The 115343-nt window shown below is 65.4% G+C and carries 83 protein-coding genes and 17 pseudogenes (1 of these 100 cut by a window edge); 43 read left to right on the top strand and 57 right to left on the bottom strand.

Features of this window, described 5'->3' with window-relative positions:
• Positions 1-819, bottom strand: a protein-coding gene (locus GA0070609_RS16160) for an IS5 family transposase (protein WP_408630666.1) whose coding sequence is annotated in 2 segments (ribosomal slippage) — positions 1-427 and positions 430-819 — 876 coding nt in all (it extends 59 nt beyond the left edge of the window). Because the reading frame shifts where the segments join, the coding sequence is not laid out codon by codon here.
• A gap of 529 nt (positions 820-1348) precedes the next feature.
• On the opposite strand from GA0070609_RS16160, the pseudogene GA0070609_RS16165 reads away from it, so the two are divergent.
• Positions 1349-2122, top strand: a pseudogene (locus GA0070609_RS16165) (IS5 family transposase).
• Positions 2123-2226: 104 nt separating this feature from the next.
• Here the strand turns inward: GA0070609_RS16165 and GA0070609_RS16170 are convergent.
• Positions 2227-3333 (bottom strand): S8 family serine peptidase, encoded by a 1107-nt coding sequence (locus tag GA0070609_RS16170; protein ID WP_157748194.1) that lies wholly within the window; start codon positions 3331-3333, stop codon positions 2227-2229.
• A gap of 575 nt (positions 3334-3908) precedes the next feature.
• Here GA0070609_RS16170 and GA0070609_RS16175 point away from each other — a divergent pair.
• The 5 genes from GA0070609_RS16175 to GA0070609_RS35205 all read left to right on the top strand — a co-directional run bounded on the left by GA0070609_RS16175 (position 3909) and on the right by GA0070609_RS35205 (position 8587).
• Positions 3909-4802: an IS5 family transposase gene (locus tag GA0070609_RS16175; protein ID WP_088994569.1), complete on the top strand. Its 894-nt coding sequence runs from the start codon at positions 3909-3911 to the stop codon at positions 4800-4802.
• Between the two features lie 301 nt (positions 4803-5103).
• The gene (locus GA0070609_RS16180) at positions 5104-5460 is read left to right on the top strand and encodes a YciI family protein (RefSeq protein WP_172899346.1); all 357 of its coding nucleotides are present in this window, start codon (positions 5104-5106) and stop codon (positions 5458-5460) included.
• Positions 5457-6722 carry an RNA polymerase sigma factor gene (locus GA0070609_RS16185; RefSeq protein WP_088994571.1) on the top strand — a complete coding sequence of 422 codons (1266 nt, stop codon included), beginning with the start codon at positions 5457-5459 and terminating at the stop codon, positions 6720-6722. Before GA0070609_RS16180 ends, GA0070609_RS16185 begins: the two co-directional genes overlap by 4 nt.
• 8 nt (positions 6723-6730) lie before the next feature.
• On the top strand, positions 6731-7255 hold the full coding sequence (locus GA0070609_RS16190; protein WP_231928818.1) for a DinB family protein: 525 nt from the start codon (positions 6731-6733) through the stop codon (positions 7253-7255).
• Between the two features lie 888 nt (positions 7256-8143).
• Positions 8144-8587, top strand: coding sequence for a VOC family protein (locus GA0070609_RS35205; RefSeq protein WP_408630667.1), 444 nt, complete (start codon positions 8144-8146; stop codon positions 8585-8587).
• 339 nt (positions 8588-8926) lie between these two features.
• On the opposite strand, the pseudogene GA0070609_RS34420 reads toward GA0070609_RS35205, so the two are convergent.
• From GA0070609_RS34420 to GA0070609_RS16215, 3 genes and pseudogenes are all read right to left on the bottom strand, one after another.
• A pseudogene (locus tag GA0070609_RS34420) lies at positions 8927-10041 on the bottom strand (IS630 family transposase).
• 52 nt (positions 10042-10093) lie between these two features.
• Positions 10094-10369 carry a transposase gene (locus GA0070609_RS16210; RefSeq protein WP_088994574.1) on the bottom strand — a complete coding sequence of 92 codons (276 nt, stop codon included), beginning with the start codon at positions 10367-10369 and terminating at the stop codon, positions 10094-10096.
• A gap of 311 nt (positions 10370-10680) precedes the next feature.
• Entirely contained in the window at positions 10681-11274 is a 594-nt protein-coding gene (locus GA0070609_RS16215; RefSeq protein WP_088994575.1) for a dihydrofolate reductase family protein, read from the bottom strand.
• A gap of 408 nt (positions 11275-11682) precedes the next feature.
• Between GA0070609_RS16215 and GA0070609_RS16220 the strand changes: the two are divergent.
• Together GA0070609_RS16220 and GA0070609_RS16225 are read left to right on the top strand one after the other, a co-directional pair.
• Positions 11683-12645: pseudogene (locus GA0070609_RS16220) on the top strand (IS110 family transposase); the annotation flags it as partial.
• An 826-nt stretch (positions 12646-13471) separates the two neighbouring features.
• A complete protein-coding gene (locus GA0070609_RS16225) occupies positions 13472-15454 on the top strand; it encodes an AfsR/SARP family transcriptional regulator (protein ID WP_088994576.1) in 1983 nt (660 codons plus the stop codon).
• Positions 15455-15896: 442 nt separating this feature from the next.
• Here the strand turns inward: GA0070609_RS16225 and GA0070609_RS16230 are convergent, their stop codons facing one another.
• Positions 15897-16427 (bottom strand): GNAT family N-acetyltransferase, encoded by a 531-nt coding sequence (locus tag GA0070609_RS16230; protein WP_088994577.1) that lies wholly within the window; start codon positions 16425-16427, stop codon positions 15897-15899.
• 202 nt (positions 16428-16629) lie between these two features.
• The gene (locus GA0070609_RS16235; protein WP_088994578.1) at positions 16630-17001 is read right to left on the bottom strand and encodes a VOC family protein; all 372 of its coding nucleotides are present in this window, start codon (positions 16999-17001) and stop codon (positions 16630-16632) included.
• A 678-nt stretch (positions 17002-17679) separates the two neighbouring features.
• Here GA0070609_RS16235 and GA0070609_RS16240 point away from each other — a divergent pair.
• A complete protein-coding gene (locus GA0070609_RS16240) occupies positions 17680-18225 on the top strand; it encodes a CGNR zinc finger domain-containing protein (RefSeq protein WP_157748195.1) in 546 nt (181 codons plus the stop codon).
• 42 nt (positions 18226-18267) lie between these two features.
• Here the strand turns inward: GA0070609_RS16240 and GA0070609_RS35210 are convergent.
• The 3 genes and pseudogenes from GA0070609_RS35210 to GA0070609_RS16250 all read right to left on the bottom strand — a co-directional run.
• Positions 18268-18522 (bottom strand): annotated as a pseudogene (locus GA0070609_RS35210) (Tn3 family transposase); the annotation flags it as partial.
• 696 nt (positions 18523-19218) lie between these two features.
• Positions 19219-20685, bottom strand: coding sequence for a VCBS repeat domain-containing M23 family metallopeptidase (locus GA0070609_RS16245; protein ID WP_157748197.1), 1467 nt, complete (start codon positions 20683-20685; stop codon positions 19219-19221).
• A 157-nt stretch (positions 20686-20842) separates the two neighbouring features.
• Entirely contained in the window at positions 20843-21205 is a 363-nt protein-coding gene (locus tag GA0070609_RS16250; RefSeq protein WP_088994581.1) for a hypothetical protein, read from the bottom strand.
• A 194-nt stretch (positions 21206-21399) separates the two neighbouring features.
• Here GA0070609_RS16250 and GA0070609_RS35215 point away from each other — a divergent pair.
• Positions 21400-21560 (top strand): annotated as a pseudogene (locus GA0070609_RS35215) (helix-turn-helix domain-containing protein); the annotation flags it as partial.
• Positions 21561-22080: 520 nt separating this feature from the next.
• On the opposite strand, the pseudogene GA0070609_RS16260 reads toward GA0070609_RS35215, so the two are convergent.
• Together GA0070609_RS16260 and GA0070609_RS33260 are read right to left on the bottom strand one after the other, a co-directional pair.
• Positions 22081-22881, bottom strand: a pseudogene (locus GA0070609_RS16260) (IS5 family transposase).
• A gap of 82 nt (positions 22882-22963) precedes the next feature.
• Positions 22964-23200, bottom strand: a complete 237-nt coding sequence (locus GA0070609_RS33260) for a hypothetical protein (RefSeq protein WP_157748198.1) — start codon at positions 23198-23200, stop codon at positions 22964-22966.
• A 709-nt stretch (positions 23201-23909) separates the two neighbouring features.
• Between GA0070609_RS33260 and GA0070609_RS16265 the strand changes: the two genes are divergently transcribed.
• Positions 23910-25745 carry a glycoside hydrolase family 15 protein gene (locus GA0070609_RS16265; protein WP_088997774.1) on the top strand — a complete coding sequence of 612 codons (1836 nt, stop codon included), beginning with the start codon at positions 23910-23912 and terminating at the stop codon, positions 25743-25745.
• 695 nt (positions 25746-26440) lie between these two features.
• On the opposite strand, the pseudogene GA0070609_RS34435 reads toward GA0070609_RS16265, so the two are convergent.
• From GA0070609_RS34435 to GA0070609_RS16285, 4 genes and pseudogenes are all read right to left on the bottom strand, one after another.
• A pseudogene (locus GA0070609_RS34435) lies at positions 26441-26690 on the bottom strand (IS110 family transposase); the annotation flags it as partial.
• A gap of 156 nt (positions 26691-26846) precedes the next feature.
• Positions 26847-27515, bottom strand: coding sequence for a LysE family translocator (locus GA0070609_RS16275; RefSeq protein WP_157748199.1), 669 nt, complete (start codon positions 27513-27515; stop codon positions 26847-26849).
• A complete protein-coding gene (locus tag GA0070609_RS16280) occupies positions 27503-27811 on the bottom strand; it encodes an AzlD domain-containing protein (RefSeq protein ID WP_088994583.1) in 309 nt (102 codons plus the stop codon). The genes GA0070609_RS16275 and GA0070609_RS16280 overlap by 13 nt, the downstream gene beginning before the upstream one ends.
• Positions 27808-28509 (bottom strand): AzlC family ABC transporter permease, encoded by a 702-nt coding sequence (locus GA0070609_RS16285; RefSeq protein ID WP_088994584.1) that lies wholly within the window; start codon positions 28507-28509, stop codon positions 27808-27810. The genes GA0070609_RS16280 and GA0070609_RS16285 overlap by 4 nt, the downstream gene beginning before the upstream one ends.
• 335 nt (positions 28510-28844) lie before the next feature.
• Here GA0070609_RS16285 and GA0070609_RS34440 point away from each other — a divergent pair, with 335 nt between their 5' ends.
• The gene (locus GA0070609_RS34440; RefSeq protein WP_231928882.1) at positions 28845-29009 is read left to right on the top strand and encodes a transposase; all 165 of its coding nucleotides are present in this window, start codon (positions 28845-28847) and stop codon (positions 29007-29009) included.
• Between the two features lie 1083 nt (positions 29010-30092).
• Here the strand turns inward: GA0070609_RS34440 and GA0070609_RS16295 are convergent.
• Positions 30093-30548, bottom strand: coding sequence for a winged helix-turn-helix transcriptional regulator (locus GA0070609_RS16295; RefSeq protein ID WP_088994585.1), 456 nt, complete (start codon positions 30546-30548; stop codon positions 30093-30095).
• 81 nt (positions 30549-30629) lie between these two features.
• On the opposite strand from GA0070609_RS16295, the gene GA0070609_RS16300 reads away from it, so the two are divergent.
• Positions 30630-32183, top strand: coding sequence for an MFS transporter (locus GA0070609_RS16300; protein WP_231928291.1), 1554 nt, complete (start codon positions 30630-30632; stop codon positions 32181-32183).
• A gap of 34 nt (positions 32184-32217) precedes the next feature.
• Here the strand turns inward: GA0070609_RS16300 and GA0070609_RS16305 are convergent, their stop codons facing one another.
• Complete coding sequence (locus tag GA0070609_RS16305) at positions 32218-33624, bottom strand: aminotransferase-like domain-containing protein (RefSeq protein WP_088994586.1); 1407 nt, start codon at positions 33622-33624, stop codon at positions 32218-32220.
• Here GA0070609_RS16305 and GA0070609_RS16310 point away from each other — a divergent pair.
• Positions 33623-34558, top strand: a complete 936-nt coding sequence (locus tag GA0070609_RS16310; RefSeq protein WP_088994587.1) for a DMT family transporter — start codon at positions 33623-33625, stop codon at positions 34556-34558. The two genes, GA0070609_RS16305 and GA0070609_RS16310, sit on opposite strands and share 2 nt — an antisense overlap.
• A 689-nt stretch (positions 34559-35247) precedes the next feature.
• Here GA0070609_RS16310 and GA0070609_RS16315 read toward each other — a convergent pair.
• Both GA0070609_RS16315 and GA0070609_RS16320 read right to left on the bottom strand, forming a co-directional pair.
• Positions 35248-36369, bottom strand: a complete 1122-nt coding sequence (locus tag GA0070609_RS16315; protein WP_088994588.1) for a winged helix DNA-binding domain-containing protein — start codon at positions 36367-36369, stop codon at positions 35248-35250.
• 877 nt (positions 36370-37246) lie between these two features.
• Positions 37247-38914, bottom strand: coding sequence for a cutinase family protein (locus GA0070609_RS16320; RefSeq protein WP_172899347.1), 1668 nt, complete (start codon positions 38912-38914; stop codon positions 37247-37249).
• Positions 38915-40388: 1474 nt separating this feature from the next.
• Between GA0070609_RS16320 and GA0070609_RS16325 the strand changes: the two genes are divergently transcribed.
• Positions 40389-40937 carry an RNA polymerase sigma factor gene (locus GA0070609_RS16325; RefSeq protein WP_088994590.1) on the top strand — a complete coding sequence of 183 codons (549 nt, stop codon included), beginning with the start codon at positions 40389-40391 and terminating at the stop codon, positions 40935-40937.
• A gap of 71 nt (positions 40938-41008) precedes the next feature.
• Complete coding sequence (locus GA0070609_RS16330; protein WP_157748200.1) at positions 41009-41983, top strand: CU044_5270 family protein; 975 nt, start codon at positions 41009-41011, stop codon at positions 41981-41983.
• A 40-nt stretch (positions 41984-42023) separates the two neighbouring features.
• Here GA0070609_RS16330 and GA0070609_RS16335 read toward each other — a convergent pair.
• Positions 42024-42976 (bottom strand): IS5 family transposase gene (locus GA0070609_RS16335; protein ID WP_408630598.1). Its coding sequence is split into 2 segments (ribosomal slippage): positions 42024-42509 and positions 42512-42976, totalling 951 coding nucleotides; the frame shifts between segments, so codons are not numbered across the junction.
• 521 nt (positions 42977-43497) lie between these two features.
• Between GA0070609_RS16335 and GA0070609_RS33265 the strand changes: the two genes are divergently transcribed.
• On the top strand, positions 43498-43797 hold the full coding sequence (locus GA0070609_RS33265; protein WP_157748201.1) for a hypothetical protein: 300 nt from the start codon (positions 43498-43500) through the stop codon (positions 43795-43797).
• 631 nt (positions 43798-44428) lie between these two features.
• Here the strand turns inward: GA0070609_RS33265 and GA0070609_RS16340 are convergent.
• From GA0070609_RS16340 to GA0070609_RS16355, 4 genes and pseudogenes are all read right to left on the bottom strand, one after another.
• Positions 44429-45618 (bottom strand): annotated as a pseudogene (locus GA0070609_RS16340) (IS110 family RNA-guided transposase).
• A gap of 404 nt (positions 45619-46022) precedes the next feature.
• Positions 46023-46418 (bottom strand): hypothetical protein, encoded by a 396-nt coding sequence (locus GA0070609_RS16345; RefSeq protein ID WP_088994592.1) that lies wholly within the window; start codon positions 46416-46418, stop codon positions 46023-46025.
• A 1173-nt stretch (positions 46419-47591) separates the two neighbouring features.
• Positions 47592-48632 carry a hypothetical protein gene (locus GA0070609_RS16350; protein WP_088994593.1) on the bottom strand — a complete coding sequence of 347 codons (1041 nt, stop codon included), beginning with the start codon at positions 48630-48632 and terminating at the stop codon, positions 47592-47594.
• Entirely contained in the window at positions 48632-49180 is a 549-nt protein-coding gene (locus GA0070609_RS16355; protein WP_088994594.1) for an RNA polymerase sigma factor, read from the bottom strand. Before GA0070609_RS16355 ends, GA0070609_RS16350 begins: the two co-directional genes overlap by 1 nt.
• Positions 49181-49624: 444 nt before the next feature.
• Between GA0070609_RS16355 and GA0070609_RS35220 the strand changes: the two are divergent.
• A pseudogene (locus tag GA0070609_RS35220) lies at positions 49625-49743 on the top strand (IS5 family transposase); the annotation flags it as partial.
• A gap of 496 nt (positions 49744-50239) precedes the next feature.
• Here GA0070609_RS35220 and GA0070609_RS16360 read toward each other — a convergent pair.
• From GA0070609_RS16360 to GA0070609_RS16375, 5 genes and pseudogenes are all read right to left on the bottom strand, one after another.
• Complete coding sequence (locus tag GA0070609_RS16360) at positions 50240-50416, bottom strand: transposase (RefSeq protein ID WP_157748202.1); 177 nt, start codon at positions 50414-50416, stop codon at positions 50240-50242.
• Between the two features lie 337 nt (positions 50417-50753).
• Positions 50754-50909: a hypothetical protein gene (locus tag GA0070609_RS33275; protein WP_157748203.1), complete on the bottom strand. Its 156-nt coding sequence runs from the start codon at positions 50907-50909 to the stop codon at positions 50754-50756.
• Between the two features lie 597 nt (positions 50910-51506).
• A pseudogene (locus GA0070609_RS35225) lies at positions 51507-52162 on the bottom strand (transposase family protein); the annotation flags it as partial.
• A 112-nt stretch (positions 52163-52274) separates the two neighbouring features.
• Entirely contained in the window at positions 52275-52625 is a 351-nt protein-coding gene (locus GA0070609_RS16370; protein WP_088997776.1) for a histone-like nucleoid-structuring protein Lsr2, read from the bottom strand.
• 1987 nt (positions 52626-54612) lie between these two features.
• Positions 54613-56193: an MFS transporter gene (locus GA0070609_RS16375; RefSeq protein WP_331716939.1), complete on the bottom strand. Its 1581-nt coding sequence runs from the start codon at positions 56191-56193 to the stop codon at positions 54613-54615.
• 1418 nt (positions 56194-57611) lie between these two features.
• Here GA0070609_RS16375 and GA0070609_RS34450 point away from each other — a divergent pair.
• The 5 genes and pseudogenes from GA0070609_RS34450 to GA0070609_RS33290 form a co-directional block, all read left to right on the top strand.
• Positions 57612-57835: pseudogene (locus GA0070609_RS34450) on the top strand (transposase); the annotation flags it as partial.
• Positions 57836-58187: 352 nt separating this feature from the next.
• Complete coding sequence (locus tag GA0070609_RS16380; protein ID WP_088994597.1) at positions 58188-58460, top strand: hypothetical protein; 273 nt, start codon at positions 58188-58190, stop codon at positions 58458-58460.
• 73 nt (positions 58461-58533) lie between these two features.
• The gene (locus GA0070609_RS16385) at positions 58534-59748 is read left to right on the top strand and encodes an FxsB family cyclophane-forming radical SAM/SPASM peptide maturase (RefSeq protein WP_088994598.1); all 1215 of its coding nucleotides are present in this window, start codon (positions 58534-58536) and stop codon (positions 59746-59748) included.
• Positions 59739-61535, top strand: a complete 1797-nt coding sequence (locus tag GA0070609_RS16390) for an HEXXH motif domain-containing protein (protein WP_088994599.1) — start codon at positions 59739-59741, stop codon at positions 61533-61535. Before GA0070609_RS16385 ends, GA0070609_RS16390 begins: the two co-directional genes overlap by 10 nt.
• A 73-nt stretch (positions 61536-61608) precedes the next feature.
• Positions 61609-61809: a hypothetical protein gene (locus GA0070609_RS33290; protein ID WP_157748205.1), complete on the top strand. Its 201-nt coding sequence runs from the start codon at positions 61609-61611 to the stop codon at positions 61807-61809.
• A gap of 323 nt (positions 61810-62132) precedes the next feature.
• On the opposite strand, the gene GA0070609_RS16395 is transcribed toward GA0070609_RS33290, so the two are convergent.
• Complete coding sequence (locus GA0070609_RS16395; RefSeq protein ID WP_172899348.1) at positions 62133-64988, bottom strand: AfsR/SARP family transcriptional regulator; 2856 nt, start codon at positions 64986-64988, stop codon at positions 62133-62135.
• Positions 64989-65956: 968 nt separating this feature from the next.
• The gene (locus tag GA0070609_RS16400; RefSeq protein ID WP_088994601.1) at positions 65957-67471 is read right to left on the bottom strand and encodes an FG-GAP repeat domain-containing protein; all 1515 of its coding nucleotides are present in this window, start codon (positions 67469-67471) and stop codon (positions 65957-65959) included.
• A 750-nt stretch (positions 67472-68221) separates the two neighbouring features.
• Between GA0070609_RS16400 and GA0070609_RS16405 the strand changes: the two genes are divergently transcribed.
• The 4 genes from GA0070609_RS16405 to GA0070609_RS34460 all read left to right on the top strand — a co-directional run bounded on the left by GA0070609_RS16405 (position 68222) and on the right by GA0070609_RS34460 (position 72648).
• Positions 68222-69214 (top strand): IS481 family transposase, encoded by a 993-nt coding sequence (locus tag GA0070609_RS16405; protein ID WP_088994602.1) that lies wholly within the window; start codon positions 68222-68224, stop codon positions 69212-69214.
• Between the two features lie 112 nt (positions 69215-69326).
• A complete protein-coding gene (locus GA0070609_RS16410) occupies positions 69327-70775 on the top strand; it encodes an NF041680 family putative transposase (RefSeq protein ID WP_088997777.1) in 1449 nt (482 codons plus the stop codon).
• A 786-nt stretch (positions 70776-71561) separates the two neighbouring features.
• On the top strand, positions 71562-72125 hold the full coding sequence (locus GA0070609_RS34455; protein ID WP_231928884.1) for an IS110 family transposase: 564 nt from the start codon (positions 71562-71564) through the stop codon (positions 72123-72125).
• A 28-nt stretch (positions 72126-72153) separates the two neighbouring features.
• On the top strand, positions 72154-72648 hold the full coding sequence (locus GA0070609_RS34460; RefSeq protein ID WP_231928304.1) for a transposase: 495 nt from the start codon (positions 72154-72156) through the stop codon (positions 72646-72648).
• A 96-nt stretch (positions 72649-72744) separates the two neighbouring features.
• On the opposite strand, the gene GA0070609_RS16425 is transcribed toward GA0070609_RS34460, so the two are convergent.
• Complete coding sequence (locus tag GA0070609_RS16425) at positions 72745-73587, bottom strand: hypothetical protein (RefSeq protein ID WP_157748206.1); 843 nt, start codon at positions 73585-73587, stop codon at positions 72745-72747.
• A 168-nt stretch (positions 73588-73755) separates the two neighbouring features.
• On the opposite strand from GA0070609_RS16425, the gene GA0070609_RS35230 reads away from it, so the two are divergent.
• Together GA0070609_RS35230 and GA0070609_RS35235 are read left to right on the top strand one after the other, a co-directional pair.
• Positions 73756-74463 (top strand): transposase, encoded by a 708-nt coding sequence (locus tag GA0070609_RS35230; protein WP_157748207.1) that lies wholly within the window; start codon positions 73756-73758, stop codon positions 74461-74463.
• Positions 74453-74923, top strand: a complete 471-nt coding sequence (locus GA0070609_RS35235) for a transposase (RefSeq protein WP_408630599.1) — start codon at positions 74453-74455, stop codon at positions 74921-74923. The genes GA0070609_RS35230 and GA0070609_RS35235 overlap by 11 nt, the downstream gene beginning before the upstream one ends.
• Before the next feature lie 517 nt (positions 74924-75440).
• Here GA0070609_RS35235 and GA0070609_RS16440 read toward each other — a convergent pair.
• The gene (locus tag GA0070609_RS16440) at positions 75441-76139 is read right to left on the bottom strand and encodes a response regulator transcription factor (protein WP_088994607.1); all 699 of its coding nucleotides are present in this window, start codon (positions 76137-76139) and stop codon (positions 75441-75443) included.
• 76 nt (positions 76140-76215) lie between these two features.
• On the opposite strand from GA0070609_RS16440, the gene GA0070609_RS16445 reads away from it, so the two are divergent.
• The gene (locus GA0070609_RS16445; protein ID WP_088997778.1) at positions 76216-76995 is read left to right on the top strand and encodes a transposase family protein; all 780 of its coding nucleotides are present in this window, start codon (positions 76216-76218) and stop codon (positions 76993-76995) included.
• Positions 76996-77101: 106 nt separating this feature from the next.
• Here the strand turns inward: GA0070609_RS16445 and GA0070609_RS16450 are convergent, their stop codons facing one another.
• From GA0070609_RS16450 to GA0070609_RS16460, 4 genes are all read right to left on the bottom strand, one after another.
• Positions 77102-77527 carry a hypothetical protein gene (locus tag GA0070609_RS16450; protein WP_157748208.1) on the bottom strand — a complete coding sequence of 142 codons (426 nt, stop codon included), beginning with the start codon at positions 77525-77527 and terminating at the stop codon, positions 77102-77104.
• A gap of 292 nt (positions 77528-77819) precedes the next feature.
• Positions 77820-78368: an RNA polymerase sigma factor gene (locus GA0070609_RS16455; protein WP_231928305.1), complete on the bottom strand. Its 549-nt coding sequence runs from the start codon at positions 78366-78368 to the stop codon at positions 77820-77822.
• A gap of 640 nt (positions 78369-79008) precedes the next feature.
• The gene (locus tag GA0070609_RS33295) at positions 79009-79806 is read right to left on the bottom strand and encodes a hypothetical protein (RefSeq protein WP_157748209.1); all 798 of its coding nucleotides are present in this window, start codon (positions 79804-79806) and stop codon (positions 79009-79011) included.
• 1 nt (position 79807) lies between these two features.
• Positions 79808-80308: a SigE family RNA polymerase sigma factor gene (locus GA0070609_RS16460; protein WP_088997779.1), complete on the bottom strand. Its 501-nt coding sequence runs from the start codon at positions 80306-80308 to the stop codon at positions 79808-79810.
• A 79-nt stretch (positions 80309-80387) separates the two neighbouring features.
• Between GA0070609_RS16460 and GA0070609_RS16465 the strand changes: the two genes are divergently transcribed.
• Both GA0070609_RS16465 and GA0070609_RS16470 read left to right on the top strand, forming a co-directional pair.
• Positions 80388-80621: a transposase gene (locus GA0070609_RS16465; protein WP_269459297.1), complete on the top strand. Its 234-nt coding sequence runs from the start codon at positions 80388-80390 to the stop codon at positions 80619-80621.
• The gene (locus tag GA0070609_RS16470; protein ID WP_088994611.1) at positions 80618-81502 is read left to right on the top strand and encodes an IS3 family transposase; all 885 of its coding nucleotides are present in this window, start codon (positions 80618-80620) and stop codon (positions 81500-81502) included. The genes GA0070609_RS16465 and GA0070609_RS16470 overlap by 4 nt, the downstream gene beginning before the upstream one ends.
• Before the next feature lie 3 nt (positions 81503-81505).
• Here GA0070609_RS16470 and GA0070609_RS33900 read toward each other — a convergent pair whose 3' ends face one another.
• The 8 genes from GA0070609_RS33900 to GA0070609_RS16505 form a co-directional block, all read right to left on the bottom strand.
• On the bottom strand, positions 81506-81820 hold the full coding sequence (locus GA0070609_RS33900; protein WP_197700161.1) for a hypothetical protein: 315 nt from the start codon (positions 81818-81820) through the stop codon (positions 81506-81508).
• A 296-nt stretch (positions 81821-82116) separates the two neighbouring features.
• On the bottom strand, positions 82117-83325 hold the full coding sequence (locus GA0070609_RS16480; protein WP_088997780.1) for an ABC transporter permease: 1209 nt from the start codon (positions 83323-83325) through the stop codon (positions 82117-82119).
• A 20-nt stretch (positions 83326-83345) separates the two neighbouring features.
• Positions 83346-84038, bottom strand: coding sequence for an ABC transporter ATP-binding protein (locus GA0070609_RS16485; protein ID WP_088994612.1), 693 nt, complete (start codon positions 84036-84038; stop codon positions 83346-83348).
• On the bottom strand, positions 84035-85177 hold the full coding sequence (locus GA0070609_RS16490) for a peptidoglycan-binding domain-containing protein (RefSeq protein WP_231928306.1): 1143 nt from the start codon (positions 85175-85177) through the stop codon (positions 84035-84037). Before GA0070609_RS16490 ends, GA0070609_RS16485 begins: the two co-directional genes overlap by 4 nt.
• 14 nt (positions 85178-85191) lie before the next feature.
• Positions 85192-85746, bottom strand: coding sequence for a hypothetical protein (locus GA0070609_RS16495; RefSeq protein ID WP_088994613.1), 555 nt, complete (start codon positions 85744-85746; stop codon positions 85192-85194).
• 154 nt (positions 85747-85900) lie between these two features.
• Complete coding sequence (locus GA0070609_RS33300; RefSeq protein ID WP_157748210.1) at positions 85901-87172, bottom strand: beta propeller repeat protein; 1272 nt, start codon at positions 87170-87172, stop codon at positions 85901-85903.
• Positions 87169-87714, bottom strand: a complete 546-nt coding sequence (locus GA0070609_RS16500; protein ID WP_088994614.1) for a SigE family RNA polymerase sigma factor — start codon at positions 87712-87714, stop codon at positions 87169-87171. The genes GA0070609_RS33300 and GA0070609_RS16500 overlap by 4 nt, the downstream gene beginning before the upstream one ends.
• Positions 87715-87815: 101 nt before the next feature.
• A complete protein-coding gene (locus GA0070609_RS16505) occupies positions 87816-88466 on the bottom strand; it encodes a DUF3152 domain-containing protein (protein ID WP_088994615.1) in 651 nt (216 codons plus the stop codon).
• Positions 88467-88831: 365 nt separating this feature from the next.
• Here GA0070609_RS16505 and GA0070609_RS35350 point away from each other — a divergent pair.
• The 3 pseudogenes from GA0070609_RS35350 to istB all read left to right on the top strand — a co-directional run.
• Positions 88832-89688 (top strand): annotated as a pseudogene (locus GA0070609_RS35350) (Tn3 family transposase); the annotation flags it as partial.
• Between the two features lie 121 nt (positions 89689-89809).
• Positions 89810-91040: pseudogene (gene istA, locus GA0070609_RS16515) on the top strand (IS21 family transposase).
• Positions 91040-91827 (top strand): annotated as a pseudogene (istB, locus tag GA0070609_RS16520) (IS21-like element helper ATPase IstB). The pseudogenes istA and istB overlap by 1 nt, the downstream one beginning before the upstream one ends.
• A gap of 218 nt (positions 91828-92045) precedes the next feature.
• Here the strand turns inward: istB and GA0070609_RS16525 are convergent.
• The 10 genes and pseudogenes from GA0070609_RS16525 to GA0070609_RS16580 form a co-directional block, all read right to left on the bottom strand.
• Positions 92046-92875, bottom strand: a protein-coding gene (locus GA0070609_RS16525) for an IS5 family transposase (protein WP_157748212.1) whose coding sequence is annotated in 2 segments (ribosomal slippage) — positions 92046-92509 and positions 92509-92875 — 831 coding nt in all. Because the reading frame shifts where the segments join, the coding sequence is not laid out codon by codon here.
• Between the two features lie 1568 nt (positions 92876-94443).
• On the bottom strand, positions 94444-94749 hold the full coding sequence (locus tag GA0070609_RS35240) for a hypothetical protein (RefSeq protein WP_408630668.1): 306 nt from the start codon (positions 94747-94749) through the stop codon (positions 94444-94446).
• A 57-nt stretch (positions 94750-94806) separates the two neighbouring features.
• Positions 94807-95340 carry an RICIN domain-containing protein gene (locus GA0070609_RS35245; RefSeq protein WP_088994617.1) on the bottom strand — a complete coding sequence of 178 codons (534 nt, stop codon included), beginning with the start codon at positions 95338-95340 and terminating at the stop codon, positions 94807-94809.
• 807 nt (positions 95341-96147) lie between these two features.
• On the bottom strand, positions 96148-97347 hold the full coding sequence (locus GA0070609_RS16550) for an IS110 family RNA-guided transposase (RefSeq protein WP_172899343.1): 1200 nt from the start codon (positions 97345-97347) through the stop codon (positions 96148-96150).
• Between the two features lie 450 nt (positions 97348-97797).
• Positions 97798-98049, bottom strand: a complete 252-nt coding sequence (locus GA0070609_RS34480; RefSeq protein WP_172899349.1) for a hypothetical protein — start codon at positions 98047-98049, stop codon at positions 97798-97800.
• A 24-nt stretch (positions 98050-98073) separates the two neighbouring features.
• Positions 98074-98235 carry a helix-turn-helix domain-containing protein gene (locus tag GA0070609_RS34485; protein ID WP_172899350.1) on the bottom strand — a complete coding sequence of 54 codons (162 nt, stop codon included), beginning with the start codon at positions 98233-98235 and terminating at the stop codon, positions 98074-98076.
• Positions 98236-98824: 589 nt separating this feature from the next.
• Positions 98825-99172 carry a glyoxalase superfamily protein gene (locus tag GA0070609_RS16560; protein ID WP_088994618.1) on the bottom strand — a complete coding sequence of 116 codons (348 nt, stop codon included), beginning with the start codon at positions 99170-99172 and terminating at the stop codon, positions 98825-98827.
• 74 nt (positions 99173-99246) lie between these two features.
• Positions 99247-99870 (bottom strand): annotated as a pseudogene (locus GA0070609_RS16565) (transposase).
• Positions 99871-101374: 1504 nt separating this feature from the next.
• Positions 101375-102295 carry a helix-turn-helix transcriptional regulator gene (locus tag GA0070609_RS33910; protein ID WP_231928308.1) on the bottom strand — a complete coding sequence of 307 codons (921 nt, stop codon included), beginning with the start codon at positions 102293-102295 and terminating at the stop codon, positions 101375-101377.
• A 294-nt stretch (positions 102296-102589) separates the two neighbouring features.
• Positions 102590-103768 carry an ABC transporter substrate-binding protein gene (locus GA0070609_RS16580; RefSeq protein WP_331716940.1) on the bottom strand — a complete coding sequence of 393 codons (1179 nt, stop codon included), beginning with the start codon at positions 103766-103768 and terminating at the stop codon, positions 102590-102592.
• A 681-nt stretch (positions 103769-104449) separates the two neighbouring features.
• Between GA0070609_RS16580 and GA0070609_RS16585 the strand changes: the two are divergent.
• The 4 genes and pseudogenes from GA0070609_RS16585 to GA0070609_RS16600 form a co-directional block, all read left to right on the top strand.
• A pseudogene (locus GA0070609_RS16585) lies at positions 104450-104809 on the top strand (transposase); the annotation flags it as partial.
• A gap of 1386 nt (positions 104810-106195) precedes the next feature.
• A complete protein-coding gene (locus GA0070609_RS16590) occupies positions 106196-106831 on the top strand; it encodes a toll/interleukin-1 receptor domain-containing protein (RefSeq protein ID WP_088994622.1) in 636 nt (211 codons plus the stop codon).
• A gap of 30 nt (positions 106832-106861) precedes the next feature.
• On the top strand, positions 106862-108415 hold the full coding sequence (locus GA0070609_RS16595; protein WP_088994623.1) for a condensation domain-containing protein: 1554 nt from the start codon (positions 106862-106864) through the stop codon (positions 108413-108415).
• Between the two features lie 49 nt (positions 108416-108464).
• Entirely contained in the window at positions 108465-109703 is a 1239-nt protein-coding gene (locus GA0070609_RS16600; RefSeq protein WP_157748214.1) for an MFS transporter, read from the top strand.
• Positions 109704-109809: 106 nt separating this feature from the next.
• Here the strand turns inward: GA0070609_RS16600 and GA0070609_RS16605 are convergent.
• Positions 109810-110940 (bottom strand): annotated as a pseudogene (locus GA0070609_RS16605) (IS110 family RNA-guided transposase).
• A gap of 229 nt (positions 110941-111169) precedes the next feature.
• Between GA0070609_RS16605 and GA0070609_RS16610 the strand changes: the two are divergent.
• From GA0070609_RS16610 to GA0070609_RS16625, 4 genes are all read left to right on the top strand, one after another.
• A complete protein-coding gene (locus GA0070609_RS16610) occupies positions 111170-111412 on the top strand; it encodes a phosphopantetheine-binding protein (RefSeq protein WP_088994625.1) in 243 nt (80 codons plus the stop codon).
• Positions 111413-111432: 20 nt separating this feature from the next.
• Positions 111433-112920 carry an AMP-binding protein gene (locus GA0070609_RS16615; protein ID WP_088994626.1) on the top strand — a complete coding sequence of 496 codons (1488 nt, stop codon included), beginning with the start codon at positions 111433-111435 and terminating at the stop codon, positions 112918-112920.
• A gap of 8 nt (positions 112921-112928) precedes the next feature.
• Positions 112929-113933, top strand: coding sequence for a hypothetical protein (locus tag GA0070609_RS33310; RefSeq protein ID WP_157748215.1), 1005 nt, complete (start codon positions 112929-112931; stop codon positions 113931-113933).
• A gap of 358 nt (positions 113934-114291) precedes the next feature.
• Positions 114292-115092, top strand: a complete 801-nt coding sequence (locus GA0070609_RS16625; protein ID WP_088994628.1) for a hypothetical protein — start codon at positions 114292-114294, stop codon at positions 115090-115092.
• The last annotated feature ends 251 nt before the right edge of the window (positions 115093-115343 follow it).

Genomic DNA, 115343 nt, shown 5'->3' on the forward strand with positions numbered 1-115343 from the left:
TGTCGAAGCGGGTGGCCACGGCGCGGTTGCGCTTGAGCCGGTTGATGCCGCACTCCACGGCATGACGCTGCTGATAAATGTGCGGGTCGAAGGCCGGTGGCCGGCCTCCCTTGGATCCCTTCGCTCGTCGGTGGGCGTCCTGGTCGGCCTTGCTCGGGATGGTCGCGGCGATGCCACGTCGCCGCAGGTAGGACCGGTTGGCTTTCGACGTGTACGCCTTGTCGGCCAAGACCCGATCCGGGCGGGTCCTCGGGCGGCCGGTGGTCAAGCGGGGGACGCGGATGGCGGCCAGGACCGGGATGAACTGCGGACTGTCGCCGCGCTGTCCGGCGGTCAGCACGATGGCGAGGGGTTTCTGGCCCTGCTCGCAGCCCAGGTGCAGCTTCGTGGTCAACCCACCGCGGGACCGGCCCAGCGCATGGTCGGCCGGCTCGACGCTGACACCGCCGGGTGGTTCGGCCTGCAGATCCCTCTTTTCCTCGCCCCGGCGGCGTGCTGGTGAGCGCGGGCCGTGGTCGAGTCCACCGACACGTCCCAGGTAATCCGCCCGGCCGCGTCGGCCAAGGTCTGCAACGTCGTCAGCACCCGCTGCCAGGTCCCGTCGCGCTGCCACCGCCGGAACAGCCCATACACCGCTGACCAGGACCCGTATTGCGGCGGCACGTCCCGCCACGGCGCGCCCACCCGGATTCGCCACCGGATCCCATCGATCAACTGCCGCCTACTCCACAACGACGGTCGACCTGGCCGCTTCGGCGCCGGCAGCAACGGCTGCAGCACCGCCCACTGCACGTCGGTCAGGTCAAACCGCCTCGTCACCGCTAGGGTGTCCACGAGGTCTCCGGTTTTAGGTTCTGCTTGGTCGCTGAACCATCTACCGGAGACCTCGCCCATTTTCGATCTCCGACACGCGAAGATCCTCAGGCCAACTCAAGCACTGGCACCGACTTCGACACACGGCCTAGGCGCGTTGCTCAACGCCCAGGACAGGACCTGTTAGGCGAAGGGGTGCTCCTGATCAAGGAGCATCACCCGGATGTTAGAAAAGTCGACGACCGCTGCGGAACCTGCCGCCGTGGCGAAGAACTGGCTGGGGCAGCCGGCGAACGGTGTCGATGCCGGCTTGGTCGCCCACCTGGTGGAGCAGCCCGGGCGGGCCTGTGGCTGATCGCTGATGGCGGTCGGTTGCGGCAGCTCACGAAGCGGACGGGCTCCCCGGCAATCCAAAGTCCTGCCTCGTCGTGCACCCGGACAGATTAAGAGCTCCTAACTAAATGATGTTGGGGCGTGTCCTCGGGACGTGAGGATCGTTCTGTCTGAACGTGAGGAGGGTGAGTAGCCGCCGTGGATCGTCTCGGACGAGTTGTGGGCCGAGATCGCACCGCTGCTGCCCCCGTCCGCCCGGCGGCATCGGTTCCCGGGCCGCAAGCCCCTCGATGACCGCAAGGGGTTGTGCGGGATCCTGTTCGTGCTCTACACCGCGATCCCGTGTGGGTTACCTGCCCAAGAGCTTGGGTTCGGGTCGGGAATGACCTGCTGGCGGCGGCTGCGGGACTGGCACAACGCCGGCGTCTGGCAACGCCTCCACGAGGTCCTGCTCGGCAGACTGCGGACCGCAGGGCAGTTGGACATGTCCCGGGCGGTGATCGACGGCTCCCACGTCCGGGCGCTCAATGGCCGCCCAAAATCGGTCCGAGCCCGGTCGACCGCCGCAAGCCAGGCTCGAAACACCACGTCATCACCGACGCAGGCGGCATCCCCCTCGCCGCAGCGTTGACCGGCGGCAACCGCCACGACGTCACCCAACTGCTACCCCTGGTCGACAAGGTCCCCCGGATCAAGGGCATCCGCGGCAGCGACCCGACCGGATCTACGCCGACCGTGGCTACGACTTCGACAAGTACCGCCGCGAGCTACGAACGCGGGGCATCACATCCGTCATCGCCCGACGCGGAGTCGGCCACGGCTCCGGCCTCGCACCCGACGCTGGGTCGTTGGGCAGACCATCGCCCTGCTGCACTGGTTCCGCCGCCTCTGGATCCGCGACGACATCCACGAAGCCTTCCTCACCCTCGCCTGCGCCATCATCTGCTGGCGCAAGCTCCAACACTCAAAGAGTTAGTAGTTCTAAGCCGCAGGCCTCGACGCTAGTTTCCGTGGGCCGCAGTCGAGGCCGCCGACGGTACCCCGCACCGCCGGCGCTTATTGCGGAATAGCCCTATTTGATCAGATCCGGCGCCTACTTACAACACACGTTGCAACCACAATCATTGCAACGACCAGCACGCCCGCGCCGAGGAGAACCCAACTGTCCATGCCGCCCCGCCTCTCGTCGCTGCCCCGAGCATCTGTCTGGTGCGAGGCGAGGCCCGGAGGCATCTTCCGACTAATGTCGTTGGGCGATGGCGAAGTGACCGCAGTGACCGGGGTCAACAACCCATTCACCGGATTGACCACGCCGAAGCCATATTCGTTGTCTCGGCCCGGCGTCCCTTTGTCTATCGCGGTGGCTGTGAGATGGTCGGTGATCCGTTTCGCGGTCAAGCTGGGGTATTTCGACCAGATCAGCGCGGCAACGCCAGACACGATCGCGGCGGCTGGGCTGGTGCCCGAGCCGGATCGGTAACCGTTGCCAGGCACCGTGCTCATGACATTGACGCCCGGTGCCGCGATTACAACGGCTTGGCCGCGCGTGGAGATGTCGGCGATGTTCCCGTCACGTCCGACCGCGCCGACTGCGATGACTCCAGGGTAGGAGGCAGGCGCTATGACGCGATCGTTGCGGGGGCGGTTGCCTGCTGCGGCGATAATGATGACTCCCGCATCGACCGCCTCCTGCACTGCGTCGAACGCGGTGACGTCGGACTCCACCGAGATAGAGATGATCTTCGCGCCGCGCCGGACAGCCTCTCTGATCCCATTAGACATCGCATCGCCAGAACCAATGTCATCGATGACGCCGATGTCAATTGGCAAGATCTTCGCACGAGGCGCGATGCCCATCGCGCCGTCGGCGTTGCTACCACCATGACCGTGCGCTGCGATGAGGCCTGCCATGGCGGTACCATGACCGTCGGTGTCGCCCCAGCCGTTGCCGCTGCCACCCCTCACCACGTCGATTCCTTGAAGAACGTTACCCTTTAGATCAGGGTGGTTGCCGTCAACCCCGGTGTCGATGACCGCGACCGTGATGCCGTCGCCCCGGCTCTGCTGGTGAGCCTGAGCGATCCTTAACATTGACAGGTGCCACTGACGGTCGCGGTTTTTGTCAGCAGGCGCTGGCGCGCCGATCGCTACAGAGGTGCTGGCGGCAAGAACGCTCGCTGCCAGCACGGAGACGAACCTCCTCATCGGGCAGGACCGATCCACCGACCGGAGTTGTTGTGGATCCTCCGCTCGGGCGAAAAGGGCGTCTCCGCGAAGACAGCAGGTTTATCTGCAGCGGTTGACGTACCACCGATCCGGATACTCATGATTGCCCGCCTTCTGTTCGCTGTCCCGTTCCCGGCACATTTGAGCTGCAACAGCATAGCTTCGGAGCGTGGGGCCAACAACTGTTGCCGGCCGCGCACTAGCCTGGGTATATTTGCGTGCCTGCCACGCCGTTGCAGCAGCGGCATCAACCAGAAACTGGGCTGATCGAGCAGTCATGGCTGATGACGACCTCGCTGGCGAGGCCACCCGGGTCGCGAATCGGATCCGGGGGACTACTCAATGAGCTGTTTGCAACCTGACTTGCGCTGCTCCTCGCCGAGTTGAAGGACGAGATCGCGGTTAGGCCGTGTTTCATAGCTGGGGTTGGCCAGTCAGGCCCCGGTCAGGGATCTCGGCGTGTCGGTGATCGATACGCAGTGAGGTCTCCGGTAGATGGTTCATCGACCAAGACAGACCATCAGCACGGAGACCTCGTGGCCACCATACCGGTGACGAGGCGGTTCGGCCTGACTGACGTGCAGTGGGCGGCGCTGGCGCCGCTGCTGCCGAGGGGTAAGAAGCCAGGACGGCCGCTGAAGTGGAGTAAAAGGCAGCTCATCGACGGGATCCGGTGGCGGGTGCGGGTGGGTTCGCCCTGGCGGGACGTGCCGGAATGCTACGGACCCTGGCAGACGGTCTACGGGCTGTTCCGCCGTTGGCAACGCGCTGGGGTGTGGCAGCGGATCGTTACCGGGCTGCAGGCCCGCGCCGACGCCGCGGGTCTGATCACCTGGGACGTCAGCGTCGACTCGACCATCGCTCGGGCGCATCAGCACGCCGCCGGCGCCCGCACCCAGCCTGAGCTGCAGAAGGAACCACCGGGCGGGGTCGAGGACGAGCCGGCTGATCACGCTCTGGGTCGGTCGCGGGGTGGCTGGACCACCAAGCTGCACCTGGCCTGCGAGCAGGGCCGCAAGCCGCTGTCGATGCTGGTGACCGGCGGGCAGCGCGGCGACAGCCCGCATTTCACCCGGGTCCTGGCCCGCATCCGGGTCCCCCGGCTCGACGGCGGCCGGCCCCGCACCCGTCCCGACCGGGTCCTCGCGGACAAGGCATACAGCTCCCGCGCCAACCGTGAGCACCTACGCCGACGTGGCATCCCGGCCACGATCCCGATCAAGACCGATCAGGCCGCCAGCCGGCGCAAGAAGGGATCCAAGGGCGGCCGACCGCCGACCTTCGACGCCCACATCTACCAGCAGCGTCACGCCGTCGAGTGCGGCACCAACCAACTCAAACGCCATCGAGCCATGGCCACCAGGTTCGACAAGCTCGCCGTGCGCTACCAGGCCACACTCCACGTCGCCGCGATCAACGAGTGGCTCTGACCGCGAGCTATGAAACACGGCCTAGTCCCGCTTGACCAGCGACAGAGAGTCGGATGCCACCCCCCGTCGGCACTCCAGTCTCGGCTACCCCCCCCGGCCCTACGAGGTAAACGGCCGCGGCTCGTTTTCGCCATCACGGTAGCGTTAGATCACCCCAACACTGTCCGTCGGTACGGGTCACGCTCCAGGGCGCGATCTTTACACCCAGGAATTATCTTCTCGATCTGTCGATTGGCGGTCAGTCTGACTCGTCGGTGATGTAGGCGGGCCCAGGAGGGCTCCACGTGAAGGGATGATTGACATGGCACGCTATCTGCTTCTCATCCACGGCGATGAGCGGGAATGGGCCGCGATGTCCGATCAGCAGAGGCAAGAACTCGCTGAGGGTCATCGCGCCTTCGTCGCGGCGGGCGGAGCGGCGGTCCTCGACTCCGGGGAACTGGAGCCGGCGAGCTTGGCGACGTCGCTACGCGCGGACCCGACTGGTCGGCTGACGATCACTGATGGGCCGTTCCTGGAGACCAAGGAGGCAGTGGGAGGCTACTATCTGATCGAAGCCGCCGACCTCGACGAGGTGATCGGTCTGGCGTCGAGGCTGTACGAGGCCTCCGCCGGCCATAGCGGGGTGGAGATCCGTCCGGTGGTCGAGCACGGATGAGCGCCGAGGTCGTTGCGGCGGTCGCGCAGGCGCACCGCCGCGACTGGGCCCAAGTACTGGCCGCGACGGCTCGCCTGACCGGGAGCCTCGACCTCGCCGAGGAGTGCACCCAGGACGCCTACGCCCAGGCGCTGCAGACCTGGTCTCAGGTCGGCATCCCGAATCGCCCCGGGGCGTGGCTTACGACCACCGCGCGCAACCGGGCGCTGGATGTGCTGCGTCGCGAGTCGGTGCTGCGCCGGGCCCTACCGCTGCTCGTAACTGAGCAATCGGTGCCCGTGCCGGAGGACGGCCTTGATGATGACCGCCTGCGACTCATCTTCACCTGCTGTCATCCGGCCTTGTCTCGCGACGCTCAGATCGCGCTGACACTGCGACTGGTATGCGGCCTGTCAACGGCGGAGGTGGCCCGCGGCTTTCTGGTGCCGGAACCTACCATGGCCGCGCGGATCACACGGGCTAAGAAGAAGATCACCGCCGCCCGCGTCCCGTACCGGGTGCCCTCACCCGACCATCTCACCGAACGCCTCAGCGCCGTCCTTGATGTCGTACATCTGATCTTTACTACCGGCCACACGGCGCGGATCGGTGCGCGTCTTGTGCGCCGGGACTTGATTGACAGCGCGATCAGCCTCGCCCGGATGCTGCACCTGCTCATGCCGAACGACGCGGAGATTGGCGCCCTGCTCGCGCTGCTCCTCCTCACCGACGCACGCGCAGCAAGCCGCCTGTCCGCCACTGGGCGGCTGCTACTGCTCTCGGAGCAGGACCGCACGCGTTGGGACACTAGGCTGATCGGTGAGGGTATATCCCTGTTGACCGATGCGCTACGCCGCCAGCCACCAACCCGGTATGCCGTCGAGGCCGCGATAGCCGCGGTCCATGCCCAGGCGCCGACCTGGCAGGACACGGACTGGGCAGAGATAGTCGGGCTATACGACGTTCTACTCCGGCTCTGGCCCTCGCCGGTGGTCGAGCTGAACCGCGCCGTCGCGGTGGGATTCCGCGATGGCCCGCAGGCAGGCCTTGACGCGCTATCCCCGTTGGCCGCTGAGCCGGCACTTGCGACCTACAGCTACCTCAGCGCCACCCGCGCTGAGTTCCTGCGGCAATTGTGCCAGTGGGCCGAGGCGGCGGACGCGTACGAGGAGGCCCTTACCCTCACCGATAACGACGTCGAACGCGCCTTCCTCACCGAGCGGCTCAGCGACGTCCAGCGTATACCAGCCGGGAAAGAACGGACACAGAAGGCCTCAGAGTGAGCGATATCGTGATCGAGAAAATCGTCAGGCCCGGGCGAAAGTTGTCGGGATCATGGCCGGAAGTGATCGCCTCGATCCTCGACTACCACCGAGCGACTTTCTTGTGGAAGTGCGCCGGGCTCTCCGAGGCGGAGCTACGGCAACGCTCTGTGATGTCGTCAGAGTTGACCCTGCTGGGGCTCATGCATCATCTGCAAGGTGTCGAACGTTACTGGTTTCAGCGGAGGCTTGCAGACAAAACACCGATTTTCAAACCCTATCGGATCTACGTCACGGCTGACGGAGGCGAATGGCTCGACGTGGCGGATCCCACGCCGGCCAAGGATGTCTACGTGGATTACCTCGCGGCGTGTGAAGAGTCGCGAAAGGTGTTCGCGAAGGTCACCGAAGACGTCTCACGCCTGGTGCAGAGCCCGGAGTTTGGCGAGAGCGACGTGCGGTTCATCCTCGAGCATCTAATCGAGGAGTACGCGCGGCATGTGGGCCATGCGGATCTCCTCCGCGAAGCCATCGACGGCGCCATCGGCGAATAGGTCGATCCTTTAGGGCCCAGGTGATCGATAAGGTGGGCGGTGCGGGTCGTCGCCTCTTCGGGTATCGTACTCACCGTTTCCCGCATCGGGATTGAAGACGCGGCACTCCGGCCGTGCCCACTGGTGCTGCATTTCGGCGCAACTCCCGCGAGATCGTCGACGCGTCGCGCCAGGTGAAGTCGGGCGGTTGCGTCTGCCGGGAAGACCGCTCGGTGGACGGGGTCGACGATTCGTGCGGCGTCCGATTGCCCGAGCGCCGGGTGGCCGCCGAGGTTTGCCGAGCTGGTCCGGGGGGGGATCATGGAGTGGTTGGCGATGGTCGCGGCGGGTGCGCGAACCTCGACCAGTTGCCGATACCGGCCCGTTCGGGTCGGGACTGAACACCGCGATGGCGGACATCGGGCCGGACGCCTAGATGCTCGCGTCGTAGGCAACCAGGGGTCCTTGCCGGCGTGCCGCAGATGCCAGACGGCGACCGGTGGCTTCCGGATGCAACGGCATCGCTTACGGGGATACAGATTCCTGGATGACCATACACGTGAGTCGTCGCGGTGGGGTCCGGCCGTACGTCGTGGACGCGGCACTTGGACCTTGGATACCTCGACAATCCCTCTACCAGACCACCAACGGCGACGCCAGCAGGGAACGCGAGATGGCCGGCAGCTTACCACCTAACCGAAGATCGGGAGGTTTTCCGTCGTACTGACAAAGAAGATCATTGGGCAAACGCTGTCCCCGTGCCGCCTAAGGGTTACTCACAGGGCCCAAACGGGGTTAAAAACCGAGTTGAGTGATGCTTCGTCGGACGTTTGCTCTCATCAAGGCAGGGGACGGGTCTAAGCTGGCGTCGACGGAGGAGGGATCTGCGTTATGGCTTACGGGGTAACAATGTTTGAATTGCCGGTGGATGACCTGGCCCGGGCCCATGCGTTCTATAGCGAGGCGCTTGGATGGCATATCGCGCCCTTGCCGGGTTTGCCAACAATATCACTTGAGCTTGCTGCTAAGGGTAAAACCTTGCAACGAGCGATCATGGAAGCGGTGCCCACGGCGGTTGGCCAGGACGGCTTTCCGGTCGAATCGGGGATGATCACTGGCATCCTGACTCAACGCGTCCCCGAGATCCATAATCCCGCCATTATCCTTGAGGTCCAAGATATCGAGGAAGCCCTTAGACGGGTTGAGAGACACGGCGGGAAAATAGTAGCTGGCCAACAGGCTGCGGGTGAGTTTGGCTTCTTCGCATACGTTTCCGATACAGAGGGCAACGTCCTTTGCTTGTGGAGAGATGTCGTTCCCGGAGTCAGGATCGGCGTCGCTGCTGTCGTATAGCGGGCTCATCGCCTCTCGAGCCTTCCCGACGTGAGCGTCTCTGCCGCGTCGCTCCCGCAGCGCGGACGTGATCGATCAGGCTGACAGCGGTCGTGGGACTGCGAGGCTCGGTGCGGATCGGTGGGCGGCCCGCTCGGCCCACACCCGCTGGACTAGCCGCACATTGGGCTCGTGTGCAAGGGCGTATCCTTTGAGTGCTGTCCCCGTAGCCAGCGCCCGCGGCCAGTTCGGTGAGCATCTCCACGACCAGCGCCCAACCTCGTCGATGACGCTCCCGACTTACTGATCCGGCACCGGCCCCGGCTAGTGCTCTGACCACGAACGTTCACGGTGTTGGGGTCAGGTTGCGCGGGTGGCGGGTTGGCCCCAGCGTCGTTGTCGTTCGCTGCGGATGCGGGCGCGTTCGCGGCGTTGGGCGGTCAGGACGTCGGGGTGGCGGGCGTTGGCGTTGCGCCAGCGCAGGTAGGCCTGCAGTTTCCGGGTCAGCGCGGGGTGGTTCGGGTGGTTCGAGCCGGCGATGACGAAGGTGCGTAGTGGCCCGAACTGGGCCTCGATCGGGTTGGCCCAGGAGGCGTAGGTCGGGGTGAAGCAGAGTTCGACCTTGTTCCGGGCCGCCCATCTGCGGATCTTCGGACCTTTGTGCGCGGACAGGTTGTCCAAGATCAAGTCGATCCGCGCCGTCCGGACGGGCGGCGCGGATCGACTTGAGCGCCGCGAGGGTGTTCGCGGCGCTCTTGCGGCGCCGGTCGACGCCCCAGAGCTGGTCGTCGCCGACGGAGTAGCAGCCGTGGAACTGCCGGACTCCGTGGAGCTTGTGGTAGTTCGCAGGCAGCCGGTGCGGGTGCCCGGCCGGCGTCCACCCGGCGCCGGCTTGGGGACGGATCACAGGGGACCGAACTCGTCGAAGGCGAACACCCGCTGCGGGAACTGGGTGCTCACGTACTCGATCCGGGCGAGTTTGGCCTCGCGCTGCGGGTCGGTGGACCCCTTCCACCTCTTGGTCCGCTGGAAGGTGATCCGATGCCGGTGCAGGATCTGCCGCAGCCGTTCCCGACCCACCCGGACCCGGCGGGTGGCATCAACACGCAGGTGATCGGCGAGCTTGCGGATGCTCCATCGGGTGAACGGCCGCCCCAACGCTTCGGGGCGGGTATTGGCCGTCTGACGACGAACTGCTCCTCGTCAGGACTGATCAGGCGGGGACGGCCATCCGCCCACCGAGGGTCCAGGCTGACCATCCCCATCTCGTTGAACCGGTGGATGACCTGCCGGATCGTGTCCTCGTCGGCCTGGACCAGGCGAGCGATCGCCGGCACCGTGTTCCCACCAGCAGGCGCGAGCACGACCATGGCCCGCCGTAGCCGGATCGGTGAACCGGTTCCCCGGCGGGCGATTCGCAGCAGCTGCTGACCTTCCTGATCACTCAGCCGCCGCACGCGTACAGGATCTGCCACCACCACAGCCTGACCGCCACGCCGCCGCCCGGCCAGCAAGCCAGACAGCGTGTCAACCAACACCGTGAACGTTCGTGGTCACGGCACTAGCGACAACATCAGGGCGGCCTGCCGCGTCAACGGCGTGGTCGTCCCGCGCCGTCGGCACAAACAGCGACCAATACAGAGGCGGCGCTGTATCAGTCATGGCGTGGACACTCACCACGATCTGGCAGCTCGCCACCCACCTCCCCATGTCGGAGTACTTCCTGGCCACGCCCGGCGGGAACTTGCCGTCCCTCGGAAAGCCGTACGTCGACCACGCGCGGAACAGGTTCGACCATCTCATCCGCGCAGTGAGCCAGCCGCATCCGCGCCGCCGCGATGCCCGTCGAGGCCGTCACGAACTGCTGCAACCCCTGATGATCCGCCTCGACTCGCTGCGCCATCGACCTCCGCCGCCTATCCGACAGCATCCGCCCCCGCAGATACGACTCACCCTTGGCCGCTGATCCGACAGCACCAAGGGGTGAAACACGTCCGTGGCGAACGCCGCGTGCCGCTGCAGCACAACGGAAAGCTTCTCATGGCACCGCAATAACAACCAACCCGCAAACAGCTCCAACGACGCAGCGACACACCAGCCTTAAACGAACGCTATTAAACGCTGCCGCGGTCAACAGCGTAACGAATTAAGATATTGCGCGAGCTTTCTAGGATGCGGACATCCTTCGGAGTGAGAGACACTGGAGATTGGAGTTCAAAGGTGGGCGTGCCATCCGAGAGGATAAGAGCTCCGACGATGAGATGTAGCTCATCCACTAAATCAGACGTTAATAGATCGTTCCAGAGAACATGGCTACCGAACACCAAAATGTCCTTGCCCTCAGAACGCTTCAGGTTCACAACTTCGTCGTACGCGTCGGCGCGGCGGACAATCTTCGTGAGATGCTGCCATGGTTGTGTCATCTCTGCGGTTAGCCGGTCCGAAATGACGACATGCTCGATGGTATTGAGGAGTCGTGATATCTCCCGCCAAACCGGCCGTTGGCTCTCATCCTCTGCGATGCTCGGCCAGTAGCCCCTAAATGCCTCATACGTGCGTCGCCCGAGCAGGAGTGTGCTCGCAGTGCCCAGCCGCTCGAGATTGTAGGCGTGAAACGGGTGGTCCACTGGCAGAGCCATAATGTCTTTGCCGGGGCCTTCGTAATAGCCATTCAGGGACATAATGTTGCAAACGATCAACTTGCGCATGAAGAGCAGCCTTTCTGGTATGCACCCGCGAAACGTTTTAGAAAATAACACTCACTGGCATGCGGGCAAGTCGTCGTTTGGCCTCGCCAGATGGTCAGCAGGCAGGCTTGCCGATCCCGCATGTCCATGAACAATATGCCATGCGTGCGACAGGTTGAACTGGTCTTACGCCGGTGCAGCCGTCGCCAGCATAGCGCCCGTTACGTTCGGGAGATGGGCGCTTGTCCCCGAGTAGATCACGTCGATACTTGCCGTCATCACTAAAACCCGAGTGTCGTGCATAGGGCTATATTCCTGCCATAGCAGGCGTACACCGAGCGCAGGGGCGGGGGCGCAGGCGAGCAGTACCCACTGCCCCGATCGCTGAAGCCCTCGACCAGCGGCCGGGGCGGGCGATGCGGGTGAGGCGTGTTCCTCGGGTTGGATGTCGGCAAACGTGATCATCACGCGGTCGGGCTGACCCCGGACGGCGAGCGGCTGCACGACGGTCCACTGCCCAACACCGAGGCCAGGCTGCGGCAGCTGTTCGACAGACTAAGCCGCCACGGCCTGGTTCTCGTGGTGGTCGACCAGCCCGCCTCGATCGGCGCCCTGCCGATCGTGGTCGCACGGGCGTGCGGACATCAGGTGGCCTACCTGCCCGGCCCGGCCATGCGCCGCATCGCTGACCTGCATCCAGGGTGCGGCGAAGACCGACGCCCGCGACGCCTACGTCATCGCCGACGCGGCCCACGCCCTGCGCACACGCTGCGGCGGACCGACGTCGGTGATGAGCCCTGGCCGAGCTGAGGGTCCTGGTCGGCTTCGACGACGACCTCGCCGGCGAAGCCACACGCAAAGCGAGCCGGATCCGGGGACTGCTCACGCAGATCCATCCCCGTTCTGGAACGGGGTCCTCGGCTTGAAAGTGCAGCACAAGGCCGTCCTAGAGCTGCTGTCCCGCTGCGGCGGGCCAGCAGGCCTGCGCCAGGCCGGCCGACGCCAAACTGCTGTCCATCGCCGCACCCCACACCCCTCGCCTGGGTGAACGACTCGTCGAACAGATCATGACCGCCCTCGACGAGCAGACCGTCTGTCCCCGGCACCCAGGCCGCGGAGACGATCCTGCCCCGCCTCGCCGACACCCTCCGCGACATCCAGCCACAATACGATTACGTCACCGGCGAGGTCGAAAGGATGCGCGAAGCACACCCTCTCGCCCCGGCCCTGCCCTCGATGCCCGGCGTCAGGACCGCCGCCCGGACCCTCCTCGACCTCGGCGACGACACCGCCGTCGCCACCCCCAGACACCTCACCGCCTACGCCGGCCCGCCCCCGTCACCCGCCCCCGGCAGCAGCATCCGCGGTAAACACCCACCCCGAGGCGGCAACCCTCAACACGCGTTCTTCCCCGCCGACCTCCCGACCAGCACCCTCTCGACAGGGAGAGGCTGAACCGATGGATGAGCCACCGTCAGCCCGGCAATCGGCGTGACATCGACGGTGTCCCCCGCCTACCCGCTTACCTGGGCAGCTACGGGTCGGCCGGTCGTCGGATCAGGAAACGCGACCCAGTTCAGTTGAGTTGTGATCGACCGCAGTGCCGCCACCTACTCCCCCGTCGGCCACAGAGCCACCGGCTCACAGGCAGGTCCAATCGACGCCGACACAAGCACGTCATGGCGGTCAGATCGTATGACCGGCAAGCCCTCGGCCACGAGAGCTCGTACCAGCGACTTGCCTTGCGCACCCAGAGGGAAGCCAATAACCTACACAGTGACTAAGGTGGTTACGTGCCGTTCCGGAGGCGCAGGCTTGTAATGGATGCAAATCGCCACTGCGACGAGAAAGGCCGATCCCCGCTGACAGCATTTCGATCGACTCACCTGCCGTCCACAGACCAGTGCTCATGGGCCTCCCCGGGAGACCCATGCATTCCGGATGCGCCGGTACGCTCCTCGAATCCTCGCCAGAGCGAGCATCAAGTTCGGCGCCCTCTGACGCGCTTCGGAAGAATAGGGAGCGAACTCTCGCCGAACGAAATAAAGGGTTGGAGCATCGAACATTCGCATATCGCGGTTGCTTCGGCCTCATGCGGTAAACGCGGCCTACCCCAGGCCAGCACCTCCGAAAGAGGCCCGATAGTACAGCCAGGTATATGCGGTGAGGAGCTTAACGGCTTGCGGATGAACGCCGCATCTCCTGAACGGCCACCGCGATGCGGTTCTTAGTGCTCGGCCATTTTGTGGCCAATATGGACGGCGAGAGCCAGAAAATCGGTGGCAAAAAAGTTCGAGCCCTGCTCGCGTCGCTGCTCCTTCGGCCAAATCAGGTCGCATCCACCGCCGATCTGATCAGGCGAGTCTGGGGGGATGCCTCGCCAGCAGCGCCGCGACGAGTATTGCAAACGTATATCGTTCGTTTGCGACAGGCGCTTACAAGCAGCGAGGCAATTATCACAAGACCGGACGGGTACGAAATCCGTGTGGAAGACGATGAGTTGGATCTGCTGCAGTTCCAGCAGTTGATCGGGAAAGCTCGTGACGCCGGCCGACTCGAACAGGAGCGGGAACTGCTTCATGACGCCCTTCGGCTATGGCGCGGGCCAGTCTGCGCAGATATACAATCCGACATACTTCATGGATACGATGTTCCGCCAATTACGGAGCAACGATTGCTGGCACTAGAGCGTCGCATTGAAATCGACATCCGACTTGGCTGCATCGCTGACCTTGCTCCAGAATTGTTTCGAATCACGAAGGATTTTCCGTTCAGGGAAAGACTGTGGGTCGAACTCATGGCGGTACTGTACCGCCAGGGCAGACAGGCCGATGCCCTAGATGCTTACCAATCAGTATCCAGGCAGTTGAACAACGAGATGGGTATTGAGCCAGGGCGCGAGTTGCAGGAGACTTATCTCCAGATCCTACGTGGCTGCGGGAGTAGCGAATTGCTATTTCCGCCAGAGATCGCCGAGATAAGGCGGTTCTCCGTCTCATCTGCCGCAACGCAAACAACTTCGGCGCCCAACACTCAGGCCATCGTGCGCCAAGGCCCGACGCGGAGTTTTCGAAACAAGCCTCACGAATTGCCAACACGCAGTGCGAAACTCTACGGTAGGGCGGCGAACCTGAAGGCCATGGACGACACTCTCCGCCATTTTAGACGGGAAAACAGGGTCGTTCCTGGAACCATCGTAGTCGACGGCGCAGCTGGCGTCGGCAAAACTGCGCTTGCAGTTAACTGGTGTACTGCTGCCACCGATGATTTTCCCGGAGGTCAGCTCTATCTCGATCTCCAGGGATTCGGGACACATCCACCAGTTGGCACGGTTGACGCACTCGCCATTCTGCTATGCGGCCTTGGAATAGCACCGTCAGACCTTCCCGTTGATATCGCTAGCCGCTCCAATCTATTTCGCTCTCTCACCGCAGGGCAGCGGATCCTGGTGTTACTCGACAACGCCCGTGACTCCGACCAAGTGCGACCATTGCTCCCAGGGCGGAGCTGTACGGCGGTAGTTACTAGCCGAAGTCAGATGCGTGGATTGGTGGCGCATGATGGTGCTGAGCGCATAAGTCTCTCCGGCCTAGGGGCGGACGCCTCATTCAACCTGCTTAGCGCAATGGTAGGCGATGTGAGGGCTGAGGCTGAGCGTAATGATGTACTCCGGATCGGTTCTCTATGTGACTACCTGCCATTGGCATTACGCATTGTCGGCGAACGGGCGGCACGACTGCCCGGACTACGCATGGCCCAGCTAGTCAACGATCTTTCGCGCGGTGCGGGTTGGTCTGACATCTTCGACGCAGGCGGCGGTATGCTGGTCGATTTACAGACGGCATTTTCGTGGTCCTATGAGTCGCTTGACCCTGCTACAGCCCGCGTCTTCCGCGTGCTCGGCGGGATCTGCCAGACGCGAGAGTTCGGACTGACAGTCGCGGCAGCCGTTTGCGGACTCCCCATAGCGGACATCCGTTTGCACCTCGACCGGCTCGTAGCGTTGCATCTCGTTGATCAATCCGACCATGACCGCTACCGATTTCAGCACCTTCTGCATAGATATGCCAGCGAGCAAGCCCGGAGGCTTGAACACGAGCCGAGCACGGTCTTAGCTACGCCTCGACTGCCGCTACGTGAGCGGGCACGTGGCGCCGCAATAACCAGGATGGGATCTGCCGCTACTCGCCGGATACAATAGTAAATTCCTGCGCTACACATCGGGGGTTTCTGCTCGGACGAACGCGCGCGTTCCAACGCCAGCGACTGTTAAGGCAGCAGGTTCATTGCCGGTGGCACAACGCAAACCGTCGCCGAGTCGACTCGAGTCGAGTCTCTCAGATGGCTTCTCACCGCCCTCACCAGGGCAGGATCAATCTTACCGGCGCTCGGGACCACGGCTATCGACGGTCTAAGCGTGACCATTCGCCGATCGTTGCCACATGGTCGAGCAGCCGGTCAAATCTAGCCAAGCTATTCGAACAGATAGCAATCGTGCCGCAATCACTTGAGGGCGGGCCGCCGCGCCAGTCCTGCTGAAGTTTGGTCGGTCGGGAAGCCGCCGAGAGACCATCATAGCTTTCCCACCCTCACCTGCTTGCTCCCTTGCCGGCCGACTCCAATGCCCAGCGAGTTAGAGGCTCTTAGGAGTAGTCGTTGTCGCGTGGCGCGACCGTGTACGGTTCCTCTAGCGGCTGACAACAGCGCGGTGAGCCGGCCGAAACCCCTGCGGGGATCGGGAGCTGATAGCGCAATTTCGACGACGACCTCGCTCCCAAGCGATCGTAGAAGCGGATCGCGTCTGCGTTCCACTCCGGCGTCTGCCATTGAAGCTCGTCCATTCCCAATTCTGTGGCCTGCCACACGGCGGCCGCTAGGAGCGACCGACCGACGCCGTTGTTTCGGTAAGCCTCAGTGACGTATAAGCAATCCAGGTGCAGGTGATCGCGGCCGCGCCAGGTCGAGAACTCGCGGGTCAACGTAGCGTAACCGACGACATAGCCCTGATCGGCGGCGACTAGACACCACAGCCGCGGGGTTCGTGAGAAGAGCGCCGCTGCGAGCCGGTTGGCGAGATCGCCCGACACTGGATCGGCCCTCTCATATAACGCGTGCTCGGCGCAAAGTTGGGCCAACCGTGAGAGATCGGCAGGCTGCACAAATCGCACGATCATCTTATCAACCTCTGAACGCCTCTCCACTTGGGTTCACGGACACATCCCCGTCAGCTTCCCACCAAGTTCGCGGGTGCCCAGCCGGAGATTGGCCGGGTATCCGTTACCGGCAGGACCGCAATCCCGCATCCGCCGAATGGATCACAAAGTGCGTGGTGAGCCGGTTGATCGTCGCATGCGCGGCAAGCGAGGACGTCTTACGCTAAATCGGCGCCGTCCGCGTGATCACGTCGATCAGCACGCCGCCAGGCGCCTCGACGATGAAGTGGCGCTGGCCGAACTCCTCGGTGCGCAAACCGAGGAGTTCCGTATGTCCTCCTTCGACGATCATTTTCTGGTACAAGGCATCGACGTCGGCAACCTCCAGGTTCAGCCTGAACCCCGTCGAAGTCACCTCTGCCTTGGCAGAAATGGTCAGGTGCCCCGCCTTGACGAGGCCAAGTTCGTAATTGCCGGCTCTCAACGAGACGTACCAACCGGAGTCGAACGTCACGACGAACCCGAACTCTTGGACGAGAAAGTCTCGCAGCGCTGTGGGATCGCCCAGTTGAAGCACTGGATAGAAGCTCGCCACGGGCGGGGCTGCACCTCGATCCAGCCGATCGGGCTTGGGCTCAGTTCGGCGACGCCGGCTCCTTCGCTCAGGCGTAGGTGCCCCTCCCCTGCCGAGCAGCCGCGCTACATCAATCGGTATCACGCACAGCAGCATATCCTTGCGTGACAGTGCGTGTCACGCGCTTGCGCCGGTTTTTCCGTGACGTCCTCACCGCCGACCAAGCGGAGGAACACCATCGCCACCGAACCGCGCTCGCGGTCGTCGCAGAGCCTCTGCTACTTGTGGGCTGCGGGTCCGGCCGGTCCCTGCTGATCACCCTGACGGCCAGGGACACGCCCCCACTGTTACCTACCTCGAGTGACGCCGCCTGCGGCCCCTACATGCGGTTGCGCTCTCCACCAACACGGTCGACATCCGACTCACCGGAGCGAAACGGCACCCATCTGCAAGCTCCTGACACCGGAGAAACGTCACGGGCGCATGACGCAGGCCAAACTCACGATCTCCCAACCGCCGCAGTGTGGGCGACCGCCGCCAGCTGCGCCGTTACCACGATCGGTGCATTTCGGCCGAATCATCCCTGGGCTCGGTATGGCGGCCGCGACGCTGCACGTCGCGATCGCCCGACTACCAACCATTCGCAACCTGCCAACCGCGTCCCCTCCTGCACGCCGGTGCAAGTGAGACGATGTGACCGTGAACCGCAGGATCTCCACCTCGCCGACTATCTCACCACCCCCCCTGGACATCGTCATCAAGATCGTCAACGAGTATGGCGATGCCCCACGCCGCGCCGCTCACGAGGAAGCGCACGACTACCCTGACCCAGCGAGCCTCGGCGGCGCGGTGTATGGCGCATTTCAAACCGCCTCTACAGCGGATCTCGTCGCCGTCGCCAATCAGGCACATGCGATCTTCGCCGCACCAACTGCAGATCGCGTAGCGAGCGAACTCGATGCCCTCATCGCCGCCACCGGTCTGAGCCCGCGAGTCGTCGCCGACGGCGTCATGATCCGGGAGGCCTGGACTGCCCCGCACGCATCGCTGCTCGCATCGGTAACGCTGGCGCTGCTACTGCATTTTCGCGAGATCCCCGACGCACGGCGCATCGGCGTCTGCGCTGGCGACGACTGCGTCGACGTCTACGCGGACGCCTCTCCGACACGCCGGCGGCGCTATTGCTCGATCACATGCCAGAACCGCGCCCGCGCCCGGTCCTATCGAGCCGCGCGAAGGGCCTGAAAACCGTCCGCTAGCGAGTTCCTTGAGGCGTGCATGCTGGCAGACCGACAAGCGGGCCGCGTTGAGGTCGCGCACCCGTTCGCCCCTGTTCCTGCAAATGCTCGGCGTGTGATCCAGATAGATCGAGATGTGGGACAGTGTCACGCACCTGAGGACAAGTCCGAATGCGCCGAACTGGTTTTCCATGCCATCGCGGTAGGCCCGGTACGCCTCGCCTTCGCGGCCGTGGAGTACCTTGCTGCCCGGGCCATGGCGCTGCTCCTGCAGGTTGCGCATCCGCCACATTTCCCGCCGGTACGCGGGATCCCGCCCAGGGTCATCACGTTCAGAGGCTTAGAATCCTGCCGTTGTACGCGATCGCCTTACCCAGGCCGTCGATGGGCCCGTTGCGGTTGCAGCACCTCGATGGCGTCGTGGGCCGAGATCTCCCGAGTGTGGATAAATGCGATCACCCGCATGATATCCAGCAGCGTCAGGCAATCTTGTACCACATCGTGCGCGGCCATCGAGATAGCCGCAGTCGACGGTGGCATCGCTGCGCCACAGCTTGGTGTCGGGCAGATCGGCCAGCACCGGCCGATAGTCAACGCCGAGCAGCGTCACGAGCAGAAAGACTTTCGGAGTAGACGCCCGGGCCGCCAATGACCCGGTGCACGGCGGAGTGCGGCACCTCGAACAGCGGACCGATCTGCCGGAAGGTCACGTTGGTGCGTCATAACACGGCCATCCGCAACACTCGATCCGACAGGTTCGAGGGTCACTGCCGGCCCGGCCGCGCGCTCGGCGGCCGGAGGTTGAGTTCGGCGGCGACCGGGGTGCCTTACCTTATCGAAGCTTGGGCTCGTCGCACTTCTGTTGGGCCTCGGTGTGACTAGGCTGCCAGGGAGGTGTGGGCCGATAGTGGCCGAGGCCGCTTGGTGAGGAAGCGACCTCGGCCAGCGTCACGGATTCCTTTTAGAGTGGGCGTTTCACCAACTGCGGTCTAGATGCAGGTTAAGCTGGGAACCCTGACGTGATCGATCTCCGATCCGATCCCACAATGAGCGCCGTGGAGGACCATCCCTGGTTGCGGTAGGCAGTATGGTCATTGTTCACGCCGCTGACGGCGACGACATCCGAACGTAGATCCCCATCCATGTCGGCAAGCTTGAGGGGCCACAGTGCTCCGAACCCGCTGACGAGTGCTTTGCGGTCCCAACCGACGATGACACCGCTGGAAGCGTTCCACCCCTGATTCCGATAGACCGTGAGGTCGTTGTTCGCACCACTTGCGGCTACGAGGTCAGCGCGCCGGTCGCCATCGATGTCCGCGAAGTCAAACTCGAGCGGCCCTCCGAACCCACTGACGAGTGGCTTACGGTCCCAACCGACGATGACACCGCTGGAAGCATTCCATCCCTGGTTGCGGTACACAGTAACGTCGTTGTTCGTGCCCGTGGTTGTGATCAAGTCGGCTCGCCGGTCGCCGTCGATGTCGGCGAATTTGAGGCCATTGAGCGAGCCAAACCCACTGACAAGCAGCTTACGGTCCCAGCCAACAATGACACCGTTGGCAGAATTCCATCCTTGATTACGATACGCCGTAATGTCATTGTTGGGTCCACTCACCGAAATCAAATCCGCCCGACCATCCCCGTCGATATCGGCGAACGTGGTCCGAGATGCATCCCCGAACCCGCTGACAAGCGACTTACGATCCCAACCGACGATCACGCCACTGGAAGCGCTCCACCCCTGATTACGATACGCCGTGAGGTCGTTATTAGGGCCACTCACCCCGATAAGATCCGCCCGGCCATCTCCATCAATATCGGCATACTCCGCCTGCTCTACAACGTTTGCATACCCACAATTGTTGCTGGTTCGATACTGCGTCGGAGACGGTGATCCGTCAACGTAGATTGGTCCAGTTCTCGCGCTACCATCGGTAGTAATGCCCGACGGGGAGCCGTCGAAGTATGATTCGACCTTGTCTCCGACGCCGCGGGTTTTGTTCGGGTCGCGGGTGTCATCGAGCTGTTCGTAGTGCAGGTGCTCGACTTGCGTCGCGCCCGTCTTCCCGACATTGCCCAGGTGCTGACCTTGCGTCACTGACTGTCCGGTGGAGACGTTTGGCCAGGCAACAAAGTGCCCGTAGACCGTGACCCACCCGCCGCCATGGCTAATGATCACCCCATAGCCTAAGCCGCTCGCGGTACCTACCGATCCCGGAGGGGCTTGAGTGCCATCGCCCCACTTGCCATTCCAACCAGCCCAGATGACGGTACCGTCAGCTGAAGCCAGGATCGCTCGACCAGCGGTACCTCGGCCATCGTTGGCGAAGAAATCAATGTCATAGTCGTCATGCCCCTGATAGGTAGTTAGGCGCCAAGACTCGCCGCACGTAAAGGGAAGCTGGAAGTTGGGGCGCGGAGTCGTCGCGGCAAGGCTGGCCGAGGGCGCGGCGACAATGCCTGCCACGCCACTGATTATCACGAGGCCAATCGTGGCCAAGCTCCGGATACGTCTCAATCGCATGATGAGGTTCCCTTCAAGGATTCGCAACATCCACGGAAAAGGCTTGACGGCGAACGTTTGATGATCGTTTACTAATTTGATGAATTTAAATTATGCGCATTCAACCTTCCTCGGCAATGGATCGGTATGATTTTGAAAAGGTCTGGTATTGCAGAGGTATAAGCAGTCCACAGTTGCACCGTTTGTAGAGCTCCTTGTCGAACACTGGTGGTCGACCGTCACGGCGCCGACCAGCAAGCCGGCCGCCGCAGACGCGGCAGCGTGCAGGGATCGTGTGTCCGAACGCGCGACGGCGCAGCTCGGCACAGATGGCCTTGGAGTCGTAGCCCTTGTCGGCGATGACGGGGCGGCCGACGCCGGCGCAGGCGAGATTGATTTTCGTGGTCAGTGCACCACGACTTCGACCGAGCGTGATCTTCCGGCTCGTCCGTTTCCCACCGCCACCCTCTCGCTCCGGCAGCATGATGGTGCCACTCGGCGTCCGACAGCTCGTTAGGACGACCCACGCGCTGCAGCATCCAACGCCAAAGATTCCTGAAAGCACTGCCTATGTGTTCTGTCCATCACAGTTGGTGACAGGGCTGGGATCTTGGAGAGGTGAGGACCTCCGGGTGCGCTGGAGCTCGTCGAAGATGCCGCATCACCCGGGAGGTCCTCGTGCCCCACGCTGACGTACCCCTGACCGAACGAGGCAGGCTACGCCTTGCGCGCTGGCCTGGTCGATGACGACTGGCCGTTGCGACGGGCCGCGGAACGGTTCCAGATCAGTGTGAACACCGCGAAACGGTGGGCCGACCGGTACCGGGCCGAAGGGCCGCGAGTATCGCTGATCGTTCAGCCGCCCGCACGGGTTCCGAAGCGGACCCAGCCGCCGGTGAAGCGCAAGGCGCTGCACCTGTGGGTGAAGAAGCGGTGGAGCCTAGCCCGTATCACCGGCCGTCGACATTCCGGCCTCGAGATGGCGTACGTGATCCTGCGCCGTGCCGGGGGTCGGTCCCCCGCCTGGCGCAGCTCGACTGCGGCACCGGCCGCCCGGTGCACCGCTACGAACACGCTGGCCCCGGCGACCTGAACCATTGACGTCGAAAAACTCGGCCGCATTCTCTACGGCGGCGGCTGGCGCACCCAGGGCCCGCCGCCGGGGCGATCTGAACCGGACCGCCGCACCCGGACGTGCCACCGATGGGGCGGCACTAGGGTTGGCCACACGTTCCTGCACACCGCCCTGGAGGCATGGGTCTAGGCCTCCCCTACCTCTCCACGCCGCACGCCGTAAAGCCCTGCCCGGCTGGCTACACGCCTATAATCACCATCGCCTTCGAACCGCACTAAGAGGTCCTAACTATTTGAGCGTTGGAGTCGGCGCCAGCAGATGATGGCGCAGGCGAGGGTGAGGAAGGCTTCATGGATGCCGTCGCGGATCTCCCAGCGGATGCGCAGACGGCGGAACCAGTGCAGCAGGGCGATGGCCTGCTCGACGACCCACCGTCGGGTGCCGAGGCCGGAGCCGTGTGCGACGCCGCGTCGGGCAATGATTGGGGTGACGCCCTTGGCCCGCAGCTGACGGCGGTAGCAGTCGTAGTCGTAGCCGCGGTCGGCGTAGATCCGCTGCAGTCGCTGTCGTGGTCGATCGCGGACGCCCCTGATGGGCGGGACCTTGTCGACCAGGGGCATGAGCTGGGTGAGGTCTTGGCGGTTGCCGCCGGTCACGCTGGCGGCGAAGGGGGATGCCGCCCGCGTCGGTTATGACGTGGTGTTTCGAGCCTGGCTTGCGGCGGTCGACCGGGCTCGGACCGTATTGTGCCGCCCTTGAGCGCCCGCACTTGGGACCCGTCGATCACCGCCGGGACATGTCCAACTGCCCGACGGCCCGGAGTCTGCCGACCAGCACCTCGTGCAGCCGCTGCCACACGCCGGCGTCATTCCAGTCCCCGCAGCCTGCGCCAGCAGGTCATCCCCGATCCGAACCCCCGTTCCTGGGGTAGGTACTCCCACGGGATTGCGGCGTGGAGCACGAACAGGATCCCGCACAACACTTTGCGGTCGCCCGGTGGTTTGCGGCCTGGGTAGCGGCGCCCGACGTGGAGGTCGGGGTGGCAGCAGCGGCGCGATCTCGGCCCAGAGTTCGTCCGAGACGATCCACGGCGGCTACTAACCCACCAGACCGGTCCGCGAGGTTAGAAGGCACGACATCCATCGGGCGTCTTCGGACAGCATGAGATTAAATCGGTCCCGCAATCGATGACATGCGCACAGTTGGTTTGTTGGCAATCGCCCGCTCGTCATCAGCTTTGGTAGCCTGCCGCTGCTGGCTCATGCCAACTGTATCACAGCGGCCCCGGCAAATCCTGAAACTGAACACGCGCAATGAAACTGGCGATCCGCGCAGTTCATTTCGACCGGTCAGGCAATAGTGGTGATTGAACTGGGCGACGATTTGCGCGGCCAAGTGGGTCACGCCAGTGACTCTCCTGCACACTTGTGGCCAAGTGCAGAGTAGGCCTCGCCCCCCCCTCTCCGCGAGCCCGACAATGCCAGGCCTCGGTGTGCTGCTCGCCTCACATCCTTCAAAAAGGTATACGGAAGCCCGCTTGCTTGAGCGCGGTGGGGCGAGTCCGGGGGGTGACGTCGGCCCCACCGCGCAAACACTGATCTGAACCCTGAGCATCCCAGATCAGCCGGCCAGGACTTGAACCTGTCCTGTTCGGACTCTACGAGGAAACGCCTTCAACCTGGCTTCAACTGGCCTACAATTTGAGGATCGGCAGCTCGGGACGCCGAGGCCATACGGGCCCTGCCCTCCTTCGCCCCCGGCCAGGTAGCAGAGAAGGTAGATCGTTCACGCCTGGCGAGCGCTCACGCGCCGGCTCCTTTAGTGCGTTACATCGGTGGCCGACCCTGCAGCGAGCAGTCGTTGTACCGCTTGCGCACGGAGCGGGCGAGCACTTGATGAGACGCTTGCCTGCCGGTCCGCGACGGCTTCGCCGGGGATCCGGCTGGCGCCGGTCATCCTGAGCGCGTCACGATCCTCATCGAGGCTAAGCCAGGAATGCCAACCCGCCATCTGAAACTCGTACCTCTGACGGGTGGATCGGGCGGGTCCTCATCCCCGAGCCGGATGCGTTCGACTAGCTTCGTAAGTGGATTCGGCGAGCGGGGAGTCGAGCATGCAAGAATACCCGCCAATTGAGGACCATGGCCTCATCGGCGATCTGCAGACTGCCGCTCTGGTTACGCGTGACGGCACGGTCGACTGGTTTTGCGCGCCTCGGTTCGACTCCCCCAGCATCTTCGGCGCCCTTCTAGACCGGCGGCGGGGTGGCTACTTCGCAATCGCCCCGGACGGCGTGCGATACGTCTGCAAGCAACTCTACCTTCCCGACACACCTATTTTGATCACGCGATTCATCAGTGCCGACGGTGTCGCGGAAATTACAGACTTCATGCCCGTCACTGGCGAACAACCAACCGACCAACATCGCTTAGTGCGTATGGTGCGGATGATACGGGGCAGTATGCGCTTCAAGGTGGAGTGCCGCCCTAGGTTCAACTACGGCCGCGACCACCACGACCTATCCATCCAGTACGAGGGCTACATCTTTCGTGGCCCGTCCCTGACCTTGACTCTCAACCCCATCCGGCGAGTCCGGCGGCTGATTCGCGGGCAAGAAATCGACAGTAGCGGCGGCGACCTCGTCGGGTTTATCACCCTTAATGAAGGGGATGTAGGCGGGGCGGTCCTAGAAACGGCCGCAACCCATGCGCCACGGGTCATCCCGACTGAAGAGGCCGAGTTATTGTTTGAGCAAACTCGAGATTATTGGCGCCGCTGGCTCGACCGATCTCGGTACACCGGCCGGTGGCGGGAAATGGTCGAGCGCTCCGCCATTACTCTGAAGCTCATGACGTTTGCGCCCAGCGGCGCCATGATCGCTGCACCCACCACTGGCCTGCCCGAGGAGATCGGAGGCGGCCGAAACTGGGACTACCGCTATACCTGGATCCGTGACACGTCGTTCTCGGTACACGCCCTCCTTGGCCTTGGATTTACCGAAGAAGCTCGCCGGTACATGAACTGGCTAGACGAGCGCATCCGGGAAGCAGGCGAGAATGCGGTACCGCTCAAGATCATGTATCGCGTGGACGGCTCATCTGACCTCTACGAAGAAGAGCTCTGCCACCTCGAAGGGTACCGAGGCTCCAGCCCTGTCCGTATCGGCAACGGCGCGGCCGACCAACTCCAGCTCGACATTCACGGTGAGGCCTTGGATGCGATGCACCTTGCCGATGAACAGGGCATCCGCACATCCCACCAGGTGTGGCGCAGTACAGTTCGGCTCGTTGACTGGCTTTGCGACAACTGGGACCAACCCGACGCAGGCATATGGGAGAGCCGCAGCCATCCCCGCCACTACACCTATGGCCGCCTCATGTCTTGGGTAGCGCTGGATCGGGCGATCCGCCTCGCCGCTCGTCATGGCCGACCGGGTGCGGTGGACCGGTGGGCTCGCCATCGCAATAATATCTACGACCAGATAATGGCCAAAGGCTACCATCAGGGCCGCCGGTCATTTGTTCAAAGTTTTGGGGAGAATGTCCTCGACGCTTCACTGCTCATCATGCCATCGGTCGGTTTCGTAACGCCAAACGATCCGATGTGGCGATCTACACTGAATGCCATCGACCACGAACTTGTCTCGGACAGCCTCGTCCGTCGCTACAAACCTTCCGCCGCCCCTGACGGCCTCCCCGGCGACGAGGGAACCTTCAATATGTGCACCTTCTGGTATGTCGCAGCCCTCGCCTGCAGTGGCCGCCTAGAGGACGCACGTCTGACCTTCGAGAAAATGTTTACCTTCAGTAACCACCTGCGCCTTTATGCCGAGGAAATCTCGTCTACCGGCGAACAGGTTGGAAACTTTCCCCAGGCATTCAGCCATCTGTCCCTTATTACCTCAGCAGTGGTACTTAATGATCTGCTCGACGCGAGCCGTGAGAATTAGCGCACCCCGGGGGTGCGTGGCACCGCTGCGGATAATTCCGAAGCGGCGAAGCGATGTCCCGCTGGCGACCTATTTGCGGCCTTTCTTGATTCTGCTGATGCCCTCAAGGATAGGCGCCTCCCGTCGTAGCTCGATGCTTGGAACAAAGATCTCAGCGAATACATAGGCCCTTCAGGGCCGTTCTGTCGCTAACCAGGCCGAGCTGACGCTCACGTCCCAGCCAATCAGATTGGCTGCGTCTCCGCGGTCTACAATCCACAGACAATCCGCTGCCACGCCAGACCCCCCGCCAAACGGATGCCATTTTCAAGACGCCGGTGTCATCGACGAACAGCACACCCTGTGGGTCACCAAGGTGCCCGATCAGGTGGTCCCGCACGGCATCACGGACCGCCACGACATCCCAGTCCGCCTACCGCAAAACCGCTGCATCCCCTCCGGCGACACCTCACCCGCACGCTCGGCCAGGGCCCGGCCGTTCTTCCGCTACAGCCCCCGCCGCGAGCCCGCACAGGTAGTGCCGCCCCCGCGCCCGCGGCTCCGCCCGCCAAAAGAGGCCTCCATTCCGAGCCCGCAGCCGATCCATCTCGGCCGCCCATGCATCGGCCTCCGCCACAATCACAGCCGACATCATGCGCAACCGGCATCCATAACTGTCGTTGCATTACTAGGTCGACGCAGTAATGAGGTATCCGGGGGGTGGCAAAAGCGGTGCCGTCGCCGACTTCAAGGAGGATCCTAGCGGCGGTCCCGACGCCGATGCCGGCATCGAGGGCAGGACCGTGGCTGGAGGGTGTGCATCGAGCATCCTTTCGACCTCGTCGGCGGCCTGGTCGTGTTGTCGCAGGATGTCGCGGAGGGAGTCGCCGGGGGCGGGCCGGGACCGTCTCCGCAGCCTGGGACGCCGGGGACGGTGACGGTCTGCTCGTCGGGGGCGGTCATGATTTACTCGACCCGTTGGGCGACCGAGATTCCCCCGACCTAGACACGATCAACAAAGGTAAGGGGGACATCGCCTTCGCCGATCTCGAAGCCGGGCGGCAAGTCGCAAACGCCGCCCGAACGACCGATTCGGCTACCGTTGTCCCACCACACAGGTGCTCAGAAGGGCTCCGGTCGGACGGCGAGCAGGTCGATAAGGAGTGATGCAAGCACCAGCGCGCCGAGAACGAGGTAGACGATACCGCTGATCATGGCAAGCGCCCGCGCATTCTTGCCTCGCCGGGCCAGGAGGCGTCCGACGAGCCCACCCAACAATGCGTAGACGGTGTCGATGAGGAAGCCGACGACGACAAACGAGAGCCCGAGGACTAAAAGCTGTACGGCGGAGTGTCCGATAGTGGTGTCGACGAACTGAGGCAGGAACGCGATGAAGAAGATCACGATCTTCGGATTGGTGAGATTCACGACCATGGCGCGCCAGAAGTTCCGGCCGGTGGCCGTCACCGGCGGCGCGTCCGGCCCGTCCGCGCGGCGCAGTGCTCCCATGCCGAGGTAGACGAGGTAGCCGGCGCCCACCAGGCGGATGGTCACCAGCGCGGCCGGGAGGGCTACCACGACCGCGCCAACACCGGTGACCGCGACGAGGGTGTGGACCGTCATTGAGACGGCCATCCCGGATGCCGCGACCACTCCCGCGCGCCGACCGTTCCGCAGCGCGACGGCGCCGAGGTAGACATGGTCAGCGCCGGGCACCACGGCGATCACGAAGGACGCCGCCAGGAATGCCCCGTAGGCCTCCATCGGAACGCCGAGCATCAGAACAACCACCGCACGGCGACCGTGATGGCCAGGCACACGAGCACTGTCACCAGCTGCCCGGCATGCAGTCGCCACGCCACAGCGGCTCCGGTCAGGCCCGCGAGAATCGCCGGATCTAGGCCACGCCACTGTGCATCGACCACGACGGAGACCAGCATCCCGGCCAGAAGGGCCGCAGGCAGCGCCTCGATCACCGCTTCAACCTGCTCGGGGAACCGCCGCTCATACAGCAACACCGGCCCTACCGCCTTCACCCCGTAGTTGATGACGGCGAAGATCAGAACCGTGACCAGCATCGAACTCATGCGCGCCTCCTCGTCTCACGCAATGCCAACAGGGAGGCAATGCCGGCGCACAGCAGCGCAATCCCCGGCGGGACGAACCAGCACATCATCGCGGCGATCAACGCCGCCAGAAACACGGTCGACCGATGCCTCGGCTCGTCCCGTAGCGAATCGAGCACGAAGACGAGGAAGAACGCCGGGAAGATCGTATCCAGCCCCAGTGCGTGAGCGAGGTCCGGTCCGGGCGTGAGATAAGCCCCGATCGCAGTGCCGGCGACCCACGCCGGCCACTGCATCAGCGACGCGGCGATCATCAGCTCCCGATCCACCGATCCATCCGGGCGATGAGCCGCCGCCCACGAACCATCCACAACGGCCTGGGCGTGCACCGACCGCACCCACCGGCCACCAATCAGCGAGCGCGACGCCGTGACAGCCATCGGAACGAACCGCAGATTGATCAGCGTCGCCGCCCCCAGCGCGGCCATGGTGCCACCTCCGCCACTGAATGCGATCACCAGCGCGAACTGTGCCCCACCGGCGAACACGACCGCCGACATCAGCACCACAAGCCACGCCGGCCAGCCCTCCGTGACCGCAGCCGCACCGAAGCTGACCGCCAACGCAAATGCCGCCACAGCCAGGCCGGACCCAATGCGCACACCACCTCGCCAACCATGCGGCCGGCCCCGTTCGCGCACCCGCGCTTTCGCGCTCATGACACCTCCGCCCGCCAGTCAAGACGAACCGAGTCACGCCTTGACGACCATCTACCCGTGACTGACTCTGTCACGCGACGATACCCTTTTATGCGTGACATCGCGAGAGCTTCGGAGCCGCCGCAGCGCGCTCACCTGAGGCAAGGCGGCCAGGCCGGGTTCGATCATGGATGCTGTATCGAAGTCCGGGGCCAGGACTTGAGCAGGTTTGAGGATCTTCGCGTGTCAGAGATCTAAATGTGGCGAGGTGGACCAACCAGAACCTGCACCCGAAGACCTCGTGGATAGCCAGCGGTGACGTGGCGGTTCGACCCGACCGACGGGCAGTGGCCGGCGTGCTGGAGCCGTTGCTACCGGCGCCGAAGCCGCCGGATCGACGGTCGTTGTGGAGTAGGCGGCAGTTGATTGACGGGATCCGGTGGCGGACCCGGGTGGATGCTCCGTGGCGGGAGGTGCCGCCCCGGTACGGGTCCTGGTCGGCGTGTATGCCCTGTTTTTAGTGGCGGCAGCTGCACCTGGCCTGCTAGCAAGGGCAGAAGCCGCTTTCACCGCGTTGACCGCCGGACAGCGCGCGGACAGCGCGCGGACAGCCCGCACTTTATCCTGGTGCTCGACGGCATCCCGGTGCCCCGGCTGGCCGCGGGCCGGCCTCGCACTCGCCCGGACCGGGTCCTGGCCGACAAGGCATACACGCTCGATCCAGCCGCCGCTACCTGCCGACGCGGTCGCTGCACCCATCCCATTCCGAGGCCGACCAGGACGCCAACCGGCGCAGACTCGGCTCAAAGGGCGGCCGATCACGACCTTCGACCCCGAGCGGTACAAGCAGCGCTATGCCCTGTAGTGCGGGATCAACCGCCTGAAGCGTAACCGTGCCGTCGCGACGCGCTCCTACAAGCGCACCGTGCGTACGAAGTCACCGTGCTGATTGCCGTCATCAATGAGTGGGCTGTGAACCCAATTCGACACAAGCCCCAGCCGACGAGGCAAGGCCGGAGGGAACGGGTTGGGCGAGCACGGCATGCATTCTGTGGACGGTCTGGGTCCGGGTGCGGACCAGGTCGTGGTGCTCAGTCAACGCTTGTAGAGCCGCGAGGGCATCATGCATGACAGCCCGGACAGGGCTGCTTGGCTCCGGCGAGGAGGGGCAGACCAACTTTGGACCAAACAGACCGCTCTCGAGCCACACTCGCCGGCGGCCGTGGCCGGGACGCAGACCGTTCGGCAGCCAGCCCCGTGGGCGGCAGGTGTAACCCGAGCATCCCAATCACCGCCTCGAAATCATGGCTGCAGACCACGACCTCCACCAACGATCAAACAAGTTGGAGGCCTCTCTGTTGCCAACGCCTTGACACAGGGAGGCGCCGTCCGTCTTACCGTCCCCCGCTTTACAGGTTCAGTACTCGAGTGTCGGGAGCTGAGCCGACGGGGTTCAGGTGGTGAATCGCGTCCCGAGCGGCGACGCCCAGGCCCCGCTGCGGGTGTTGTAGAGCGGACCGGTGCCGCCGCTGAGCAACGTTCGAACGATGGCGGCGGCGCTGTGCCGGCACCGGCGCCGATGTGGCTCGGCCGGCTACGCCTTCTCATCGCGTGGGCCCGCGGCCGTCTTCGATGTCGACGTCGGTGGCGTGGAGTGGTTCGCCGCACTCGGCGCAGCGGACCTCGGCGCGCGTGAGCGCGCCGCACGTACGGTGGTAAAGCAACGCGGGCGGCCCGGCCGATCCCGCCGTCCAGCGGTCGCCCCATGCAACCGCGACCAACAGCACCGCGCAGAGCTCAAAGCCCTTGTCGGTAAGCAGGTACTCATAGCGAGGCGGTCGATCCGAGTACGATCGCCGCCGGAGTACTTGCTGGTCCACGAGCCGGCCGAGCCGTTCGGCGAGCACCTTGCGGGATACGCCGAGGTCACGCTGAAGGCCCTCGAAGCGGGTGACCCCGGTGAAGACATCGCGCAAGATCAGGGCCGTCCAAGGCTCGCCGAGCAGATCGAAGGTACGCGCGATCGAGCAGGAGATCTCGGCGAAATTCGTCCTCTGCATGCCAACCACCTACCAGTTTCTTTAAGGGACGGACCATGGTACGGTCAGTTCTCTGAAGAGACTAACAAGGTAGGAGGACCGGTGACGACGAAGGGGGCAGCGCCCGCCACGGGCGGGAGAGTGGCCGCAGGGCGGCGAGAGTGGCTCGGTTTGGTTGTGCTCGGCCTTCCCACGCTGCTCATCTCGATGGACATGACCGTCCTGCACCTGGCAGTGCCGCAGATCAGCGCCGCGCTGAACCCGTCCGGCGCTCAACTGCTGTGGATCGTGGACGTCTACAGCTTCTTTGTCGCCGGTCTGCTGATTGTTATGGGGGCCATTGGTGACCGGATCGGCCGGCGCCGGTTGCTACTGGCCGGTGCCGTCGGCTTCGGCGTGGCGTCGCTGCTGGCCGCCTACTCGACCAGCGCGGAAACGCTGATCGTCGCCCGCGCGCTACTGGGCGTCGCCGGTTCGACGCTCATGCCATCGACGTTGGCGCTCATCCGCAACATGTTCCACGACGCGAAGCAGCGCGCCATGGCCGTTGCCGCGTGGTCGATGACCCTCATGGCGGGCGCCGCGCTCGGCCCCGTCGTCGGCGGCGTGCTGCTGGAGTTCTTCTGGTGGGGCTCGGTGTTCCTGCTTGCCGTCCCGGTAATGGCGATCCTGTTGGCCTTCGCGCCGGTACTGTTGCCGGAGCACCGCGATCACCACCCGCCCCGGTTGGACTGGGCCGGCGCGGTACTGTCGCTGATCGCGGTGCTGGCCGCAATCTATGGCCTCAAACGCGCCGCCGAGGACGGCCTTGACGGAGTGACCGCGCTGGCAATGGGGGTCGGGCTCACCGCAGGCCTCCTGTTCATCGCCGGGCTGCGTCGATCCAACCACCCGTTGATCGACCTGACACTGTTCCGGCGGCGGACCTTCAGCGTGGCGCTGTCCGTCCTGCTACTCAGCACGCTCGTTCTATTCGGGATCACCTACTTCACCGCGCAATACGTGCAACTCGTTCTCGGGCTGAGCCCGCTCGCCGCCGGGCTCTGGATGGTGCCCCCGCTGCTGGTGGGGCTCCTGCTCACCATGCTCGCGACGGCCGCCAGCGGTCGGCTGCGTCCCACGCATGTCATCGTCGGCGGGTTGGCGCTGGCCGCGCCGGGCTTCGCCGTCCTGGCCGGTCTTGACGACACGGGTGACCTGCCTCAACTGGTCATCGGTCTCGCCTTCGCATTCGGAGGCATCCTGCCCGCGTCCACCCTCGGTGTTGACATCGTCATCAGTGCCGCACCACCCCAGCGGGCAGGCGCCGCGTCGGCCATCTCCGAAACCGCGACCGAACTCGGCGGAGCCCTGGGCATCGCGGTCCTGGGCAGCATAGGCGCCGCCGTGTACCGTGAGCGGATCGGCGCCGCCCTACCGGCCGGAACGTCGCAGCGCGTGGCGGACGCCGCCCGCGACTCGCTCGGCGGCGCGACCGCCGCAGAACTGCCCCCGGCGGTTCTTAGCGCGGCTCGAGAGGCCTTCGCGGCCGGCATGCGGGTATCCGCGATCGTCGCCGCACTGCTGGTTGTCGCCGCGTCGCTGACCGTCGCGACCGTGCTTCGCCAAACACGTGGGTCACGAGCGGCCGGTCGTGGTCAGCGCGCTGTCGGGTGACGGCCGTACAGCGAACGTCGCCGAGGGGGTTCACCTAAGAGGGTGTCGCTTCTTTTCGGAGGGCGCGAGCGAGGCGGCGAACGGCCTCGTCCATGAGGTCGGGTGGGGCAGCGGCGTAGGTCAGGCGCAGGTGCGGCGCCGGGGGTTCTGCCGCGTACCAGGGACGGCCGGGGAAGACGACGACGCCTTCGGCGGTCGCTGCGGCGGCCAGCGCGACATCGTCGGTGCTGTCCGGAAGGCGGACCCACAGGTGCAGGCCGCCGCGTGGGACCGTCGGCAGGGCGAGTTCGGGCAGGTGCCGGCGCAGTGCGGTCAGAAGCGCCTCGCGCCGTGCCCGCAACGCGGTGCGCAGGGTGCGGCGGTGCCTCGTCCACGCCGGTGCGGTGACGAACTCCAGCGTGGCCTGCTGCAGCGGGCCGGCGACGAAGAAGTCGTCGAGCAACCTGGCCGAACGCAGCCGGGCCCCGGCTGGGCCGCGGGCGCCGATCGCGGCGACGCGGAGGCCGGGAGCGACCGACTTGGTCAGTGAGCGCAGGTAGATTACGTGCCCGTCAGGGTCGTCGGCGGCCAGCGGTAGCGGGGCCTCTCCGTCGATGGTGAGGTCGCGGGCGTAGTCGTCCTCGATCAGGAACGCTCCGGCGTCGCGTATGGCACCGGCGACCTCGACTCGGCGGTGAGCTGCCAGGGTCGCGCCGGTCGGGTTGGCGTAAAGCGGTTGGCAATAGAACAGTCGCGCGCCGGTGCGAGCAAACGCGGCGGCGAGCTGGTTAGGGACTACGCCGTCGGCGTCGGCGGGCACCGGTACTACTCGGAGCCCAGCCGCCCGGGCGGCGGCCAGCGCCCCCAGGTAAGTCGGGGACTCGACGAGCAGGGTATCGCCGGGTGCGGCGAGCGCGCGCAACGCGGACGACAGCGCCGCCTGCCCGCCCGGGCAGATCACCATGTCGTCGGCGCGCAGCCGGGCCCCGGCCTCACGGGCGAACCAGGCGCGCAGGTCCTCGCGCCCCTCGACGGGCCAGCGCTGCCATGCCGTGGGCTGCCGGGCCGCCCGGGCGAGCGCGGCGCCGAGCGTCGCGGCCGGCTGCAGATCTGCGTCCAGGTAGCCGCCAGATAGCGGAATCGCTCCCGCAGGGGGCAACGCCAGTAACGCTTGCACCTCCTCCTCGCCAGGTCGGCGGGCACCGAGAGCGACGGTCTGCCAGGACAGGTCGGGGGCGCGTCGCTCGTGCGGAAGGGCGGCCACGAAGGTGCCCTTTCCTGGTCGCGTCTCGATCAGGCCTTGCGCCACCAGCCGTCGGACCGCCTCGGCTACAGTCACCGGCGAGGCCTGATGTCGGGTGGTCAACTCGCGCACCGAAGGCAGCCGTGTGCCGGCGTCCGCGGCGGCCACGAGCCCGCGCAGATCTTGGATAATGCGGTCCACCGCGTTACCGTCGTTCATGAAGAAACAGAGTAGCGCTACTGCCGAAACTACGGTAACGGCGGATCGGGTCATCGGTCTTACGCTCGGCGCGCTGGGCGTGCTCGCTTTCAGCATGTCGCTTCCGGCCACCCGCGTCGCCGTTCAGCAACTCGACCCGTGGTTCGTAGCCTTCGGTCGAGCCGTCGGTGCGGCGTTACTGGCAACGGCGTACCTACGGTCCACCAACCCGCCCCGGCCGACTAGGAGCCAGTGGCGGCGACTGTCGATCGTCGCGCTGGGCGTGGTCGTCGGCTTCCCGCTGTTCACCTCGCTGGCACTGACCACCCACACCTCGGCACACGGCGCGGTGGTCATCACCGTGCTGCCCGCCATGACCGCCGTGTTCGCGGTACTGCGAGCCGGCGAGCGCCCACCCCTGTTGTTCTGGGCCGCCAGCATCGGCGGGCTACTGGCGGTGCTCGCCTTCCTGATCACGAGCGGTGCTGTGCACGGCGCACTGTCGACGGCCGACCTTTTCCTGCTCGCGGCGGTCGTCCTGTGTGGGCTGGGATACGCCGAGGGCGGCGCGCTCGCCCGGGAAATGGGCGGCGCCCGGACGATCTGCTGGGCCCTGCTGCTCTCGCTGCCCGTCACCCTGCTCATCACGCTCGTCGCCGCGTCGGCCCACCCGCCGCGCGCCGACGCCGCTGCCTGGTCGGCGTTCGGCTACCTCACCGCAATCTCCATGTTCCTTGGTTTCTTCGCCTGGTACGCAGGCCTAGCCCGAGGTGGCATCGCCCAGGTCGGCCAGATCCAGCTCACACAGCCGGTACTCACTCTGCTCTGGTCCGCGCTACTGCTCGCAGAGACCGTCACCCCTGCCTCGATCGGGGCAGCGCTGGTCGTGCTGGCCTGCGTCGTACTGTGCCAACACGCTCGCAGCGCGCGCAACAACTCAGGACGCAACCGCTGACGCAATGGATCCGCTTGTCCACCACCCATGTCCCGGGCGGCGCAAGGCTTCCAGGCGAGCGTCTGGCCTCGCCCGCTAGTCCCTGAACCTGTCGACGTGACGGCCTCGGGCACACTCAACTTAGCTGCCCGTTTCATTGAGCTGCGACCGTGGCCCGTGCGATCGGGGCAGTGAAGTACTGCTCGGCCGAGTTCGCCCGCGCCTTCGTACGGTGGAACGTACGCCAGCCGATGGGCCGGGTCGAGTCATGTTTCGACAACGCCGTCGCGGAGGTCACTTTCTCCAGCATCAGGGTCGAGCACGTCTACCGCCGCCAGCGTGAAATAATTGGCCTGGGCGAGCGAGGCTCCGGCCTCGCATCTGACGGCAAATCGTCGAACAGACCATCGCTCTGTTCCACTGGTCCCGCCAGCTGCGCAACCGCTGGGAATCCACAAACTTCCTCACCCTCTGCCCATCATCCGCCGGCGACGAACTCCGACACTCGATGAGTTAGGAGGAGTTCCAACGCGCGGGGATGCACAATACGCACCGTGCGCGCCCGGAGAGACCGCCGGCGCCCAAATCCCCCCGGTATGCAAAAACATGCCCCGGCGAACAGGTGAGGTGCACCCGTGCCTGAACGTGAACGGTTAGAAGATGCACCGTAGATAGGGTAGGCGCCGCTGGGGGTTTTCCCCACTCCCCCGTCAGCCGGTTCTAATCTGTACCTCAGGGGTACTGCCGGTGAACGTGGCGATGCGCTCGGCTTCCGCCTCAATCTCCCCCTTTGGGACATCGCCGCACTCCTTGAACAGCACCACATCCAGCCTGTCATCCTTGAGCTCCCAGGTGCCGGCGATTCGTCCCTGATGAACCACTACGGCAGATATCCATCCCCCTGCCCTGCTGATGTCCTTGCGACGCGTGGCGCCGATCAGCTGGGTATCCTTCGTGCCCGGGCCGAGTATATACTGGTCGAAGGCGGGAAGTAGGCGCACCTCGTCGAATGGCTTGACCTTCGCAATCTTGTCCACTTCGCGCGCGGGTGCGTACGCTGACTGACCCTCAACGTCCACCTCGATGAGCTCGCCGGCGTCAACGAGGTCGGCGTACCATGACTTCAAATGGGTCATCTTCAGCCCGCCGCGGTAGAGCCACTGGTTGAACACGTCGATTGACGCGGGACCGTAGCTGTTGAGGTACGCCGGAATCGCGACGCGCGCCGCTTCTGCCGGGTGCGGCAGTCCTTTCCAACCCCTCAGGTAGGTGTCCGGACGGGTGAACGTGACTCGGTTACCGTCGCTCGGCCCGTTGATGAGATATCCCTGAAACGCCAGCGGCTTGAGCACCGTACCCCAGCCTGACGTCAGGTCCTCCCTGATGCTGGCATCCTTCGTATGCTCGATCACGGCTTCCGTCAACTGTTCGCGGGTGAGAACTTTGCCATCCAACGCTGTATAGACGCCCTCAGCGATCGCCTCTAATTCCTTGAGGGTAACAAAGTTGCGCTGCCACACCGGCTTCTCCCACGCCCTGGTGGCGGCCAGCAGCGACAGATAGGCGGGCGCGTCTTCCGGGGCCAGTAGATGCAACGTGCCGCGCATCGCCCAGGTCTTGATGAGCTTCTTGTCTTTAACTGCCTTCGGCAGGTCGCCTTTGATTGGTTTCGCCTGGCGCGCCGCGACGGCAAGTTCGGCACATGACGCGACCTGCGCCTGCACACCACAGAGGACCCGCACGACGGCAGCTACACCGGTGTCTTTCACCTGACGGTCAAGAAGTTGACGACGCATCCGCCATGCGAACACCTGATCCCACGTCAACTTCATAGCCTCTCCGCCCTCCGAGACGAATCGTGTCACCCATGCTAGCAACAGTGATCGGCCGCGTTCCGACAGTACTCTGGCAGCGTACGGATGGAGCGAAGAACTGATCGAACGCTTTTGCACCGCCCTCAGGACTACGACGCGCCGTCTACCTGCGCAACGCACTGACCCAGGCACCGGAACCCCCTCGCCGTGTCGCTGACCGGTGGCAACCGCCACGACATCACCGAACTGCTCTCGCTGATCCACAGGAACCCGCCCGTAGGGAGTCGACGTGGCTGACCCCACGCCGGCGTCCCGGCTAGTTCTCCGGCAACCGCGCCGGACAGTACGGGCGAAGAACATTCATCCGTCCACGCATCGCCCGCCGCGATCAACCCCACGTCGAATGGGTGGTCCAGGCCACCGTCGCCTGATACAGGGCTTGAAACTTTCACGTATCCGGCGTGAGTATCCCGTCCGCTGCCGACGACTCTAACGCTCAAAGAGTTAGAGTTATTAGAGGTCCGCGCCATTACCCGCCCCCGCCCGCCGACCATGAACCCGCCAAATTGGGCGACCTCCTACTTAGACAGGCGCGACTCTAGCGTTTCTTCACCAGTAGGCCGCGTCGGTCCACAGTCGGAAGTCGGCGCGAATTCCAGCGGATCCAGGCGGGGAAACTCGTGGGCGGCCTGATGTCTTACGGGCAACGACAAAGTGTTGCTCCTGATGAATACCCGCGCTCTGCGGACGGAAGGCAAAGTCCCCACGGGTGCTACGAATTCGGGGTATCGGACGCGCTGGCGATGGCCCACTCTCAGGTAGTGCGCGGACCTGCATATCTCACACTTCCATCCGTTGAGGCGAAGAATTTTTTGCGTCAAATCCGGGCCTCATGTTAAGCAGCTGTGACACTTTCGCCCAACTCCTCTGTGAACCATCGACGACCATCCCACCACGTATGCAGGAGGCTGGCCGGAGCTGAAGATGCGGTCGCAAAGACCGAGAGTTGCGTGTCGTATTGTACCGCTACTGGATCACTGACAATGGAATGCCCGCTGTCTTCATAATGCCAGCTTCCGAAGTAGTACCAATGCAACAGGGTTCCTTCAGCGCCACGGGCATAGATTTGTAGACTACCGTCAAGATAGGTTATCGCGCTCGGCCGGCCTGCGATGTACCCGCCAGGAAGTCCCTGGTAGTGCCAGGTATGGTCGTCCTGCGTGAAGTAGTGCTTGAGCGCGTTGTCCACGCCTCGGGCGAACACGCTAAGCTGGCCATTATAGACAACGGCAGTTGGATCACCACTGATTACGCCGCCGAGGTTGGTCTTCGACCAGCCATTACCGTTCCACCGGCGGTGGTGCAACGAATTGCCCTCCCGCGCGAACACATGCAGCCCATTAGCATACTCCACGACGGTTGGATCTCCGGAAATGCCGTCACTGAAAGATTCGCTGCTCCAGCCAGTATCCAAGCGATACCACCAGTGCCACAGCGCGCTGCTGCCGCTCCGGGCTAGGACATGCAGAGTCCCGTCGGAATAAGCTGTGACCGCTGGTGTGCCAACGATAGAGCCACCTAGGTCTTCGGTGCTGCTCCAGCCCGTTCCGTACCAAAATCTATGCAGAAGCTGATTGTCAATGCTGCGACCGAAGACGCTAAGCTGGTTGTTGTACCTCACGGCGATGGGCGTACTGTTGATCGGGTCGCCCATGGATTCGTTGATCCAAACATTGTTGCGGTAGTACCAATGGTGTAGCGCGCCGTTGACGCTTCTCTGGAATACCTGTAACGTGCCATCAAGATATTCGAGGGACGCACTTCCTGGCGGCCGTGGGACATATGCCTTGTCCGCCGCAGACCTCCCATAGTGCTGCAGCACGTTTACGGAGGAGCCCACCATAGCATAGCTGCCATGCACATCGGTCGAGCTGCCCCTCGAGCAAACCAAGTCCAGGGCGAGGCAAATAGTAACGGCACGACTTGTGAACTGCGTGTTGATCTGTGCACTGCCGAGGATTCCGCCACCGCCATATGCTCCCAGATACTCCCCGGTACGGTTGTCGATATAATGGCTATAGCTTGCGTTGTTCACTCCGATTGGGTCAGATATCAGAAGAATGGCGCCGATCGCCCCTCTGGCGCTTTCGCTAAGCTGACGATCAAGCGTTGTGTGAACAATCTGAGCTCCTTGTGAGTAGCCAATCAGAATTGTTCTTGATATCGGACAACTTGCGGCAGCGGTATTAAGAATGGAAACGAGGTTCGCGACGCCCTCCTCCATCGATCTCCAATAGCCTCCCGACACTGCTTTCCAATCAATTGGCGCAGCCGGATAGGCCAACGAGACGTAACTAATCTGACTTTGTGGAACGCGCTTAGACGCCAGCCGTTGACCGATGTGGTCGGCGGCGGGGCCGACAGGCACACTCATCCGGTGAGGACCGTCGTACCCCTGACCTGAACCGCGAACGCCGACGATCGTATAATCGGTGCATTCGGCTTCGTTCCCTGAACTTCCGCGAACCGGTTCGACAACGACGAGAGTAGCGATGAGCACCACAACTAGATTCGCTATGACTTGGGTTCGGATTCTCATACTCCATCTTGGAAGGTGCGGGTATAGGCGACGTATAGCAGGGCGCTCCACTTGGCGGCAATCAGACGGCTTAATGTGTGTTTGAGAACGGGCTGACGAGGTCTAGGTGGGGTGGTTCGTCGGCCTGGTCGTGGAGCCTGTCATGCGGGTGATGGCGGCCAGCGGGCGGAGGCGGCCGGGTGGCGTTCGTAGTCGCGGGCCAGCGGGCGGGAGAGGGTGAGCCAAGCCAGGGGGGTTCGACCCAACGGTAAGGGTGAACCGCGAAGCCGCCTGTTCGGCGGGCTTGTGGACGACCTCGAGCGTGGTGCGCGGGGTGTCGTGGGTCCAGTCGACCAGGCGACCGCCCAGGCCACGGGTGTTGGCGCCCTTCACTGTTTGTGAGTCGACAAGGCCCGCCGAAATCCCGGCTGCCGGCGCTACACCGCGCCTCAACCCGCAGCCTCGCCAGCAGTTCTCCGTCGCCCCGACTTCTTCGCACCGGGTGATACGCCGGTAGACCGCTGCCATGGCGGCGAGTCAGCATGCGTCTGGTGCGCAGTACCTAAGTGATTGCATGAGAATCTCCCGCCGTGGATGCTGTCCCCGGCGGCCGTCCATGCTCAGCCTGCTAACAGCAGCTCGATCAGGCCAACCCGGCATCCGGCAGGATCCTTCTATGGAAGTCAAGCGGCGGTGAGGGTGGTCAGGTTGCGAGGAGAGCGGGTAGATCTCGCGGACGATGTATCGCTTGAGGCAGCGCATGGGTCTCATTCTTGTTGGGGCCTGTTTGGTGCGTCTGTCGACGTATGCGCGGGTGCGGGGATCGTGACGTATGCGGACGAGGGCACCGGCGTCTAGGGCGGCGTTAGCGGCTGTGTCTCGGCCACGGTTGAGGCGGTCTCTGTCGGTGCATCCCGAGCTGGCGAGGATGCGTGCGGCGCCGCAGAGGTGTGCCCAGGGCGGCTTTCGGAGCGCAGCCGGTCGAGGCTGTCGCGGGCGGTGCCTTGCGACGTCGGTGCCTGCGCCGTAGACGACGTGCAAGTGTTGGCCGGTACGGGGCGACGGCGGGTTGCAGGCGCAGGTCGGCTTGGGTGGCTCTCGGCGGTCAGCGTCTAAACCCAGGTCGCCAATGACAGCCAAGGCGGCCTTGGTGGCCTCGACCGGATCGTGAGTCGGGTCTCGTCGACCGTCAGCGTCGCGCTGCCGGTCGATGAGCGTGGCGCCGGGGGTGGCTCAGCTCGCCCTCGGCGCATTTCGGGTGCTGAGACGAGCAGACGGTGCAGTTGATTCATTGCGGCGGTAGGGCTTTCACCGCGCCTCGGCGGGCTACTCGTAGGGTGCGGACGGCCTCGACTGATCCGGATCGTGTCTCCGAGGATGCCGTTTGCTAGCCCACGCCGGAAAAGGGGGTGTGAAGCATTGCCCAGTGCCGGACACAGGATGGGTGGAAGGGGGTCAGATGCCGGCGGTGGAAAAGCGTTTTACGGCGCTGTACGAGCGCTACTACGACGACGTCGAGCGGTATGTGCGCAGGCGGGCGGCCGATATCGCGGTGCGGGATGTCGTGGCTGAGGTGTTCTTGGTTGCGTGGCGACGGTTCGGTGAGGTGCCGAGTGAGCCGTTGCCGTGGCTGTACGGGGTGGCCCGCAGGGTGCTCGCAAACGAGATACGTGGTCTTCAGCGCGGCCGACGACTCGTCGAGTGGGTCGCGGCGAACGCCGTGGGCGTTGTTGGTGATCACGCGGATGAGGTGATTGGCCGGGTGACGGTGGCCGTGGCGTTCGAGCGGTTGCCGGAGAGCGACCGGGAGGTGCTGCGTCTGGTGGCCTGGGAGGGCCTTGGGATGCGGGATGCGGCTGCGGCGGCTGGCTGCTCGATGGCGGCGTTCGCGATGCGGCTGCACCGTGCCCGGCGGCGCCTCCATCGCGAGCTGAGTTCCGTCGCCCCGTCGCCCGACACGGCAGCGGGGTGGCTGAGACCGGTTGTTGTAGAGGAGGGAAACGGATGATTCGACGCGTGAGGCGTGAGGTTAGTCAGCTGCTGGGTCCGTTGGACCCGGCACAGGGAGGGGAGACCCTGGTGGGCGCGACTGGCCGGCAGGTTGATTTGCAGCGGATCATGTCGTCGGGGAATCGAGGCCCGGATCGGCCGAGGTTGGGCCTGACCCGTCGTCGGCTTGTGTTAGCCGCGGCCGTCACAGCAGCCGCCGGCACCGCAGCAGCGACGGGTACGAGCTTGTTGGGGCCTGCGCCGAATCCGGCGCTCGCGGCAACGCCGGCGCCGCTCGCCTTTAAACGTCCAGCCAATGCGTGGCCAGCGGAGAAGATTCTCAGGGATATCGCGGGTAGGGCGGAGCATTCGACTGACGAACCGCGCGGCGGAGAGGATGAACATCTGGTGATCGTGAGCTGGGACCTGTGGACTCAGGTTGATGGCAAGCGAGTGACCTCCGCGGTGGTTCCTGCCCGGCGGGAGTCGTGGCGGGGCCCGGATGATTCGGGACGGGTAGTCTCGAGCTACGAGACGCCGATTTTTCGCTCAAAGGAAGACCGCAAGACCTGGGAGCGCGACGGCTCGCCAGGAGCCACCGCCGAGCGTCAAACGACGGACTTTCCCACTGGACAGTTTCCGGCGATTTGGAAAGAACAGCCGCCCACCGACCTAGCGTCCCTGACGGAGTGGCTGGCCCGCGGCCACCCGACCGAGAACGGCCCAGCCGAGGCGATCGTCGCGATTACCGATCTGGCCCGGGAACGTGTCCTCGGGCCTTCCACTCGGGCCAACGTGCTCCGCGTGCTAGCCACACTTCCAGGTCTGGCCTACGACGGCGAAGTCACCGACCGGGCTGGCCGCCGAGGCGAGGCATTCTCGATCGAGTCTAGCTTCAGCGGCCTGCCCACCCGATACACGGTCATCGTGGAGCCCGCTACCGGCCATCTGCTCAGCTATGAGCAGATGCTCACCCAGACCGCTGGAAAACTCAACGTCCGCATCCCGGCAGTGATCGGATATGAAATGTACCAAAAGTCCAACTATGCAGACCGCCCGAACTAGAATTCTTGGCCGAGACGCCTAGGGCCTGTGTCGAAGTCCGTCACAGCCACTCGTTGATTGCGGCGAGGTGGATGGTGGCTTCGTAGCGGACGGCCAGCTTGTCGAAGCGGGTGGCCACGGCGCGGTTGCGCTTGAGCCGGTTGATGCCGCACTCCACGGCATGACGCTGCTGATAAATGTGCGGGTCGAAGGCCGGTGGCCGGCCTCCCTTGGATCCCTTCGCTCGTCGGTGGGCGTCCTGGTCGGCCTTGCTCGGGATGGTCGCGGCGATGCCACGTCGCCGCAGGTAGGACCGGTTGGCTTTCGACGTGTACGCCTTGTCGGCCAAGACCCGATCCGGGCGGATCCTCGGGCGGCCGGTGGTCAAGCGGGGGACGCGGATGGCGGCCAGGACCGGGATGAACTGCGGACTGTCGCCGCGCTGTCCGGCGGTCAGCACGATGGCGAGGGGTTTCTGGCCCTGCTCGCAGCCCAGGTGCAGCTTCGTGGTCAACCCACCGCGGGACCGGCCCAGCGCATGGTCGGCCGGCTCGACGCTGACACCGCCGGGTGGTTCGGCCTGCAGATCCCTCTTTTCCTCGCCCCGGCGGCGTGCTGGTGAGCGCGGGCCGTGGTCGAGTCCACCGACACGTCCCAGGTAATCCGCCCGGCCGCGTCGGCCAAGGTCTGCAACGTCGTCAGCACCCGCTGCCAGGTCCCGTCGCGCTGCCACCGCCGGAACAGCCCATACACCGCTGACCAGGACCCGTATTGCGGCGGCACGTCCCGCCACGGCGCGCCCACCCGGATTCGCCACCGGATCCCATCGATCAACTGCCGCCTACTCCACAACGACGGTCGACCTGGCCGCTTCGGCGCCGGCAGCAACGGCTGCAGCACCGCCCACTGCACGTCGGTCAGGTCAAACCGCCTCGTCACCGCTAGGGTGTCCACGAGGTCTCCGGTTTTAGGTTCTGCTTGGTCGCTGAACCATCTACCGGAGACCTCGCCCATTTTCGATCTCCGACACGCGAAGATCCTCAGGCCAACTCAAGCACTGGCACCGACTTCGACACACGGCCTAGCCCGCAGCCGCTTGATGACCCCGCCGATAGTGCCTCGGGACTCGCTGGCTGAACCACCGCCCAGCTCAGCCCTTCAGCGAGCCAGTCCCGATCGGCCAGGAATCGTCTACTAGCACGCCGCGTCCGACACCATCCGCTTGCAATACGACGATCATGCCACCGTCGGCCGCCGCCTGAAGCCCATCTCCGCTGTGAGTCCGCAGACTCTGGCACGCGCCTGCTCCCCGTCGTCAACACAACGATCCTCGTGTTGACGACGGGGAGCAGGTCTGTCTGGCTCCGCTCCTGACTCGCCTGAAGGGTGGGCGGTCCCATCTCTGTCGAAGATCCCCGCCGGAGGCATCGATTCCGTCTACCTGGCGCAGTCTTGCACCCATCGGCCGGCGCGCCGGCCGATACCGGACTTCCGTCCGCCGTAACGGCACTCCGCTGGGCTCGGGAGGTCTTTTGATGAGCCACACCGCCCTGTTCCTGGTCGCTGGCCTCGCCGTCCTCGCATTTGACCAGTATCGGCTCTACGCCGTCCGACACGAACTCGCCGCACTGCAACGCGCCGAACTGCGCGACCCGCTCACCGGCCTCGCCAAACCGCGCCAAAAGCGCCGACGCGTGGACGCCGCTCGCCCCACACCGACCCGGGGCTGCGGCCGTGGATCTGGACGGCTTCAAGCCCGTCAACGACACCTGATGCTGGGCGGTCGCCGCGCTGAGCGCCTGCGGCTCGTCGACCGGGTCCGGCCGCGACCATGACACCGCCGCCACCCAGGCGACGGACCCTCCGTCGAACCCCCGGGCGCTGCCAATCCGGGACGGCCTCGTCGACCCACAGATCGTCCCGTGGCACACCTGGCGCGCCGCCGACGACCGGACGCTCGAGGTTACCGTGACCGCCGGGCCACCAACTGCTACGGCGTCGGGTAATGGCCTGATCGACGGTGTGCCGATCGCTAGAGGTGATCATCGTGTCGGGCGGAGCACGAATGGCATACCCAGCGCGTCAATGGCGCACATCGCGAACACCTCGACATGGCCGGAGTGATACCGCCAGCGGCGCTGGTGTCGGTGAGTACGGGTAAGCCGCGACCAGGCGTTGACTGTGTCCAGGCTCTGCGGCGTTCACGGCGGCGCGGATGTCGCCAGCACCGGGGCGGTGCCGGTGACGGCGAAATGACTCGCCGAATCGTCCAGTGCACCTACCGCAGCCTGTCGGGCACCTGCTCGGCGCGGCGGGCGGGTCCGTCTGGATGGGGCCGCCAGGGTCCGTGCGACGCGCCGCCAGGCTCGGCTGCCCAGAGCTAGCCGGCTCGGCGCCTTTCGCCTGGCGCAGGGCAGCGCGTGTTGCTCCGGTGGGCAGGGTCGGGGGGTGTCCCTATGGGTTTCGTCAAGCCGCGATTGGTGTGGTGGGGCGGAGCTGGTAGGAGATCTTGTCGCGGAGCATGGCGTAGAGCACGTCGCAGCGGCGTCGGGCGAGGCAGATGAGGGCGGCGTTGTGGCGTTTGCCTTCGGCGCGTTTGCGGTCGTAGTAGGCCCTGCTCGCCGGGGCGGCGAGGGCGGCGAACGCGGCGAGGAAGAAGGCTAGTTTGAGCTGCTTGTTGCCGCCGCGAGGTGGGTGTTCGCCGCGGATGCTGCTGCCGAATCGTCGGGTGACCGGGGCAAGGCCGGCGTAGGCGGCGAGATGGCCGGGGGTCGGGAAGGCAGTGCCGTCACCGACCTCGAGCAGGATCCGGGCTGCGGTCCTGACACCGATGCCGGGCATCGAGGTCAGGACCCCGGCAAGAGGGTGGGCATCAAGCATCCTCTCGACTTCGCCGGCGACCTGGTCGCGTTGGCGCAGGACCTCTTGGAGGCTGTCAGCCAGGCGAGGCAGGATCGCCTCCGCGGCCTGGGTGCCGGGGACGGTGACGGTCTGCTCGTCGAGGGCGGTCATGATCGGCTCGACGAGGCGTTCACCCATGCGTGGGGCGTGGGGGCTGGCGATGGACAGCAGTTTACGTCGGCCGGCCTTGCGCAGCCCGACCGGGCCGCCGCAGCGGGACAACAGTTCCAGGACCGCTTTGTGTTGGATCTTCCCCGTTCCAGGGCGGGGTGGATCTGAGTGAGCAGGCCGCGGATGCGGTTCGACACGCGGGTGACCTCGCCAGCGAGGTCGTCGTCGAACCCGACCACGACTTCCAACTCGGCCAGAGTGTCGTCGCCGACGTGAACCCGGCGCAGCGTGTGCGGCAAGGTGCGGGCGGCGTCGGCGATGACGTAGGCGTCCCGGGCGTCGGTCTTCGCGTTTCCGGGGTGCAGGTCGGCGATGCGGCGCATCGCCAGCCCGGGCAGGTAAGCAACCTGATGACCAGCAGCAGGAGCCACTGCGACCGGCAGGGCGCCGATCGAGGCAGGCTGGTCAACCACTACCAATACCGTGCCGTGACGGGCCAGCTTGTCGAACAACTGCCGAAGGCGGGCCTCGGTGTTCGGCAACGGCGCATCGTGCAACCGTCTGCCGTCCGGAGCCAACCCGACCGCGTGATGATCACCCTTGCCGACGTCCAAGCCTAGGAAGATGCCGTAGCTGCCGTGCACCAGCCCGCCTCCACACCTCGTCGCGTGGGTCCTCGGCCAGTCAACGGCGTCGGACTGCCGGCAGCCACGTTACGAAGAGACCAACCCCCGCAGGGGCGGTCGTGTCCCTGAGTTGTTGAATCGGGGGCAGACGCCGGGGTCTGCAGCCCTTAGCGTCCAGGGTGCCGGTTGGCTCAGGTCCGCATGTTCCTTGCCGCCCCGCGGGTTGGCTCACTGATAGCGTGCCGCGCCGGCCGGCGCCCGGCCGTGGCGTGGCTCGACAGAGCATGCGATCGATCTTCAAGTCAGGATGCCCACCACGGCAACGCCCCCTGTCAGCGCCGTCGTGGAGAACATTATCGAACCATCGCATGAAATCCCACCAAGCTCCCACAACCATGCACGAGATCGTCAGCGCGTTCGACCTACGTCTCGCCGGCGTGCTCTAGATATTCGCGGATCGCGCGGTCGAAGGCGCCAATCGGCAGGGTCCATGCGCCGTCTTGAGGCGCGCCGAGCCGACGCAACGCGGGTGGTATTGCGTCGATCCAGCCGAACAGACCACGTCGCTTCATCCGTTGTCGATACAGTAACCGCCCGGCCTCTGTGGGCCGGTAGAGATCGGCTTCGGCGTCGGCGACCATCAGGCCGGCGGCGACCAGGCGGGGCACGGCTTGGGTGAACTCGGCCTCGGTCAACATTGCGTGGTTGATTACGTCGGCCTTCGTGATGATCTCGGCGAGTGTGCAGGCGCTGTCAGGGCCGGTTCCCTGGATGGAGGAGAAGACCCAGGCGTCGGAGGTCGTCCATTGCATGGCCACAGCGCCAGAATAGAGGCATAGCATCTTGGCGAGAACCGCTTGCCTCGCGACGCCAGGTAGGCGTCCGCGATTAATTCTGAAGCGGAGTCAGGTAAGATGTAGTCGATCTGGGCGGATGCCCGGTAGCGGCAGGCGAGCTTGATCGTATGGATGCCGAGCAGCCGACGGCAGGCTGGCGGGGTTCGGTAGCTGAGTTCGTAGAGCTCGCGTGTGACGGAGCGCTTGAGGCACGGATGGCTTCCGCCTCAAGGTTTGCCTTCGGAGACGCGTCGGTCGATGTAGGCGCGCGTGCGCTCGTCCCAGCGAAATCGGCCGATTGCGATCATGTAGAGTTGGCTTGGCGGTTGCCACCTCGGTCGAGCCGGCGTCGTTGGGTCTTGCCAGCGGACAGCCCGATTGGGCTGGTTCCGCAGAGCGCCGGGAAGGAATGCCTCGCAGGCGTCGAACCCGCCGGACGGGCGACTTGCGTTCAGCAGGCGTCCGAGCCGTGGCGCCGACTCTGCATCAGCTGGACGATCACCTACGGGCTCACACGGGACAAATTCGCCGATTGGGTCTCCTGCTCCACGCCCGAACGAGAGGGCTACCTGAAGCACTTTGATGTTCCGGACCGCGAGCGCTTGCGCGATGCCTCAACCACCTCATGGAACGGCTGCGCGAGGGGCGTTGAAGCTCCTGGCTGATCCGAGGCGGCGCACCGGATCCCGGCCCCTCCCTCGACGCTTAGCGACGCAGCCAGGGTGTGAATCCCCGCCCGTGCACCATGGGCTGCCCGAGCAACCCGGACTGGGCCAACGCCAAGCCGCTTCGCTGTCGCCGACCCCGAACCTTTCCCCGCCGGAGAACCCGGGGCAGGGACGAGCCTGCCCGACCGAGAAGATTTCACAGCCGTCGCGTGGTGAATGGCAACTCCCTGGGGCATCCACAGGCAATAGCCGGTATCCGGGCAGGCGCTATCGGGCAGGAGTTAGGCGTCACGACGATTGAGGCAAGCAGGCCGATCCAGACAACCCCGGCCAGCGGGGAACGCTCTCTGAACTGACGGAGGCGGGTTCGATCCGCGTCGCCCGCTCCATGCGCTCCGGTCCAAGTCTTCCGACCCGGACCGGAGCGCACTTCGATTTATGCGGTCGGTCCCGACGAGGGATTAGGAGTTCCCGCAGTTCCTAAGCGTCACCGAGAGGGGTTTAGTTGGACACTGCGGGCGATGGCGATTACCTGGTCTGCGCTGAATGAGCGCGGCGTCATCAAGGTAAATCCGGATCCGTCGGGAAGGATGGCGGTCAGTCGCCAGAATTGCACAGCCGCCACCAGCTTGGCCGGCCGCTCGTTGATCGTAACGGTCTGCGCCGTTTGGAAGCCCTCGACGTCGGAGTCTGGGCTGGTGTCCGGCTTCGGCGTCCACTGTACGTGCAGGTCGAGGCCCTGCGCCGCCGGAGCATGGTACGAGATCATCGAGCCGTCGTCCTTGAACCCGCCGAGTTCCCAACCGTCAGGGACTAGGCCGATAGTGACCTTGAAGCCGATGGGCTGGGGCCGGTCGACCACCTGACCGGCGAGTTGAAGCACGGCCTTCTCGCTGGCGTGCCGGCCATTGCCAACGATTGTCACCCATCTGCCAGGCTCACGCTGCCAGGTCACCTGGACGGAGGCCACGGCACCCGACGCGTCCGGAATTGAAACGATGCGTCCTGGTCGGCCGTCGATGCTGATGTCTCGCTGACCCCGGATCTGCTGATCCGCGCGCGCTGCGCCGGTGGTGAGTACCACGTCGCTACCGTTCGCCCCAGGGTAGACAGCCATGATGGAACCACTCGGATCAGCGGTGAACGACGCCTTACCGAGCCTTGGCAACGCATATGGGAACTCCGGTGCGGTCACGGCGACCAGCTTGATTCCGCCTTGGGAACCCGGCCCAGTTCCGTTTACCCCGTCCGCCGTGACAGGCGGGCGGGCGGGGCTTTGCCACACGGTCGGCACGACCACGACAGCCCCGGCCGCCACTACGGCCAAGCCCGCTCCCCCGATCGCGACACGTGCAAGGATCTGCCCACGGCGCAATCTGGCCGACCGCAGCCGGGCGAGGAGGTACGGGGCTGCTGTCGAGGCGGCCGAAACCTCGGTGAGCAGACTTGTACGAGCGGCGCTCAGCGCCTCCTCAGACAGGCCCGGCCCGTTCGGCCCGTGGGTCTCCAATAGCTTGATCTCGTCCATTAGTCCTCCTCTAAGTGGCTCAGTGCAGCACGGGTCAGACGGCGGGCCCGATTGATCCGCGACCGCACGGTTCCGATTGGAATGTCGAGCGCGGCGGCGATCTCGGCGTACGAGAGCTGAGCCCAGGCCAGCAACAGCAGCACATCCCGGTCCGCGGGCTTCAGCGCCGCCAGTGCCGCGGCGAGCTCAGCTCGCAGCGCCTGCGCATCCAGACGGTCATCGGGCGGGTCGTCCGTACGTGAGCTCGCTTCGAGAAGCCTGGCCCGGGCGAGAGCTCGATAACGGCGTTCCTCCTTGCGTACGTGCCGCTGCAACACCTTGGTCGCGATGCCAAAAAGCCATGGCCGCACGTCCAGCTGCATCGGCCGGTATGAAGCCCGCCGCCGAAACGCAACCAGAAAGGTTTCGGACAGCAAATCGTCTGCCGGCTCGCCGATCCTCCGCGCCAAGTAGCGATGCACGGCGGCTGCGTGTCGGTCGAAGAGCGGCGCGAACCGTTCCGGCTCTCGTATCGACTCGCGGATCAGGACGTCGTCGGCGACTTGCATCGGCTCCGAGCGTAATTCGTTCACACCTGTTCATGCCCGATCACCGGAAGCAGGTTCATCGACCCTGCGCCCTAGCCGCATCTGAGTGGTCCGCATCGAGTTCCCGCGAGAGATCGATCGATGGCCAGGAGGGGCGTGAGATTGCGAGAGCTGTTCTACCTGCTATGACCCGGTTCATGCCAGTGCCCCGGGCGGCAACTTGGTCCCACTGGGCGTTTTGATCACTTCCACTACCTATTGCTGCTCTCGGTCAGGCGTCGGCAGGGGTCGAATGATCGCCACTTGGGCCAGGTCCACCTGATTGATGCCGATGCGAGTTGCCCTGCTTTGACTCAGATCGTTTCTGGCTCACAGAGTTCGGAATCGGCGAACCTCAGGTGCGATCCACCGCGCAGTCCACAGTAGACGCATCGTAGGACCGAACGACCTGCCTACCCCTCCGACCTGTCCGACGCCCGCTGGGCGCTGATCGCACCACGACTGGGCGCCTGGCGCCAGGCTCGCACCGATGCTGCCGTCGGGGACGCAAACCCACCTACGATCTGCGGGAGATCTTTTCTGCGTGTTCTTGGCCGTTTACACCGAGACTCGCGCGATGACCACCATCTCGGCAGCACGCCGTAGCAGGTCAGCTCCTGCACCATCTCCCGGGACGCGACTTACGCGGCCGCGTCCAACGGCGTGGTGTACGACTTGCGGCCGTGCAGCTTCCAGCCCTTGAGGGTGGACACGGCGCGTCGCGGGCAGTTCGGATCTTGGGCGTCGTACCGGTTGACCTGCTTCTTCCAAAAGGCAGGCGGGCCGCGGCGGCTTTTGAACCGGGGTTCAAACGGTGCCGCGGGCGCATTGGTATCCCTAATGGGCTCAGAGCGGTTGGGCTCTTGCCGCGACTCGTTTGGTATCCCCGGCACTCGATGCCTCGTCACAAGCCAGGCCCGCGCTGGCCGACGGTCTCAGTGCCCCGTACCGACCGGGAGTCGACCAGCGCAGCCGACGGCTCCCGGTTACGACCCTCGACCTGCTCGCGGACCTGTTCCCGCAGGCTGTTGTGCATGCGGTTCAACGTTCCGTCGCGGTCCAGCTCGTGAAGTAGTGGTGGATGAGCTTGTGGTGCGGGAAGTCGGCGGGCAGCGCGTCCCATTGGCTGGCAGCCGTCCGGTCGAGGTAGCGGATCGCGTCCACGACGTCGCTGCGAAGGCACATGATTGGCCGGCCGCGTCCGGTCCCGGCCGGCACGTACGGAGCCAGGACCTACCATTCGGCATCCGAGGTGTCAGACGGATAGTGCCGTGGCCAGGCGGTGGGCAGGCGATCGTCAACGGTAGCCGGGGTGGCGGATGCGACAACGCCGGCGGCAAGGTACACAGACACGGTTGGGCCTTCGGTCGCGCTGGTTTAGCCGCCTTTGCTCGTACCGAAGGCCCAACCCCATGTCACGCCGTCACGCCGACGCCGTCACAATTGTCGATCTTCGCCAGGACCGGCGACCGCCCGAACCCTTTATTTACTAGGCTCTTAGCGTAGCGCGATCGCCCAACGTCACGATCGAGGCCACGGACGCGGTGTCGCCCGGTCAGATATGGCCCGGCTCAATCGTGGAGTACTTCGGCGTCACCGCGGTGCCGGCTTCCGCCTGCGCAGGCTGAGCGTTGGATAGTGATATCAGCGCCGCGGCCACCACGGCTACGACGATGGCCAAGCCGAGTCGCGCAAGGCTCGCAGCGATCATTATCTCCTCCAAAGGTCGGTGAACGATCGCATCAGCCTTCATCTACGCGGTATGGCAAAGGTATAGGCAGGCCATTTACCGGCGGAGTTCCAGCGCGCGATCGTAATGGGGCTAAGAATCACCAACGAGACGATCGGCAAGGGCGCAGTGACATGGATGCGACGCACGGCAGCAGAGCCCTGAGGCAGCCGCTATATCTTGCCCATCCTTGACCATGCTCGATCATCAGCTTATGCCGTCCAAATGAGTCGCCCTTCCTCACCCACGCGGGAGCCCACCTACTCCCTTCGGGCCGCCGGCCAAAACGAGCCGCTGCATGGGTACGGGATCATGGCGCAAGCACCTGTCCGGCGGACGCGTACGCCTAGTACTGCAACGGCAGTTATAGCGGGTAACCGCGGTGGCGGTAGTGGCTGGTGCGGGCTTGGTGTTTGCGTCTGCGAGCGCCAGTGTGACCAGGCCCAGATACGTGCCGGGCAGGGCGGCGGTGAGGGTCAGGGACATCATGAGTCGGCGGATCTCCGGTACGGCGTGTTGCCGATCATCATGTCCTCGTCGCGTGCGGTTCCCCCTTTGTCGTGCGGGTTTGGCGGCGGTGAGCGTGGCGATGGCTCGTTCGCCACGAGCACGGATTCTCGCGTGCGCCCGATTGACCGCCCTCTGCCGGCGCGACAGCTTCGGCCGGAAACTGCGTCGCTTGACGGCATGCGCATGCCCCGAGCGCCCTGGTGCCCTCGGGTGCCTCCACCACTGCCTGAGAAACGGCAGCACTACCGAGAAACGACGGCCTTCCCAATTTCGGTCGAAGCCACCATCGCTGCTTGACAGCTAGGCCCATCGGGTGTCATGTCTGAACGTCAGTACGTCGCGCTGGTCAGCGTGTCGATCAGGCCGTGGTTGCGGGCGATGGTGAGGTCGTGGACGGAGCCGGGCAGGGCGGCCGACGCCCAGATCAGCTGTCCTGCGGCGTCGGCCAGGGCTTGCACGTTGATGCCGTGGCGCTTGTGCTAGCCCGAGTAGTTGCGCCATTGGTTGGCGAACCGGTCGATCGGAATCAGGATGCCGTCGAGATCGCGTACGCCAGCCGGACGGCCCGCGCATCCCGGCGACTAGATCGTCTACACAGGCCGCGAACATATCAACGGCTCCGCGCAGATGCCGCCAAGCGGTAACACCGAGTCCTCGAAGCCAGCGGCGAGACGGGTGAGGGCGTCACCAATGCGCAGGTGAGCCAAGGCCATCAGAGACTGCTGCAAGACGACGATGAGAGCTTTTGTCATCGCGTGAATTGTCCAAGCTCGCCGAGGGTGCTGTTGGCGTTTGACGCAACCGACCTGCCGGCAGTGTGGTGAGCTGCCCGTACGGTCAGCGGTTGTTGTAGGCCTCTACCACGGAGGTCGGGATGCGGCCACGTTCGGAGACCTGGTATCCGTTCTCGGCGGCCCACTCTCGGATCGCGCGAGTGTGAGCACGACTGCTGCTGCCGGAGGTGGCGGGACGCGTCGACCGCCGCGCCGATCGGTCCGAGTCGATGCCTCCCCGCCCCATCCGGCGGCCCGCGGTGATGTACACGTCGAGGGCCTTACGCAGGGCGCCAGCATTCTGGTCGGACAGGTCGATGGCGTAGGCGACGCCGTCCAGGCTGAATTCGACGGTCCGGTCCGCCGCTCCGCCGTCGAGGTCGTCGGTCAGGACGGTGATCAGTTTCCGAGCCATGGTGGTCACTCCCAGCGGATTCGTTGGTCGTAGCTTGAGCCGAGGAAATGGTACGCCCCGTCAGCTTCAGCAGCGACAGCCGGGCCATCGCACGATCCGCTGAATCGACGATCGACAGTCGAATCTTCGGCGAAGATGCTCGACGAGGTGGCCTCAGCCGCAGCACCGCTAGCATTCGCTGTACGGCGGCGCGCAGGATTCCCTTCTCGGGGATGTCCTGCTGTACTCGTCGGACTGCACCTCGATGGACAACGGTATGCCGGGGCGATTGGCGACGTGGTCGCCGAACCGTATCCGTTCGCGGACGAGTGGCAGGGCAACATCGACGGTGGCGGTATCCGCGCAGTGGTCCCGAGGCGGCTGCCCGACGGGTATGGCGGACAGTAACGTAGCCAACTCGGGCCACAGGCCTGTAGTCGGCACGCCCGTCACGCGGGGCGGAATCCCGGGCGTGTTGTGTAGCCGAGGAAGAAGTGCAAGTTGGCAACGTCGGCCTCCGGCGTCACCCTCGATTTCGATATTGCCGATCCGGATCACACCAACGTTGCGGCCAGCCTTCAGTCTCCATCGACCGTCGGCAGCAAGGCACGGTGACCAGATCGCCCGCGGCAGGGTCGCCACCTGGTCATCGTTCAGCGCCAGCACAACCTCTTGGGTGCCCACCTCGGTCAGGACGATCGGTCCGGAGGCGCCGATGAGGGTTTAACGCCCTCGCCCGCGGTTGCGACGGCATCGTCTAGCATGGCCGAAGCCTGCCGAAGTGGGTTCCGCTACCTCCTTGCGCGCCGTTGGGCGCCCCGGTGCCCATCCGCAGCCGGTTCGCCGGCAGGCCGAACCGGCTGCGAACCGCCACGCGCGACAGGCGTCCCGCGCAGTCCTCACAGCAGCGGCAGCAAGTCGTGGTCCCAGACCCGGTCAAGGCCATCGGCGTGATCTGCGCCTGGTCGCATCAAGGCAGGAGGCACCGATCTTGAAATCGTGGTCCGCCTCCCCGTCGCCTCGCTGAGGGCACGCAGCAACGCCGGGCGTATGTCATCGGTCTTCCCCGCTTCTTCAGCCACTCGTTCAGCACAGATCTGACCGGTTCCTCGTCTGGGCAAAGCTCAACGAACGCGAAGCGGCGCCGGAAACGGCGTCAACCTAGGCAATCGACCGGTTAGCTCGCGGCAGTGCGCACCGATCATGGCGTCCTGCAGATCTCTGAACGGTTCCTGTCCGAGGATGAGCGGGGTGAGCATGGCCGTCGCCGGGCAACAGGGTGCAGCATCCGCGCGAGGCGCCAAAGCTGGCCGCCGACGAGGCGTTACGCACGTTCGTGGAGCAATGCGCCATGGCCCAGTCGTACCAGCCGTTGGCTTTCGACCCTGCCCTGGCCGACAGCCGTTTCCGCGCATCGTCGGGTGCCTACGTTCGGGCAGCGGCTAGGCATCCTCGGCCTGCTCGCTCGATGGGCTCCATCGGTGACTGCTACGACCGTGAGCATGGTGGAGTCGTTCTTCGGCTCGATGCAGCTCGTGCTACTCGACCGCCGATCCTGGCAGGCCCGCCAGGAACTAGCCGACGCAATCTTTGAGTGGATCGAGGCCCGGTACAACAACGCCGACGCCAACCAAGCATCGGCAACCTGTTCCCAACCGACTACGAAAGACACCACACCCCCGCCGCAGGGGCGGCTTGACCACCACGCGGAAGTCGCCCAGCAAACCGGGAGAAGGTCACTTGGGTTCTGCGCACTCATCCGACGTGACGCATGGCCGTCGACCAGCATCGACCTCAGCTTGCCGAATCTATTCCCGCACCACCTCACTGCTGACTCCAAGCTTGCGCGCCACCGACGTGATCGCCTCCCACTCCGCTGTCGTGCTGAGACCCGGCCCGCCCACCAGCCGTGTGCATGGCCCGCTGCAGAAGTAAGCCGAGCACCTGTTGGGTCGTGCCATAACTCCATCTCCTCAAGAAATGGAGCCTCCACCAAACCCAGGGCGGTTCAGTCCGCACCACGCGCGCCGCGCCGCAGTAGGTGAAGCGCACCCGCCGCGGCACCGAGCACGGCAAGCGCGGCGCCGACAAACGCCCATCGGTACCCGCTCAACGCCTCGGCCGCGGTGGGCTCGGCGCTGCCAGTCAGCGCGGCGGTACGCAGCGACGCGAGGGTCACCAAGGTCGCCAGCCCGGAGGCGACACCCAGCTCGCTGGCGCTGTTCAGCAGGCCCGACGCGGCGCCCGGATGGTCGCCGGCCGCCCGGGTGCCGATCGTAACCGCCATGACCGCCGCTAGGCCGTTGCCGAGACCCATGAGGAGGAAAGCCGGGATCGTGACCGCCAACGGCTCACCTCGCACCGGGAGAGCGAGCAGCAGCAGGGCGCTGACCGCGATCGTCACCATGCCGGCCGTCATCGCGACGCCTGCGGCACGTCCCCGCAGCAGCGCCGGGCCCCCGAGCGACGCCGCCACCACGGCGAGGTTGAACGGCACGAACGCCAGGCCGCTCACCGTAGCGCTCAGGTGCGCCACGTCCTGCAGGTACAGCGCGCACAGCAGCAGTACCGAGGTCGTCGTTCCAGTTACCGCCATGGAGACGATGAGCCCTGCGCCCAGCGTCCGCTGCCGCAGCAGGCCCGCCGGTAGCAGCGGTGACTGGACCCGCCGCTCCACCCATGCGAACAAACCCAGCAACGCAGTGCCGCCGCCCAGGCCGACCGACACCGACCAGTGAGCCGCCGGGCCCCCGACCTGAGTGAGTCCCAGGACCAGCAACGCCATGCCTGCAGTGACGAGCACCGCCCCGGCTATGTCCGGTCGCTGGGCGTTCGGCGCCGGCAGCCGGCCCGGCCCCGCTCGCATGATCCACAGTGCGCCTACGAGGACCACCATACACACCGGCACGTTTGCGAGGAACAGCCAGCGCCAGCCGAGGTGCTCGCCGACGATCCCACCGGCGATCCAGCCGGACGCGCCGCCAACCGCCTGTGCTGCTGTGTACCAGGCGACCGCGCGCGTGCGCCTGACACCAGCCGGGAACGCAGCGACCAGGATGGCTAGTGCGGACGGCGCGAGCATGGCGGCGCCCACTCCCTGCACAGCCCGGGCCGCGAGCAGCGCCGCCGCCGAGCCGGCGGTGGCGCAGCCCGCCGATGCCACGCCGAAGACCACCAGACCGGCGAGGAACAGCCGACGCCGGCCGTACAGGTCGGCTGCGCGGCCCGCGACAACGAGCGCGCCGGCAAATGCAAGCGCGTACGCGCTGATTATCCATTGTAGATCCCCCGTCCGGACACCGAGTTCGGCCTGCACCGCCGGCATCGTGATCGTGACGACGGTGACCCCGAGCACGACCATGAACTGACTGACGCAGACCAGCGTGAGCACAGCGCGGGAGCGATCCTCCCTCATGTCGGTCACGGGGCGCTCCGCCGCCTTGCCCGCCCGCGCCCGGCTACCCGCAATCCCGCCCCTGGAACCCGCCGGTCGCTTCCAAGCGGTCGAGTAGCCCGGACATCGTCCACCGGGCCCTGCGCAAGGAGATCCCGAGGTGGCGCGCCACCGCCTCGTCCTTCTCGCCCAGATTCAGCAGGCACAGCAGTTCCGTTCGGTGTCAGGGAGCGCTTTGCCCGCCGGGTCGCCGGTGGGGGTACCGGCGGCCGGCATCGCACTCGCCGCCTCTCCGGAGCAGTCGAAGACCACACAGCGCGCCGACGTGACGGCCACACCGTGCAGCAACGGCGTCTCGTCCCTGTCGCCACCCGCACCGTCGGCAAGCGATACGCGCCGGTCGACGAGGACCAGCCGCAGCGGTGCTGACGACGCCAACCAGCCTTCTCGCCCGACTCAGTCATCTGCCGGGCGTACTCCCACCGTTTCGCGGGGGCCGCTGTCCCCCGGCGGCGAAGACCGCCGGCGGCTGGGCACCGCGTTCAAAGGCCTTCCGCCTGCGCGGCAGGCAGCGACGGGTCGTGTCCGCGTCAGGCGAGCGCACCTGACGCATGACCTGGACCGCACGTCACGCCAAGCTAGAAGACGCCAGAGCATGAAGTCCACCGACTCCCGTCCTGTGAGCCAGCGAGTGCCCCCAGCGTCGCCGGCGAGGTGGTGGTGCTGCACATACTCCCGAAGTAACGGCGACACCTTGCGCCGGATGGTCGCGGCCAGGCGGGGCCGCGACGCCTCGAACTCCTCCTCGCAATGAGCTCATCTAGCGCGTTGTCGGACTCAAGCGGAGGCATCTCCGGCGAGTCGTGCAGCCGCCGCAGCAGCCCTCGCTCCGCTAGTCGCGCCATACTGCCAACCACCCGGGTCTCCGCAATCGAAGCCGGCAAGCGATGGGGATGGGACAGGACCAACTCGGAGACGCTGCTGGCTATGTCCGGCCACCCCTGTGCCTGAGGTATGCCTCCCCCAGTTGTACATTCTGGGTCACCATACGGGCAGTGCGGTTTAACGTGCAACACATGCAAATCACGGAACGCAGTGCTCTACGATGACGGCGTATCAGGCGGGCAGGCCGCTGTAGTTGGACCCGATCGAGGATGCCGGCGGCCAGCCCGATCGATGACTTCGCCGCCGTAGGTAGGACCCGGAAATTCGGCTGAGACACGGAGCACGTTGGCCCGAGCGGAAGGCCCGAGGACACGTTCCCGGACCAGATCGGTAACCGCGACGATCGCCTCCGCCGGGTCGTTCTCGGCCGGTTAACCGTGAGTCAGCCACTTCGTGAGGGACGCCACGTCGGCGGGCGGCTGCCCCTTCCACATCGCCAGAAACTGTCCAGCAGCCTTGTCCGTCGTCCGAGGCTCGGCGGCTCCTGGCGAGCCGTCGCGCTCCCAGGTCTTGCGGTCTTCCTCGGAGCGAAAGATCGGCGTCTCGTAGCTCGAGACTGCCCGTCCCGAATCATTCGGGCCGCGTCGCGCCTCCCGCCGGACAGGAACCACCGCGGAGGTCACTCGCTTGCCATCGACCTGAGTCCACAAGTCCCAGCTCAATGGTGCGGTCTCAAGGGCCTGCCCGACGCGATCGCCGAGGTGTGGGCCCTAAGCGGTGGTGCACCTACATCATTCACCTGCTGCGGGCGTCGTTGGGCTATGCCGGACGCCAGATTTTGGGCGCGATGGCCAAGGCGCTCAAGCCGGTCTACACAGCATCCACCGAAGCGGCGGCGAAGGTCCGCTTCGCCGAGTTCATCGAGGTCTGGGGAAACAAATATCCGGCACTCGGCTGTGAGAGCAGACGTGGGCGCGGGGAGCCATCAGGATGACTACCGGGCATCTCGTTCCGCGTACAAGCGGCCTGCGGAACCGGCACCGGCTCGACGGGACGGACGGGACAGCCGAGATCCCTCGACCGCAACGCCGGACCGTCAACGGCAACGCTGTCACAACGCCTTCGCAGCGCGGAAGAGCGATCATCGATCACGCCTGCGTATCGGTCGAAATCCGACGTGTGCCGCCTGACATCACGCCGAGCAGGCGTCATCGAGCCGGAGAGGAAGCCTGTCTCCGCCATCGACCTGACGAGCCGGCGCGAGTACCACTTGTCCGCACCGTAGTCCAAGGAGGGACATCATCATGAATCCGCACCTCGAGAAGCCGGCGGCCGTCGGCGCCGCCGCACTGGCCGTCGCCGCCGCGGTCGCCGGGGCAAGCATCGCCGGAGAGCGCGCCGCGCCCGGTGAGGTCGCCGCCAAGTTGGCCAACTTCGCATCCGCGCTGCCCGCCGTCGAGCAGCTCAACCTTGCCGAGCTGATGACGTCGAACGACACCGTACTCGCCATTGCGATCCAGGCCACCCGGGAGCTGGGTCAGGTGGGGGCCGCCATCCACCATGGCTTCCAGAACTGATCGGACCATCCGCTGATCTAAATGGGGGTAGGCCGCGGCTTCGCGCGGCCTACCAATCTGCAGAGGAGTGCAGATGACAGTTTCGGTCCAATGGCCGACCCGCTCGTGGGTGACCGCGGTCCGCGCTGCGGAGATCTGGCGGCCGTACCCTTTCCAGCAATTCATCCTCAAGCTGCACGGCTGGTGCAACCTGTCGTGTGACTACTGCTACGTCTACGAGATGGCGGATCGGTCGTGGCGGGATCGCCCACGCGCCATGCCGACGGCAACGCTCGGGCGGGCGGCCAGCCGGATCGGCGAGCACGTCGCCGAGCACGACCTGCGCACGGTCAACGTTGTGCTGCACGGCGGGGAGCCTCTGCTGGCCGGGCTGGACAGCATCGCCCACGCGGTGCGCGCCGTCCGGCGGGCGGTTCCTACCGGGGTCGACCTGACATTCCGGCTGCAGACCAATGGCACGCTGCTGACCGGAAAGGTGCTGGACCTCCTGCTAGACCTCGACGTCAAGGTGGGCATCAGCCTGGATGGCAACCGTCGAGGCAACCGACATCGCCGATACCCTGGCGGCCGGGAAAGCTACGACGCCGTGGTACGCGGGATCGAGACGTTGCGCCAGGATCGGTATCATCGGCTGTTCTCGCACCTTTATGCCACCGTCGACCTGGACAACGACCCGATCGAGACGTACGAGACACTGCTATCGTTTCAGCCGCCGTTCGTGGATTTCCTTTTGCCGCACGGAACCTGGGACGCGCCGCCGCCGGGCCGCACCACCGATCCAGCCAGCACACCGTATGCGGACTGGCTGGTCGCCGTCTTCGACCGCTGGTACGGGGCCCCCCGACAGGAAACCCGGATCCGCTTTCTGAGTTCGATCATGAACTTGATACTCGGTGGTCACGGCCAGGTGGAGACGATCGGACTCGAGCCACGCGCGCTCGTGGTGGTCGACACGGACGGGTCCATCCAGCAGGTGGACTCCTTGAAGGCGACCTTCCCGGGAGCGCCGGAGACCGGGCTGAATGTCTTCCGGCATGCCTTCGACGACGCCCTGGACCATCCCGTGACGGTGTCTCGCCAGGTCGGCATGTCGGCCCTGTGCGACACCTGCCAGCGCTGCCCGGTGCGGGATATCTGTGGCGCCGGGTACTTTCCTCACCGCTACCGCGCCGGCAGCGGGTACCTGAACCCGTCCGTGTACTGCCCGGACCTGTTCGCCCTCATCGTCCACATTGGTGACCGTATCGTGAGAGACCTGAACGAACTCGTGGAGCCTACATGCAGATGACGACGTTGAGCCTTCCCACCGACGAGTTCGATCTGCTGGCCGCCGGATCCGCGGGTGCCGATACTCATACGCTTCTACGCACTTGCCAACTGACAAAGCGGTTCCTGCAACTGCGGGTGCTGGCCGACGACACCGCGAACGCCCACCCCGAGGTGCGACAGCATATCGACCTGCTCTCGGCCGTGCAGCGGACCGACGCCGCAGCGGTGGCGACGGTGCTGGGTCATCCCCAGGTTGGTGCGTGGCTGTCGCACTGCCTCCAGCGACTTCACACCACGACCGAGCCGGACGACGTACCGCTGGATGTCACGGTTGGACAGATCGCCGCAGTTGCTGCCGCCGCAGCGATTCGAGCCGGCCATTGCGCCGAGGTCACCGTGCCGCTGCGCCGGGGCGAGCTCATGCTGCCCACGCTCGGGCTGGCCCGGCTGGCGGACGCAGCCTCGTTCGATCCGGCGACGATCCGGATCGAGCCGGCTGGCACGGTCGTCGCCAGCGGTGGCCGCACGATAGCGATCCCGCCTGACCCAAGCGCCGACGCACCCGGGTGGTACGGCCTCCGCCGCCTCTCGGCGACTGCCGGCGGGCACACCGTGGTCGTGGATCTGGACGACCTCAGTCCACACCGCCCGAGCCTGGACCCGTTGGCCCCGCGCCTCTCCGCGCTGGAGTTAGCCCAGTGGCAGGAAATGCTGGACCGGTCGTGGGCGCTGCTTGTCGCGGTGCATCCCCGGCATGCCTGCATGGTCGGTGTGTCGCTGCGCTCGCTCATTCCGCTCGCTGGCATGCCGGGCATGGCGAGCGCAAGCATGACCTCGAGCGACGCGTTCGGTGCCGTGTTCCTCTCCCGCCCCGTCGACAATGAGATGTTTGCCGCCACGATCGTGCACGAGCTGTTCCACTCGACGCTGAACGCGATACTGGACCTGATTCCCTTGCATCGCGCACCGGGCGGGGAACTGCTGTACTCGCCGTGGCGCGACGATCCCCGCCCGCTGCACGGCATCCTGCACGGCGCGTACTCGTTCATGGGCGTCGGCGACTTCTGGCGACGCCGACATGAAAACCGCGAAGACCGGGAGGCGCGGTTCGAGTTCCTGCGTACCAGGCACGAGGTCGAGGTCGCGCTGCGCACCCTGCTGCACAGCGATTACCTCACCGAGGAGGGTGTGCGTTTCGTCCGCGCAATGAGCGCCAACATCGCGTCCTGGCCGAACCCGAACGCGCCGGACGAGGCGGCCGGTGCCGCCGAGGACGTGACCGACCACTGGCTCCGGTGGCGCCTGCACAACCTGCACCCCGACCAGGCTGAGATCGACGCAATCGCCACCGCTTGGCGCAACGCCGAAGATCAGCACCTGGACCTAGACGCCCTTCGTACGACGATCCGTCCGGTGACCCGCACCCAGTTCCGCGGCGAACGGGGTCGGATCAGAGTGCGCACTGTGCAACTGCGCGACCCGGACTTGTTCCAACGGATCGTCAAGGGGCAAGCAGAACGACCGGTCGAGGCCACCCCGGCCGACGTCGCTTACATCGCCGGCCACTACGCGGACGCCATCGAGCGCTATGAGCGTGAGCTGACCGAGCGCCCCGACCGCGCCGAGCAGTGGGCCGGTCTCGCGCTGGCCTGCCGCCGCAGCGGCGACGAGGAGGCGGCCCTGGTTCTCACCAGCCGCCCGGAGGTGGTACGCGCATTGCACCGCGCCGTGACGCCACCGGCTAGCCCGGTTCAGTTGGCGAGGTGGCTAGGCAAACGGAGCGTGGATCGTGTCCCAGCTCGATGACAGGCCCGACCCGGCCGCGCTCGAGGATGCGTATCGGATCGGGTCATAGTGGCGAGGGCAGGGGGTTTCGTCAGTGCGCATCGACGTCTTTCAATCGCCGTCGCGGCTGGGCGCACTGACGCGACGACCGAGTTGGGCATCATCGGTCAGCAGGGTGTTGATCGCGAAGGCTGCGGAGTTGCGCCGCATGGCCGCCACCGGCGGCAATGCGCGCCGCAGGCAACCTTGGCGCACTGCTGGTCGACATCGCCGCGGCAAGGAGGCCGAGCACTGACTAGGGATCGCCACCACTGCGGGCCAGCTCGTGCCGGCCAGCGAGTTAGGCGAGCTGCTGGGGCATCGCGGCGAGTTCGCGGAGGTTGAGTGCCGGCAGCATGTCGCGTTGGCAGCGAGCAACCCACCGACGGTATGGCGGCTCGGGCTGCTCTCTACGACCAGGGCCGACACCGCGAGGCGGAACAGTGGTTCCGGCGTGCCTCGGCCGACCGGCATCCGGACGCCATGCACCGGTTGGGCCAACTCGCAGCCCGGCAAGGCGCTGCTCGGCCACAGCTCGGCAGCGTTCACCGTCCGCGGCTGCAGCTAGGTCGCCGGCGATCAGCCGAGAGGCGGCGGCTCCGGAGGCGGCGGTGCGGCCGGCTCATCGAGCTTTCTCAGGCGGACCCGCACCGGGTCCACCTCACGTACGGGAAGCCCGGTCAGGATGTTCAGCGCCTGTTGCCAGGCGTCGCGCGCCGCCTGACTCTCCTCGGCGGCATGGTGGGCGTCGCCGAGTCGGACGAGAGTCTTCGCCTCGTGAAACCGGTCACCCAGCTCCCTGAACAGGTCGATGGCGCGAGCGTAGCTGAGGATCGCCGAATGCTGCTGCCCGAGGTGGTGCCGGGCGAACCCGATGGTGTCCCACGTGTGGGCCTCGCCATCCATGTTGCCGAGATGCTGGTGGAGACCCTGCGCCCGCAGGCAGTGCGTGAGAGCCTCGCGGTGGCGGCCGAGTCGGATCTCGCACCAGCCGGCGGCGTTCAACGACTCGGCCTCCCCCCAGCGATGGCTGGCGGCGCGGAACAGTTCCTGGGCGCGACGGACGTGGTCCAGAGCCCGGTCAGGCTGATCGAGACAATCCCACAGGAATCCGATGTTGTGATGGGTCTGGGCCTGTCCTGCGAGGTTGTCGAGCCGACCGTAGAGGTCCAACGCCTCCGTGAAATGGCGGTGGGCCTCCTCATAGTCGCCGAGCAGCGTACTGACGCTGGCGATCGCGCGGTGGGTGTACGCCTCGGCCACCGGCTCACCCAGGTGCTCGGCTGCCCGTAACCCTTCGCGCCACACGTCAAGTCGGTCACTCGAACCGACCTGCCGGTTCAGGAACGTGTCCAACACCCAGGCGAGCTGCCAAGTGCGCCGGTGCCATCCCAATCCGGCAGCCCGTCCTACGGCGGCGAGTAGCGGGCGTTTTTCGGCGTCCAGCCACGCCAGCGCCGCCTGGCGATCGGAGAACTGCTCCGGGCACGTGCCGACCGATGGCGGCTCGAGCGGAATCGGGATCGCGTCCCGAGCCGGATGCAGCAGCCGATCGGCGGCGTATCCGGTGTGCAGGTAGTGGTCGAGCAGCCGTTTGACGGCGGCGTCCCGCTCACGCGCCGGGACATGGGTTCCGGCGAGTTCGGTGGCGTACGTGAGCACGAGGTCATGGCAGACGTACCGGCCTGGAGCTCGCTCGCGGAGCAGACTGATTCCGGCCAGTTCCGTCAGCATCTTCCGGGCCTGCGGAAGGCGAACAGCGGCAAGGCTTGCCGCCGCACGCGTTCCTATCTCGCAGCCGTGGTTCAGGCCGAGGAGCCGGAACAGGCGTGCCGCAGCCGGGGTGAGCGCCGCGTACGACCAGGAGAACGCGGCCCGGATCCGACCGCTGGGATCGATGGAGTCCAGCGCGTCAAGGCGGTCGCCCATCTCGATCAGCTCTGCGACGACCTGCACAAGCGGGAATCCGGTCTGCTGAGCGCGCGCGGCGATGATGCCGAGCGCGAGCGGCAGACCGGCGCAAAACGCGATCACATTCTCGGCCGCGGCGGGATCGGCATCCACCCGATCGGCTCCGAGCCGGTCGGCCAGTAGCTCCCGAGCCTCGCACCCGGTCATCGGATCGAGGACGATTGAATGGGCACCGCCGTCGACAACCAGACCGGTGAGCAGGTCGCGGCTGGTGACGACGACCAGCGCGGTCCGGGTGCCTGGCAGCAGCCGACGGACCTGACCGCTGTCGCGGGCATTGTCCAACAGGATCAGGACCCGTTTACCGGCGACAAGGCTACGGTACAGGCCGAGCTGGGATTCGAGGGCTGCTGGAATCCGCTCCGCCGGCACCTGGAGGGCGTCCAGTAACCCTCGCGCAACCTCGGCGGTGCTCAATGCCGACTGGCTCCCATCGAACCCCCGCAGGTCAACATAAATCTGTCCGTCCGGGAACAGGTGCGCGAACCGGTGCGCCCAATGCACCGCCAACGCGGTCTTGCCGACTCCCGCCGTGCCGGACACCGCCACGATGGCGACCGCGGTCGACGCCCCACCCAGCAGAGCCTCCATGGTCGCCAACTGCGACTTGCGGCCGACGAAGACGGCCAAATCGGCTGGCAGCTGTGCCGGTCTCACGACGACGGCCCCGGCTACCGCCTCCGCGACCGGCACTCCGGCAGACGGCCGGGACGACCCGACGGTCGATACTGGAGATGTCGGTACCGCCGGTTCACCCCGCAGAATCTCCCGGTGCAACGCCTGGAGCTCCGGACCGGGGTCGGTGCCCAACTCCTCCGCGAGTCGCGCCCGGGCCCGGGCGTAGTGCTCCAGAGCGTCGGCCGGCCGACCCGCGGCCCGCAGCACCCGCATGAGCGCCGCGATCAGCGACTCGGCGCGCGGATGCTCGCTGACCATCCGCGTGAGGGGGCCGAGCACCTCGCCGGGGTTGCCGACCCGCAGCTCGGCGTCGGCCCAAGCCACCGTGGCGTCGAGCCTCTCCTCTTCCCAGCCGTCGCGCATGCAGGCAGCCCAACTCCCACGCATCCCGGCCAACGGGACGCCGTGCCACTGAGCCAGCGCTTCCCGCAGCAACCCCGCCCGTCGCTCCTCCGGGCAGTCCGGCTCCCTCGCGGTGGCGGCGAACCGACGGAACCGGAACAGGTCGATCAAGTCCGGATCAACGTCCAGCAGGTAACCACCGTTGGAATGGACCAGCCGTGGTGACATCCCGGCGGCGTGCACCGCACCGAGTACCTTGCGTACCCGGGTGACATGGGCGCGCAGCGCCCCTCGGGCATCGCTTGGCGGAGAGTCGTCCCAGAGCCTCTCGACCAGAACGTCCGACGGCACGACCTGTCCGGGATCCGCCAGCAGGGCGGCCAGTAGCGCGCGCCGCCGCGGTTCCCCGGAGTCGACGGGCTGCCCATCGACCAGCAGCACCACCGGGCCCAGAAGGCGATACCGCACCGTCGTCGTCAGACCGCTGTACGAAGTCGCGCCGCCTCTGGTCCTCATGGCTCCGCCCGGACAGAAGTAGGACTAACAGCAATGCCGACCACTGCCGGGTGGATTATGACCCGTTCGTTCGTTGTACGGTACGCCGAGGTTTGCGTTGTACAGTTCGCTCCGGCCCGCCCCATGTGATCACCCAAGCTCGCGCTGAACCTCACTCCATGACGGCAATCTCGCCATTTAGTGCAGGGCAGTCTCACACAGGTCGACTGATCGTCAGCCCAGTTGCCCCCGCGAGTGATGTCCAACGCCCGCCTTTCCCAGGTATGTTTAGCTACTCGGAGCTGGCAGCAGGAGCGCGACGTCCTAATAGGAGGGGCCTCTGGCCCCAACCACCCTCAAGTTGTTCGTGCCCCCAGCAGACTGCAGAAATCTCCCCATCGGATCACAGCTGAACGCTCAACGGCTCGACAAAAGACGACCTCTGCGGCAGGCCCAGAGCTCATAACACGAACCCAACCACGACACGAAACGACGACCGCTGTGGGCTGCCACCCTTCAGCGCCTGTCGTAAGGAAGGGTTCAACTCCGAAGGGGATCACCGAGAAGCTGGGCGGCTTTTAACGAGATTAGACTTATCTGGTTGTCGATTGTTGGTGCCCAGTGCATCGCCTGGATGGACCACTGTCGTTGATGCCTAGCCGTAGCCGGTGGTTGGGATAGGCGGTGCGGTTGACTCACCTCATCGAGCCTCGGGCTGGCTGAGTCCCCTCCTGGACACTGCAAGATCAGCAAGGAAGAGGGTGGTCTCATATCAGGCGTGATCATCAGATTGCATTAACCCCACTGCAGGACGTGTTGGCGACGGTGGCCGAGGCCGCTTGGTGAGGAAGCGACCCCGGCCAGCGTCACGGGTTCCTTTAGAGTGGGCGTTTCACCAACTGCGGTCTAGATGCAGGTTAAGCTGCGAACCCTGACGTGATCGACCTCCGATCCCATCCCACAATGAGCGCCGTAGAGGACCATCCCTGGTTGCGGTAGGCAGTATGGTCATTGTTCACGCCACTAACGGCGACAACATCCGAACGTAGATCCCCATCGATGTCAGCGAGCTTGAGGGGCCACAGCGCTCCGAACCCACTGACGAGTGCTTTGCGGTCCCAACCGACGATGACACCACTGGACGCGTTCCACCCCTGATTTCGATAGACCGTGAGGTCGTTGTTCGCACCACTTGCGGCCACGAGGTCAGCGCGCCGGTCGCCATCGATGTCCGCGAAGTCAAACTCGAGCGACCCTCCGAACCCACTGACGAGCGGCTTACGATCCCAACCGACGATGACACCGCTGGAAGCATTCCACCCCTGATTGCGGTACACAGTAACGTCGTTGTTCGCGCCCGTGGTTGCGATCAAGTCGGCTCGCCGGTCGCCGTCGATGTCGGCGAATTTGAGGCCATCGAGCGAGCCGAACCCACTGGCAAGCAGCTTCCGGTCCCAGCCAACAATGACACCGTTGGCAGAATTCCATCCTTGATTACGATACGCCGTAATGTCATTGTTGGGTCCACTCACCGAAATCAAATCCGCCCGACCATCCCCGTCGATATCGGCAAACGTGGTTCTAGACGCATCCCCGAACCCGCTGACAAGCGACTTACGATCCCAACCGACGATCACGCCACTGGAAGCGCTCCACCCCTGATTACGATACGCCGTGAGGTCGTTATTAGGACCACTCACTCCGATAAGATCCCTCCGGCCATCTCCATCAATATCAGCATACTCTGTCTGCTCTACCACGTTGATACCGGGGAACACACCGGGTGTGTACCAGCGCTTGGCACCCCCGAAGTCGTCGAAGTAAATCGGCGCACCTGAGGACAGAGCTCGCGCCCCTCCGGCCCTGAAGTTGACCGTCGGGCGGGACATCACGGTGCCGTAATGAGGGTGGTCCACCTCGGCTGAGGCGGTGTACTGACCACCGATGTACACGGTGCCCTGGGTCACGGATTCGTCGCAGTAGGGAGACACATAGGTTCGCTTCACGTGGATGTGCTGCACGGCAAAACCCACTCTCCAGTGGGTGAGTTTTCCTGCGGCGAAGGTGAGGTTGATCTCCGTCTGCTGCTGGAACGCCAGTGCGGACTTCACCTCCCAGCCGAACTCAGCGTTGATCTCCGCGACCGCCGCGCTGGCACTGACACTCGCCGAGCCGGAAACCGACACCTCGAAACTCAGGTCCCTCGTCTCCGCATACTTGCGCGACGAGCCCTGCGACTGTGCACGATGGTCGGCCCATCCTTCCTTGTAGTCACCCCACACGACCGCACCCGGTTGGTACTCTCGATACGAGTAACCGGGATCGCAAGGCGGTACGGGGCTTTGCGGAGCGACAGGTCCGGCGGATGCGGGCGCTGAAGCCAGCACGACCGCTACGACACCCGCCAGCATCGTTGCAGCTTTTTTGAGCATGGACTCTCCACTGATTGACCGAAGTCCTCATCTGGGGCACTACGAGACGCTCCGCCTCCGGAGGGCAACTGTGACGGAAGACGCGCTCGTGTTGCCTCCGATAGGACTCGTGTTGCCTCCGGTAGGAGCATGGTGACGTGCTGGAGTATTGCGTCGGCATAGGGCTTGTATAACGCCACAGATGGGAACCGTCTCAGCTCGGCTCGATTCGATTGACGCCTGATCTGTGAGGATTTGTTCCTCGGGACAAGCCGCCCTACGATGGCGGCCCGCCGACGGCCTGGAACCCCTGGCTCCCTCATCCACAGTCACCTGATCTTCGAGGAAGCCTGCCGGCGCACGGGCATTGGTTCTGCGAAGACCTGGCGGCCAATGCGAGCCGCCTCAGGTCGCGCGTAGAAGCCACTCGCACCGCTGAACAGCAAGCGGCAGCCGACCACTACTGAGGTAATCAGTCCATATCTCGCCAAACGTGACGGTCTTGCTCGACGACGCCAGGACGCTACCGCCGCGGCTCAGGTCGCCGAGGCGGGGTTGCAGATGGTCATCAACCTCGAAAGACGAGCGTGACGCCGGTTTAGCCGACACCAGCTCCAAGATCCGCACCCGGATTGCCCGTTCAAGGCTGTATAAGAGGTACTAGGTGTTTTGTCCATGGACGTTGGTGACGCGGCGGGGATCTTGAAATAGGTGAGGACCTCCGGGTGAGGTGGAGCTTGTCGAAGGTTCCGCATCACCCGGGAGGTCCTCGTGCCCCACGCTAACGCACCCCTGACCGAACGCGGCCGGCTGCGTCTGGCCAGCTGCGTCGTTGATGACGGCTGGCCGCTGCGCCGGGCGGCGCAGCGGTTCCAGGTCAGTCCGACCATGGCGAAGCGGTGGGCCGACCGGTACCGGGTCGAGGGTGTGGCGGGGATGGTCGACCGGTCCAGCCGGCCGCTGCGGTCACCGCGACGCACGCCGGCGCCGGTGGAGCGGAAGGTGCTGCATCTGCGGGCGAAGCGCCGGTGGGGACCGGCGCGGATCGGTGGCCGGTTCGGGCTGGCGGCGTCGACGTGTCATGCGGTGCTGCGCCGGGCCGGAGCCGCCCGCCTGGCCCACCTGGACCGGGCCACGGGCCGGCCGGTACGCCGTTACGAGCATCCCGCGCCCGGAGACCTGGTCCACGTCGACATCAAGAAGCTGGGCAACATCCCCGACGGCGGCGGATGGCGCACCCAGGGCCGGCGTCAAGGAAAACTCAACCGCACCGCCACCACAGACCACGCCACCGACCGGTGGGGCGGCGCCCGGCTCGGCTACTCCTACCTGCACACCGCCATCGACGACCATTCCCGGCTGGCCTACACAGAGATCCTCGACGACGAACGCAAAGACACCGCGGCCGCCTTCTGGCGCCGCGCGCAGGCCTGGTTCGCAGCCCACGGCATCACCGTCCGCCGGGTCATCGCCGACAACGGCTCCTGCTACAAGTCCTTCCTCTGGCGCGACACCCTGCACGAGCTGGGCATCGCCGTGAAGAAGACCCGCCCCTTCCGGCCGCAAACCAACGGAAAGGTCGAACGGTTCCACCGCACCCTTACCGAGGAATGGGCCTACGCCCGCCCATACCCCTCCGAATCAGCCCGCCGAGCAGCCCTACCCGCCTGGCTCCACGCCTACAATCACCACCGCGCCCACACCGCACTCGGCGGCCACCCACCAACCAGCCGCGTCCCCAACCTCTCTGGACAGCACAACTAACTTGATCTTTAACCTTTGGCGGCTGGTCGGTGACCCCGGCTGATCATGGTGACAGCCCCTGGTCGATCATCTTCTTGTCGAGGGAAGAGGATCAATACCAGGGGCTGTCTTGGTGATCAGTGTGCATGATGCTGGTTCTGCTGGTGCGTTCGGGGAGCTGGCGGCGTTCCGGCGGGAGTTTCATGGCTGTCTGACCGCTCGGGCGGACGCGATGTTCGAACTGGCCGACGCGGTGTTGTGCGGCGACGGGCCGGTGCATTCGCTGGTGGAGCTGTCGCTGGTGGGCGAGCATCGTCGTGGTCATGGGTCGCTGTACGCGGCGCTGGCCCGAGGTCGGGTGGATGTCGAGCGGCTGCGCAGGAGCTTGGCGGCGCTTCCGCTGCCTCGCGGGGCCGACGGCCGCCTCGTTCTGGCGGTGGACATCACCTGTTGGCTGCGGCCGGACGCGCACACCTCCGCGGAGCGGATCCTGTGCCACACCTACGGCCGCGGCAAGGACCAGCACGTGACGATTCCTGGCTGGCCGTACTCGTTCGTCACGGCGTTGGAGCCCGGCCGCAGTTCCTGGACCGCGCCGCTGGACGCTCAGCGACTCGCGCCGGGCGATGATGCCGCCACTGTCACCGCCGGGCAACTGCGCCACCTCGTGCAGCGACTCATCACCGCCGGGCAGTGGCGCACCGGTGATCCCGACATCCTGGTCGTCGCCGACGCCGGCTACGACACGCCCCGATTGGCATACCTGCTGCGCGACCTGCCGGTGCAGGTGCTGGGCCGGATGCGCTCCGATCGAGTGCTGCGCCGCGCGGCCCCGCCCCGACGGCCGGGCACGAACGGCCGACCACCCCGCCACGGCGGCGAGTTCATCTTCGGCGATCCCGCCAGCTGGGGCGCGCCCGAGGTGACCACGGTGACTGACACCCGCCTCTACGGCACCGCGACCGCCCGCAGCTGGAACCGGCTGCATCCCCGGCTGACGCACCGCAACGCCTGGATCGACCAGACCGGCGACCTGCCACTCATCGAAGGCACCGTGATCCGGCTGGAGGTGAATCACCTACCCAGCGGCGCGATCCCGAAGCCGGTGTGGCTGTGGTGGTCCGAGACGGATGCCACACCCGCCGACGTCGACCGGCTCTGGCAGGCGTTCCTGCGCCGCTTCGACATCGAGCACACCTTCCGGCTGCTCAAACAGACCCTCGGCTGGACCTGCCCGAAGATCCGCACCCCACAAGCCGCCGACCGGTGGACCTGGCTCATCCTGGCCGTCTACGCGCAGCTGCGCCTGGCACGCGGCCTCACCGGTGACCTGCGCCGCCCCTGGGAGAAACCGACACCGCCCGAACGCCTCTCACCCGCCCGCGTCCGCCGAGGGTTCCGGCACCTCCGCCCGAAGACCGCCTGCCTGGCCAGCGCGCCGAAACCCTCCCGCCCAGGCCCAGGGCGACCACCAGGCCGACCCAACAAGCAACCCGCTCAACGACACGACGTGCACATCAGCCCGAACGCAAGGAAGAAACCGAAGACCTCGAGCAGTCCCCGCCCACGCCGCACAGGTTAAAGATCAAGTTAGGTCCTGTCTTAGAAATGAAACCGGCTGACCGTCTGCCGTTGACCCACGTTGGTCTGGCATCGGCGTTCGGTGAACGATAGATGGCGAGGCCTCCGGTAGAGAAGTTCATCGACCAAGACGAACTTTCATACCGGAGACCTCGTGGCCCATCAAGCTTCACCTTGCCGATGAGCAGGGCGGTAAGCCGTCGTCGACGATGCTCACCGCCGACACCACGGTGACAACCCTCAGTTCGTCCCGTGCTGGCTGGCATCCCGGTCACCAGGGCCAGCGGTGCCCGACCGCGCACACGACCGGGTCGAGTCCTGGCGGACAGGGCCTACAGTTCCCGCACCAATCGGCAGCACCTGGCCCGCCGAGGGATCGCCGCGACCACCCCGATCAAGACCTCAGGCGGCGAGCCGGCGCACGAAGGGCTGGAAGGGGGTCTGCCACCGACCTTCGAACCCAGCGCCTACCGGCAACGCGACACCGTCGAGTGCGGCATCAACCGGCTCAAACGCCACCAGGGCCTGGCCACCCGATACGACTGTGAGGATGATCTAGTGCCGCCCGGGACTGGAGTCTGACCCGCGATACGACCGGCTTCCGATGCCTTGAGTTTGATCTGTCGACTCGAGTCCTGGGCGGTGCTTGCTGCCGCCGGACCGGCGGGACGTGTCCCGATAGGGGCCTTGCCGCTAACAAGGCACCATCACAGTCCTGACCGCCCCTACCGGCCCGGCGACGGCCATCCGTTCCCGAGCCGTCAGGAGCCGAACAACCGTGACCAGCATGTCCTACCGGCCGACGACCAGCCAAGACGACACCTCACCCGAAGCGGTTCTCGGTGTCGACACGCACAAGGAGGTCCACGTCGCCGCAGTCGTCAGCATCCATGGCGTCCTACTCGGCAGCCACAGTTTCCCGACCACGGCGGAGGGCTACCGCACGATGCTGGACTGGGCTGCCACACTCGGGCGAGTGCGGCAAGCCGGGGTGGAGGGCACCCATTCCTACGGCGCCGCGCTGACTCGCCACCTGCTGACCGTCGGAATCAGCGTCATCGAGGTCAACCAGCCGGACAAGGCCCACCGGCGCCGCCACGGCAAGACCGACGCCATCGACGCCGAAGCAGCGGCCAGAGCCGTCCTGTCCGGCCGAGCCACCGCCGCCGCCAAGACCAGCGACGGTCACGTCGAGCGCGTTCGCCTGTTCAAAACTGGCCAAAGCCTCGGCCACCAAGGCTCGGACCCAGGCGATCAACCAGCTCAAAGCCATCCTCGTCGGCGCCGACCCAACCCTGCGCGATTCCCTGACCGGGCTCAGCAACCCCAAGCTCGTCCGCCGCTGCGCTGAGCTCGACCCCGGCCAGCCCGACACCCCAATGTCAGCCGCCGCATACACCCTGCGTCTGCTCGCGCGCCGGATCATCGAACTTACCCGCGAGGCCGATGACCTGAACCAGCGGATCACCGATGCCATCAACGCCCACACACCCGAACTGCTGCGACGTCACGGTGTCGGTCCCGACACCGCTGCGGCGCTGCTCCTGGCCGCCGGCGACAACCCGCAACGACTCACCACCGAAGCGTCGTTCGCCGCGCTCTGCGGAGCCAGCCCGATCGAGATGTCCTCCGGCAAGACCCGACGGCGCCGCCTCAACCGAGGCGGCGACCGCCAAGCAAACTCCGCCCTCTACATCATCGTCATCGCCCGACTTCGCTGGGACCAGCGCACCCGCGCCTACATCGACCGGCGCGTCTCCGAGGGCAAAACCAGACGCGAAGCGATCCGCTGCCTCAAACGCTACGTCGCCAGGGAACTCTACGAACTCATCGTCCAGCCAACGAGCCACACCATCCACCGCTCGACCGCTTGACATCCATAGGGGCATCAAACTCGCCGTCCGCTAACCACGCCACCGTATACATCGCCACGACCAACGAATGGCTCCTACGCGGCTATGAAACACGGCCTAGCAGCCTCCGGGGTTGACGGCCGGATCTAGGTGGAAGAGATGTTGCCCGGTGGTAGTGGCGGCCCAGTCCCCGCGCACCACCCGGTTGCCCGGCTCCCAATAGCTGTAGTAGCCCGGCCAATGCAGGAACATCCAGTGCCCGTCATAGGAGCAAACCAAAAATTTTGCATACGTGTTGAAGGTGGATTCGGCTCCGTCCAGACTTATACCAGCGTACATCTGCGTACTACCATCACGAGCCACAATATCGCCGGTGGAGTTGGCGAGGAACATATACGAGTAGTGCTCGCGCCAGCTACTCAGCCAGCACGGAAGGAAGAACTGGTTCCAATAGTCGGCGTTCCGTTGGCCATTTGCAAAGATGCGCCAATCTTGGGCTGTGGTGCGCCAATGCGAATCCGTTGCGCCACCACGGATAAAGCGCCACGAGGCAAGGCAATACACACCGTTGGCATCGGTGCCGGCTCCCTGCGCTGCCGCCCTCGCTTGCTCGCGCCTGACCCTTGGCAAATCTTTGTCGTCGACGACGGTTATCCCCCTTAGCACCTTTCCGTTGCGGGTAGTGACCGTGTGAGCCGACCGGTCGATCCCCACGCTAAGATCGATGTGCTCCGCCGGACCGGCCGCGCCGTCGGTATCAGGGGTGTCGGCGAGGGCCGGCACCGCAACGAGGAGCAGGCTCACGCCAAGCACACCGACCAGCGTCCTGCGCACCGGTCGCAGACCGGCGACAGTGACATGCCAGAGCGCCGGCCGTGGCATCCTGATTCTCATCTCGTGACCTCGTTTCGTCGTAAACGTACGGCTGTTGCTGTCGACGCCATCAACGGCTGAATCCATCTCGGACAACTCTTCCGGTAGCCATCCCTGCTAGCGGCGGGCGCGAGGATATCGAGAACGGCTCAATGCTCGGTATGGGCTCGGTATAAGAACTCTTAGCAGTATGATCATCTGAGGAGTCTGCGGTAGCGGGTAATCGCGCAGGCTAGGCTCATGAATGCTTCGGGGATGTCGTCGCGGATCTCCCACCGGCGCGTAGTCGGCGGAACCAGTACAGCCGCTGGCGGACTGCGGGCGAGGCCGGATCTGCGGGAACGGCCCAGCATCGCCCGCCGGCTGCCTGGAAAGACCCCGGCCGCCGTGGAAGCGGCGATCTGCCAACTGCGCCAGGACCGCAAGCTCGGCCCGCGGCGCCTTGGCCCACTGCTGAACCGGGCGCTGATCGAATACCGCGACGACCTGGTACGCAGCCGCACCCAGACCGTGAACCGGCTGCATGTCCTGCTCGCCCAGTCCTGCCCGCGGGCGCCGCAGCCAACCTCACCGCCGACGCTGCGCGTGCGCCCCCGCCAGCTCCTGGCCCGCACCCACCGCCAGATCGCGGTTGACCTCGTCGCCGAGATCCGACGACTCGACCGCCGCCTCAACGCGGCCGGCGATGCCATCAGCAGCGCCGTCGTCGCGTCCGGCTGCACCCTCACACAGCTCTACGGCGTCGGCGACATCGTCGCCGACATCCTGCTCCCCCGCACCGGGCCGGTCAGCCGGTTCGCCTCGCCAGCCCACTTCGCGTCCTTCAGCGGCGTCGCCCCGATCGAAGTCTCCTCTGGCGACGTGGTCGGCCATCGGTCTGCTCGGCGTTGGTGGGCGAGAACTACCCGCCCGGGCACCGCTGAACGGCGCTATCGAGGGCGGCGTCCTCTTCGTGCCGGCTGATCATAGCGGTCCACTTCGCGATCGACGCGGTCGCCGGGCCGTTCCGGGCCAGACTCGCCGCGCACCACGTTTACCCCGCGATTCAGGTATCCCCGGTGTCGGCCCGGTGCTGGGGGTGGTGTTCGTCGCGCCGAGATCGATCGACCGGGTCCCCGGCCTGGCGCAGCTGTCCTCGTGGGCCGGGCTCACGCCGCGGCACGGCGAGTCCGACCTCGTCGTGCAACCCGGGCGGATCACCCAAGGGTTCCACGCTGGTGCGGTGGCCGCGGTCGAGGCCGCCCACGGTAGACCGCGTACCGCCAGGTGGCTGACCTGCACCCGCGCCCGCATCGCCGAGCGACGCGGAGGCAACATCGCCACGGTCGCGGCGTGCTCACCCTCGTCTACTACGGCCTACGCGACGGGCACCTCCGCGCCCTCGCACCGGCCCAGGCGGCGGCGTGAACAGGTTCGGACGTGACCGGACGCGTGGTCGTGCCACGTCTGGCTCCCGTCGGCCGACGGCGAGGCCGCACGCTTGATTGACCCCATTTCGGTAACGGTCGCACACCACCAGGCCCCGAAGGCGCGGGCGAATGGATGACCGGCAGCCGAACCACGGCCTGTCCTCCGACATAGGTCGGACCTTGCGACGCGACTACACCCGCAACCTATCTTCCGGCATGACCGTGGCGTCCACGGCGCCGGCGTCAAGGCCAAGCCCTACGAGTGGCTGCGGCCCAGCCTTGACCCCGACGCCGCACACGCGCCTGCGTGAACTCCATGCCGGAAGGCAGGCAAAACAACGTCAGCAGGTCAAACCCGGGCCTTGGCCGGCCCCGCTCCTTCATGGATGCGTGGCGAGTCGGACGGCGGCCCCTCCCACAAGGGCGGGTCGATGGCCGACGGGACGGCAGGAGTGTGCGTGCCGCTAGACGGCGACATCCCTTGTCTATCAAGGTCGCGCCTTCGACTTAACCCGACTTCCTCTTCAGCAATCAAGCCGATACCTGATCCTGATACTCCAACTTGTAACCGAGGCCGCGCACGGTGATGATATATCGAGGTACTGACGGGTCTGGCTCAACTTTGGAGCGAATTCGCTTTATGTGGACATCGAGCGCCTTCGTATCGCCCACGTAGTTGGTGCCCCAGACTAGGCTAATTAGCTGAGGGCGAGTCAGCACCCGACCAGCGTTACGCAACAGCACTTCAAGCAGCTCAAACTCCTTGAGTGGGAGATGTACACGGGCATCGTTAACGGTAACCACATACGCATCGACGTCCATTCGTATGCATCCCACCGCGAGGGGCCGGTCTGTCAACATTGCCGGCTCGTTCCGCCTGCGAAGCGCCGCCCGCATGCGGGCAATCAGTTCGCGCGCAGAAAACGGTTTCGTTACATAATCATCAGCCCCGACCTCAAGCCCGACCACCTTGTCGATTTCGTCGTCACGATCTGTCACCATGATGATCGGCACGGAGGAGTGTTGACGGAGTCTTCGACATATCTCAACGCCTGAGACTTCGGGTATCGCGACCTCGAGCAGCACGATATCTATCGCCCGCCGATCGAACTGCTCAAGAGCCGATGTGCCGGACATGGCGCCAGTGACGGCGAAACCCTCACCGCACAGCATCAGAGTAAGCGTTTCAGCGAAAGGCTTGTCGTCTTCAACTATTAGAACATGCGGCAAGATCTGATCCTTTACCTAAGGGACGTCTCGTAACCCTGGCGTCTGTCTGTTGAGGATGATCGGGCAGGATGCCTGGGTGCAGGTGATCACGGCAGCCCACCTTGAGTGGATCTTCCCGTTCACCGGGCTGCAGCCCGCCCAGTTCCGCAAGCTGGTCCGGCTGGTCGCCGAGCGTGGCGGTGATGGCATCGCCGACGGCCGGCCGGGCCGGCAATGGGCCCTCGACCTGGCCGACCGGGTGCTGCTGGTGGCCACCTACTGGCGTACCAACCTGACGATGCGCCAGATCGGCCCGCTGTTCGGGGTGTCGCACTCCGCGGCGCACCGGGTCATCGACACCCTCGCGCCGCTCCTCGCACTGGCGCCGGTGCGCAAACGGCCGGTCGAGCAGATCGCGATCGTCGACGGGACTCTGATCCCCACCCGCGACCACCGCCTGGCCGCCCGGAGCAAGAACTACCGGTACTCGACGAACCTGCAGGTCGCCATCGACGCCAGCACCCGCCTGGTCATCGCCGTCGGCGACCCGCAGCCCGGCAACCGCAACGACACCATCGTCTACCGCACCTCGGGCATTCAGGAGAAGCTGGACGGGAGGCCGGTGATGGCAGACGGCGGCCACCGGGGCAACCCCGAGGTGATCATCCCGTACCGCAAGCTCGCCGACGGGAGCGACCTGCCCGCCTGGAAAGAAGCCCTCAACGTCGAACACCGGACCGTCCGAGCAGGGGTCGAACACGCTCTGGCCAGGATGAAGTGCTTCAAGATCTTGCGTGACTACCGCCGCGCCGCCCACACATTGACCGACGCCGCTTCCGGCATCGCCCACCTCCACAACATCATCCTCGCCGGCTGACCACCGGCCTGAGGCCGGGCAACGCCTTCACCCAGTTACGAGACGTTCCTTAGTACCCATTGACCGCCCAATTTCGGTCGTTGACATGCGAAGATCCTCAAGACGGCTAGTCAGCGTCGATCTTGCCAATCGTCGAGGGGTCCGAGTTGTGGTAGGGCGGCTCGGTTGCCTGCAGCGGCAGCGCTTCACAGCAGCCCTGCTTGCTGTGGGGGCGTTCGACTGCATCGACGCCCGGCAACCCGGCAACGGCGAGAGTTACCCGGTCGTAGGCCTGCGTCGTGTCGAGGAGAACGAAGAAGAATTGGGGCGTCGTCCTGTCGAAGATTAGCCCGGAACCCGATGAACTGACGATGATTCCACTCCCATGGGTGGCACAGGTGTCCCGGATTGCCGACTCGAAGGTTTTCGCCGCCGATTCACTGAGGAACTGCACGCCCTTGATGCCAACGAGCGTTTCCCGAACAGCATCACGTTGTGCGGCGGTAGCGTCCGAACGGAGAGTCACGATGGCGCTATAGGGATCCAGCGTCACTTTACAGTTTACGGGCCGCGGCGTTTGCGGTCCCGAAGGTCGGGTCTGCGGATCGGAATCGGCGGAAGGCCCTGCGCTGGGGCCTGCAGCCGGGGCTAACGCCCCGGGGTCTGAACCAAAGTCCGCTGACCAGAGGGGTCCGGCCGCGACGACCATCGCCGAAACGGCCGCGACCGCTCCGGCGGCCGCGCCAGCCTGCCGGCGTCGGCGGCGTTGATTGCCGCGTGCCCGAACCGCCGAGGCCGGCGAAAGCTTTACCTGGGCGAGCACCATTCTCAGCTCGGACCCCAGCTCACGGAAATGCGGGGAATCCATCACCACTCCTTTCCTCCAGCCCGGCTCCCTCACCGAACGCCACCGCCAGTCGGGCCCGGGCCCGGTGGAGGTATGCCTTGACGCTGCCCACGGGCATGCCAGTGCTTTCGGCGATCTCCGCCACGGGATACCCGTAGAGGTAATGCAGGACGACAACCTGCCGCTGCTTGATTGGGAGTTGCTGCAGCGCTCGCACGATTGCTACTCGGTCCGGCCCCGGCCCCGGCGTTGGCGGCGGCTCACCGCGTCGCGCCCAAGCCCTCGCCCGGCGACGTGCGCTACGCCAACGGTTGGCTGCCAGCCTCCACGCCACCACGCGCACCCACGCCTCCGGATCGGCGTAAGCGCTCACCTTGTGCCAGTGCTGCCATGCCTTCGCGTAGGCTTCCTGGACCACATCCTGGGCGTCGGCCAGGTCGCCGTAGACAGCGAACACGTGACCAACGACGCGCACCGCCGTGGCCGTATAGAACGCATCGAACTCGGCCGTGCCGCACCCATCCGCCCTTGCCTCCTGCACCTCCACCTCCCTTGCAATCTCCGGAATGAAGACACCGCAGCGAGTCACTCGGTTACACTCACGGCCTGATCTAGTTGGCATGCGGCGCGGAGCATGAATACCGGGACCACGCATAGGCTGTGTCAGACGACAACGACGGGCTGATCGACGGCGACCACCGACGCCAGTATTACTGGATATCAAAAGATTCAAAACGCATAGATCAGACATAAGACCGCCCGCGCCTAGCATCATCGTTGAGGTGGATCCGAACGTGAGAAAAGTACTACCCACGGCCAACGCCATTTAATTGACGTCATTGAAAAATGCATCGCTCAGAATATTGGCGCAGTCGGCGAATCGACCGAAGCCGCATGAAGAAATTTCCCGTCGGGTCGGTGTCGGTCGATGGCACCACTTTCGGGATAGCCCGCCGGCATCGGTAGACGTTCCGGGTTGAGGTGGCCGACGGCTCAGCCGCCGTCCGCAACGGATCCGACGAGCGCAATCTAAGATTCCAGCTGCTGACCGGCGCTGAGACTGACTACTGCTACTCAGCGACAACGGTTGCGCCCGTCAGACCAAGCCACCTCGTTTGCTTCAGTCCCTTCTTCCGGTCATGAAGGGGCCCGGGAGCAGAATGTCCTTACTCCCGCGCTTTCACGGCTCACAGGTGCAGAGCGGGATCCAGGCCTACAGCGGTTAGTTGGTCGGCTGTGAACGGGCTGCGCTCGCCAGCCCCTGGTCCTCCGTTCTTGTCTTCGCAGGCGATGAAGATTCCGGTGCCGTCCGGCTTGCTCATGTTTAGTAGGTATGGCTTGGCCAGGATGTTCTCACCATTCGGGCCGCGCCTTGGGCTGTCGCCTTGCTCTGCGGCAATGCGGCGCTCGTTTGCGCCGGTTTCGTCTTCCGGGGGGGTCGCAGGATCGTAGTGAGTGGTTCGTGCGATGGTGAGTCTGACGTTGTACACGCCAGTGGGTGAGGTTAGGGTGCCTCTCCAGGCGTAGTACTCGCCCTTGCGATGTAGTGAGTCGGGCGGGCACGCCTCGTCCAGTCGTGCGGCGTCGTACGGCACCAGCTGACTGACGGCCGGGTTGTCCGGATTGCATTTGTGCATCTGTCGTTGCAAAGTGTCGAAGCCACTGACGTTAGGTGCTTCCCGTGCGAACGCCGATTTTAGTGCCGTCAGTAGCCGATCCGCCGGGTCGGCCGATGCAGCCGATTCGCTTGCCACAATGCTCGCCGACGAATTCGCCGCAGGTGGCAGCGGCGGTCCTGCCGACGGCTTGAGCGCGCTGACTCCAAGGAGTACCGCCACGGCGAGTAGTCCCAGCGCGCCCGAACTAACCGCGAGCCGCCGCCTCAGCTGAGAGCGTCGCCCACGCGTCACGAGGTCATCAATGTTTATGGAGGTGCGTGGAGAATCTGCCACATACTCCTCGAAGGTCTTTCGGTAATCGTTCATTTCATCCCTCATCTATATAAGCATTCGCTGCCAGCGACCGTAGGGTTTCAAGTGCCCGAGCCGACTGACTCTTGCCAGTTCCATCGGAAACTCCAAGCAGACGGGCTGTCTGCTCCACAGACAGGTCGCAGTAATAGCGCAGGATCACCACTGCTCTCTGTCTGGGACTGAGCCCGAGCAGTAACCGTCCGATGCTGTGCCGATCCCCGGGCTCGGTCGCCTCTATCCAGCTCTCCGGCAACTGCACGGTGGCATGTTCATGTCGCCGCCATGGCCGCCGCAACTCGTCCAGCCAGGCGTTAGTCAGCATCCCTCGCACGTAGGCGTCTAGGTTCTCCGCCTGCCGGACCGACCGCCAAGACCGGAAGAGCTTTAGTAACACCGTCGACACGAGGTCGTCGGCGGCATGCCAGTCATGACAAAGTAAATACGCGACGCGGCGTAAATGCTCCAGCCGTGCCGACACATATTCCCGGTACTCGCTCTCCTCCTCGCGCGTCACACCCACCTTCTCTCCGTCGTCCTGCACAGGGGACGTATCGCAACTAGATACAGGTTGCATCCCGTTCAAGGAGGCTCAGCTGCGGGACAAGCCGGTCCGGGAGATCGCGAAGGACCTGGGGATCTCGGAGTCGTGTCTGCGGAACTGGCTGGCCCAGGCCGACACCGACGACGGTAAGCGCGAGGGCTTGACCAGCGACGAGCGCAAGGAGTTGGCGGCGCTGCGGAAGGAGAAGCGGCGCCTGGAGGTGGAGAACGAAATCCTGCGCCGGGCCGCGGCCTACTTCGCGCGGGAGAACGTCCTCCCAAAATGATCTACCCGGTCGTCGCTGATCTCGCCGCCGGCGGGATCGCGGTGGCGGTGGCGTGCCGGGTCCTCGGAGTGTCGACGTCCGGCTACTACGACTGGCGAAGCCGACCCGTCTCGCCGCGTGAGGCGGCCGATCAGGCGCTCGGTGAGCTGATCCGCGAGGTCCATCAAATGTCACGGGGCACCTACGGATCCCCGCGGATGCACGCCGAGCTGCGGCTGGCCGCGGGGGTGCGGTGCAGCCGCAAACGCGTCGAGCGGCTCATGCGGCACTCCGGTCTGCAGGGCGTCTACCGACGCCGCCGCACGGGCTGCACCGTGCGCCACCCTCACGCCTCGCCGTCGGCGGACCTGGTCAACCGGCGGTTCGGCGCCGACCGGCTGGACGAGTTGTGGGTCACCGACATCACCCAGCACCGCACCCAGACCGGCTGGGTGTACTGCGCGGTCGTGCTGGACGTGTTCGCCCGCCGGGTCGTGGGCTGGTCGATCGCCGACCACCTACGCTCCGAGCTGGTCATCGACGCCCTCGACATGGCCCGCTGGCGACGCCGCCCCACCGAGGGGCAGACAGTGGTCCACTCCGATCACGGCAGTCAATACACGTCCTCGGCCCTCGGGCAACGGCTACGGTCGGCCGGGCTGCTCGGCTCCATGGGCTCCATCGGCGACTGCTACGACAACAGCATGGTCGAGTCGTTCTTCGGCTCCATGCAGCTCGAACTGCTCGACCGCCAGCCCTGGGCCACCCGCCAGGAGCTGGCCAACGCCATCTTCGAGTGGATCGAGGCCTGGTACAACCCACGCCGACGCCACTCAAGCCTTGGCAACCTGTCCCCCATCGACTACGAACGACAACACACCCCGGCCGCAGCCGCAGCCTGACCATCACGGAAGCCGTCCGGGAAACCGGGGGAGTACAGACGATCGTCCGGACGGCCTTCTCGTATGCGGCCGCTTCAGCATCGAGGAACCGACGCGGTGGGCGAGCTCCCGCAACATGGTCAGGGTCGTGAACACCTCGACGTCGGCGCTGGTGGTGGGGCGCAGTCGGGTGGCGGTGGTGAGGATGAGCCGGGTGCTCTGGCCGCGGAACCGGGCCCGCACTGCCTCCGGGGCGGTGACCACCAGGGCGTGTAGCTGCCGCTGGGCAGTGACGATGGCTTCCACGGCTGCCCGGCGGGCGGTCAGCCGTGCCTGCAACGCCGCCCCGTTCGGGCCCGGTCTTGGGCTGTGCCAGGTGGGTGCGGGCCAAGGCGTCGCGGGCGGCGCGTTCGGCATCGATCGGGTCGGACTTCGCGCCGGCGCGGCGGGCCGGGCGCGCAGGCCGGTCCAGTTCGATGACCAGCTCACCAGCGTCGGCCAGGTGCCGGGCCATGCCGGCGCCGTAGCCGCCGGAGCCCGCGTTGAACGCCTTCGCCATCACCTTCAGCGACCGCTTCCCAGCCGCTGAAACCTACTAACCAAGATCGCCGAAAAACACCGTTAGCGAGACGCCCTCACGGGCCGGCGAGGGCTTCTGTCGGTGCGAGTCGGCTTGCTCGTACCGCAGGATAGAGGCCGGCGATGGCGCCGATTAGGAGGGTGGCCGCTAGGCCTCCGGCCATTGCCTGGGCCGGCATGACGACGGGCCAGCGTTGACTGGCTGCGTAGAGCGCGGTGGCGAGGATGGCGAGTAGGGTTCCGCCCACGCAGCCTAGGGTGGAGAGTAGTAGCGATTCGGCGAGGAACTGCCTGCGGATGTGTCCGCGGGTGGCGCCGAGCGCTCGGCGTAGTCCCACCTCGGCGCGGCGTTCGAGTACCGAGATCACCATGGTGTTGGCGATACCGACGCCGCCAACTAGGAGCGCTACCGCACCCAGGCCGAGGAGCAGCCCGTTAAGGGCGTTATCGGTGGCCTGTTGGGCGGCCAGTGCCTCGGAGGGCCGAGATATCGCCACCTCGTTGGGTGCTTCTGAGTTGACGGTGCGGCCGAGTACCGCTCGAACCGTCGCGACCTCGGTGGGCGCTGCGCGGACGTACAGGCGGGTAGGGTGGCCGTCGAATCCGAGGTAGGACTGAGCGGCGTCCCACCCCACTAGCGCGGCTGAGTCCAGCTCCTCGGCCAGGGGTACGGGCGTCAGGAGGCCGATGACGGCGAACCATTCGTCGCCTAGCCACACCCGTGTCCCGACGCCGGGTACGTCTAGGCGGCGGGCGGCGGTGGCGCCCAGCACGACCGTTGGGTAGGCGGCGGTGGCGGGTGTGAACCAGGAACCGGCGTGCAGTGTAGCGTTGACGACGGTCAGCAAATCGGGTTGAGCGGCGAGCACCGCGATGCTGCCGGTCTGACCCGCGGGTACATGGTCGGTACGGTAGACGAATGTCTCGACAAAGCCGGTTGCGCTGACCGATTCCACCGCTCCGATCCGACCGACTGACGCCGTCGACTCCTTCGGCAGCACCGCGTCTTCGCCCGTCCAGGTCTCGCCAGGAGCAGCGGTCAGCAGGTTGGTGCCAAGCCGGTCGAGGGTCTGGTCCAGTTCGGCTCGGCTGGAGGTGGAAATCCCAACTACCGCCAGCATCGCGCCGATGCCGATGGCGATGCCCAGCGCGGAAAGGAAAACCCGCAGTGGTCGGGCCCGCAACCCTGCCGCGCCAAGTCGGGCCACGTCGGCTGGGCTGAGCCGCGCCGGTCGCGGTTTCGCGGTACCAGGTGTCAGCGCCATGGCACCGCCGGCTTTCCCGGTCACGGGCGCACCGCCAACGACGCGCTCGAGTCGCGAGTAATCCGGCCATCGCGCAGCATGATCTGCCGGGGCAGGCTGGCCGCGATGTCCTGATCGTGTGTGATCACCAGAACCGTTGTGCCTTGGGCGTGCAGCTCGTGTAGCAGCGCCAGCACGGCTGCACCGGCGGCCGAGTCGAGGTTGCCAGTCGGCTCATCGGCGAGCAGTAGCGCCGGTTCGCCAATGACGGCACGTGCGAACGCCACTCTCTGCCGTTCACCGCCGGACAGCTCATGCGGCTGATGGTCGACCCGGTGGTCAAGGCCGATTCGGCCCAGGGCGTTCGCCGCGCGCCGTTGTCGTTCCCGCCTGGGCACGCCGGCGTAGAGCAGCCCGTCGGCCACGTTGTCCAGCACGGATACGCCGACGGTCAGGTGGAACTGCTGGAATACGAAGCCGATCCGGCGGCTGCGGAGGGCGGACACCTCGCGGTCGGTGAGAGCGGACACGTCGTGCCCGTCGATGCGCACCGTGCCGGTCGACGGGCGGTCGAGCGTGCCGATCAGGTTCAACAGGGTGGACTTGCCCGATCCGGAAGGGCCGACAATCCCAGCCAGTTCCCCATAGCCGATGGTCAGGTCGACCTCGCGTAGTGCCGTAACGCCGCCGGGATAGGCCCGAGACACCCCGGCGAGTTCGATTACATTCGTCATTGCGGCACCCCTACCATCACGCCCTCGGTCAGGGTCTCGCCGCTGACCTCGACCCGTCCGTCGGCGAACAAGCCCGCTTTTACCGCCACGATCCTGGTACCGGCCGGTCCGGTTACCTCCACGCCGTACCCGCCTTCGGCGAGCGCCAACAGCGCCTCGACCGGCACGGTGAGCACGTCCCGCCGCTCCTCAGCGACATATCGCACGTCCACCGGCGTGGCACCCAGCGCACCCAATGCCTTCTGATCAGCGATCGCGATAATGACCTCGACCGTGGCGGCGCCAGTTCCAGGCCGTTCCGGGTTGGCAGGCTGCTGCTCACCGCCGGCTAAGGCGCCGGGTGCTGGGGCGCCCACCGCGCTGACCTTGCCGGCCACCGAACCGCCGGTGGGCAACGTCACGGTGACCTTGGTGCCCTTCGCCGCCCAACCAGCCTCACCCGCGCCGGCGGACACCGTCACCATCCGAGTGCTGCCGGTGTACGTCAACACGTCCCCGGTCGCACTCGCGCCAAGGCGTACCAGGTGCTGTGCGATGCGTACCGCCTTTGGCGCGTAGATCACCCGGTCTCGCTCGACCTCACCAGTCTCCGGCAGCTCCAGATCCTTCTGCCAACGCTTCACCGCGGCGGTAGTGGCCGCAGAAAACTCCTCGTCCACCGTGAACCCGCCATAGCCGAGGGCGGCGAGGTTACGTTCGAACTGCCGCACGTCAGAGCCTTCTGTGCCCTCGGCCAACGGCCGGTACATCGGCAGGAAGCCATACAGCAGCACCACCGGCCGCTCGTCGGCGCGCAGCAGCACCCCACCACGCCGCACCGTGGCTCCGACCTCCGGTAGCCAGGTCACCGTGCCCGTAGCGGTCGAAGCAAGCGGTAAAGCTGGACCGTATCCGAGGTCGCCGGCTAGCGTCACGGTCTTGGTCAGGGTCTGCCGGGTGACCGGCGCGGTGGCTGCCGGCCCGGTACGCGCCGGCGGTGGTTCATCCCCGCCGCGTCCGCCGAGGCCAAGGGTGGCCGCGCCGGCCACCACAAGGGTGACCAACCCGACAACAACACCCAACGCGGCCCGCACCCGCCGGCGCCGCCTCCAGCCCTCCAGGGCACGAATCGGCTCCGTAATATCGGTCGGCTTAGTCACGGGCGCTTACCGACTCATCCGACGCCGGTCGCGTTCGGGTTCGGGGTGGTCTTCGGCCGCCCATCCAACACCGGCTCACAGATTTGCGACGCGCGGATATTCGCCGCCTGCTCCTGCGGAGTAAGCTCCCGAGGACCCCACCCGTCCTCAGGAAATTCGCCATCCGGGCCCGGGTCAGGCCAGTCCGGCATCCCGTTCGCACGCATACACTTCGCGTACTCACGTCGATGCGCGATCTGCTCCGCCGTCGCCGGGGGCCCCTTCTCCTCCAACTCCTCAGGGACAGGCAGGTTGAAGTCCTTGCACTTCTTTTGAGCCGCCTCCCACTTCGGATCGCCCTTCTTCGGGCTGCCTGGCGCACCCAAGTCGACAAAACCCTTGGCGTCTGGGTCCGGTAGGTCAAAGCCCTCCTTACGCAGGCAGTTGACCCACTGGCGCCGCCCTTCGACGTACTGGGCGACAACTCCGCCGACCGCGCCAGGCGACCCGGTCGGCTGGGCGCTGGAACCGCCGGCCGTGGCCACCGGCGGGACATCCGTGGCGCCGGTGCAGGCGCTGAGCGCGAACACCGCTATTGCAGCGGCTCCTACACCGACAAGTCGGCTCCGGGTCTGGTGAAGAACTGTTGGACGAATCATGTTTTCTCCTGACTTCCTGTCCGGACTGAACGCGCGGGAGCCGCGAGGGCATCCAACGACTTGATTTGCGAGAGGAGAGTGATGTTTAGGAGCCGCGGGCTACCGGCGACCATTGCCAGCCATCGGTCGACCCGTACAACACCCCATCTGTGTAACTGTGCGTGTAGTACCAGCCATCCAGCGTGCGGCGGACGGAGTGGACGGTGGCGGGGAGGCCAGCCAGTTCGACCGGTTGGTACACACCATCCGAGCGAGCAGCCCACCAGCGGTAACCATCGACGTTCTGGCCGCGTTGCGGCAGGACTTCAGACAGCACATGTGTTCCGTCGGATGTGACGAACGATGGCGAACCGTCCGGGTCAGCCGGCACGTTGTCCACACCAGGAACGCGGTGCCAGCCACCACCGGCCTGACCGCCGTTCTCCACATAACGGTAGACCGCACGGCGTCGCGCGCCATCGATCACGGCGTACCCGGTCGGCCCAACATCCGTCGCCAAGGATGGTGCCGGACAGCCCTCCGGCGGGCACGCCGGCGCGTCCGCGAAGACCTTGGTGACCCAGCTACGCCCAGCATCCCGACTCATCGCGACGGCGGGCCAGCCAGTCGCCGGGTCGACACCCGACGCCCACAGGCGGCCGGCAGACTGCGCGATCGACAGACCTTCACCTTGGGTAACCGGGGGTTGGTTCGCCAGCCGCGCGATCCGATGTGACACCGGATCGAGTGCGTGCACCGTGCACGGCTCAGTCACCTTGTCCGACTCAGGCCAGCACACGGCCGTGCTTCCGGTCGACACCCCCTCGACGGCAGAAGCCCGAAGCACCTTGTGCCAGATCCGCCCGCCGTCCGTACTGACCTGCAGCGTCGACCCCCCCGCATCGGGCGGTTCGGGCAAGACAGCCGCCAGCAATCGGCCAGGTCCGAGGACCGCGAAGCTGGCGACGTTCATCGGTCCCCCGCGGTCGCTCCACGTACGCCCTCCATCGTCGGAACCAACGAGTTGCATCAGGTCCTTGGCGCACGGCTTACTTGGACACTGCGTGGACATCATCAGGTAGAGATGTCGCGCGTCGGCCGCCCGTGCCCAGTTGATCCGTTCCCCAGGGTGTGGCAGTACGCCAGGCAACGACTGCTTCTGGTAAATCCTCATATCGCCGCTAACTGACGGCTCCTGCCTAACCATCGATGCAACAACCGTTCCGGCGGCCAGGACGAGTGCCACCGCGAACGCACAGTTGGTGACAGTCCGACGACGACGACGCCGGCGGCCCGCCGCGTACACCTCGTCCGCGACCAGCCTGCTCGGCGGCGCTGAGTCGACCGCCTCCTCGAAGAGCTCACGCAACTCTTTCATGCCCTCTCCTCCATTGCGCAAGCCGGTGCGGGAGCAAGGCGTGAGTCATTCAAGATCTTGCGCAATGTGGCGAGACCCCGGGCAGTCTGACTTTTGACCGTACCTTCCGAACAACCCAGCGCGGCGGCCGTCTCAGCCACGTCAAGCCCTTGATAGAACCGGCAGACCAGGGTCACCCGCCGGCGGGGCGGCAACTGACGTAACGCCTGAGCGATAACCACCCGGCGGGCCGCCGACTCGGCGTCGTCGTCCCCGCCAGCTAGATCGGGCATCTCCGCCACCGGGCGCTCGTGGCGCCGCCAGACTCGTCGGGTCTCGGATAGGTACACCCGGACCAGACAAGTCCGGACGAACGCGTCCAGCGCCTGCGGATCGCGGATCCGGTGCCAGGCCGAGGCAACCCGGATAAACGCTGCCTGAGTCAAGTCGTCCGCCCAATGCCAGTCACCGGACATCAGATACGCGGCATGCCGGACCGTCTCGCGTCTAGCAGCGAAGTACTCGCTGAACTGACGCCGAGCCTCATCCTCGTCGTTTCGCATCCGACTCCCTTCACCCGTTAGGTGCACTGGCGAGGCGAGGTCGGTTGCTTAGACAGCCCAAGATTATTTCGCGGCTGACCGAGACAGCCATCGCTCGATCCCTACAGCGGTGGCCCGGCATACCGCTTCCCTCGCACGTAAGGCCAGGGGTTGGCCACGCAGCCGTCGAGAAGCAACGTCTGCTGCATCATCACCGGCGCACGCTTTCCCGCACCGGGGCAACGCTCATGCCCGTGGCCCAACTCGTGACCCACCTCATGGTTGATCACATAGGCCCGGTACAGGGTGAGCGGCACCTCAGCCTCGACGTAGTGGCTTACAGATAGCCGCCAGCGGTCCAGGTTGATAATGACCTTCCCTCGTCCGCGGCACGACGTGTAAGGCTTGCGGTCCACCCGGATGTCTACCCAGACCGCCGAGCACATCTTCCGAGCGGTGCCGGCGGTGACCAGATAGACCGTGAAATCATGCCCACCCCCATTCGGAACCCGCTGCAACCGCAGCCGTCCACTCCCGATCCAACTCCGCGCATCGCCCAGCACGGAGTCCACCACCTCGGCAAACTCCCCAACAGCCTCGTTCGTACCGTTCTCGACAGCCACCCGGTAACGACGCAGCGAGCCAGCCACCCCGACTACCGACCCCCGCCCCGTGGCGTACTCGAACGTGCCCGAGCCAGCCGATGGCACTGGCCCGGACAGCCGCAGCGCGGGGGCCTCAGGAATAGACCGCGTCGGTCTAGGGGAGGGCATCGCAGCTACCGGCGGGACTGTCGGAGTAGGCGAACCGGCGTTAACGGCCGCTCCCCTTGACGGGGGTGCGCCAGCGACCGGGATGAGTACTCCGAGCAGCGCAAGCGCGCTGACCACAGTCAGAACGACCAGCACCACCACCTGACCGCGCCGGAACCGCCTACGGCATCGATGCCGCCCCGCACGGCCCCGCGACGATCGCGCATCCGACGACCTGCCCCCGGAAGGATCAATGCTCCGCACGGATGTTAGGTGCGTCAGCACCCTCGATCCGGTTGCTCAGACCGAGCAGCCGATGACCTAACCCAACGTCGAGGCCGCATCAGGTCTCCTCGACCTCGGTATGCGGATCGGGCAGCGCGCAGGGCGGCCGACCGCGGATGCCCTTTGCGTCGACCTGGTCGAGGTTGACGCCCGAACCGGCTTCGCCGACCACCTGGTGCGGGCAAGCGAGAAGGTAAACCGAACCACCGAGCTCAAACGCAACGTGCTGTACGTGATCATCGCGAAGGCCACGAACATGAGTTTGACCGAGATGGCGAGTCCTGCGGCGTGCCTATGACGTGCTTGCATGGACCGCCGACTGGCACTGGCCCGAACTTCGATGGTCGCGAACGCCGTGACGATCAGCTACCACCAGCTGCCGCTGACGAGGGCGTTCGGGGTCGGGCACTCTGTCGTCTTCTGACGGACAGCGGTCCCGTCAAGGGCAGGAGCATCAACCGCCCCCGCACGTGGCGGTACGTCGCCCGCGGGCAGGGCGTGTCCATGTACACCCACGTCTCCAACGAGCACTCCGCCTTCGACACCTTCGACACCCAAACAATCGTCGCTAGGGCGCCGGAATCGCACTACGTGCTCGACTGGCTGCTGGGCAACGAGAGACGGGCCTACCGACCATCAGGCACGCCACCGATATCCGCCGTGCCGCCTCGGCCAAGTCCGCCCTACGTGACGTGGTCGGCCAACAACGCTCCCCGCGTTCCCGGTACCTCGAAAAGATCACCCAGGTACCGGACCGGGCCAAAGTCTGCCTTCGGCGCCCGCTACCCGTGGGCGGGGCGCTGCTGACCCGCTGTCTGACCGTCGACTTGATCAATGGACGTGTGGGACGTCCTGCTGCGGCCGCTGCTTGCGGGGCGGGCACGCCACCGCAGCGCTGGCCGTTGGGAGCCGGTGCTTGTCGAAGAGGCAGCAGAACGCGCTCACCTCCGCGATCAAGGGCACATGGCTACCTATCGACCAGCGTGGCCAGCGCGATCACGCCACACGGTGTCGGCTCCGCCTGAAAACTGACCCCGTGGTTCCGGCTGAATTTTGACCCCTTCCGGAAGCATCGGGAGGTGCTGAGCGTGGAGGACTGGGCGGAGATCCGTCGGTTGCATCGGGCGGAGCGGATGGCGATCAAGGCCATCTGTCGGCGGCTGGGGGTCTCGCGGAACACGGTGCGCAAGGCCTTGGCCAGTCATGAGCCGCCCCGCTATCAGCGGCGGCGAAGGGCTCGATCGTGGATGCGGTGGAGCCGCAGATCCGGGCGTTGTTGGCGGAGTTCCCGGACATGGCAACGACGGTGATCATGGAGCGGGTCGGGTGGACTCGCGGCAAGACGGTGTTCGCCGATCGGGTGCAGCAGCTTCGGCCGTTGTTCCGCCGCCCGGACCCCCGGCCAGCGGACGGAGTATCTGCCGGGAGAGCTGGCGCAGTGTGATCTGTGGTTCCCGCCGGCGGACGTGCCGTTGGGCTTCGGGCAGGTCGGCCGGCCGCCGGTGTTGGTGATGGTGTCGGGGTATTCGCGGTGGCTGTCGGCGGTGATGATCCCGTCTCGGCAGTCACCAGATCTGTTGGTCGGGCACTGGACGCTGATCTCCGGGTGGGGGGCGGGTGCCGAAGGCGTTGGTGTGGGACAACGAGTCCGCGGTCGGGCAGTGGCGGGCCGGGCGGCCTCAGCTGACGGAGGCGATGAATGCCTTCCGCGGCACTCTCGGCATCAAGGTGGTCCAGTGCCGGCCGGCGGACCCGGAGGCCAAGGGCCTGGTCGAGCGGGCCAACGGCTATCTGGAGACCTCGTTCCTGCCCGGACGCCGCTTCGCCTCGCCGGGCGACTTCAAGGCTCAGCTGTCCGAGTGGTTGGTGCGGGCGAACAACCGCCAGCATCGGATGCTGGGCTGCCGGCCGGCTGAGCGGTGGGACGCTGACCGGCAGGTGATGCCGCCGCTGCCGCCGGTTGCGCCGGTGGCCGGCTGGAGGCAGAGCACCCGGCTGCCTCGCGATCATTACGTGCGCTTGGACGGCAACGACTACTCGGTGCACCCATCCGTGGTCGGGCGGCGGGTCGAGGTCACCGCCGACTGCGACCAGGTGACGGTGTTCTGCGACGGCCGGCCGGTGGCCCGGCACGACCGCTGCTGGGCCAAGCATCAGAGCATCACCGATCCCGCCCACCGGCAAGCCGCAGCGGACCTGCGCATCGCCGCCCAACGCACTCCAGCGACCGCTGTCGACGCGCAGGTCGAACGCCGGCCATTGAGCGACTACGACCGCCTGTTCGGCCTGGACGTTGAGGTGGCTGCGTGATGGCCGCCAAGACCAGCCGCAACGTTGCATCCGAGATCGCGTTCCTCACCCGCGCCCTGAAGGCGCCATCCCTGGCTGCCTCCGTCGAGAGACTGGCGGAGCGGGCCCGGGCGGAGTCCTGGACGCACGAGGAGTTTCTCGCCGCCTGCCTGCAACGCGAGGTCGCCGCCCGTGAAGCCCACGGCGGTGAAGGACGCATCCGGGCAGCCAGGTTCCCGGCCCGCAAGAGCCTCGAGGAGTTCGACTTCGACCACCAGCGGTCGTTGAAGCGGGAAACGATCGCTCACCTGGGCACCCTGGACTTCATCACCGGCCGGGAGAACGTCGTCTTCCTCGGCCCGCCCGGCACCGGCAAGACCCACCTGTCCATCGGCATCGGGATCCGGGCCTGCCAGGCCGGACACCGCGTCGCGTTCGCCACCGCCGCCGGGTGGGTGTCCCGCCTCGCCGACGCCCACCACGCCGGCCCCTGCAGGACGAGCTGGTCAAGCTCGGCCGGATCCCGCTGCTGATCGTCGACGAGGTCGGCTACATCCCCTTCGAAGCCGAAGCCGCGAACCTGTTCTTCCAGCTCGTCTCCAACCGCTACGAACGAGCCTCGCTGATCGTCACCAGCAACAAACCCTTCGGCCGCTGGGGCGAAGTGTTCGGCGACGACGTCGTCGCCGCAGCCATGATCGACCGCCTCGTCCACCACGCCGAAGTCATCTCCATCAAGGGCGACAGCTACCGGCTCAAAGACCGCGACCTCGGCCGCGTCCCCGCAGCCAGCAAGACCAACGACTGAACATCAACAACCAGCGAGGGGGTCAACATTCAGCCGGAACACAGGGGTCGAAGTTCAGTCGGCGTTGACACACGGCAGTGATACCTGCCGGGCGGAGAACAGCGCCGCAATGACCGTCCGCTCTCGCGGCGGCCGACACCAGCAGGGCCCGCGAGAGGCGCACGGCAGCGACCTGCCACACGGCGTGGGTCGCGCCCGAGCCGTATCACTTAGAACTCCTAACTCTTTGACTGTCGGAGTCGTCGCCAGCAGATGATGGCGCAGGCGAGGGTGAGGAAGGCTTCGTGGATGTCGTCGCGGATCTCCCAGCGGATGCGTAGCCGGCGGAACCAGTGCAGCAGGGCGATGGTCTGTTCGACGACCCACCGTCGGGCGCCGAGGCCGGAGCCGTGTCCGGTGCCGCGTCGGGCGATGACCGGGGTGATGCCCCTGTCGCGGAGCTGGCGGCGGTAGATGTCGTAGTCGTAACCCCGGTCGGCGTAGATCCGACCGGGTCGCTGCCGCGGGCGACCGCGGATGCCCTTGATCCGGGGGACCTTGTCGACCAGTGGCAGCAGTTGGGTGACATCGTGACGGTTGCCGCCGGTCAGGGTCGCGGCGAGGGGGATGCCTCCCGCGTCGGTGATGACGTGGTGTTTCGAGCCCGGGCGGCGGCGGTCGACCAGGCTCGGACCGGTTTTGGGCCGCCTTTGAGCGCCCGGATGTGGGAGCCGTCGATCACCGCCCGGGACATGTCCAGTTGATCGGCGGCCCGGAGTTTGCCCAGTAGGACTTCGTGAAGTCGTTGCCACACGCCGGCGTCGCTCCAGTCCCGTAGCCGGCGCCAGCAGGTCATGCCTGACCCGAACCCAAGCTCCTGAGGCAGGTACTCCCAGGGGATCCCGGTGTAGAGCACGAACAAGATCCCGCACAATACCTTCCGGTCATCAAGCGGCTTGCGCCCTGGATAGCGTAGCAACGGCTCGATCTCGGCCCACAGGTCGTCCGAGACGACCCACGGCGGCTGCTCACCTCGCCTCACGGCCGACCACTGTAGTTGATCATCCATGAAGGACAGCTCTATGCGTCCGCCTAGATCATTCTGTTAGGAGTTCTTAGCCCCACGGGTCGCTCCTTCCCTCGACCCACGCTTACGCCGGATACGGCCGATGCATTACAAAACCTAGCGTGGGGACGTCGTCGCCTTCGGGTTGGACGCGCGCGACCCAACCGGTCGTGATGCCCAAACCCCTGTTCACGGCGAGCTGCCTGGTTACCTCTCGTGCTGGTGACCGCTGCGCCTTGCGGCTACTGGCCCATGCATGGTCTACGACGGCCGGAGAGAGGACGTGGGTGCCCGCAAGGATGTGCATAGTTGACCTATGCTTTCGGCCGTTAGGTCTACGTAAAGCGTCACCTGTTCGGGGAGCGTACGGCGATGGATGCCCGGTCAAAGCAGAGCCTACGTCGTCCTCTTGTCTGGGTCGCGCTCGTAGTTGCTGCCGCAGGGGCGGTGGCGGGGACCGTGTTGGCTGTTGCGGCGCTGACAGATTTCGGCAAATTTGGCAGCCCGCCTCAGCCCTCGCACGGACCGTTGATCGGCGTAGTGACGGATAGCTCACCTCCGTCCGGGCTCCTGCCTACGCTTGATCCGGCTGCGCGGCAACGTGAGTGCGACAAGGCCTTCGCCGCCCTGCCCAACGACCTTGACCCTGCGATACGACGACTCAAGGCTGAGCAACTGAGCGAGATTTGCGCGACCCCCACGGGTCCGACGATCCCGGCTGCTCCCGCCACGCCATAGCAACGAAGCGCCGTAGGCCACCACCTCCAGGAACCGCAGATGCAGGTCGCCGGCGCGATTGTTTGTCGTCTTCGGCGTCAACAGCGCGGCACAGGGCGGATCTCCTCGTCGGGCAGTCTCCGACCTTCCGCCTCCCCGGACGGGGACAAGGTGGAGCGCCCTACCGGACGAACGATCTTGGTCCGGGTCCGGGGGAGGCCGGTAGCCCTAACGGGTTCAGAGCGGGTTGGGCTCTTGCCGCCTCGATGCCTCGTCACAAGCGGGAGCTTCGGCATGGCCCGGCCCATTCGGGGAAGCCGGATCCCGGCTTCGTCCCTGGTTCGAGCCTGCCAGCACGGAACACCCCCCGGTTTATTCGGGCCAGGAGCCCTCGACGTAAGACTGGTAGCCGTGCCGGTCGCTGGGATCAAGGGATGGCTCATCGGATGTCAGGCCATCGAGCCTTTCCATTAGGGCGCCGCGCGATCCCGGTCAGGGCAAAGACGAGCCCAACCGCGCGCTCGCGTATGCCGGGCTCCTCGGCCCTGCGTCTCGGCGAGGCACGGCAGGGCCATGGGCGCGCTTCGGCTGGCACGGTTGCTGAACGTCGCTGCCGCACTGCTGGCGTCGACGGGTCTGCCGTCCTGACCCAGTCGAGAAAGCGACGGTGTAACCCACCGGCTACGTCCAGGGTATGCCCTCGGCGGCCTGGACGACGAAGGAACCGAGGTATAGGACCAGCGACACCGGCGCATCCGCGCACTCCGCGCGAAGCGCGCGCCACCACGTCGGGCGGGGCCACGGTGGGCCGCAGCCTCCGCAGTTCCAGATCGGCATGACCGGGCCGTTGGTGGTCACCGCGCACCCTCCAGGAAGCGAACGGTGATCGTCCGGGCCTGCCGGCTGGTCGCCCATTCGATCTGCCAGCAAGGGTATGGAACAAGGCGTGACCACCAGGCACGGCAGCCTGCGCAGAGGCCGTCGGACGCTTGGACGTGTGCGGCGAGGATCACCTGTTCCTGGCCTTCTTTCACTGTGCCTTCTCTCTGGGCCATGGCCCGAGGGAGTCGCTGCGGCTGTGAAGCCAACCTGCCCTGCCACGCCCCGCATCGCGCCCCGATGAACCGTGGCCACTGCCGTCGGGCACCAGGGCACGCCAGGTTCCACGCGCCCCGAGCGGGCGATGCTGCCGGGGGGCAGTTCGACTGGTACCCCGGTTATGCCGAGTTTGGGTCGTAGTTGTACTGAAGAATCCAATGCTGATTGGCCGCCTTCAGGTCTCCCCACAGTTGGACTTTCATCCCATTGACGGATCCGCCGGAGATATCCGCGTCAAGGATGAAAGGATAGCTGGCAGAGCTATGATAAATCATATCGTTCTCACTTGGCCCCTCAGCGTTTCGAGCCATCCACCGTTGGTTGTTTCCGCCGTGGCATGTCCAGAGTTGAACCTTGAGGCCGTTATTGATGGGACGTGAGTTGTCGCTATCGAGGCACATGTTCCCAAACCGCCCGTTTCTCAACTCCGCAATACCCGTACGCATGTTACTCCACGTGTACCATCGCTGGTTCTTTCCCCCGTGACAATCCCATAGTTGCACCTTAGTTCCATTGCTACCATTGGTCGCGTCCGCGTCGAGACATTTGCCATTGAGCTCATTGCGTATGATGTAGTAATAGGAGGGAAATGCTTGCGCTGGTGTTTGCACAGCGACCACGATCGCCGCTACAGTAAATCCGAGAGTGACCATTACGCGTAGAAGTCGTTTCACAGGTGTTCCTTTCGAACATTTATCACGATGATCAGGGTGGGTCCCGGCAACCCCTTCCGAGCGGAACCAGCTATCACGGACGATCGTCCGTGATACGCATATATCTGAGGTATATCCGTGGAATGCCTCGGTTGCATCTCCGAATACGCGGCCCGCAACAATCGCCGGAGGTCATTTCTGGGCATGCTGCGGCAGTAGCGAAGCTTCAGGCATGCTCGCAGGTCCAGAGAGAGTGGCGAAGCCGGGGCATTGCCGCTCGCGACTGAAGGATGACGGCGGGACAAGACTCCCGGCAGGGACAACAGCAATGGGTCGACGGTGCCATCGAGGCCCAGACTCGCGCTCGCGGCATCTTTCAACAGATCGGCGACTGACACGGCGAAGGCTCAGAGTCGGGCATTCTGCGCCTCACACTGACGTAGCTACGCAAGCTCGATGTGGGCACGTTCACAGTGGCAAGAACGATGGCGGCTTTTGATGACGCCGGCGACACCCAGATACGGCCGCCGTACGTGACTGGCTCAACGTTCCGTGGGTGCGGTGGCTTCGGGCCCGCCGCATCCGCACGCACGCTTGAAATGCGGCGTACAGGTCGACGAGGGACGCAAAGCCCCGCCCGGCCAGGACGTGGTCCCGCACGATCGTGACCTGACGTTCGGACCCGGCCCTTCCCGGTGGGTCGGTAGGCAGCGAGGACGTCGATGTCGAAGTCGTAAGGCCCGGCGAACTCACCGCCTCCGGATGCAGCGGCACCGCCTGCCCCGGGGGGTGTCCCTATGGGTTTCGTCAAGTGGGGACGGGGGTTGTCGGGCGTGGTTGGTAGGGGATCTTGTCGCGGAGCATGGCGAACAGGACGTCGCAGCGGCGTCGGGCGAGGCAGATGAGGGCGGCGTTGTGGCGTTTGCCTTCGGCTCGTTTGCGGTCGTAGTAGGCGCGGCTGACTGGGTCGGCCAGGGCGGCGAACGCGGCGAGGAAGAAGGCGCGTTTGAGCTGCTTGTTGCCGCCTCGGGGTGGGTGTTCGCCGCGGATGCTGCTGCCGGAACGGCGGGTGACGGGGGCCAGCCCGGCGTAGGCGGCAAGGTGTCCGGGGGTGGGGAAGGCTGTGGCGTCGCCGACTTCGAGGAGGATCCGGGCGGCGGTCCTGACGCCGATGCCGGGCATCGACGTCAGGACCTCGGCAAGAGGGTGCGCATCAAGCATCCTGTCGACTTCGACGGCGACCTGGTCACGTTGACGCAGCACCTCGCGGAGGCTGTCGGCCAGCCGGGGCAGGATCGTCTCCGCCGCTTGGGTGCCGGGAACGGTGACGGTTTGCTCGTCGAGTGCGGTCATGATCTGCTCGACGAGCCGTTGGCCCATGCGGGGCGCGTGCACCGCGGCGATCGAGGCCAGTTTGCGCCGGCCGGCCTTGCGCAGCCCGGCCGGGCCGCCGCAGCGCGACAGCAGTTCCAGCACGGCCTTGTGCTGCACCTTCGGGCCGAGGACGCGTTCCAGGCCGGGGTGGATCTGGGTCAGCAGGCCCCGGATCCGGTTCGCGATGCGGGTTGCCTCGCCGGCGAGGTCGTCGTCAAAGCCGACGAGGACTTCCAGCTCGGCCAGGGTCTCGTCGCCGGTGTCGACCCGCCTCAGGGTGTGCGGCAGGGTGCGAGCCGCGTCGGCGATGACGTAGGCGTCGCGGGCGTCGGTCTTCGCGGCACCGGGATGCAGGTCAGCGATCCGCCGCATGGCCAGTCCCGGCAGGTAGGCCACCTGATGACCACACGCCCGGGCAACCGCGATCGGCAGGGCGCCGATCGAGGCCGGCTGGTCGACCACCACCAGGACCCGGCCGTGACGGCCGAGTTTGTCGAACAGCTGCCGCAGCCGGGCCTCGGTGTTCGGCAGCGGCCCGTCGTGCAGCCGCTTGCCATCCGGAGCCAACCCCACCGCGTGGTGATCACCCTTGCCGACGTCCAACCCGAGGAACACGCCGTAGTCGCCGTGCACCCCACGCCCTCCTCACCCACGCCACCTACCTCGGCCGCTGGTCCAGGCGTCGGACTGCCGGCAGCCACGTTACGAAGCGACCTACCCGCAGGGTGGCCGTGTCCCTATCAGCGGTCCGCCGACGCCACCCGACCCGGCGACAACACCCCCCCGGATCATCCGCACGACAGGGGCAGTAAGTCATACCGGGCCGGGCGACCAAGGGCCCCGGCCGGGGACGATCAAAAAGGTAACGGGGGGGGCGACATGCCGACGCACGACCGTCTTCATCCGGTCATTAACGATCGACTTCGGCACCACACCAAAGTGGGCGAACGCCCGCCGATGGCACTCCCAGAACGCCGACATGTCCTGACTCGAAGTGAAGCAGCAGAATGGATCCCGCGGTTACGACAACACCATGTGGAACGAGAAGACCTCGCGATCCCGACGCGAGCCAGGATTCCGCCTTCATCGCCCCAGTCGACCTACGCCTGCGCACCGGGAACCACTCGAACCTGCGGTGCAACCGGCCCAGTCCGTCCGAGGGATGCCCATCTCCGCTGCGATCCGCGGCCGGGCTTCCTGCAGGTAGAACTTCACCCGCTGGTAGTTGCCGGTGAACCCGTACTGCTCGACCAGCCGCTCATGAATCACCGCGCCCTTGAGCAACAACTCCGCCCGCAACCACGCGTCAATCACATCCGCGAACGGGCTCAACACCGACGCCCGAGCATCCCGACGCGGTCACCGCTGCGGCGGCGCCGACGCGGCCTCGCCAGCCAGGTACTTCCGCACCTGCTTGCGATCCAGACCGGTCTCCCGAGCGATCTGCGACAGGCTCAGCCCCGCCTCATGCAACGCACGGTACCGGCGCAGCTCCAGCCACCGCTCCGACCGCAGAATCATCGCCGCCTCTCCACCAGTTCATATCGGGCTAAGTCTTACATATCGGACACACCGCCGGCCACCGCCACACCGTGACCTGGCCACGTTTATCCGTACCTACCTGGGGACACCAACCCGTACGCAGACGGGCGTGTACGTCGGTGCCGCGGAGCAGGCGGGCCCGGTCATCCACTACCGGTACGAGCCAGGCCGGCGCGGCTGGTGGAAATACGGACCCGGATCAACACCGAAGCGATCGTCGGTGGCGTGACCGACAGCATCGGCGACCCGGACACCCTGCTGCTCGGCCGATTCGACCGGCGAAGACCACTGCGATACACCGGCCGCACCCACCCACTGAACCCCACACAGCGCGCAGAACTCACGGCGATACTCCCCCCGTTCGCGCGATGCCGCGCCGCGGCGCAACGGTGCACCCCTGGCAGCAGCCACTGCCGCCATCCTGGTCCGGACAACTGGACCGACCCGAACCACTGCCATATGCACAGGTAGACCCCACCACGGTGGTCGAGATCGACGCCGACGTGGCCTCCGAGCACCAGCGGTGGCGACACCCGGCCGTCGCCGGGCGGCTATCGCCGGGTTGGTCTTAGTTAGTGACAGCCGTCTTCGGTGTGCCGACGCGCAACCTATTGCCGTCCGGGTCGGTCACCTCGAAGTCGCGCCCCCACTCCATGTCATCGATCTCCCCGATGCCACAGGCGGCGGCCATCGCATCAACGTCTCTGACGCAGAGATAGACCAACGTGCCGGGGCGGGCATCGCCTGTGTGCTCGGAAAGGTGCAGGTGCATGCCTCCTCGGGCGATTCCCACGTAGCGCGGCATGCCAGGCGCGAACCGGTGTTCCCAATGCTTGACGAAGCCAAGCCTCTCGTACCACCGGGCAGAGGCATCGGCATCGGCGACCCGAAGAACCGGCGCAAGATGTTCATCCATCGGTCAAGTATCAGTGCCTGCCTGCCCTGCTCGCTGCCCTGCCCTGCCCGCCCATCCCGATGCTCATATGGAGGTCAAGGGGCGAGGGCGGCGAAGTCGCCCCGTAGGGCGGTGTAAACGTAGCGCTTGAGGCAGCGGAGGATCTCTTGCATGCTGAGGCCATCGGTGATGCGTCGCTGCTGGTAGGCGCGGGTGCTTGGGCCGTAGCGCAGGCGGCAGAGAGCAATGGGCGTGCAGGGCGTGGTTGGCGGCGCGGCCGCCTCTGCGGTGGAGGCGGTGGCGGCGCACCCGTCCGGAGCTGGCGGGGATCCGAGCCGCCCCGCACAGGTGGGCCAATGCTGCTGCTTCTGAGCGCAGCCGGTCGGGATTATCGCCGGCGGTGGTGAGCAGCTGGGCGACAACGTCGGTACCGACGCCGAAGCGGGTCAGGAGGTCAGGGCGGTCGACCTTGACAACGGTGGCCTTCCGGCTGGTCAGCTGGCGGGCCAGGCCAGCACCGTAGCTGCCAGTGCCTTCGACTCCACGGCGATCAGCCGCCCGAACGAGCGCATCCAGGCCAGCAAGTCTGCATAGCCGTCGCTATTTACGGGGAACGCGGCGTCGGCCAGCAGCCCGCCGGCGCTGTCAATAATCGCCGCGTGGTGGGTGGCGCGGTGGGTGTCGACACCGCCGATGACCGATCGCTTCTTCGCCGCCATGCTGGTAGGTCCGCCTTTCTCCGTCGCGTCGAGAACACGCGGACACGCCACCGGTCAGGCGACCCGGATACCACAGTGGTGGGAGCCTCTCGCACGGGCTCCTATCAGGTCACGACGCCTGGCCGTTGACATGCAGCTGCCGGGGGCCATCGGGCCGGCCGACGAATCGGGATGAGGACAGCAACCGTCGGTCTGCCGGTGAGTCAGACCAACCCTGGGACCCACCCCGCCATCCTCACTGTCTGCGCCGACCCACACATCGTGGAGCGGCCAGGGCCAGGGTTACAAGGTGGAACGCGCCTGCTGGGTAGTCTCAATGGCGCCTGTCAAGCCAGCGCAAGAGAACTAAGCTAAGAAATCGGCTTGAAGGCCGCCTCACACGAACCCGGTCAACCCGTCGCCTACTCCACTGGCTATTCCGGGCTTGAGCTGGTGCACCGCTGGCCACGCGTCACGCAGCCGGACCTCATTCGAAGCCGCCGTCGGTCGTCACGAAACATGCCACTCGAAACCCCCGTCGGCGCTAAGATCGGCGCCCCGGCTGTCGACAGGGTTATCCGGTATGGCCGTTCCGGTCGACGACACGGCGAGAACCGACCGGTGTACGTCGTGGTCCGGCACCAAGCGGGTCGATTCGGTCGCCGCGAGGGTCAGCATGCCGATGGCCGTCGCCGGGATAACGCGTAGGAACATTCGATTGGCTCCGTATACTCTGGGATCGAGATCGCAATATCGATTCGCTGATGTGAACATTCTTAGATCCGTCCGTTGCGCTGTCACGACCTCCGGCCGGGCCACAGGCTGCCTTGCAGCTTCCTGCCCGCCCCGTCCGCAGCGAGCGCGAGATGCCCTAGAAAGCGACGAAGCCGAGTGTCGCTGCCGATCGGCGGAAGCCGCGTGTCACCTACCCACCGGCCACCGCATCGACCTGACCAGGGCCTCCGCCGGAGTAAGCGGTTGGGCGACCGGACACAGTTCAGGGCTGGGCGAAGCCGGCCAGGGCCATCCGTACGATATCGGATGCCTCGCGCACCGAACCGTGGTAGGACGCGGACGGCATGGACGTCTCGCGTAGTGGACGCGAAATCGGTTCCCTGTGGCGACCTCACGGAGTTGCTCGAACCAGGCGCCGATTGGGCAACACCCTCACGCTCGATCACCAGCGCGAAGGGTGTCGTAGGCCCAGGCCCCCGCGGACCTTCTCGGTCAGGACCCACTCGCGGGCAAAGGGTGGAACCGGCGGAAACTGCCCGCCGGTCGACCATGTCGACCGACGCGCCGCCGACGAACGGTGCTGTCCGCCAGTTCTTCTGGCCGGCGAGCAGGGGCAAGCCAACCGGCGCCGCGGCACGTCTGGAACGTAGTTGAGGTACATGCCCGCCAGGGCCGAAGGGGTGTGGGAACCGAGGTCGTCGCCCGCCTCCTCGGACTCACCGCCACCCGACCTACTAAGCGATGGCAGGGTCGAACTGCTCCTTCGCAGCCGGCCCCTCGCGGGCTTGGGTCAGATCCAGCCCTTCCGCGCCGCGGCTACCCCCGCCTGGAACCTGCTTGACGCGCAGAGCCGGCTGGTGACGTCGGCGACAATTCGTCGCACGGAGCGAACGGAGAGTCCGAGCTTGCGCGCCACAGCCTCGTCGGTCCGCCCGTCCGCCAGCAGCCTCAGCACGTCCAACTCTAGCGGCGTCGGCGTGTCCGACTCGGTTCGGGAAGGGGATTGGAGAGGCTCACCAGCCGCCCAGACCTGGTGGAACAGAGCGCAGATGGCGAGCATGACGCTCGGACTGGTCACCTCCACCGCGCCGACCCCCGGGTCGCTCGGGCTGATCGGCAGCAGCGCGACCGCACGATCCACCACGACCATCTTCAACGGCACGGACGGCACCGTCCGAATCTGCCCGCCCAGGCCGGAGAGCCATTTCGCGTACGCGACCGTGTCCGGGTCGTTGCGGTAGGCGTCCTGATAGACGCAGCGCAACTCGACACCGCGCGCCAGAGCCAACCTGTTGGGATCCCGGCTCGCCGCCATCGCCTCCGCCCCGTGGGCTCCACCCGGACTCAGAGACCAGCACTCGCGTCCAGCCATGTCCGCCAGTTCAACGAGCCTGGCGCGGACGGCGGCCACGCCCTCTAGTCGGGTGATGTCGTTGAGCCCCTGGACACGCGACTCGTAGGCCGCGGTGATTGTCGAAATCGCTTGACGGGTCGCCTCGATCTCCTGCTGCTGTCGATGAACCTCTTCCTCCGCCCGATTCAACAGTGGAGCGAGCCCCAGAACCGGGTTTACCGGATGCGGATTCTGCGACTCCGACGGCGCTAGTAACGACAGATCCGCGAGTACGTCAAGGGCCCTGCGAATCGACCGTTCGCTGATTCCAAGATGACTGGAAAGATCAACAACCCCCCACGACGGTTCGGCAAGCATTGCACGATAGACTGCTTCCGCGTCTCTGGAAAGCCCTAATTTGATAAGCACCTTAAAGTCCTCCCCGTTCGATCGAAATCGTGTCACGCTCCCCCGCCGCCCACAACGCTGGCTCGGCGATGGCAGCCCGGCAGAGGCATCAAGCTTGCCTTTCGCTGTCACGTGGCCGCACCGGCACCAGCCATCCGACGAGCGGTAATTAGGACGGCGGACGCAACGAGGACCTGGCACTAGCACGTAAGGCGGTAGTTTGCCTCAAACGTCGGTAGATCCGGCAGTTAAGCCTCCCGTCAGTCAGCTTGAGTAAAGGGTCCGAAAGCGGTCGGGTTGCGCCGGATCTCGATCAACGATTTGGATTGGCGACCAGGCCCATTGCCAGACGCTAATGCCCGGCATACGGGAGAACTGAATCTTCCCGCGGGTGCCTTCGATGGCAACGCGCGACCAAGGTCTAGCACTGCCTGCCCGGTCCACGCCGTGAGAGCGCAGCACCTCGGCGAGGATCAAGACCGTGTCATGGCCCTCGAATGCAACAAAGGACGGCGCTTCGGCTAGCCGCATTCGAAGGGCCGTCTCGACCCGCGCGCCACGTGGGCTGAGGCGATCGGGCAGGTAGCGCAAGAATGAAACCCCGGCACCATCCTCACCCAACAACGTGGCCCATTCAGCGAACTCCGGTTGCCCCGCTGGAGCACCAATCATGATCGCGGCTAGACGCTGGTCGCGACGGACAGACTTGACGATCGACACCGCTGGCTCCGGGTGTCCGACCAAAAGAACGAGGGCTGTCGCGCGATCGTCGACGAGTGCCTCGCAGACCGCCATGGGTGTGAGCGAGCGCACATCGAGTTCGGTGATAGTTCCGCCGTGCGGAGCGAGGCAATCCCGAAGGATCCGCGCTCCTGACGCCCAGTACACACTCGGTTCGATTGCTACGGCGATTCGACGGTGGCCCACACGGAGGAGGTAGCCTGCGTAGATCTGCCAGCCGTGCGACTGCGCCGGGGCCAGGCGCGCGACCCATTCCGTTGGCTGTTCGGTGAGCGCGTCGAGGACCGCTGACGAGCAGAGGAACGGAAGGCCGAGGGCATGGGCCTTGGCGGCGACGGCGCGAGCAACAACGCTGTGATACTCCCCAGCCAAGGCAGACACACCTAGCCCAGCTAACTCATCCACAGCCGCCGCAGCCCTTTGTGGATCAGCCGCGGTGTCTCGGACCACCAACCCGAGTGGCGCCCCCGCGACCCCACCGGCGTCATTGACCTCGTCAACAGCCAACTCGAGCCCAGCGAGCAAATGCCTGCCTGCCGCGACCCAGCCCGGCCGAGATAATGGAACGAAAGCACCGATCCGAATGGCCGGTCCGTCAGCCCCCTCCGCTCCCGAGGGCAATGAAGAGGTATTCATGCTTCGTGTCTCCTGTGAGACGATTCGATCCAGCCTCGCCCGGATCTCAAAATGGTGGGGTCGCATCCGGCGGCCGTTCGTCAGATCACCACCTGACACGGACCCTGACCACCTACGACCCCGATCGACTCAGACAACAGATCCTACGGGCTGTTTCGTTATCGGGCGAAGACGTCGCCTGGTGCGGGTCGGTGTCCAACTCACGAGGTGATGCTGTGCAAGTTGGTGATGATGAAGGTGGCCTCGACTAACACGCAGCGGGCGCGTTGGTAGTAGCGCGAATCTTCCTGTTCTCACCCAATCAGGTCGGTCGGAGCCCGGGCGCAGATGGTCTCTGCCACGCTACTGATTAGCGCGAAGCCAATCGTGGCCCAGCTCGGGATACGCCTCAGTCGCACGGCGGGCCCCTCTCTAAGAATTCACAACATCCGCTGAAACGACTTGACAGCAGAGGTTCGGTGCACACGTTGAAACATAAGGCCAGCTTATAGGAATTCAAGCTTTCTTGACGATGTATCAGTTCGATTTTGAAGAAGTCAGGTATGGCAGAGGTATAACCAGTCCACAGTTGCACCGTTTGTAGAGCTCCTGGTCGAACCTGGTAGTCGACAACCACAGCGCCGACAGCGAGCCGACCGCCGCCGACGCGGCAGCGTGCATGGATCGTGTGCCCGATCCCGCGCCAGCGCGGCTCGGCACAGATGGCCTAGTACTGCAACGGCAGTTGTGGATGCTGTGTAGTGCATGATGTCTGCCGTGACGGTGGCGGTGGTCGATGCGTGGGCGGCGGAGCTGGATCGGTTGCACGCTCGGATCGCAGGCCGGTTCCGGCGGGCGGAGCCGCGGGCTCGGGTCCGGCAGTACCTGTGTGGGCTGGCGGCGGGGCTGCAGCGGAAGAACGGCTGGACCTTGGCCGAGCGGGCGGGTGAGGTGTCGCCGGACGGGATGCAGCGGTTGCTGCGGTGGGCGGACTGGGACGTCGAGGCGGTCCGCGATGACCTGCGGGACTACCTGATCGAGCACCTCGGTGACCCGCAGGGCGTGCTGATCGTCGACACTCACCGCTTCACCAGCGCCACACGCCACTACGGCCCCCGCCGTGACCACGGCCGACCGTTACGCGGCCAGTCTGCGGCACTCGTTCAACAAGCTCATCGGGCAACTCCACCACTGCCTGCAATCCCGCGACGAACACCGCGAAGACCTCGGGTTTCCGACACCCGCCACCGCAACAACGTGACTCTCGACTGCATTGGGTGTCTGTCCGCGACGTCATGAGCTGGGCGGATCCTGCGCCGGCCCGCAGCCCAACCGCTCGACGCGGATCGCGAGGGCTCGGCGGAGCGGATGTCAATCGTTGACGTTGCCAACGGACAGCATGAATGCCAGTGAGCGGCCGACGCCGTCGCAGGCGAGGCTGATCTTTTTGGTACTCGTGGCGACAGCCAGGAGGTGGATGGACGTCGAGCGGCAACGCTTTCCGCTGCCTCATGCGCCGTGCGGTCGGCTGATCTATGCGGTGACATCACCGGCTGGATGCGGTCGAGCGCCCACACCTCCGCGAAGTGGATCCTAAACCACTTGCGGCCGCGGCAAGGGCCAGCACCCGGTCAGCAGCGGGCTGGCCTAGCGTCTGGTGGCCGGGATGGTCATGCCTCGCCGTGGTCAATCTCGACGTCGCGGCGGTGGCTCTCGGCGCTATCGCGGCCCTCACCACGGCTGGCGTGGCAGGCGTCCTCCCGCTCATGCGGCTGACGGCCTCTTCAGAGAAGGAGCACGGCTCCAACAGGCATGCTGGCCACAACCGTCCAAGGCAAATTCCGGCCAGGTCACTTCCCTTCCGCCAAACCCGAAGACGTTTAAGGATGTTCCTAGAGCCACCGAGAAAGACATGCATGGGAGTGGGTCGGCAAGAAGATGCACCTCGAGAATCTGGAAAATAATCATGTTTATCGTATCCCAGTCCCGCCGTGGCCATCACCTTTGCCCCTGTCATCCTTGGAGTCGGAGTCGCATATGCTTAGCACCAAGGGATTGCGGTTGGCGATATGGCTGATGGCGAAGCCGATCAGGCTGGCGCCTCCGCCTCTAGCAGCCTCATCTAAGACTGAGCTGCGCTCCTGTCACAACGGCCTCCGTTCATCTCACACGATTCACCGTAACCAAGCAGGAGGGTTCTGGCACGCATCCTAACGCGGGCTACCCTCATGGACATCATCTGGAGCGCGGAACGATCCTCCGAAGACGTCGAACACGTCTCGCTCGAGGTTGATCGCCGGAGCTTCATCACCGGCCTTCCCACGCGATCGGCAAAAGGTGCACTGGTGAGGGCCTTCCCGCGAATTGATCGAGCGCCTCGTCGAGATATCGCCGACTTTCCTAACCTGTACCAACGCTGACGTAAATCAGGAGAACGTCACCGACGTCGTCGGCAACGACCGTCCGTGAATTGAAGGAAACAACGCGGGATGGGGTACCGATGAACGATCCAACATGGCCTTCACGACAGCTGACAGCGCGAGGCCATCAAACACGAATTCGACCTACGGGATTGCCATGACTAGAACATCGAGCCTGGATATGAGCCCCAGTGCCGTCGAGGTCCAGGCTCAGCGCCACCAGGCACTTCCACGTACGATTTCCAAAACGGTCGGCGATGCCGGCTTCGACATCTTCCTCAGTTACAACAGCCTCGATCGGGAATGGGTCCAGGGGATCCGGGATTCGCTGGAAAGGCAGGGTCTCGCCTGCTGGATGGACTCTATGGAATTGGCGCCAGGCGACCATGTTGCCGCCCAGTTAGAAACGCTGCTCGACACCGTTCCGGTGGCCGCCATAATAGTCGGTGGTCACGCTATGGGCCCCTGGCAGAGACATGAATACTACGCTTTTTTGAACCGATGGATCCGTACGACGTCGGCGTTACAGCCGGTCCGGCTTATCCCGGTGCTCATTACCGGCGCGAACGGGCCGCTCGCGCTGCCTCCGCTGGTGCGCTCCCTTAACATGGTTGACCTGCGTACCGATTGGGCCGCCGGCATGCAGCGACTGGCCGACGCGACACACGCGCACCGAAAAGCGCGAGCCATCGAGAAACCACTACCGCGCGCCACCTTGACAGCCCTCTAGGCCGACCACCCGCCGATATCGGGAGCAACGATGCAAGAGTTGGAAGTCCGCGAGGAAAGCTTACCGGAATCGACGATATCTACAAGGGAACACTTGATCGCCCGCGCGTTCGCCGTGGAGCTCGGTCTTCCATGTGTCGACCCTGACGAATGCTTCTTCGAAAACGGCGGCACTTCATTGAATGCTGTGCTTCTCGTGGCGAACTTGCAAAGGCAGGGTTTGCGAGTCTCCCTAGATCAAATTGCGCGGTTCCCCACCGCGCGCCGCCTCGCCCGCGTCGCAGTTGAGCGCGACGATGCAGCGACCATCATCCATCCTGCACCAGAGGGCCGGATTCCTCTTCTCCCGATGCAGCAGGAATGGCTAGCCAATGGGATACCCAGGCCGGGGTCTAATGTTGTAGGTTTTCTCCTGAACGCGTCCGAGCCACTCGACTTCGCCGCGATGGATGCTGCAGTCCGCGCGGTGGTCGACCACCACGACGGCTTGCAACTTCGATTGAATCAACACGATTGGCCGCGGACCCAACGCCTAGACCGCACACCCGCCGGGCCATTCCTACGCATGTTGGCGAGATTCCCCGACGATGAGCTGGAACTCCAGCGCATCGCCGACGAACTGCGCAGCGATTTGGATCCGATCGATGGCCCGGTTGTCCGGGGTGCGCTCTTTCCGGGGAGCGACGATGAGGTTGGCCGCCTTCTCATCGTGGTGCATCATTTCTGCGTAGACGCGGTTTCCATGCAGATCGTCCTGGCGGATCTTGACACCGCATACATGCAGATCAGGAATGACAACCAGGTGGTGTTGCAGCGACGGTCGAGCAGCATCTTGGAACTGGCACAGGCGGCTTCAATGTTCCATCTGAGGCCCAGCGCAGCCGAGTCAGTGACATATTGGCTGGAGCAGGCCGAGCTTCTGCGCTCGGAGGATACCGAACCACGTCTTACGCTGACGAGGCGGCGTACCGGGCAAATTATAAAAGAAATTTGTGGAGTCCGCCCTTCTGTACGGGTCCTCTTCGGTGCCCTGGCATATGCCGTACGCCGCTCGGAAATGCGAGACGTGCTCGCGGTGCGGATGACCCACCACGGCCGGGGACGGTTTTCCGCCCAGCTTGACCTCGCGCGGACCGTCGGATGGCTCGCCACGCAGATTCCTGTGGTGCTCGACCTGCGAGCCATCCAGAGCGTCGGCGGCGCGATGGCATTGGTTGATCAGGCACTCGCCCGAGCACTGCGCTTTGGCGAGAACTACCAGTCCCTCGCCCAATGGCTGGCTGGACCGGCGGGCGCAATTATTAGGTCGGTCCGTGAACAGAGCGACGTCACCTTCAACTACTACCTGCGACAGCCGAACCTGATGCGCGACGCACAGCTGGCGCCGGCTAACCAGCAGCCTCACTTCATGCCCACGGATACCACGCGAGTGCCCGCCATGGCGCTGTACATCAGTGGCGACTTCACAGGGCCGATGTCCCTCCGCTGGCAATTCGATCCGGCGATCTACGACACGGATCTCATCGATCGACTCGCAGAGACGCAGGTCGCCGCAATCAAAGAGGTCTGCGATGGCGACAAATGAGAACGCCGTCGGAATCACTCTGCGCCCCATGACATCCTCCTTGCGATCCATGTCGTTCGTCGAACGCGTTCTTCTGCTGAATGCCTTCGTCCTCAGCTTCGGATTCGGCCTGTACGCGACTACCAGCGTCATTTACCTAACGCGTTTCTCGCATATTTCTGCCCAGCAGATCGGCCTGGCGCTCTCTGTCTCGGGCATCCTTTGGATGCTTGTGGCTGGCTCTGCCGGCCGTACCGTGGATCGCGTCGGTGCGCGGGAAACCGCCATCGGCGCTGGCCTGCTCAGCGCCGCCGTTGTTCCCTTGATGATCTTCGCCCAGGGATTCCCGGCATGCTGTGCCGTGCTCTGCGCTTTAGCGATTACCCAGAAAGTCAGCAGTGTAGGACACAGCGCCTTGGTTGGTCATCTGCTCGACCAGGATCGGCGTGTCAAGGTCGCCGCCCGCAACCACAGCATGTCGAATGCGGGGCTGGCAGTCGGCAGCGCGGCGGCCGGCGTTGCCCTCGTTGTCGGCACCCGTTCCGCGTTCGTGGTGATCCTCGTCGTATTTTCAGCATCGCTCGCCGCGGTTAATCTGATGACCCGCCGCCTACCCAAAGTGACGCCGGGCGTCGTCCGGCGAACGAACGCCAGCCGGGTGAGCCGGCGCCGGGGATTCCTCTTCCTGTCTGTCGTCATCGGACTAATTTCTATCCATGAGACGATCCTTGTAATCGGCATGCCCCTATGGCTGCTGCACCACACGCGCGCGCCAGCGCCCCTAGCCGCCTGGCTGACCATCGCGAACATGGCCTGCGTCGTCTTGTTTCAGGTTCATGTGGCCCAACGGACCGACTCGGTTCCGAACGCACGACGCGCCGTTGCGCAGGGAGCGATCGCCGTGGCTGCCGCATGCGTCGTCATCGCCCTGGCCTCGTTGCCGCGGTCCGCCACGATCGCCACCTCGATCCTTCTGTTGGGGGTGCTGACCCTTACTTACGGCGAGATGCGCGTCGCCGCGGGCGGGTGGGGACTGCGCTATGGCATTGCACCGCGGGCCGAGCACGGTCTCTACGGTGCCATCTTCTCCATGGGCAAAACAGCCGAAACTGCAGTAGGCCCGGCCGTGGTCACCTTCATGACCGGCAGCTTCACCATCTTGGGTTGGGGCATCTTGGCCGCCGGATTCGTCGGCTTGGCATTCCTGATCCGGCCAGGAGCAGCCTGGGCCGTGAAAGAGCAAACCGTTCGCTTGGCGGCCTCCGTCGAGCCTGGGCCCACCCCGACCGGTGTGGTCGTCCGGACGTGATCAGAAACCGCAACCACATCGCCCGGAGGGAATCTCAATGACCGTGTCAAGCCCTCGCCGAGAGCGGGGGCGTGTTATGGAACTCGCGGTCGTCGCGCAGCAGTGCTCAGAGCACGTCGACCACTCTGCGGGCCAGGGCGATGACGGCCTGGGTGTGGCACAGTCGACGGTCGCGTTTGCGGCGGTGGAACGTCTGGGAAGCGCCGCCGGCGCGGAGGCTGGACCAGGTGGCCATGTAGATGACCCGGCGCAGGCCGCGGTGATAGCGCTCGGGTCGGTGCGGGTTGCTGGTACGGCGGCCGGAGTCGAGGGGCACCGGTGCGAGCCTGGCCTAGGCGGCCAGCCGGGCCGGGGTGCCGAACGCGGCCAGGCCGCCGGTGGCGACGAGAAACCCCGCGCCGAGGATCGGCCCCACGCCGGGTATGCTCTCGATAATCTTCGCCTGAGGGGGCATACGGAACCTGTCAGGGAGCAGCCTGTCGGTGTCCTTGATCTCCGGGTCCAGGTCCGGCAGCCGGCGGGCCAGCCGGGCGATCAGAGCGGCGTTGGTGGCCTCGGCGGGCAAGCGCACGGTCTGCGCGGCCGCGGCGATCAGCGCATTGTCCACCATGGCCCGGACGCCCCTGCGCCATGCGCCGGCATCGGTAAAGTACGCGGCCAGCTCGGTCGGACCGGCGTCAGGGACCGCTTGCGGGGTCTGGTAGCCGGCCACCAGGATCAACGCGCTGCGGGTGGAGTAGTCGAAGGCCCGCTCCAGCGCAGGGAAGATCGCGGTGAGCAGCTCGCGCAGCCGGCTGACACCGCGCACCCAATCGGCCAACAGGTCGGCGCGGTGGGCGACCAGCAGCGACAACTCCACCACCAGCTCGTTCGGCGTGAGCAGCTCGATCAGGTCGCGGCGCAGCCCGGCAGTGTCGGCGATGACCCGGGCGTCCCTGGCGTCGGTCTTGCCCTCACCGGCGAATGCACCGGCCATCCTGTTGACAATCCGGCTGGGCACGTAAAGCACCCGCTGACCGGCCGCGACCAGCAGCGCCGCCGCCGCGCAGGTCAGGTCCACCGCCCACCACACCTCGACGCCGGCCAGCCCGGCGCGGGTGATCAGCGCCCCGATCGCGGCCCGGTCGTTGACGATCCGCATGGATCACAACAGCCGCCCCTCTGCATCGAATGCCGCCGCGTGGCGCGCTTCCTTGCCCGCGTCGACACCCGTTCGGACCACTTCCCGAGCCGTCACCCAGCCCGACCTTCCCTCCGCGTAGGTCAACCCCGTGGACAACCCCGCCGGCAGGTCCTTAGACAGCGACGACACGCGCAGATCTCAATCAGCGGTCGGGGCGACCAGAACGGCGAGGCGGCCATTCCCTCCGAGCCATCGCACGGCAACCAACCATCAGCCACACTTCGCGGCCCTGGGCATCCAGGGCTCCAACCCCAGACCCTTCGACCCTAAGGATCGATCCACCATGACTGACATCTCTGCTGAGGTCGCCGCTGTCTGGTGCGAGCTGCTCCGCAGCAACACCATCGATGCGGACGATAACTTCTTCGCGCTCGGCGGCGACTCGATGGACGCCGTCGTCCTCATACAACACCTCGTCGACAATTTCGGGGTCGAACTGTCAGTCGCCGACGTGTTCCGCGACGCGCGTTTCTCGGCGGTCGTCTCGCTCGTACAGCAGCGCGTTCGGCTCGCCGCTGTCAATTGACACCTAGAAACGAGACTCTCATGACCAGCACCAACATTTTCGATCTCTTGTGTAAACAATCAGTTGCTCAATCCGATGACGTAGCCTATATCGGCACCGATCGTGAGTACAGCTACGCGGAGCTGTTCGAACAGTCCCGCTCTGCAGGTAACTTGATTAGTGCGGCGATGACTCGCCCAGGCCCCGTCGCGGTGATCACTTCCATGTCGGCGGCCCGAGTTCCCGCAGTGCTCGCCGTAGCAGCCGCCGGAGGCACGCTTATTCCGATGGACCTCGAATGGCCTGCGGAATGGCGACGAACAATTATCGAGAAGTTTGCATGTACCGGGGTTCTCACGGACGACGCAAGCATGCTCGACGAGCTGGACGGAACTGTTCTTCCCGTGCCCGTCCTGGGCGGGGATCTCGTCATGACGGCATGTCGGGCCAAGCCAATCACCACGTGGCAGGAACACCTGAGCACCCTGCAGTACCTCATCTTTACCTCGGGCAGCACCGGGGCACCCAAGGGCGTTGGCATGAGCGTCGACGCTGCCCGTCGCCACATCGTCAGCACGATCGCCTGGCTAAATTTGGCTCCTAGTGATCGCGTCTTGCAGTTCGCCCGGCTGGCATTCGACACGTCGCAGGAGGAGATCTGGCCCGCGCTGTTCGCCGGCGCAACAGTGGTTGCCGGCGTCGTGACCACGCCGACCTTCTCCCAGCTCCAGAATCGTATCCGCGATTGCGGCGTGACCGTGCTCGAGCTGCCCACGGCGTACTGGCGACAGTGGGCGTCGTATCTGCGCGATCGTCAACCGGATCTGCCGAGTCTTGCGACGGTGATCCTAGGTGGCGAGGCCGCGTACGAGTGTGACGCGCACATGTGGCGCGCCGGGGGGCTTGGCCGAGTCCGTCTGATCAACTCGTATGGGCCGACGGAGGCTGGCATCACCGCCTCCGCCTACGAAGTTCCCGCCATGGTGCCGGACACCCCGGATCCCCTGCCAATCGGGTATCCCCTGCCCGGCAAGGAATTGATGCTCGACGAGAGCGAGCTCCTCATCTCGGGATCCACGCTTGCCGACGGCTACTTCACCGCCGACGGGTTCTTCACGGACCGCTTCGCGGGTGGGCGCTTCTACCGGACCGGCGACCTTGTCCGCCAACTGCCGGACGGATCGTTCGTTTTCCTCGGTCGCGTCGACCGCCAGGTGAAGATCCTCGGCCGGCGGATTGAATTGGAAGCCATCGAGGCCGCCCTAGTGCGCGCCGGAGCCCTGGAGGCCCGAGTCGAGACTAGCAACGACGTTCGCGGCCGGACACGCCTGCACGCGCTCGTCGCCGCGGACGTCGACGTCGACCTGCTCCGCTCGAAGCTGCGCGACATACTGCCGGACGCCTTAATGCCAGCACGCATCGTCGCCGTAGGAAGCCTGCCGAAAAACGCCGCGGGGAAGGTTGACGTCCGCGCTGCACGCCTGCTTATTGCGGAGCCTTCGAACATCGCACCGGCAACGGCCAGTTAGGGGAACTAATGAAGACGCAAACTACCCTGGAAGCGTTGCCGCCTCGGATAACGAGCGCTACGGAGTACGGCTCCGACTACGACGTGCGGCGTTGGCTGGGCGAACTGGCGGATGACGAGCGCTGGGATGCGCGATCGGTGGTCGGACGAGACGGAGGCAAAGTAGTCGGTTGCCTTCCCATCTGGCGAAGCACGCTTTCCCGCACACCCCAAAACGAGATCACCCGCGAGCTGACCACTCTCGGCCTCCCGAATGACGTGCCTTGCCTGCATCTAGGCCCACACAGCCGCAAGATCGGCGGCGCGGCGGTGGTGCGGCGACGCGACCGGTGGGCCTCTGAGGAGTGCCTGACCGCCCTCATCCGCCGCGCGACCGAGGAGGCTCAGGCGATCGGACTGCGCCCAGTGGCCCTATATGTGCCGCATAGTCAGCTGGCCGCTTTTCTGCGGTCGTGGCCGACACCGCCGCGGGTTCATCCGGCGGATATGTTTTCCCGTCTCGAGGTGGAGGTCGATTCGTCTGGGCGAGTGCATCACGCGTCGAAGCGCGTGCGCGACGTGTGGACGCACGACGCTCGCGCAGCTGAGGATCTCCGCCTAGAAAGGAGCTGGTCACAGGTGACGAAGGAGCTCATCGCCGAGGCCGCACCGCTCGTCGCGGCCGTTTCCCGGAACAACGGCGCGATCGCCCACCACCGGCTGAGCGCCTACCAGCTCGAAAAATGGTGGACGTTCGACAGCCAAAGCGCGCGGGCGCTGAGCGTCCGGACCAGCGGTGGCGAACTTGCCGGCGTCACGTTCGCAAGACTCCGCGAGTCAGCGCTCGAAGTCTACGAAGTTGGCATGCCAGACGAATTCGAGCAGCGGAGATTTCTGTACGCAACTCTGTGCTTCGTCGAGCCACTTAAGTTCGTCGCCGCCAATGGCTTGACCACCATCGAACTCGGGACGGGCCACTCCTCCGCTAAGCGAAGCCGCGGTGCAGAGCAGGAGTTGTTGTGGCACATCTACTGATGTCGTCGAATCCCCTGCGCACACCCGACGCAGACCACCGGAACGCAGTTGGCCTCTGGGGCCGAGTCGTCGGACCGTTCGATCGGCATGCGACGTTGACCGACGGGCGAAAACCGATCACCTACGCGGATTTGGCCTCCGCCATTGCCGAGCACCTTGACAGCCCGACGCCGCTCACCGTTGTGGCCTCGAGAGATCCAGTGATAGCGGGCGAAGCGGAAGGTGCTGCACGAACTCTGCTGCCACACTATGTGCATTCCCGCCACGCGCTCTGTACTGACACCGTACCGCTCACCAGCAACTGGAAGGTTGACCACGGCACGGTTCGCCGCATACTTAACGACGAGAGGGCACGGTCATGACGATTTGCGTTGTTGACTTCCTGCGTTTCGACGCGAGGCGTCCGCTGGCTGAGCTTCTCGTAGAAAGCGACTGCCCTGTGCATCACACGGTGGATCCGGTCAACGATCTTGCAGAGAGCCGAGAGGTTGCCTCGCTGGCCGAGCTTGCCGAGCGCTACGCGGTCGACCTCGTCGACTCCGCAACGCCGCCGCACGTCGTAGTTGGCGTCTGCGCGGCGGCGAAGCTCAGCCTCCTGATCACCGCTAAACTGCGCAAACACGAAATCGACGCGCGGTGCGTGCTAGTCGACCCTCGCTGGGCGGGCTTGGATGACGTCGCCGTCTCGTTCGAAGAGGTCCAGAGATCCATGCGGTCCGGCGTGACTAGTGAGGAGCCAAACGCAGCTGGCAGGCGAATCGAACAAATGTTAACCGTTCTGGACGCAGAACTGCACGCGGTCTTCGCAAAGAGAGGGCATGGCCTTGAGACGGAGCCCGTCATCAAAGCTCTGCTGAATCGCTACCGGGCTTGGTTCGAATTTCTGCGGATTTCCGGCGAGGCGGCCCCGGCGCTCCCACCGACACGACTGATCACTCCGCCCGGCTTCGCCCAACCATCGTGGTGGACCACCTGTTGGCACGCAACGACCATCAGCGACCTGGAGCAGGCCATCCGTTACGCCAACCAGCACGTAATTGACAGGATCATCACAACAATCGCCGAAGCTGGCCCCGACCATTCCCAAGCCGATACTGGTTTCCTCGGGACCGAGTCGAAAATGAACCGCCACGGGGTTGGCGTGAAAACGGCTCGGTAGCCGGGTTGATGGAGTTGGCTGACCAGGCGGCGGGCTTAGCCTCGCGCCTTCAGTAAGCGCGCTGGTGACCCTACCTGGAACGCGAAACCGCCTTCCGATCTGGGATGATCTGGGTTGTCTGGAGTCAAGATCGTCCCGCACGAGGCACTTTCAGGGTGCGGGGTACTCGTACGCGTCCGAAGGTCGTGACTGTTGGTGGCGCTCGGGGTGTGATCGGTCACGCGGGCACCCGTCTGCTCACCGAGCTGTCG

This window comes from Micromonospora echinaurantiaca (assembly GCF_900090235.1).
In the GTDB taxonomy this organism is placed as follows: domain Bacteria; phylum Actinomycetota; class Actinomycetes; order Mycobacteriales; family Micromonosporaceae; genus Micromonospora; species Micromonospora echinaurantiaca.

Bases quoted from the DNA above. Each gene is read 5' to 3' on its own strand.
- GA0070609_RS16180 (WP_172899346.1), top strand. From the start codon at position 5,104: ATGGCACGCTATCTGCTTCTCATCCACGGCGATGAGCGGGAATGGGCC.
- GA0070609_RS16185 (WP_088994571.1), top strand. From the start codon at position 5,457: ATGAGCGCCGAGGTCGTTGCGGCGGTCGCGCAGGCGCACCGCCGCGAC.
- GA0070609_RS35205 (WP_408630667.1), top strand. From the start codon at position 8,144: ATGTTTGAATTGCCGGTGGATGACCTGGCCCGGGCCCATGCGTTCTAT.
- GA0070609_RS16210 (WP_088994574.1), bottom strand. From the start codon at position 10,369: ATGAGATGGTCGAACCTGTTCCGCGCGTGGTCGACGTACGGCTTTCCG.
- GA0070609_RS16215 (WP_088994575.1), bottom strand. From the start codon at position 11,274: ATGCGCAAGTTGATCGTTTGCAACATTATGTCCCTGAATGGCTATTAC.
- GA0070609_RS16225 (WP_088994576.1), top strand. From the start codon at position 13,472: ATGCGGTTCTTAGTGCTCGGCCATTTTGTGGCCAATATGGACGGCGAG.
- GA0070609_RS16230 (WP_088994577.1), bottom strand. From the start codon at position 16,427: ATGATCGTGCGATTTGTGCAGCCTGCCGATCTCTCACGGTTGGCCCAA.
- GA0070609_RS16250 (WP_088994581.1), bottom strand. From the start codon at position 21,205: ATGCTGCCGGAGCGAGAGGGTGGCGGTGGGAAACGGACGAGCCGGAAG.
- GA0070609_RS16265 (WP_088997774.1), top strand. From the start codon at position 23,910: ATGCAAGAATACCCGCCAATTGAGGACCATGGCCTCATCGGCGATCTG.
- GA0070609_RS16280 (WP_088994583.1), bottom strand. From the start codon at position 27,811: ATGAGTTCGATGCTGGTCACGGTTCTGATCTTCGCCGTCATCAACTAC.
- GA0070609_RS16285 (WP_088994584.1), bottom strand. From the start codon at position 28,509: ATGAGCGCGAAAGCGCGGGTGCGCGAACGGGGCCGGCCGCATGGTTGG.
- GA0070609_RS16295 (WP_088994585.1), bottom strand. From the start codon at position 30,548: ATGCAGAGGACGAATTTCGCCGAGATCTCCTGCTCGATCGCGCGTACC.
- GA0070609_RS16310 (WP_088994587.1), top strand. From the start codon at position 33,623: ATGAAGAAACAGAGTAGCGCTACTGCCGAAACTACGGTAACGGCGGAT.
- GA0070609_RS16305 (WP_088994586.1), bottom strand. From the start codon at position 33,624: ATGAACGACGGTAACGCGGTGGACCGCATTATCCAAGATCTGCGCGGG.
- GA0070609_RS16315 (WP_088994588.1), bottom strand. From the start codon at position 36,369: ATGAAGTTGACGTGGGATCAGGTGTTCGCATGGCGGATGCGTCGTCAA.
- GA0070609_RS16325 (WP_088994590.1), top strand. From the start codon at position 40,389: ATGCCGGCGGTGGAAAAGCGTTTTACGGCGCTGTACGAGCGCTACTAC.
- GA0070609_RS33265 (WP_157748201.1), top strand. From the start codon at position 43,498: ATGAGCCACACCGCCCTGTTCCTGGTCGCTGGCCTCGCCGTCCTCGCA.
- GA0070609_RS16350 (WP_088994593.1), bottom strand. From the start codon at position 48,632: ATGGACGAGATCAAGCTATTGGAGACCCACGGGCCGAACGGGCCGGGC.
- GA0070609_RS16355 (WP_088994594.1), bottom strand. From the start codon at position 49,180: ATGCAAGTCGCCGACGACGTCCTGATCCGCGAGTCGATACGAGAGCCG.
- GA0070609_RS33275 (WP_157748203.1), bottom strand. From the start codon at position 50,909: ATGATCGCTGCGAGCCTTGCGCGACTCGGCTTGGCCATCGTCGTAGCC.
- GA0070609_RS16370 (WP_088997776.1), bottom strand. From the start codon at position 52,625: ATGGCTCGGAAACTGATCACCGTCCTGACCGACGACCTCGACGGCGGA.
- GA0070609_RS16380 (WP_088994597.1), top strand. From the start codon at position 58,188: ATGAATCCGCACCTCGAGAAGCCGGCGGCCGTCGGCGCCGCCGCACTG.
- GA0070609_RS16385 (WP_088994598.1), top strand. From the start codon at position 58,534: ATGACAGTTTCGGTCCAATGGCCGACCCGCTCGTGGGTGACCGCGGTC.
- GA0070609_RS16390 (WP_088994599.1), top strand. From the start codon at position 59,739: ATGCAGATGACGACGTTGAGCCTTCCCACCGACGAGTTCGATCTGCTG.
- GA0070609_RS16400 (WP_088994601.1), bottom strand. From the start codon at position 67,471: ATGCTCAAAAAAGCTGCAACGATGCTGGCGGGTGTCGTAGCGGTCGTG.
- GA0070609_RS34455 (WP_231928884.1), top strand. From the start codon at position 71,562: ATGTCCTACCGGCCGACGACCAGCCAAGACGACACCTCACCCGAAGCG.
- GA0070609_RS34460 (WP_231928304.1), top strand. From the start codon at position 72,154: ATGTCAGCCGCCGCATACACCCTGCGTCTGCTCGCGCGCCGGATCATC.
- GA0070609_RS16425 (WP_157748206.1), bottom strand. From the start codon at position 73,587: ATGGATTCAGCCGTTGATGGCGTCGACAGCAACAGCCGTACGTTTACG.
- GA0070609_RS35230 (WP_157748207.1), top strand. From the start codon at position 73,756: ATGTCGTCGCGGATCTCCCACCGGCGCGTAGTCGGCGGAACCAGTACA.
- GA0070609_RS33295 (WP_157748209.1), bottom strand. From the start codon at position 79,806: ATGAACGATTACCGAAAGACCTTCGAGGAGTATGTGGCAGATTCTCCA.
- GA0070609_RS16470 (WP_088994611.1), top strand. From the start codon at position 80,618: ATGATCTACCCGGTCGTCGCTGATCTCGCCGCCGGCGGGATCGCGGTG.
- GA0070609_RS16480 (WP_088997780.1), bottom strand. From the start codon at position 83,325: ATGGCGCTGACACCTGGTACCGCGAAACCGCGACCGGCGCGGCTCAGC.
- GA0070609_RS16485 (WP_088994612.1), bottom strand. From the start codon at position 84,038: ATGACGAATGTAATCGAACTCGCCGGGGTGTCTCGGGCCTATCCCGGC.
- GA0070609_RS33300 (WP_157748210.1), bottom strand. From the start codon at position 87,172: ATGAAAGAGTTGCGTGAGCTCTTCGAGGAGGCGGTCGACTCAGCGCCG.
- GA0070609_RS16500 (WP_088994614.1), bottom strand. From the start codon at position 87,714: ATGCGAAACGACGAGGATGAGGCTCGGCGTCAGTTCAGCGAGTACTTC.
- GA0070609_RS16505 (WP_088994615.1), bottom strand. From the start codon at position 88,466: ATGCCCTCCCCTAGACCGACGCGGTCTATTCCTGAGGCCCCCGCGCTG.
- GA0070609_RS35245 (WP_088994617.1), bottom strand. From the start codon at position 95,340: ATGGTCACTCTCGGATTTACTGTAGCGGCGATCGTGGTCGCTGTGCAA.
- GA0070609_RS34485 (WP_172899350.1), bottom strand. From the start codon at position 98,235: ATGATTCTGCGGTCGGAGCGGTGGCTGGAGCTGCGCCGGTACCGTGCG.
- GA0070609_RS16560 (WP_088994618.1), bottom strand. From the start codon at position 99,172: ATGGATGAACATCTTGCGCCGGTTCTTCGGGTCGCCGATGCCGATGCC.
- GA0070609_RS33910 (WP_231928308.1), bottom strand. From the start codon at position 102,295: ATGCTTGCCGAACCGTCGTGGGGGGTTGTTGATCTTTCCAGTCATCTT.
- GA0070609_RS16580 (WP_331716940.1), bottom strand. From the start codon at position 103,768: ATGCGACCCCACCATTTTGAGATCCGGGCGAGGCTGGATCGAATCGTC.
- GA0070609_RS16590 (WP_088994622.1), top strand. From the start codon at position 106,196: ATGGCCTTCACGACAGCTGACAGCGCGAGGCCATCAAACACGAATTCG.
- GA0070609_RS16595 (WP_088994623.1), top strand. From the start codon at position 106,862: ATGCAAGAGTTGGAAGTCCGCGAGGAAAGCTTACCGGAATCGACGATA.
- GA0070609_RS16600 (WP_157748214.1), top strand. From the start codon at position 108,465: ATGTCGTTCGTCGAACGCGTTCTTCTGCTGAATGCCTTCGTCCTCAGC.
- GA0070609_RS16610 (WP_088994625.1), top strand. From the start codon at position 111,170: ATGACTGACATCTCTGCTGAGGTCGCCGCTGTCTGGTGCGAGCTGCTC.
- GA0070609_RS16615 (WP_088994626.1), top strand. From the start codon at position 111,433: ATGACCAGCACCAACATTTTCGATCTCTTGTGTAAACAATCAGTTGCT.
- GA0070609_RS33310 (WP_157748215.1), top strand. From the start codon at position 112,929: ATGAAGACGCAAACTACCCTGGAAGCGTTGCCGCCTCGGATAACGAGC.
- GA0070609_RS16625 (WP_088994628.1), top strand. From the start codon at position 114,292: ATGACGATTTGCGTTGTTGACTTCCTGCGTTTCGACGCGAGGCGTCCG.